Below are 115,343 nucleotides of genomic sequence, written 5' to 3'. Positions count from 1 at the left end.
CGTAGCGGGTAATAAGACTAGGGAATAACTCAATATATTTACTCTTGCGCACGGCAGCAGCAGCTACGGCTGTAAGAATCTGAATTCCATTGTGGAGCTGTAAAATGTTCACTTCATAGGTTGCGATATAACGAATCGTGTCTTCACGGATCAATTCCGGCTTAAGTCGTGCAATCTCACCAATATATTCAGCCAGCAGCCGCTCGAAGCTGTGCAGCAGCAAGGGCTTGAGCTGCAAATCCATATCACTGCGCAGGACAAAGGATTGTAATAGCGCAACCTGTTGCAGTCGAATCCGGTCATTGTAGACGAGTGAGCCGATCTCGCGAAGCATCTCATAGGCTAGTGCTTCATCCTGCTTGCGAGCTTCGGCGACCAGAGCCCAGTTGCGGTTGATGCCCTGACGGATGAGTTCCTCATCCTGTTGCAACATGCGCTTCAACTCGCGCTGCTGCTCTACCTTGAATGAACGTTTTTGCATGAAGATAAGTAAGGCCAGAAGCAGCAGGGAAACGCTGGCTGCCGCCATGGTCTGATCTATGGTCTCACCAAAATAGGTGGCCGCTGTACCGAACAATAGGGTAATGAACAAGTCGCGTGCAATCCGGCGTTTCACACGGGAAGTCGCCTTTGTCTGAACGGAGTTCAGGGTACCCCGGCCACAGGCCGTGCACTCCTCTTCCCACAGGCAGGTATACTGTCCACAACGAGAGCAGACTTGCAATTTTTCATAGGCATATGTCGTTCGATGAAATGGTCTTATGGATACAACTAGTTTAGTACTCATGCTCAATCACGCTCACCATTCAGAATAGTGTAGAGGGTACGATCCGTGTCTTCGCGGGAGACCGGCTTCCGCCGATGAAGCTGGAGTGAAATTACCTTTATGATGACAAAAAGAAACAATATGGCGAGGCATCCGTATGTAACCATAATCCGTTCCCTTCTATGGCTTGGTGAACAAGCGCTGTTATATTGCAGTTTGCTGGCAATAACTATATCATATTTCCATAGTTGGTACTTTTGTGCCATTTACAGGCATGAAATCGTCGATTTTTGTCAGTCATTACAAAACTGTAACTCAAGATAGGGGTGCTTTTCAGAATTTATTAGCAGACTGTTAAGATTTCCTTAAGGCTTGACGCCTATAATAAACTATTCCCATTTTAATCTCAAACGTGAAGGAGTACACCTAATGCTGCGGACACGCAAAATACGCTGGCTCAGCGGAACGATGGTTCTGCTCGCTATTCTAACGCTACTGCTACCTCAGGCGTTGCTGCCACACGCTGCAGCGGCTCAGGCACAGACAAGCGGAATCGATGCGGTACTTGTAGCCGATGTAAGTAACTCAATGAATACAAGTGACCGTGACAAGATCAGTAATGAAGCCATGAAAATGTTTATTGATATGCTGCCCGTCCAAGGGGACAAGGTAGGGATTGTCGCTTATACCGATCAGGTGGAGCGGGAAAAGGCAATGCTTACGATTCAGTCCGATGCGGACAAGAGCAGCCTGAAGGACTTTATTGATCAGCTCGGCCGGGGGCCATACACCGATGTCTCAGTTGGTGTCGCCGAAGCCGTCAACATACTCAATCATGGTGCAGACCCGTCTCACTCGCCAATGATCGTGCTGCTGGCGGATGGCAACAATGACTTTAACAAAACCAAAGGCCGTACACAGGCACAATCCGACGCTGATCTGGCGAAATCCGTGAAGGAAGCACAGGATCAGGGCATCCCGGTGTATACGATTGGACTGAACGCGGATGGCAAGCTGAACAAGGATGCACTCGCAGACCTCGCGAAGCAGACTGGAGGCAAGTCATTCATTACCGATACGCCGGATGATCTGCCACAGATTCTGAGTGAGATCTTCGCTGACCATGCCAAACTCAATGTGGTGAAGCTACCCTCTGTAACGGGAAACGGCAGTTATCAGGAAGTTACCGTGAACGTGCCAAACGACAGTGTGCTGGAAGCAAACATCTCGATCATGTCCTCGAAGCCGGTGGAAGTGCAACTGACAGACCCTTCTGGACAAGCCGTGGACCTGAACTCGGATGCAGCCAAGCTCTCAACGTCGAAGAGTTATTCACTCGTGAAGCTGTTGAAACCCCAAGAAGGAGACTGGAAACTTCGGGTAAAAGGGGCTCCGAAAGATAGCATCGATATCAACCTGTTGTTCAACTATGATCTTCAGCTCGTTGTGGACCCAATTAAGACCAAGTCCTATAACAAAGGGGACAAGGTTGATCTTGCTGCCAAACTGGAGAATGGTGGTCAACCGCTTCAGGATAATGATCTGTATGCAGATATGAAGGCCACGCTGGTCGTGAAAGATGTGGATACAGGCAAGAGTGAAGAAAAACCCCTGGACAATACAGGTTCCGGTTTTGCCGGAACGTTTGAAGTACCGGACAATCATAACTATGAATTGGTCATCCGTGCGGAAGAAGACAGCTTCTACCGTGAAAGTGCGCCAATAACGATTAACGCAGGCGGAGCAACCGGAAGCGGTGCTCAACCGACCACGCCAGGGGGTGAACAGGACAAACCGTTTCCTTGGTTACCTGTCATTCTGGGTGTTATAGCCCTGATTGTGGTTGGTGTTGGCGCCTGGTTCCTGATGGGTTGGCTGAAACGCAAAAACAGGGGCTTTGTCGGTCAGATGATCGTTGAGATTCGTGATGAAAACACGGGCGACAAGTCCTATCCACAATATAAAAAGCTGGTATCCTTCCGAGGCCGATTCCATCTGCATCAGTTATTGCAGCTGGACCCTGAACTGAAGGAAACTGAAAAATATGTATTTACGCCCAGCAATGGGGATCGAATTATCATCCGTAACACCGCAGGCGGTACGCTGGAGAAATCCGGTCGTGCAGTTGATGCAAGCTCAGGCGTTGAACTGAAGAACGGTGACCGACTGAGCATCCCGCTGCAACAGGCGGACAAGACCATTTTAATTGAGTATCTGGTGTGAAGGATTATTTGATTTAAATTGATTGTTGGTTTAAAAGGAATGCCAATAAAATTTGGGACCAACTGTTTACACGAGAACGCAGAGGACAGAAATAACGTGAAGAAGCGGAAGCGTTCGCCTTTATCCCCGGATTTTCACTTTGTAAAAGTGAATCGAAAAAATCTGGGGATAACAGCGATCGGAAGGTTATTCTGTCATCGGAGTGGCATGTGTAATGAAGTTGTAGTTCCAACTTTGTTAATCAAAGGAGGACATGGAATGAAACCGATTGTTAGAGAACATATTCAGCAACTGGATGTATCACTTGGCGGAGGGATTGTCAGTGAGAAAATCCGGGTCGATACGATTGATAACCCCATTCTGATTATCGGTTTGGGAGGAACGGGAATTGACGCACTGCTGCGTCTTAAATATCAGATCAACCGTCGTTTCAAGCTGCCACAGGACCCGGTATCCAAGAAAAAAATGGACAAGCCGGACAATGTGGAGTTTCTGGCTTTTGAAACAAACGAACAGGATCGCGCCAAAAAGTATAAAGGGATCGGACTCGATCCGATCAATGAATTCGTATTGCTGTCCAATGCCGAGATTGGCGGACTGCTTCAAAACCGCAGCGTACTGGAGCCGTACATTACAGACTGGCTGTCTCCGGAACTGAGCATCACGGACGGCATGAATGGCGCCGCAGGTGTGCGTCAGGCTGGACGTCTGCTCCTGTTCACGAAGATTAATCAGGTCGTGCAGGCCATCGACAAAAAAATCAAAACCTTATCCGTAGGCACCAACAAAAAACTGATGGTGTTCCTGCTGACAGGTCTGTCCGGCGGTACAGGCAGCGGCTGTTTCCTCGACATTTCCTATATCGTGCGCGGTATTATCGAACGGGATCACGGCTCTGCCGGAATTGACCGCGTGAATACGCTTGGCTATCTGTTCACGCCAGACGTGAACCTGTCCAACAAAAGCTTGAGCGAACACACGCGTGAATACATTCGCAAGAATGGATATGCTGCGCTCAAAGAGCTAGATTACTGGATGAACGTGGATAGCCGCGGTGAGCGGTTTACGCAGAAGTACGGCAATATTTTAACCGTTAACTCACCACTGCCGCCATTTAACCTGTGTCATCTGATCTCTGCAACGAATACCGAAGGCAAACTGCTGGAGAACGCCTACGATTACTGCATGAACGTCACGGCCGAGAACATTACCAACTTCATGGCAAGTGAGGAGAAGCAGTCGGGTGAGGAGTTCGCCATCCATGACTATATCAGTAACATTCGCACCAACATTGCACAGATGAACAAGGTGTACCCGGCCAACTATGACTACAACATCATTGGTGCCTCTTCGGCTGTACTGCCGATCGAAGAGATGACCACGTATCTGGCGTATCGCATGTTCGACAAAATGAATACCATGTTCTCCAAAGCACCGAACCAGGAGGACACCGAGAAGTTTGCCCGCAAGCTGGGCATTGATCTCGAAAGTGTGGTCAAGTCCTTTGAAGCGCGCGTACCAGAGCCGCTGCCTGGTTATCAGAACAGCGAACGTTTATCCTATGGCAATGTAGTGAAATCACAGGTTGTGAATATGGATACCGAACTGGAACAGAACTTCCTGGCGCGTGCCCGTGAAGAATACATCAAGGCGAAGAAACAGCTGCCGGGTGAGATTGCGGGCCAGTTCACCGAACAGATCCGGCGTATGTTTTTGCATCCCGAACAAGGTCCGTTCTATGTCTCCCGTCTCATTTATACGGAAAAAGGCTTCTGTGTACTGAAGATGATTCAGTCTTACATCGAAACCCTGCGTGAGAATGCCTTCCGCATTCCGCGTGATATTGAAGCGGCTCAGGAGCAGTCCGAAGAGAAGCTGGGCGATGCGAAGAGTGCTTTTGTCTCCAAGGAGAAGAAAAAGAATGCTTATATTGAAGCAAAAATTCATGAGTACTGGCTGCACGCTGACGTGGAACGCAACGATCAGATGATCGAGTTCTATGAAGATCTGTATGAGTTGCTGAACCAGGAAAACAGCCGCATTTATAACGTATTTACCGAAACACTGAACGCCCTTAGCTCGATATTCGCGAAGAACGGCGATCTGCTGACACGCGGCGAGGAACAATCTGATCACAAAGGCAACAAAACATATTACTGGAACGTCGTAAGTGTACCGGATATCGTCAGTGTGGTGGACGGGCTGTTGGATAAGCGTGATACAGATGATCTGATCCGCGACTTCTCCCGTGAATTGCTGGAAAACTCCAGCCAGTGGGTGAAAGAGAACGAGATTGATATCGTCAGCTCCATCTCCGACTTCCTGAGTGAGAAATTCGGTGATCTGATTACCCGTTCCATGGAAGATTTCCTGGTGATCAAATACGGTCAGGATGAGTCAGTCGAGAAATTCGTGGAACGTTTCATTGCCGGCAAGCTGGATGATGAGGCCGTTCCGGTGTTCAATCTGAGCAACAGTACAGGCAGTCTGCATTTCCCTTCATGGGGATTTGTATCGGTACCGGCACAGGCGCCGGGCATTCTGAAAGGGATTCGCAATTATCAGAACAATGCGGTGGGCAAGTCTCATTTTACCGTCAAGGAAAGTGAAGTGCGCAATCGGATCTTCTGGCTGAATACCCGCAACGGCGTACCACTCTTTGTGTATACACCGCTCAAGGTATATGAGGAAAGTTATGAACGTACCATTTTGGACAAAGAAGGCATTGGTCGTCACTTGGTGCAAACGGAGAAAAACAACTGGACCTATCTGCCGTCTCCGATTCCGGAGAAATCATGGGGAGATGTGTACGAGAACGCCCGCGTGAAGCAGTATAACGCCCGTGTGCGCAGTGAATTCGAGCAGGCGCTCGGATACAACATTGTGACAGCCAAATCCATTGATGAGAATACAAGCAACCGGTATGCGATTGTGACGACAGAAGCGTTTGACTTGTCTGCCAAACTGGGAGCCTACGACATGCGTCTGACGTCCACCACGCCGAACCTCGGCGAAGTGAAGCGGGCCGTAATTGAGCTGAAACGTCTGCAATCGGAAGGGTTGCCGCGTGTAGGCGTTAAGGATATTTTCGGAAGTATTAATGAAGATATGGCCAAAGAAAACCTGGTACGCTCCCCGCAGCTGATCGCGCGCGTACGTGAGGAACTGGCGAAGATGAATGCCATCTCGGCCAAAGTCGCCGAACTCGAAGGCATTCTTGCCCAGTACCAGGACGAGGAGCAATGGTATGACCGCTTCATCGAAGCGTTATATACTGACACCATCGTCAAAAAAGGTGCACTCTACGTCTACGACCGTGACCCGGAAGAAGACGCATGGGAGCCGTTCGCGAACCTGATGAAGAGCCGTAACTTTGCCGAGTATGAAGTGTTTGGCAACTTCCGCGGTCTGGCGGAGAAGGATCGCAGTACATTGCTGCGCAAAGCGTCCCGCCGCGATAACGATCTTACAGCTTCTGAGGATATCACCCCACTGCTGACAAAGCTGGATGATCTGGCTGCACTGTTCATGGAATCGCGTGATCGTCTCGAATACGAGCGGGTAGAACTGGCTAACGGTGAAGACATCTATCAGTTCTACAGAACGATGTCGTCCAAGCTGAACGACATTCGCAGAAGGCTGAAGTAAGGGTGGCGGCCGGGATGGAGTTCCATTCGAACAATACCCTGAAGCGTGATCTGGAGAAGTATGCAGCGCAGTATGCAATAGAGCAGGAGCGTCAAGGCAGCCTGGGTGATGGACGTAGCAGTATCCATTACCCGGCGCTGTTCCTGTTTGTGGGTGATCTGGTTGCACCTGCAGTGACTGCCGTGCAGGAGATTAATCGGCTGAAATGGGATAACGGAGACGGTGTGGTTTACATTCAGATCGGGACAGAAGATCAGGAAGCGGATTCGGGTGAAACGAGGAATAGTGGCTCGTCCGATGATGGGCAGGTGACTCGTCACCGCTTGCCTCTGTCCGCTGGTCAGACGGAGCGACCGTCCAAAACACGGCGTAAGGATGTGCATCGGAGTTTCCACGAATCGGATCAGGCGCTCTTTGACCTGAATCGTACGCTTCGGCGGGTCAGTAACCGGATTGCCGAATATGGACGGCTGTACTCGTCATTTGATCGGATTTACGTTACGGTGGTAACCAGAGCCGATGATCCATTGAATGTATTGTTGCCAGAGCTCACCAAGCTGACAGAGATCATTTTGTCCCAAGCCTTCAAGTCGGTGCAAACGGATCTGCATGTATTGGTCAGCGAGATGGAACAGGTGGATTCCTTCGGATATGCCAGCGCAGCAGGCCTTGCTTTCCTACGGGAGCTGGATTATATGCAGTCGCTGGACTACACGTTCAGCGGTAATCTGTTGGTGACGGAGGATGGGATCTCCATTCCCGTTACACATCACGCGTCCCCGTTGTTTGATCTGGTATATCTGTTGTCCGACAAAAATGAGCGTGGAACCGGCGTTCCCGGTGGCTGGATCGAAAATGCCGAGATCATCTGCCGGATCTGCCTGTTGAAGAACCGGAAGCAGGATACGGATCACTCGGGTACCATTTCAAGCACGGGAGCGAACACGTACAACAATACATCCTTCAAAAACAATATTCGTACCACCTCTGATCAGCATGGTTATGCAAGCGCGGGTTTTGCCGAGATCAGGCGGCCGAACAAGCCGATAGCACTGGCGGTGTTATATCACATGTATCGGTATCTGCTCGAACGCATGCGGCAGGAGCCGGATTGGAGCATCAAGGACAAGCTCGCTTTCTTCGGACTAGACGTGGCCTCGGTGGAACGCAAAGTCGAAGGCCTGCTGCCGGGTGAAGATCTGGTTAGTGGCATGAGTGGCATCATGACACATAACGTTGGTTTCTCCGATCTCAAGCCGCTCTCGCTGCGTGAAGCGGAGAAAGCGTTATTCGGACAAGGCGCTGAAGCGTACTTCCGCGATAACGTCGTTCGTCTTGTGGAGGAACGTGTGTGTGAGCGTAGCTCTAGTGGTTCCCTGCGTCGTCAGGCTGAACAATCCCGCGCGGAGCATCCAGAGGTCGGTTACTTCCAGTGGGCGGCCTGGAGTGACAGTGAACCTGGCAGTGTACGTGAAGCGCTGCTCGCACTGATTCGGGATAAATCAATGCAGCTTGAATCGGCACGTGCTCTGCTGGAGCAACGTCAGCAAGAGCGAGTGGAAGATCAGTCGTTCAAACGAGCGTTGTTCCGTGATAAACAGAATGTACGCAATCTGATTGACTGCATGCTGGAGCGAGTGTATGTACCCAAGGTAGACTTGCTGCGATTGGAAAACGAATTACATTTGCTGCGCATCTATGATACGGAGATGGAAGAGCTTCACCGGTATAGTCGCCACGTGACAGCAGCCCTTGAAGCGTTGGAACGTACACTGCGAGAAACGGCTGTTCAAAGTATCGCCGCTGCAGATGAATACATCGGCCAGAACGTGATGGAATACTACGGCAAAGTGACGGAAGAGCTAATCATCGACCTGGAAGCTAAGCGTGGAAGGGATGTATGGTTTGAGGACCGTTACATGGGAGATATGAACCGTCTCGCCACAGAAGGCGATGACCGTCTGCTGCAACGTCTGATGGAGGTATGTCACTCGTTGCTGCTTACGGCGGAGCCGTTGCGGTTACCATTTGAAGAAGAGCTGTTGCAGCGCGCCAATGTAACGATTGCCTACGGAGACAAAGACGTACTGACCCGGGATGATTTGTTCCGCAGGTTGTACCACACATTGGAGGATCAGGCGGTCGTTCGGGTACGGGTATTCGATTATACGCAGGAACATCGATATGAAGAGAAGTATTTCTTTGGTGACCATCATAGTGCATTTATGGACTACGCGGCGCATGCCGAAGAGACGTCACGCATCTACAAGCTGGGTGTGGTGTACGAAGAACGCAGCAGTGGTGTAGAGAAGCTGAATCTGATGGGAGGTTTCCATCTGGAGGATCTCATGGTGTATCGGAACGGCAAGGTATATTATGACTCGTACACGGAGAATGGCTATGAACTTCACCCCGCAGGTCTGGTGGAAAAGTTATCACCCATCCGTTAAGACGTCCGGCAGTGTCATGACACCCTGCTACAATCTTGTATTAACTCAGCCTGCTTACGGCTGGTATGGAAAGGATGCATGTGGACATGCAGCGAAAAATCAATCTTCTCCTGGTCCTGTTCAGCCTGATTGGCGGAGCAGTGGGCTTTGCGGCAGGGGAAATCATGCTGCGTCAATGGCTTGGGGAAATGCCGCGTCTGTTGCTGATGGGCTTGTACTTTGGCGTACTGGCGCTTAGCGTTGGATTGTTCTGTTTGATCGCAGAGATGATCTCACCCAAGCTGAATGGCGCTTCATGGAAGCTCCGATATCTGGGACTGTCGTGGAAATTGCTTGTTCCGGCAACACTCGCTCTGTTGTTTGTTGTTGGACTCGCCCTGCAATTGCTGTATCAGATCAATCCGGGTGGTGTGAAGCAAGTGAAGGACATCGTACTGATGATTGATAACTCGGGAAGCATGAGCGAGACAGATCCGGATAACGGACGCTTTGAAGCCGCCAAGACACTGATCAGCCAAATGGAGAGTGACAAACAGGTAGCTGTCATTACGTTTGATGACCAGCCACAGTTGTTACAGCCGTTTATCGCGCTGGATAGTGAAGCGGCCAAGAATGAGGTTTATGGCAAAATCGATGGCATTGTCACGACTTCAGGCGGCACCAATTTTGATGCCGTGTTGCGGGAAGGCATGGAACAGATTCAGGGCAAACAGGACCCTAAACGTGGTACGGTCGTCATCTTGTTATCCGATGGCTTCAGTGAAGCGGATACGGCCGATATTTTGTCCCAGTATACCAATGAACAAATTTCTATTAATACAGTCGGCCTAAGCCTGGTGGACCCATCGGGTACGGATCTGCTGCGTAATATTGCCCAGCAAACGGGTGGCATGTACTATGATGTACCGGATTCCGGTGGTCTGAATCTGGCATTCCAGCAGATCTACGATACGATTGATGAACGGACACTGGTGACGGAGCGTACAGGCATGATGGAACATAGCGTTTATCTGGCGATTTTCCGTGTGGCAGCCTTGTTGCTGATTGGAGTAGCACTGGGTGTATCACTCGGACTCGTATTCGATAACCGTCACCTTGCGTTAAGCTTTGGTATTGGTGGTGCGGTGTCTGGTCTCTTGGCAGGACTTCTGCTGGAATGGGGCCTCGACGGTTCGAACGTGGGGGATACCTTCGTACGACTTGGTGCGATGCTCATCTTATCTGGCGTATTGACCCTGTTCTCCTGGATTGTTCCGATCAAGGAGAACACGCCGCGGAAGAGCAGGGGACGCCGTGAAGCTGGAGGCGGAACTTCTTCAGCCGAAGGGTTTGGCCAGAGACCAAGAGATGCACGCAGCAAAGGATTCTAACGTCGGGAGGTCAATGGAAATGCGGTTTACGGATGCCGACCCTTCGACACCCTTGATTCGAAAACTGACACTTGCGGTGGACGAAGGGCGTTGTACACTTCGCTGGCTCTGGCCGGAACGGGTTGAAGCTGTGTATGTGGAACGGCTGGAACTGGATATGATGAGCGATGATCGTATCGGTGAAGAGCCTGCACAGGGCAAGCTGAAGCTGTACACGAGAGAGGAATATAAGGCGAGCAATGGATACACGGATCGGATCACGGGTTTTGGTGCCATCAAGTACACGGTTTATGTGTGTCAGATGCAGGAAGATGGGCCTGTGCTGATCCGTCAACGAGACGAGGACAACATGGTGATTGCATGCGCAGGGAAGGCGGATATCCGCTTTTCCATTCGCTACAAGAGTGGTTTTTTTCAGAAACGAAAAAGTGTATTGATCACCGTCACAGCGGAAGTACCTGTTCCAAAGGAAGCCCTCTGTTATGTTCGCAAACAGGGCGGGGTTCCGTTGAATAAGGAAGATGGTACGGTGTATCCTTTTGTGAGTGATTTTGCTCCCGGAAGAAATGAGATGCCGCCCGTTGAAGTTGCCAAGGATGATTATGTGCGATTATTCTTCACGGACGGACCGAAATATGGAGCCGCCTATCGGCTTATATCAGACTAGATCGTTGGACTAGCGAGTGGAAGGTTACTCAGTCATCGTAGTGCAAGTGTAAATCACCTTAGTCTAACTGATCAGGGGAGGGGAGTGGCTATGAGCTTTTTTAGTCGGTTTTTGAAGAGACAACAGCCGGAGGAACGCCCGCTGTTTTACGATATTGTCTGTCCTTATTGTTTCAGCAAGTTTTCACCGGAAGAGGTGGTGTTCCGCGCCGCCCATCACCGTGATGATGATGAAGACTACGCTCTCGGGGAAGATGCAAAGTTGAATCGGTATCGCGAAAGGTTCGGACTTGATACGGTATTTGATATGGAGGCGGTATTGGCTCCGCATGATGTACCGGAGGAACATCGAATTTATTCCGATAACATCGTGATGGGGCTGAACGATCGGTACGGTGTCGTTACACGTCGCCGGCTGTGTCCGCAGTGTCATAACGAGCTACCAGTTACAGCGGGTAAAGCACCGAGCAATATCATCTCCATTATCGGTGCATCTCAAGTGGGGAAATCTGTCTACATGACTTCATTGATTCATACGTTGCAGCATTATACGGCCGATCATTTTGACGCGGCTTGCATGCCACTGAATGCGGAGATCAGCCGACGGTTCCGTGCGGATTATGAAGAACCATTGTTTGAACGGGGTGATCTGCTGGATTCCACACAGAAGGAGAAGCTGCAGGAGCCATTTATCTTCCAATTTGTATTCAAGGACGAAGATAAAGCACCGCTGACGCTGGTGTTTTTTGACGTTGCGGGTGAAGGTATGGTGGAGCAGGATTATCTCGGACTTCACGGGCAGCACATCAAGAACTCGGCAGGTATCCTGTTCATGGTGGACCCGCTTCAGATTCGTTCGATTCGGGACAAAATCCGCATTAACCTCGGCAATGAGCCGGGAGAGTGGACACCGCGATATGATGAGCCGCGCGACGTGGTGCTGACAATGTTCGGAGATTTTATCGCGTATCAGGACAAAGCCAAAACGAATATTCCAACAGCCGTTGTGCTCACGAAAAGCGATATGCTGCATTCCCTCAAGGATGAAGAGGGGGATTATATCAAATCGAATAGTAATGTCTTCCGCAACATGGTGCACCGCGATTATTTCGACTTAACTGAGTTCGAGAATATCGACGGGGAGATCCGGCGTTTTATCGAGAAGGTGGACCGTCCGTTCAAGGGCACGATGGATGTGTACTTCAAAGATACAGCCTATTTCGCAGTATCTGCGCTGGGCAGCAATCCGGTAGATATGAAATTGCAGGGTGTGGTTAGCCCGATTCGCGTGGATGAACCCTTCCTATGGCTGTTGTACAAGCTGAAGTACATTGAGGGGAGAGTGGGATGATGCGTTCTTCCGTAACCCCGCCCATTGAACAACAGTTGTATACCCGAGAGCGGCGCGGGGTGTTTCGCACAACAGAGGGATTCGATACGGTTGCGGCATCGCCGGGACTGGACCCTTCTTTTATCAAAAAAGTGCTTCACCCCTACTGTGTCTATGACGCTCCAGCGGAGCTAACAGGCCGTAGCGAGAAGGACGAGACGAAGTTTCCGGCTTCCATTCACCTGCTTCATCTGGAGAGTGGAGAGACGATTCTTGGGCAAAATGTGTACCAATCCGCTGATTTCACCGGGCTGCGCAGCGCCTTTTTCGCTCATAACTATGTCTTGTCTCCTGAACGCTCGGAAGAGCAAATGAAGAAAGGCGGCTGGCTGGATGCCGTGTTCGCCACGTCCTATGACATCGAACAAGGTACAGTTCTGCCAGCACTTGCTGAATTGCCTATATCACCTAGGAGCGGACAAGGTGGGGCGACCGATGCTGGCGTAGGATCACCAACCCAAGTGCTGAGCGCTTTGAAGATGAATGAAGTGCTGTTCAAGCGCCTGCTCTACGCGGTGATGCAGTCTGTAGCGACACGCAGAAAAGTATACATTGCATTGGACCTTCCCGCTGAAGAAGTGACCGCAGGGGCCAAAAGTTTGCTGCGTTTGCTGTATACAGCGTTACCATATGCATTCCGCCGGCAGCTGGGATTCATGACGTTTGCCAAGGAACCACAGGCCAAGAAGGGCATCCATGTCCAGTTTGTAGAGCGGGGGACGTTACGTCCGAAAGACCGGAATACGGAGAAGGATTTCACCTTTGATCTGGTATCCGGCAGAGTGACACATGCGGATGCATCTGTGGCGAAGTTGCCTTATGCGGAATTTGCCTGGGCCTTATTGCAGGAACCGGGTGCTGCGGATGCGTTCTATACGTTTGCAGATGAAATGTTGTCCGGCATGGAGCCTGGACGGGAGCTTTCCATTGAAGCCTATGGCGAACTCTCGGTATTCTATGGTCTTGAACAAGGCATGGAAGATCTGTACTTGGATAACAAAAGTCATGTCCTGAGCGGCTTGTTGACCTATCTGAAGCCGGAAGGTGGAACACGGCAGCGTTCGCGTCTGAATGAGCTGTTCCTGACCTTGCTCAGCCGGGAACTGGATAGCGTGAAGCGTGAGAACGTACCTGAAGAATCAGTCGCTGCTCGCATTGGAGAATACTTCCGCGTTGCCGCGCCCGTGGTGCAATCCTGGATCGTGGACTATTTCATCTACGGTGTCAATAATGCCCGCGCCCAGAAGCGGATGCGTGCTGTGCAGGAATTGTATGCTGTGCTGGATCGGGATAACCAGCTGAACCGGGCATTCTTTGATAAAGTGCTGGCCAATGAGTCGCTCTCCAAGCTATTGTTTGAACCTTATCTGGACAATCAGCTGAAACGCACCGAATCGGCAGCGAACGTCGTGGAAGTAATCCGAAGATGGGTTACGTCCCATCCATCTGCGATCTACTACAGCTTCTTGCTTGAGCGGACAGCCAATGAGCTGCGTGAACGGTTATGTTCTGCGCCGAGTCCGGTACAGTCTGCGAATGAAGCCCTCCAACGGGTTAGCATACTGGATCGGGTACCAGCTGAAATTATGTATGATACAGGTATTACGGCACACATTGGTCAGTCTGAATCTTCAGCCCGTCCTAAATGGAATGGGGGATCTTCGTCTGCCAGTCAAGACCCGGCATATCAGGAGGAGTTTACTCGTCTTGCCGACAAGCTTGCTTATGTCATTAACCTGTTTATGATTCAGGATCTGGATCTGGAACGGGTTAACCGTGAACAGCTGCTAAGTATTGATATTTTGCAGCATGGCAATGAGGTTCGAGATTGGGCGGCACGTCAGGGCTCTGATGTATCGACTCGAACGAACATAATGTTGGCTGCGAGAGCTTGGCTTAGTGGCGAGGGGAATGAAGAAGAGGCATTGGAGGCGCTCTCCCTGGCAGAACGCAATGAACTTCAACGCTGGACTCGCCGCTGGCTTGCGGTAGAACTACAGACTAAACCGGGGATTGCGGCCTATGAAGCCTTGCCGATGGCTTTCTACCGGGGAGGAAGCGGCAGTAACCGGTTGGATTATTCTGGCCTCATTGAATTCATTCGCACCAATGCAAGTCGAGCTGAAGGTCTGTATCCATTCTTCGAATGGTCAGGAGATCAACGAATGTTTGTCCGGGGTTCCAATGCGCATAAAGGATATGCGGATGCCCTCGTGGCCTATTTCAAGGCCCATGACCGAGAAGCTTTCAAGTCGAAGTCGGCGTTCAAACCATATTACGCGAGAGCGAATAAAACGATGAAACCCGCCTATGATCGTGCGAAGACGGAGTTGTCCTCTCCACTAGTACGGATGCTAACGGGTAAAAGGAAGAATCTGTTTGGGTTACTCCTTTTGATCCTGGTTCTGGGTATTGCTGGTGGTACATATGCATGGATGAAAGATTCAGTAGAGCCGCCAGCGGCATCTCCTCCATCTACCCAGGAGCCTGTCATACCGACTGAACCCGAGGTACAGATCGCGGAGCAGATTGCTTATGTGATTCCTGCGAGTGAACAGGAGGGTGCCCAATCACCTGCAAAGCTGGTGATCCGTTTCAGGAACGATACGGGAAGCACCGAGTATGAGCAAGGCAAACTTCAATTGACAATGAAAGATGGCCGTACTCAGGAGCTGGATACCACAGGCAAGCGGGAGAGGTTTAATCGCAATGAAGAGCCGGATACCCAAGATCCTTCCGATAGCAGTTCAGGAAGTACTTCTGAAGGAAGCACAGATGGAGCAGCAGTGGGAGACACGGAGAACACAGAGCAAACGGAGGATGGCGATCAGTTGGCAGACCCATCAACATCGGGTGATTCCACTTCAGAGCCTGCTACCGATACAACAACGGATACAGGCTCGACTTCGCCTGACACATCCGTATCCAATGGAGAGGATGCAACCACTTCTGCCCAGATGTCTATTGAAGAAGCAGATCGTCTCTATCCGTATGGATTGCAGGTCGAACTTCCAGCTGATCTTGATGTTGAGAGTATTGCCAGCGTGCAGAGTACTCAGGGCGGGATGACTGTAATCCAATTGATGCCGCAGCCGAAGCTGTAAGTTATTTTATTCGAGCATGTTGCATAGATTCATTAAGTGTCTTTTGATCCAATACTGAAGAATGCTGAATTCATACCTTATTAAACAGCGTATGTAAGATGACCTTGGACTGTAGATTTCAAGGTCATCTTTTTTTGATCCATATCCCGGATGAAGCAATTGTATAAAAAAATATACATTCACAATTTGGACACATGATTAGCGATTCAATAATTCGAATGATGAGCAGAAGTGATGAAATGCGCGTACTGAATGAGAAAAGCTCTCATATGTAGCCGTAAAGAAGCACTCCAATGTGCTTAAAAAAGGCCCGAATAAGGCTTGGAACAAGCAGAAGATTTGCATTTTTATGTTGACAAATGATAATGATTATCAGTATCTTTAGTTTAGAAGATATTTGCGTCGGAAATACACAGAATTACAATTTCGTTTTCGTTGTCATAGCCGGATTACATAACCGGGATAAATGAGAGAGGGATGATCGCATGTTTCGTCTGGAGACGACCAAGCTGGATATCGCTTATGAGGAAAGACTAATTGTAGAGGACCTGAATATTCAGATCCCCCAAGGAAAAATTACAGCACTTGTTGGAGCCAATGGATCAGGGAAGTCAACCATCCTGAAAACGATGGCACGCATTATGTCACCAAAAGCAGGTAATGTATTACTCGACGGGAAGTCCATCCATAAACAGTCCACGCGTGAAGTTGCCAAGCAGCTTGCGATTTTGCCACAGAATCCAACAGCACCAGAAGGACTTACCGTTACTGAACTGGTATCGTATGGTCGCTTTCCTTATCAAAAAGGATTTGGCTCCATGCGTGCGGAAGACAAACGCATGATTGAATGGGCTATTGAAGTGACAGGCATGACAGAATTCCATGATCGTCCGATTGATCAACTGTCCGGTGGACAGCGTCAACGTGCCTGGATTGCTATGGCACTTGCACAAGAGACAGATATCCTGTTCCTGGACGAGCCTACAACGTTTCTGGATATGGCTCACCAGCTTGAAGTATTGCAACTTCTGGAGCAGCTGAATGCCACAGCTAACCGTACCATTGTTATGGTTGTACATGACTTGAATCATGCTTCCCGTTATGCACATCACATGATTGGTATCAAAAAAGGTAAAGCCATTGCTCAAGGTTCACCTGTGGAAGTCATGAACTCGGATGTGCTTCGTGAAGTATTCAACATTGAAGCAGATATCGTGATTGATCCGCGTTCCGGCGTACCGCTTTGCTTGCCATACGCTCTTGCCGGTGAACGCCAGCAATCAAAAACGCCAGATACGAAGCTCATGAACAGTGCAATGGTTCATGCTGGAGGACGGACAGAACAGCGCGTTCAAGCGATAGGAAGTTAATGAGTTCGGCCATATGTTGGCCCTGCATAATAGAACGAATGAAGCCGCTGTGCGCTATCGCATGCGGCTCTTTCGCATTCGTGGGAGTAAAGAAACATAGGTAGACCCGGAATTTGGTAATCACATCGGATCAGGTTTATAATAATAAGACAGGCTGTAAGTTCATTGGTTATATTAATGTGCTCGAAGCAGCCCAAACCAACACTTGTAATGGGAGGAATCAGTCATGTCCGTATATTCATATCAAGCGGTAACCACCGCGAACCAGGAAGTCTCACTGGATCTGTATCAAGGTAAGGTATTGGTCATTGCCAATACAGCCAGCAAGTGTGGACTAACCCCGCAATATGGTGAATTGCAAAAACTCTATGATCGTTATCGCGATCAGGGTCTCGTTGTACTGGGTTTCCCTTGTAACCAGTTTGGAGGGCAGGAGCCAGGTACAAGTGAGGAAGCCGAATCATTTTGCCAGATTAATTATGGTGTGAATTTCCCGGTGTTTGCCAAGGTAGATGTGAATGGTGCGGATACACATCCCCTGTTCCAATACCTGAAGGAGCAACAACCTGGCGCAGGTGAAACCAGCGACATCCAATGGAACTTTACCAAGTTCCTTGTTAACCGTGAAGGTGAAGTGGTAGGTCGTGTTGAACCGAAAGAATCTCCGGAGACCATGATAGCAGATATCGAGAAATTGCTCGGTTAAACCATGAACGTTTGATAAGCCTGTCCTTGCATGTGCAAGGACAGGCTTCTTTGATTTTTTTTATACGCATGGCGGTATTCTCTTCACATATAGGAGCTGGCTACGAATCAAGGCAAGGGTTGACTTAGCATGTAATAACCTTGATCGAGGCCAGCTTAAGCAGGGTACGGTCATAGCTTCCGGCCCAGGAGTAGCCATGTCGACGTTCTTCACTGATGTCCAGAATGTTTAAGTATTTCAACCCATCCCGGTCCGCGTAGAAAGGGACATCTTCATCTACGTATGGCGGCTTGTTCAATCTCGGAAGCCATTGGCATAGCATAAACCGACTCAAATCCGGGGACAATGAAATCAATACAATGAAGGGAAGAAAGGCATAAATACAAGGAATAACCTCCTTCGACAAACTTTTTTTGCTCTAGCTATTGCAATGTGAAAAATATCACATTATAATGAGTGTATAAAGTGAAATAAATCACATAAGCAGTATCGATCAAGAAGTGAAATATTTCACAACCATAATAACGTTATATTCAAACTCATTTATATATTTCGAGGAGGAACTTTTAATGAAAATCGCAGTTATCGGATGTACACATGCAGGGACCGCAGCCATCGTAAATACCGCCAAATTATACCCGGATGCTACCATCACCGTGTATGAGCGCAATGACAATATCTCCTTCCTATCTTGCGGCATTGCGCTCTACGTAGGTGGGGTTGTGAAAGACCCTGACGGCTTGTTCTATTCTTCGCCTAATCAATTGGCAGAGCTTGGTGTCGAGACCAAGATGCTTCACGAAGTGACAGCGGTCGATGCCAAGGGTCATACCCTGCGGGCTAAAAACCTGCAAACTGGGGAAGAATTTGAAGATACGTTTGACAAACTGATCGTGACAACAGGTTCATGGCCTGTCGTTCCGAAGCTTGAAGGCATCGAGATGGATAACATTTTACTCTGCAAAAACTACAATCATTCCAATACGATAATTGAAAAAGCCAAAGATGCCAAACGCGTTACCGTTGTAGGTGCAGGATATATCGGCGTAGAGCTGGTGGAAGCTTTCCAAATGAATGGCAAGGAAGTTACCCTGATCGACAGTGTGGACCGGATTTTGAATAAATATTTGGATCCTGAGTTCACGGATGCGATTGAAGATACGCTGACTGGACGCGGTATCAAGCTGGCTCTCGGTCAAACGGTACAGAAATTCACCGGGGAGAACGGCAAAGTAACTAAGGTAATCACGTCCAAAGGGGAGTTCGAAACCGATCTGGTTATTCTGTGCATTGGTTTCCGTCCAAATACAGAGCTGCTCAAAGGCCAAGTGGATATGCTGCCAAACGGCGCAATCATCGTGGATAAATATATGCAAACCAGTCAAAAAGACATCTTCGCTGCGGGTGACAGCTGCGCCATTCATTACAACCCGACAGGTAAAGCATCTTACATTCCACTCGCGACTAACGCTGTGCGGATGGGTACACTCGTAGCCCGTAACCTGGTTCGTCCAACGACACCATATATGGGTACACAAGGAACATCGGGTATCAAAATTTATGAGCAAAACATCGCGGGTACGGGGATGACGGAAACATCTGCTGCTGACGAAGGTCTGATTGTGGAGTCGGTAGTACTGGAAGACAGCTATCGTCCGGAGTTCATGCCAACGGCGGAGAAACTGTTGCTCAAAGTGGTCTATGAGCAGGCTACTCGCCGGATCGTTGGAGCACAGGTGATGTCTCAGGTTGATCTGACTCAATCGATTAATACGATCTCGGTCTGCATCCAAAACAACATGACCGTAGATGAACTGGCCTTCATCGACTTCTTCTTCCAGCCACATTACAACAAACCATGGAACTTCCTGAACACGGCTGGTCTGCAAGCACTGCCACCGGTAGAAGTAAAAGCACCAGCAATGGTGTAAGGAAGCAGAATCGATGCTAAGCAGTGAGCATGATAGACAGACGACCTACGAAGATAAGTCAGGGTTGTCCGAAAATGCGACGTGTACAATAGCTTTCAAGCTTACGGCACAATGCAGACGATTATAAAGGAAAAAGAAGACTGGCGAGTATATCGTCAGTCTTTTTTGTGTTTCTTTTAGCTTCAAAAGGACTTATTATACTCTTGAGATCTTGCTGACTTAACTATTCCAAGACACTCTTAAAGTATCTTTTTAAATAACATTGTGATAATTTGCACAAAGTTTTACACAGTACCAAGATACAATTGATATATGGCATCAACGTTTCAATAAAGAAATTAAGGCGGTTTTATTCCACGAAGAACAATGAAGGAGAGGATGGATGATATGGCAGCAAAAACACCTCTTGAGGTTGCACAATATACGGCGCAAACAGGCATGAAGAAGGCTCAATATCCGGTGTCTTCTGTACTGGTGCTTAGCTTCCTGGCAGGGGCTTTTATTGCGCTGGGTTTTCTACTGGATATCCGGGTGATTGCATCCGCGCCAGCAGAGTGGGGAAGTCTGGTTAATCTGATTGGTGCAGCAGTGTTCCCGGTGGGACTAATTATGGTGCTCATCGGTGGTGGCGAGTTGCTGACGGGTAATATGATGGCAGTTCCACTCGCGACGATTGCTCGAAAGTTATCCGTAGGTAGCATGTTGAAAAATCTAACCTTAGTGACGATCGGTAACTTTCTTGGAGCTTTGTTTGTCGCGTACGCGTTTGGACATGTACTTGGTCTGACTGGAGAGGGTGTATATCTGGCTAAAGTGGTGGATATGGCTGGTCACAAGTTGCATGATGGATTCTTGCAAGCTTTTATCTCCGGCATTGGCTGTAACTGGCTGGTCGCGCTGGCCGTGTGGCTATCTTATGCATCGGATACGATGAGTGGCAAGGTACTGGGCATCTGGTTTCCAACGATGGCGTTCGTAGCCATTGGATTCCAGCACGTTGTGGCCAATATGTTCCTCATTCCGGCGGCAATTTTTGAAGGACATTATTCGTGGGGCCAATATGTGATGAATTTCATTCCAGTATGGCTTGGCAATCTGACGGGAGGAGCTCTGTTTGTAGCTGCGGCCTATTGGGTGGTGTACCTGCGACAAGCTGAGCCAAAAGTGAAACCAGAGGTAGTAACGTCGATCGAACCTGTGGAGGCGGAGGGTAGAGTGATGTTGAGCAAGCAGGCGTAGCGGAGTATGGCACTACAATGCATGACACGAAACACATATATCATATACACATAGAAGTGAAGACGATTCTAACTTTGCTCGGTTCATGGCAAATATGCTGTGATGGAGCAGGTCGGAATCTTTTTTTTGTGTCCTTTATTGGAGTTTTAAAGCAAAATAAATTCGCCATGACAAGGTTCGGGGGAACGAAACCTGTTCATGGCGAATTTCGGGAGTGGTCCATGATATGGCATGAGGAGGAAGTGGGGAAACACTAGCCTAATGCCTTATTTTTAATTTACCCCTGTATTCTGAAATTGAATCAAATGGCAAAACATTTTCTTGAAAATATTTTGAAGGTGCTATAGCGGCGAATATGAAGCAAAAACATACTGTTCTCTTTACGTGATAACCTCGAAGAAGATATGATATAGGGATAGCTTTTTAAAGAGGGGGAGCCATACGATGATCGATCAGGAGAATGGGGTATTTGCAGCGGTATGCCCGCTCGATTGTCCGGACACTTGTGGTCTGTTACTACATAAAGAGAACGGCAAAATTGTGAAGGTGGCGGGCAATCCGGATCATCCGATAACGAAGGGTGCCATCTGTAATAAAGTCAGAAATATGACGGAGCGGGTGTATCACCCCGAGCGTCTGCAATATCCAATGAGACGTGTTGGAGCCAAGGGTGAAGGCAAGTTCGAACGAATCACTTGGGATGAAGCAATTAGCGAGATTACGACCAACTTCACTGCATTGTCCGAGACCTACGGACCTGAGAGCATCCTGCCTTACAGTTTCTACGGCAACATGGGCATTCTCGGCGTAGACGGCATGGATCGGCGTTTCTTCAATGCGCTAGGTGCGAGTATGCTGGAGCAGACCATCTGTAATGCGGCCGGAAATACCGGCTGGAAACATACGATGGGCGCCAACCATGGAACGGTGCCGGAAGATACGGAGCATGCAGATCTTATTCTGGTATGGGGCGGAAATATCGTGAGTACGAATATGCACCAGGTCGTTTTGGCGGAGAAAGCCCGCAAGAAGGGCGCCCAGATCGTCGTAATCGATGTGCATCGCAATCGTACCGCCCAATGGGGCGACTGGTTTATCCCGCTGTACCCGGGCACGGACAGTGCACTGGCGCTGGGCCTGATGCATGTGTTGTTCGAACGGGGACTGACGGATGAAGCATTTATGCAAAAGTATACAGTGGGACATGAGGCACTGCGTGCTCATGTTCGCAGCTACACACCTGAACGCGTTGCGCGCATTACGGGCGTGCCGGAGGAGACCATTGTGAAGCTGGCCGAGCTATATGGCAACGCACAGGCAGCCCATATTCACATCGGCAATGGACTCCAGCACCATGATAATGGGGGGATGAACGTGCGCAGCGTTGCATGTCTGCCTGCCATCACGGGGCAATGGCTGAAGCAAGGCGGCGGTGCCGTGCGTACGAACAGCTACGCGAGCACGAATAGCGACGCGCTGGAGCGTCCGGAGCTGCGGCAGAATACGGAGCCGCGAGTGGTAAACATGAACCGGATTGGTGAAGCGCTGCTGGAAGCCGAGCAGCCGATCCGGGCCCTGATGGTTTACTGCAGCAACCCATTGGTGGTGGCACCGGATACTGAACGAGTGGAGCGAGGTTTTGCACGGGAAGATCTGTTCACGGTTGTGCATGATCTGTTCATGACGGATACGGCTAAATATGCAGATATCGTATTGCCGGCCACGTCTTCATTTGAAGCGACGGACCTGTATGCTTCCTATTGGCATCAATACGTTCATCTGCAAGAGCCGGTAATTGCACCGATTGGAGAGAGCAAAAGCAATGTGGAGTTGTTTTCCCTGCTTGGGCAGGCCATGGGGTACGATCCTGCAATCTTCGGAGAAACGCCGGAACAGATGATTAAGGACGCACTCCAGGATACAGGCAATCCTTACATGAATGGGGTTACGTTAGAAGGACTGAAGGAACACCATTTCGTGAAGCTGGATATGACACCACATGCTGCATTTCTGGATCAGCTGCCCACACCTTCAGGCAAGATTGAATTGTATTCAGAGACAATGGAACAGAGAGGGCTTCCGCCGCTCCCTACCTATAGCGCTCTGGTTGAAGGATATGATGGGGAGAATCCGGCTGGACCTGCCGATACTTACCCATTGATGTTCCTGTCACCGCCAAATCATAATTTCCTGAACTCGACCTTTGGCAACTCAGCCAAACATCAGCGTTTGGAAAAGATGCCTTTATTGCAAATGCATCCCGAAGACGCTGCCCGCAGAAACGTGCAGGATGGGGATGCAGTGGTCGTATGGAATGATCGTGGACGCATTGAGCTTACCGCCAAGGTGAGTGAAGCCATGTTGCCAGGAACCGTCATCAGCCAAGGCTTATGGTGGGATGGGGAAGGCAAGAAGCAGCGAGCCAATTCACTCACGTCCAATCGGTTGTCGGATATGGGCAACGGGGCTACATTCTTCTCGGCCACTGTCGAAGTGAAGCGTCAATGAGTGTGCTTGCAGCATGACTTTTTTGAGGTAAGATGAACAAAGGACAGAACTTGAGCAGGATCTAATAGAGCAATATATGCGACATTTCATAAAACCTTCGCTCTGGCTGGTTACGGTTATACCGTCAGGGCAAAGGTCTATTTTTTATGGCTGTTTGCTTGTGCAGAGGTATTAAGGAGAATGAACTAGAGATGATGAGATGGCTGGATACCTATCCAAAAGAAGTGAGAGTATTTTTACTGGCAAGCTTGGTTAACGCAACAGGAAGTGCCTTGATGTGGCCGCTGACCACCATGTATGTGTTTGATGAGCTAGGACGGACGATGGCCAACGCAGGTTTTGTAATCCTCATTCAGTCCCTGGGTGGTATCTTTGGACAACTGCTTGGAGGGTCTTTATATCACCGGGTGGGAGTGAAGAAGCTGATCATTGGCTCACTGGCGCTTAATGCGTTAGGTTTGTTTGCGCTACCCTGGATTAGCGCGTATTGGGTCATATTTATATGTGCCATGGGCTGGATTGGTCTGTTCAGTTCATTGTCGCTGCCAGCGATTCAAGCCTTTATTGGCTTCCGGTTTGCGGAGCGACGCGGGGAATTATTCAATATTATCTATGTAGCGAACAATATCGGGGTGGCGATTGGTACGGCGCTGAGTGGTTTTCTGGCTGACTTTTCCTATCACCTCAGCTTTGTACTGAACGGAGTAACCTCAGCCGGATTTGCGTTGTTCTTCTGGTATTATCTGTCGCGGGTTGAACCGGATCAGGGGGGAGTACATCTGACGAAACGCAAAACCGTTCCCGATGGGCCGGGCGTATGGGCATTGCTGGGCAATACCCGACTATATCTGTTTATGAGCTTGGGCGTGCTGTTCCTGTTATTCGGCAATTCCATCTGGAACACAGGTGTGTCGCCGTACATCATCTCTGAGGGTATGGAAAAAAGAATGTACGGTCTGCTCTGGACCCTGAACGGGGTGCTGATCTTTGTAGGCCAACCTTTCACCAGTTGGGTGAAACGGACCATGGCCCGTACCTCCACTGCCCAGATGACCGCGAGTGCGGTATTCTATGGCATGGCTTATATCGTCATGATTACCATGTACAGCTATCCGGGCATGGTGCTCGCAATGGTACTCGCCACGTTTGGAGAGATGCTGATCTCCCCTGCAACACCTGCCTTCATATCGGAGCATGCGGGCAGGGCAGCGCCTTTTTACATCGGGATATCAGGTGGGATCGGTGCGGTTGGACGGGTTATCGGGCCCTATGCGATGGGGGTCATGTATGACAAACAGGGACTTATTCCTGTAGCATGGCTGGCAACGGGCACAGCGGCTGTTGCGGTACTTGGTTTTGTGCTGCATGCGGTGTTGAATCGTAATCGTGAAGTGAAGGAGTATGGGATGGACGCCTGACAGATCTAATCGGGTTGGACAGGATGTGGAAGGAAGAACGAGTTGAAGTGGACGGTAAATCCACTGTAATGAGTCTGCACACCCGTAAATTATAGTTGACAAAAAAATGTTTTTATGCTATAATTTACATATAAATTTATTCCGTATATAATAAGATTCTCCTGGCCAGGGAGAATCTTATTTTTGTTTGTACGGGAGGAATAAGTATGAAGCAAAATGAATCCAGTATCACATCATTGATTTCGACCTTTGGCCGAGCCTATCATTGCCAACATGATACACCTCTTATTTTCAATGATTTTATCGCTAGTGCCCTTATCACTCCTCAAGAGTTTTCAGATATCAGTAATAACATGGTTAAAGGCATTCATTTTTTCAACCCGGATATGGCTCACCAGCTCAAGGACAACCCGGAAAAGGTTCTAAAATGGATAACCCAGATACAGTTATCTCCAATAACACTGGCTCGAGCCGCTTATTGTGAGCTTGTACTTTTGCATGAAGTGACGTTGGGATTGAAGCAGGTAGTCATTCTTGGCGCCGGAATGGATACGTTTGCTTGGAGGCATCCGGAATTGGAGGACACACTGGATATCATCGAAGTGGATTATCCGGCTACACAGCAATTCAAGAAGGAGCGGCTGAATCAGGTGAAGCTGACTATTCCGGACAATCTTCACTTCGTACCCATGGATTTTACGCGTGAGCTTTCAAATGACAGCTTGGCTCTTAAAGGTTTGGAGAAACGGAAGACGTTGGCCAGTCTCTTGGGGGTTTCTTATTATTTGCCCAAAAAGGATCTATTTAACGTGATTCGTCATGTGTTTGCGAACCTGCCATCTGGAAGCTCTATAGTTCTGGATTATGCAGATGAGCACCTTTTTGAGGAAAAAGGGAGATTCAATCGAGTTGAAAATATGGTTAAATTGGCTGCAATGGGCGGTGAGCCCATGCAATCCGGCTACACATATGTGGAGATGGAGGCCATGCTTGAAGAAGCAGGACTGCTTATTTATGAGCATCTCACTCCGGAGGCGATTCAGGAACAGTTTTTCCAAGATCGAATTGATCATCTAAGTGCATTTGAAACAATACATTTCATTCACGCAGTAAAAAAATAAATCGATCCGGCAAGTATGGTCACCAATATAGCCCGTATTTGCATAGTAGATGCTAACCTTCACCCTATAGCGGGGTGAGGGTTGTTTTGTTTTTGCAGGGACCAGCTCCGATAGCCGGCTAGTGAATGATTTTCTCGATGAGATGAGACAGGATTGTTCAGAAATCAGACTTGTTGTCGTTCAATTCCATGTCATTCCATGCGCTCCCCTCTATTTGTGCATAATGCTCATATAATAGAATGGATCTGGTTAAAGGCAGGAGGATGCATACGATGTACAAGGTTTTGTTAGTCGATGATGAATTTATGATCTCGGACGGGATCGCCAGTGTTGTGAACTGGTCGCGATTAGGAACAGAGCTGATCGGCATTGCCCAAGATGGATTGGAAGCGCTTGCTAAGATCGAGCGGCAACGCCCGGATATCATCATCTCGGACATTCGCATGCCGGGAATGGATGGGTTACAGCTGGTTGAAGCTGTGGCAGAGAAGTATCAGCATATTTCGTTTATCATGCTCACAGGGTTTACGGAGTTTGAATATGCGAAGACGGCTATGCAGTATGGGGTGAAGCATTATTTACTCAAACCCTGCAGTGAAGAACATCTCGTCGAGGCTATCCGTGAATTGGTCAGTGAGAAGCGGGAGTTAACTGATCAGGAGCGTTTTGTACAGTCGATCCAATATAATCTGGAGCGTGTACTGCCGCATGCCAAGGAATATTTTTTGAAGGAGCTGGTGACCAATAGAACCTACGGGGTCAAGGAATGGAAGTATTTCGAGGAATTATTCGATGTACAATTTCAGGATCAGCGTGTGCGGTTGCTGCTGGTAGAGATTGAGGGGGATCATGAGTACTTGCACTTGTTCGCGGTCAAGAACATTGCCGAGGATATTTTTCACAATCCGATCTTAAGTACCACGGTTGGAGGTCATGTGTTATTGATGATGGAGGACAAGTTGTCTGAAACACAGTTGTTCCATAATATCGATGAGATTCGCGCCACATTTACCCGATATTACCATGATGATCTTACGATTGCTCTAAGCGAACCAGGAGATCTTCCGCAGGCACGGCAATTGTACATGCAGACGCTGGTTTACCTCAATTACCGTTTTTACCTTGGTGAGGGAAGTCTTATTATGGAGCGGGATGTCTACTCCCCCGGAGAGCGCACTCTTCCCGAATTCGAATATGATCCAGAGCGGATGGCTACTGCGATGAAGGCTGGACACTGGCAGGAAGTCGGAACAGAACTGAACCGGATGTTCCAGTTGCTCGCCGACTTAAGGTACGATATTTCTCAAACGAAGTCCTATCTTATTCAAATATTTATGGAAATGATTCGACTCAGCGGCTCTGCCGAGATGAAAAGGTATATGGATCAGTTGCCAGGCATGATTGAATCCAGCACCCTGCATTCTTTTCAACAGTTTCTGCTTGCCGTTGCCAGGGAAATCACGCTGCGCCGCTACGAACAACACCGCTCCAGACAGTCGCAGATGGTGGGCAGTGTGAAGCAGATCGTGGAGAAGCGTTACAAGGACGAAACTCTGACACTCCAGTCCATCGCCGGGGAAATATACATGAATCCAGACTACATCGGCAAAATGTTCAAAAAAGAAACCGGTGAGAAATTTACGAACTATGTGTTAAGCTACCGCATCCGTAGAGCATTGGAACTTTTGGAGCAGGAGGGGAACTGCACGGTATCCTCGCTTGCCGAGCAGACGGGGTTTGGTGCCAATTGGCCTTATTTTAGCAAAATGTTCAAGAAATACACGGGCTTCTCCCCTTCCGAGTATAAAAAAGTACCCTAGACAGCGCTGCCGTCGCTTCTACATAGCTTCCTGTATATCCGATCCACATCCGATTCACATCTGATTTATGATCTCACCCTGTGTGCCATTCAACGGCAGCAGGGTCTTTTTTTGTCGGACGGAACTCGGTTTTGAACATGCATTTAACGGAAATGAGCATGGGAAGAAAAGGCGCTCGATTCTATCATTAGAAGTGTCATGTGAATGAACATCGAGTGGAGGTTGAGTGGATGGAGCTGAATCGAAGCCGGGGGATCGAACCTGGGCGTTTGAAGCCAGCTGGCAAATGGAGTTCGGTGAAAAAGGAGCTTGTCCGCAACAGATACGTGTATCTGATGCTCGTTCCTGTGGTAGCCTACTATCTGATTTTCAGCTATGGGCCAATGTACGGGCTACTGATGGCATTTCAGGAATCCTACAACCCGATCAAAGGAATCTTGGCAGGCGAATGGGTCGGATTTGACAACTTCACCATGTTTTTTGAAAGTTATTATTTCTGGCGACTGATTAAGAACACACTGATTTTGAGTTTTTACAGTATTGTGTTTGGTTTCCCGGCTCCGATTCTACTAGCACTGCTACTGAATGAAGTCAGGAAGAAGTGGTTCAGAGGTGCAGTACAGACCATCAGTTATATGCCGCATTTTATTTCGGTTGTCGTCGTGGTTGGAATGTTGAAAACGTTCTCATCTCTGGACGGTGGGTTATTTAACGTCATTCGTGACTTTTTCGATCTGCAGCCGATCATGTTCCTGGCGGAGAAAGATATGTTCCGTCCGATGTACATTCTGTCCAACATATGGCAGGGGGCAGGCTGGGCTTCAATAATCTTTTTGGCAGCACTCAGTGGCATTGATCCCCAATTGTATGAGGCTTCCAAAATTGACGGTGCAGGCCGCTGGAGACAGCTGCTGCATATTACACTGCCGGGCATCATGCCAACGATTGTGATCATGTTAATTCTGCGCATGGGGGCGGTCATGAACGCTGATTTTCAGAAAATATTGCTGATGCAAACGGCACCGACCTATGAGACATCGGATGTCATATCCACCTTTGTTTATCGATCCGGTATTTTGGAGGGGAACTATACGTACTCAACCGCCATCGGACTATTTAACGGCGTCATTAATTTCGCGCTGCTCATTATCGCAAACGCGATCAGCAGAAAGCTTAACTCAACCAGTCTATGGTAATTGGAAGGTGAAGCGATGAAACAGTCTATAGGGGAACGACTTTTTGATGTATTCAATACACTGCTGCTCTTGGTCATCATGATTTTATGCTTTTACCCGATGCTGTACGTGTTCAATTCTTCCATCAGCGATCCGGATCAGATGCTGCGTTCCCGGTCACTTATGCTTATTCCTGAAGGTTTCCAGCTGGGAGCATACAAGTCGGTATTTCAGGATACGCGCATCTATACGGGTTACATGAACACCTTGTTCTATGTTGTGGTGGGTACAGCCATCAATCTGCTCATGACTTCGCTGGCTGCATATGGTCTGTCACGTGGTGATCTGATGGGCAGAAAAACGCTGATGAAATTAATTACGTTCACGATGTTTTTTGGCGGTGGTATGATCCCGACATTTCTGCTAATTCAGAATCTGGGCATGGTGGATACCCGTTTCGCGCTTATTATTCCGGGTGCCATCAGTACGTTCTATTTCCTCATTATGAAAACAAACTTCGAAGGCATTCCGATCAGTCTGATCGAATCGGCGAAGCTTGATGGTGCCAATGACTTTCTGATTTTGTTCCGAATCGTACTGCCTTTGTCAAAACCAATCCTGGCGGTCATGATGCTGTATTATGCAGTTGACCATTGGAATGATTATGTCGGACCGATGCTCTATCTACGCAGTCAGGAGTTATATCCGATCCAGATTATTATGCGGGATATTCTGATCAGCAGCAGTACAGAGGCCATGGGCGCTGGAGCTGATACGGGCTTCGCCATTGGGGAGAACATCAAATATGCAACTATTATTATCTCCACGCTGCCGATTATGCTGGTATATCCGTTCATCCAACGTTATTTTGTTCAGGGCGCTCTAATCGGTGCTGTGAAGCAATAAAAAAATGTATCCTATGGAGGCGAATTACGTGAAAAAAAGAATGGGGTCTATCTTGTTGTCATCACTACTTACCATGTCTTTGCTGGCAGGCTGTACGGGGGATAATGAACCAGGTAACGCAGAGCCAGCAGAAGGAACAGAACCTGCGGTTCAGGCCTTGACGGAGATACCGCTACCGATTACAAATGAGCCATTTACCATTGACTACTGGCGCGCCAATGACGCCAAACTGACGGCTTCCTTGAACAACTTTGGCGATATGGCCGCTTACAAGGAGAAGGAGAAGTTGACGGGCATCCAGGTGAAGTTCACACATCCTCCGCTTGGACAACAGCGTGACCAATTCAATCTGTTGATCTCCACAAAGGAGCTGCCGGACGTCATTTATTATAACTGGGCAGATGCGGTTGGCGGACCGGAAAAAATGATCAAGGACGGACGAATCATCCGGTTAAATGAATTGATCGACAGTTATGCACCGAATTTGAAGCGGATCATAGAATCCGATCCGGATGTGAAGAAACAGATTGCACTCGACGATGGAACGATCTATATGTTCCCACTGCTGAAGCTGGATGCATTGAAGCTGAATGCCACTTCCGGTTTGATTATGCGCCAGGATTGGCTTGATAAACTGAATCTCAAGGTACCTACCAATATCGATGAGTGGTATACGGTACTCAAGGCATTCAAGGAACAGGACCCTAACGGCAATGGCAAGCCAGATGAGCTGCCATTCACCGGAAACTGGGGACCGGGCAACCTGACCAAGCTCCATGATTTTGCGGCGGCCTTTGGTGTCATCGGTGGCTTCCAGTTGAATGGAGACAAGGTGGAGTTCGGACCGATTCAGCCGGGTTATCGTGATTTCCTAGAGACCATGGCCAAGTGGTACAAGGAAGGGCTGATTGATCCCGAGATCATGACGAATGACGGCAAAGCGTTCGACTATAAAGTCACCAGCAATCTGGCAGGCGCATATCAGGGCGGTGTGTTCAGTGGTATGGGAAAATACTTCAATCTGATGAGAGATACCGATCCGAACTTTAACGTAACCGGTGTACCGTGGCCCGTATCTCCGGATGGAACTTCGTATGCTACCTTCAATCTGGAGAATAAGGTCCTAAGTTATGGTGAGGCTATTACGGCTTCTGCAGACGAAGACAAACTGAAATATATTGTGCAGTGGATGGACTACAACTATAGCGAAGAGGGTAGCGATCTGTTCAACTTTGGTATCGAAAATGACAGTTATGTTCGGGACGGAGAAGGTGTGAAATTCACAGATACCATTATTAATAATGCAAATGGTCTGACGTATGATCAGGCACTGGCATCCTATGCCTTATCCATTATGGATGGTCCAATCAATCAGGATAGCCGTTACCTGGATGCCTTATTATTTGACGATGGACAGCGTGCAGCGAATGCGGAATGGATGAAAGCAAGCTCGGCCTTAACACTTCCCCCAATTCGCTTGTCTACAGAAGAGGTAACCACTAGTACGTCCATCATGAGCCAGGTGAATACGTATTTGAATGAGACGATGACTGCCATCATTAGCGGACAGAAGCCGATCACCGAATTTGACACGATGGCCGAAACCATCAAGAGCATGGACATTGAACGGGCCATTGAGGTTCATCAGGCGGCCTATGACCGATATCAGTCCAAATAAACCGAGAGAAATCGAGCGCTAAAACTTTGGGAAAACCTTCCTGTATGTGATATACCTAGTAGTATCACGTGGTTCAAAGGAGCGCTTTGGTCATGACAGCCTACCGCAAACTCAGCATCAAAATGAAAATGTTTCTGATGATCATGGTCATGATGGCGTTTATCATCATCCTGGCGTTTGGTTCCTTGTATTATACGTACTCAGTGTATGACAAACAGCTGTTTGATAAGTCGTCCCGTCTACTGAACCTTTCCTCGTCTACAGTGGATGTTGAACTTCAGAAGTTGGAAGCGTTATCATTAAACATGATCTCTGATACACAGATTCAGAGGGCCTTGAAGTCTTTGCTGGATGATGATAGCGCATATTCAAGCTTTATTGAACGGAAGAAGATCACAGATCGGCTATGGGAGCATATTAGTGGGGCTGCACGATATGTGCAGTCCGTTCATCTGATTGATTCCAAGGGGAGAGTAAATAAATATGGTGAAACACTAACCGTATCCCCTGAGAAATATGATCAGATGATTGAGGCGGCGGAGCAGGCTAATGGTGCAGTACGCTGGCTGTACCCGGATGATGATGACCCGATGCTGGTTATGGTGCGTCAGGTGCGAGCCTACGAACCGATGACCCTGGAACCGGTAGGCATACTGTTTCTGCGTATTCATATCGAGCGACTGGTTGAGGAGTACGCGGGCATGGATAGCCGGGACAGTGACATTATTATAAAAGCGGGCAGTGAGGTGATCTATCCTTATCGCCAGCTTCCGGATGCGGTGTCCGCGGGACTGAATCCACTTTCAGGCAGTGGGGGATATGAGATCAAAAATCTGGATGGGAGGGAGGTATTTCTATCCCAGAAAAAATCCGCCTACACTGGTTGGGTTTATTACAATATGGCCTCTTATGATGAGATTTTTGAGCGTATCATATGGTTGAAAAATAGTTTGATTGTCGTATATCTTATCGCCATTCTGGTTGTGCTCGCGCTTGGTATGGTGTTCGCACGCAGTCTGACCAGGCCGATCAGGCAGCTCATCAGTCAGATGAAGGAGGTTCAGTATGGGGATCTGGAGAATATGGATGCCAATCTGTCCATTCCAACACACCAGCACATGGATGAACTGGGGTTATTACAGCGTACGTATCGAATGATGATTACACATATTAATACATTGATCAAAGAAAATTATGCAAGCCAGCTGGTCATTAAAGAAACGGAGTTTAAGGCGCTTCAGGCGCAGATCAATCCACACTTTTTGTATAATGCGCTGGATTCAATCCATTGGCTTGCCAAAAAGAACAGGCAGGAGCAAATCTCCAGTATGGTGCTGTCACTCGGGTATTTGCTGCGTTCCTCCATCAGTTTCAAACAAAATATCATCACCCTTGCCGAAGAGCTGGAGATCGTCAGCCATTACATCACCATTCAGACCTACCGTTTCCGGCAGCGGCTGGATTTCCGCTTGGATGTGCCTGCTCCTTATCTGGAATGTGCCATTCCCAAGTTAACCCTACAGCCATTACTGGAGAATGCCATTCAATACGGATTGGAACCACAGGTTGGATCATGTCTGATTCGAGTGTATGCCGAGATATCAGGTGGCAAACTGGCCCTGATCGTGGAGGATCACGGTCCCGGCATGGCACCCGAATATGTGGAACAAGTGTTGCGCGGTGAAGTGAAGACCAGAGGAACAGGTATTGGTTTGCTGAATATCCGGGAGCGGGTACGTCTGGCTTTTGGCGAAGAATATGATGTTCTGCTGGAGAGCAGGCCGGGGCTTGGAACGAGAGTAACGGTGCTGCTGCCACCCCCATCACCAGGTAAGGAGGATAAGCCATGAGAAGATTATTGCGAACCATAGGCATGATCTGTCTTCTGCTGACTCTTCCTGGCTGCGTGAGCCAACTGGATCAAAGGCCAGGCATGATTGTTGACGAAGAGCCGATAACGCTACGAATCGCTTGGTGGGGTGGGGAGTTTCGTAACAATGCAACGATCGCCGTTATCGATCTGTATGAGAAGTTGAATCCGCATGTAAACATTGAATACGAATATAGCAGTTTCAACGAATACTGGAGAAAACTTGCCCCACATGCAGCTGGCAATGCGTTGCCCGACATTATCCAGATGGACATCTCCTATCTGTCTCAGTACAGTTCGTTGCAACTGTTGGAGGATATGACGCCGTACATGCAGAGCGGACTGATTGACACGACAGATATTGAGAAGCAACAGCTGGAGAGTGGAAGCCTGAATGGCAAAACCTATGGTCTCAGTTTGGGGGTTAACGCCATGCTCAGCATCTATGATCCGGAAGTGTTGAAGGCCAATGATATTGAATTGCCAACGGATACGTGGACATGGGCGGATTTTGACCGTATGGGCGAGCAATTGCTGGGGAAAGGCATCTATCTGGGAACCTATTTCACGCCGGAACAGTTTTTCGCGTATTACTTGAGACAGCATGGTTCCAAGCTATACGCCGAGGATGACAGAAGGTTGGGTTATGAGGATGATGGATTGTTTATTGATTACTTTGGCAGGATGCAGCAGCTCGCGGAGAAGAAACTTATTTTTGCACCGGATATCTGGACATCCGACATTGGCAAACCCGATAACGACCCGTTTTATCTGGGAGAGGCTTTGTTTAGCTGGGGGTATTCCAACCAATTTATCAGTACCGCTCAGCGTTATGGCAAACCCTTAACCATATCCCCGATGCCTGGGCCAAACAGCCAGGAGGGGTTGTTCCTGAAGCCGGGCATGTTTTTCTCCATGGCGAGCAATTCCAGACATAAGGAGGAAGCTGCCAAGTTCATCAGTTTTTTTGTGAATGATTTGGATGCCAATCTGTTGCTCAAAGGGGAGCGGGGGGTGCCCGTCTCGTCCAGTGTCAAAGAGCGGATGAAGCTGGTGGTTGAACCGGAGCTTGCGCAGGTGTTTGATTATATTGATTGGGTTGCCGATCACAGCAGCCAGATGGACCCGCCTGATCCTGTAGGTGCACCCGAGGTCACTGCGGTGCTGCGTGAGTTGTATGATCTGCTGTTGTTTGGCAAAATTACGCCTGAGCAGGCGGCGAAGCATTTCCGTGAGCGGGCAAACGCAATTTTGAATGGGAAGTTATAAGAATGGACTAGATCGTATATGTATTTCATGGGCTTGGGGCTGTTGTTGTTCACAAGCTCAACCTTCATTCTACTCGGGTGAAGGTTTTTGCTATGGTATGGTGGATATTTCCTCTAGTATAATGAAAATGGGTAGTCGTCCTATCTGTAGATTAGATAGATTCTATCCATATATTAATGGATGAGGAGTGTCAGGACATGTCCATATATCAGATAGGTCACAAGGTGTCTTTTGCAGATATACAAACGAAGTTGCCTCAGGAAAGTTGGATGTACACTCAGAATGAAGCGCACAACGGTGAATTTGAAGCCGAGGAAGTATGGTTACATTCTGGTGACCTTCATATCAGTGAACTGTTGTTGGATGAAGGACCTTTCTTGATCTTGGTTGAAGGCAATCTGACAGTGGATCGTTATATTGGAAATACAAGTTCCGACGCGGCCAGTTCAAATCTGGTTGTACTTGGGAATCTCATAACGCCCTATATGATTGTGGGTGGGCAGGAAATATATATTACCGGTAATCTCTATGTGGAGGATATGTTCTGGGGGGATTATAACCATGGAGAATTGACAGTGAGAGGGAATGTAGAAGGTGGATTGCTGGTAAGTACCGAGCAATATACGATTCAAGTTCAAGGACAGCGTAATGTGAAGCGTCAGCTTGAAGAATGGGAGGATCTCGGACCATGGCGGGGCTTTGACATGTTGGCGTTATTGGTTCCTGAATGTGTGATTGATGAAGATACAGAGCCGTTTCCTTGGCGAGAAGAAATGTTAAGGAGGCTGCAGCAAGGACAACCTGTAATCAACCGAAAGTACATTCATGCTGATGAATCAGAGCTAGATGTGCCGGATTGGTTCGAAGATCATCGGATTACCGCTGAGAACATAGAGCGTCTTACTCAACCATCTTTGTTGCCTGTAAGAGAGGAGGATGAGTTACTGAACAGCTATGAATTTTGGTTGGACGAGCAATTTTGCCGAGCATCCGTCTATGGAGATGAGCATACGGAGGGGTATTTCCGCAGTCTGTATTTTCAGGATGACCATAACTGTGCATTGTTGCTTAAGATGCAGCCATCAGATCAAGGTTCCAACTCTTCTGATAAACAGATCGTACAACCGGGTAAACCTGTCTGGACGATCTCAGGAGCATATCGTTATCTAAACAATGAGAATTCGGAATGGGACGTATTTTCGGAGAACTCACCTGCTGATATTCAGCAGTTAAGCGAGCAAGGATGGAGCACCTTGTTGCAATCTGTATCGAATTATCAGTATGCTCGTTCCTTAATATCGCACCAACTGATCCGTGATTTATTAGCACTGCCTGTTGTGGAGCCATATGACGATTATTATGATGATGATCGGCACGGACTGTGGATTGGAGAGTTATATTATGCATTTCGACAAGCAGGTCAGATGTCTAATGGTGTTCCCCGGCCAGCCATGCTACGTATTGGAAGAGAGTATGTGGATGCACAAGGGGAGACGCAGGTGGAGAAATACTATTATACCCTGCACCAACATGCGGACGGCTCGGAAAGTGTGTTGATTGAATACTCGGCTCAGAATGACGAGGATGAGGAAGAAGAACCGTTATTGCTTGAACTTCATTATATAGGCGGCTCTCAATTACTACATGCCGTTCAATTGCTCGAACGTGGACGCCAAGTGCTCATTCAAGCAAATGAAGATCTACTGAATGGAGAGCCACCGTACGCTGCTGAATCATTTGCGAAGCGATTCTGGAAATCAAAAGGATATCTGAAATGAACAAAACAACCTTCACCTCGTTTGCAGAGGGAAGGTTGTTTTGTTTCCGTATTTGTTTTTTTCGATGGTTGCCATGTTAGGGCATGCTACTTAACCAAACTGGGCTTGATGCAGTCGGCTGTACGAGCCTTTACGTGCGAGCAGTTCTTCATGACTTCCTTGTTCGGCTACGCTACCGTTCTCCACCACGACGATGCGATCGGCGTGTCTGATGGTCGCCAATCGATGGGCAATCACCAATGTTGTACGTCCCTGAGCCAGCTCGGATAAGGCCAGTTGAATGGCAGCTTCCGTCTCGGTGTCGAGTGCGGAGGTGGCTTCATCCAGAATGAGGATAGGCGGGTTCTTCAGGATCATTCTGGCGATGGATAGACGTTGCTTCTGTCCGCCAGAGAGTTTCACGCCACGTTCACCGATCATGGTGTCCAGTCCATCTGGCTGGGATTGTACCAGTTCTTCCAGTTGGGCCCTGCGAATGGCTTGCCAGATTTCGTCATCGGAAGCATTCAGCTTGCCATATGCAATATTTTCACGAATCGTTCCGTCAAACAGGAAAATATCCTGCTGCACTATCCCGATATGGGAGCGCAGTGATTCCAGCGTCATGTCCTTCACGGGAATGCCATCAATGGAGATATGTCCCGCATCCACATCGTAGAAACGTGGGATCAGACTACATAACGTCGTTTTGCCCCCTCCTGAAGGTCCAACCAGAGCGACTGTCTGGCCTGCCTGAACATTAAGGTTGACCTCAGACAGCGTAGGTTTATGCTCTCCATAAGAAAAGGTGACGTTATGGAAGGCAATATCGCCTTTCACATCCGAAATCGGTTGTGCCTGTGGTGTATCTTCTACATCCGGTACGGCCTCAAGCAGCTCCAGATAACGTCTGAAACCGGCGATGCCTTTGGGATACGTCTCAATGACGGAGTTAATCTTCTCGATCGGTCCGAGGAATACATTGGACAGCATTACAAAAGCGATGAACTCCCCGTAAGTCATACTTCCTTGAATGACAAACCAGGTTCCACATACCAGTACAAACAGGGATACAAATTTCATCAGAATGAAGCTAAGTGAAGAGTTCCAGGCCATAATGCGGTAGGTGATCAGTTTGGTGAGTCTGAAACGTTCGTTGTTCTCAACGAAACGGCCTACTTCATGCTTTTCATTGGCAAAAGCCTGTACCACACGGATGCCGCTCACATTGTTCTCTACCCGTGCATTATAATCGGCGATATCTGCAAACATGCGCTTGAACGCCTTGGACATTTTGCGACTGAAATACAGTGACAGATAGATCATCAGCGGCACAATGATAAACGTCATCACAGCGAGCTGCCAGTTGATTCCCAGCATAATACCGAAAGCCCCCGCGAGTGTCATGAAGGCAATGAATAAGTCCTCGGGTCCGTGATGCGCGATCTCACCAATATCCATCAGATCGTTGGTCATGCGGGAGACCAGATGTCCGGTCTTATTGTTGTCAAAGAAGCGGAAGGACTGCTTCTGTACACGTGTGAACAGTTCTCTACGCATATCGGATTCGATGTTAATACCGAGCTTATGGCCCCAATAGGTGACTGCATAATGGAAAAAGGAACTGAGCAGGTAGATGCCGAGCAACCCGACACATGCCGCTAAGATCATGGACCAATTGCCAGCCGGAAGCAGTTGATCGACCACCCGGTTAACGGCGAGTGGAAAGGCCAGCTCCAGCAGCGCGGCGGCGATGGCACAGGAGAAATCCAAGATAAAGAGCCTTTTGTAAGGACGATAATAAGACATGAAACGGCGAAGCATATGTAAATCCTCCTCATTCTCAATATGACATAAATGCCCGAGCAGGCTAAATCAACCTGTCCGGACACCTGTATTCATGCTTATGTTATTTGCGGTTTTGCTCGGCACGTTCTACGATCATATCGGCGAATTCTTCAGCCTGACCTTGAATTGCAATCGGGTCGAAGTACCAGTAACGGTCTTCCAGCAATTCGTACACCTGATTGTTTTTCACAGCCGGCAGGGATTGCCAGATGGAGTCGCCTTGGTAATTCTTATTGTTCTCTCCAACGGTCAAGAAGATATGATCCCCTGCATAATCACCAACAACTTCACGAGAGATCTCTTTCCATTGGGTATCACCCATCAGTTCTTTTTTGGTGATCTCGAGTGGGGCAAGTTGCAAAGCGCGGTATACTGCTTGTCCCCCTCGACCAAAATTGTCTCCATATCCATAATAACTCTTGTCGGATACTTCAAGGATGGAGAAGGTTTCCTCCGGTTTAATGACGGTTTTCACCTTAGCGCGAGCGGCTTCAATCCGTTCATCGTACGTTTTCAGCCAAGCTTCGGCCTCTTCGGATTTATTCATCAGCTCTCCAAACCCCCGGATTTCTTCGTGTACATTGGTGAAGGTACCATAAGGGATAACTACGGTAGGTGCGATTTTTTGATAACTCTCAATTTCGCTGGCCTGGTCAGAGTATGTAATGATCAGATCCGGGTTCAAGGCAATGACTTTCTCCATGGATACCGCTGCCCGATCACCGATACTCTCTATGCCCGCCACCTGATCCGCATAGAACGGGTTTTCCAAATAATATTGAACAGCACCAACGGGCTTCACACCCAGTGCTAGCAGATCACTTACGTACATATCGGTAACGATTCGTTTCGGTTCAGCCGGAATTTCAACATCCCCGCTTAATGACTTGTAGATTCGTGTAGCATCTGAATTATCTGCACCGGACGACGTTTCTGTGTTCGTCTCGGAAGAGGCGGTTGCCGTTTCGGTTCCCGCTGCCGATGTCTGTTCAGTGGCAGTCGAGCCTGTTCCGCTGCTACAAGCAGCCAGAATCATAATGATGGCGAGCATAAGCATCAAGCCGGAAAAGCGTTTTTTTGCAGCAAACATATTCTTGTTCCCCCTATGTATAATCAATAATGATTATTATTCTCATTAATAACATAGAGGAAGATGTTAGTTTTGTACATGGACAACTATGATCACTATCGCATGGACAATTATGATGTCAGGTGATGCATGATATGCTGCAATTGCTTCGTAACGGACAAAGGATCAAATCCGTAGAACGTGTCGGCATCGATCTCGTATACACGTCCTTCCCGAACGGCGGGTAGGGTGCCCCAGGATTCCTGATTCAGTAGATTATCCAGACTTTCTCGCTCGGAGGGTTCCTCAGGGAAGGCGACAAACATGTGATCTGCTGCATATAAGTGAATCTCGGACAACGGAACATGAATGTACCCCGTGAGTAATTGTCCGTCCTGCTCCATTCGTGACGGTGGAGTGAAGCCCAGCGATTGATACAGCACATGAGAAGCTCTGCCCCAGCCATGACCATAGATATAAGCGCCGTCCTCTCCAATCATAAACATGCAAACGGCGGACCCGCGTGTCCCTTCCATCCATTGATTCAACGTATGATTGGCTTCCTGCTCAAGTTGATGATAACGATCTAATAACGTCTGTGCATTGGACTCAAGCCCGGTAATTCGTCCCAGATGAAGAAGCTGCTCCTGCCAATCGAGTTCCTCAAATGGCATCAGAATGGTCGGTGCAATCAGACGTAGTTCTTCAGAAGCGGGATGTGGTGCATACCCGAGAATGATATCAGGCTGAGCATTCGCAATCAGCTCCGGATATTTAATCAGCTCATATTCGGAATGTTGCTCAAATTGTTGATGACCATCATGACCATGTTCACCACGTTTTTCTTCCATCCAACTGGCTACGGCACCCATGTGGGGAGTATGGCCCAGTGCCAGAAGTGAGGCTGTATAGTTGTAAGTCAACGATACGATCTTCTTCGGCATTTTCCGGTAATGAGTCGGTGCCGAGCCAACCATCTGTTTGAATTTGCGGCTCAGATAGAAAGTGTCCCTGTAGCCTGTCAACTGTGCAATTTCCTGTAGCGTAGGGTTGGAGAACAGCAGATGTTCCTGAGCCATCCTGATTCTGAGACGAGTCACGTATTCAACAAACGTAAGGCCTGTATGCTTCTTGAATTCCCGTGAGAAATGCTCGGGACTCACATTCGCCTCGCGTGCCAATTGTTCGCGGGTCAGCGGTTGTGTATACATCTGATGGATATGTCTAAGCACGCTCTCAAGCCAGGAGTGATCTTCATGAGCAGAATGAGCTACATGATCTTGCAACATATCCAATATTTCATAGAAAAGCATATGTGGCCTGAAAGGACTGGAATCCTGTCCTTTCGAACAGGCTTGAACCAGTTCAACGGCCTTGTCAGTGAGATTGCGGCTCACTATGGGTGCTGGTAATTCAAAAGGCCAGAACCGCTGTTCATTTTCAGTGAAATCAAAAGCAATAGCAATGCCCTGTACTGGCGACAGGGAGCCGCGCTTGTTCTCGTGCTGAAGCAGGCTTCCAGCTTGTCGAACGACTGCAGAGCCTGCATTTAATGTCAGTTTACCCTCAGCACTGATCAGCCTGGCTTGGCCAGCAGTAATGACGTATAGCACATGAAGCGTGCTCCACATCTCATCTATGCGGGAGAATGCCTCGCGGTCGTGAAGCTGCACCAGATGGCACAGCTTGAAGATGGCAACAGGTACGGACTGAATCTTCTGCAAGGAAATGGGACGGGACAGCGATTTTTTATGGTAAATGGGTTTGGAAATATTCATTAGATAACTGTCTCCTTACATAATTCAGCAGGGGCATTATTCGCCTCATGCCCTCTGTATACTGGCGTAATTCTCGGATCTCGACTATTATGCAGTATATACTATAAACGGAGTGACGTGGATGGACAGATTGGACAATTCAACTTTTTCTGTGAAAAATAGATAAAGTGGTTGAAATCGCTATCAACACCGACTATAATGAAAATGTCGAAACGTTTCAATCTGGCGTTTACTGCCAGTTTCATTGTGTTAGGCACAAACGGTTCGTAGCGCGTCAGATTGAAAGACGTGTCGTGACCATCACTAGTGGCAAGGACTGGAACGTTACACATTCAACCATGGTGCTATAAGGATGGAGACAAGGATTTTTTTTGAGAACACCTCGAAACGTTTCGATTGATATCCATAGCTATGATATGTACAATATCAATAAACCATAATACAGGATTTAGTGGTTGTTCTAACCATGTATCGTATAAAATGTAGATAACCTTAGAATTTGTTCTAGTTTAGAAGGAGCGAACGTGGAATGGCAACGATCAAGGATGTGGCAAAGCTGGCAGGTGTAGCACTCTCGACGGCTTCCTATGCACTGAGCGGGGATAGCAAGGTTAGTGCCAAGACCAAGGCTAAAGTGCTTGAGGCAGCACGAGAACTGAATTACCGCAAGAACGGCTTTGCCATGGACCTGAAGCGGAGCCGGACGAACACGATCGCTCTGATCCTGACCGATCTGTCGGGCCCGTATTACTCGGAGTTGATCCGTAGCGTACAGGATGTAGCCCTCGCGAACGGGTATGACCTGATTGCGTGCAGCTCCATGGGTGGACGGGATTCAACGGCAGTGAGATTTTTGCGTGAAAAAAGAGTAGACGGAGCCATCATCCTGGCGCATAACATCCATGATGATATTCTGGTGGAATCTGCCGGACAGCGCTTTCCGATCATTGTGATGGATCGTCAACTGTCGAGTGACCATCTGGTCAACGTGCTGGTGGATGGAGAGCAGGGCGGTTATCTTGCTACGCACCATCTGATCCAGGCTGGACATCAGAAGATTGCTTATATCAGTGGCCCATCCAACTCGTATGACAACGCGCTCCGTTACCAAGGGTATCTGCGAGCAATGCGGGAGGCGGGACTTGAAGAAAAGTCCAAATGGCGTCTGAACGGCAACTTTGTGCGTGAGGGTGGATACAGTGCAACCAAAATGATGATGATGCAGGGTGATCTTCCCTCAGCGGTATTTTATGGTAACGATGAAATGGCCATTGGCGGCCTGAAAGCACTGGAAGAGCGTGGTATATCGGTACCGGATGATATTTCCGTAATTGGTTTTGACGATATTCAGTTGTCCGAATATGTGCATCCACCGCTGACAACGATACGCCAGCCGAAGCATGAAGCCGGGTCGCTCGCCGGACATCTGTTATTCCAGATGCTCAATGGCGAAGCGGTTGACCCTTCATATACGTTAACGATTAATATGATCGAGCGTAGCTCTGTACGTTCGGTTTAGGCCGAGTCTGACAACCAAGGAAATGCCAGCATGCTGAAGTGAAAGTTCAATGATGGGGTTATCGTCCGGACGGGCTGTAAAAGGCCGGTTTGAAGAGGCCCCTATTCTTTTTCAGATTTATCGAAACGTTTCGATTTTATACTAATTCAAGGAGTGAACCTTATGACAACGATGATTAATGAACCGATCCGGTTGAATGCCGGGGAGTTATCCTTTACCTTTTTGAACAGTGGCGACCTATACCAGGCTACATCCGGTACAACAATGTTGAACCAGTTGCTCAGCAACCAGATTGATGGATCTCTGAATAACCTGTACTTGCGTGTACACGACGGAGAGAAGATCAGCTCATTCCCGTTGCTCGGTGTACGTTCGAACAGCAAGGTGATTACAAGCAAGGCACAGTCCAGCAACCAGTTGATCTGGGAGGGCACAGTCCAGCCGGAAGGCAATGAACAGGGCATCGGCTATCAGGTCGTATTTACGGCTACACCACAAGGTGTCTGGTTCTGGGATGTAAAGCTCACAGGACAACAACAGAACGTAGACGTGGTATATGGACAGGATGTAGGTCTTGCTGATCCAGGTGCAGTACGCAGCAATGAAGCTTATCTGTCACAATACATTGACCATACGGTGTTCCAAGATGAAGCAAAAGGCTATGTGGTGTGTTCCCGTCAAAACCAGCCTCAGGGCGGTGCATTTCCTTATATGCAACAAGGTTCCCTGACGAAAGCAATTGGTTACTCCACAGATGGATTCCAATTTTTCGGTCTGTCATACAAGGAAACGAATCAACCAGAGAGCTTGAATCGCCCAACGCTGGCGAATGAGACATATCAGTATGAATTTGCCTATACCGCATTGCAATCGGAACTAATGAATCTGAACGGTGAGGCTCAGGTGGTCTTCTATGGACTGGCGAAGCCTAATCATGCCGAAGGAATCTCTGCACTGGAATTCGGAGATGAAGTAACAGCAGCGTGGAATGAAGTACAGGCTCTGACTGTGGAAAATGGCGACACGTTGGAACAGGTGAAACTGTCCTCCTTCCTGGGTGAACCTCTGGTTACACTTGATCTGACGAAAGATGAGATTCATGATCTGTTCCCTGATCGTCATCAGGAAGAGCACAGCGGTGAGGAACTGTTATCCTTCTTCACAGGCAGCTATGAACATATCGTCCTGAAAGCAAAAGAATTGCTTGTAGAGCGTCCGCACGGTCACATTCTGATGAGTGGTGGCAATGTGCAACTTGGGGCACAGGTTATTACAACGACATCGTATATGTACGGTATTTTCAACTCACAGCTTGTAATTGGGAACACCAATTTTAATAAAATGATCAGTAATGCCCGCAATGCCTTGAACGTGCCGAAGACGGCAGGACAACGCATCTATGTGGAAATGGACGGACAATATCGTCTGCTGACAATGCCATCCCTGTTCGAGATTGGCTTCAACTATGCACGCTGGATCTACAAAACGGAATCCGATACGATCATCGTGACCAATTACACAGGGGCACATACGACAGAAGTAAGCATGAACGTACGCTCCACAAGTGGCACGGCTTACCGTTACCTGGTAACGAACCAGATTACGATGAATGTGAATGAATACGAGTATCCGCTGCATATGACGCAAGATGGCGATACTTTGATCTTCAAAGCGGACCCACAAGCAATTAGCGCAGGAACGTATCCGGATCTTCAATACCGCATGTCGGTAGACGGCGCAGCTGTAAATGTAGGGGACGAAACGCTGTTGGCAAGTGGTATCCGCAGTGGTTCCGCATCGCTGGTTACACTTAGTCTGGAAGCGAGTACTGAATGGACGCTGAAGGTACAAGGGGTATTGGAAGGCCAAGCGGATAGCGGCGCGGCAGCAGGTTCAAGTCTGACGTTTGAAGAGGAAGTGCAGGCATATCGCGAGTTCTTCGCAGGTGTGATGAACGGGTTCCGTTTGTCCCGTGGAGAAGGTCAGAGTGCAGAGGATCTGTTCAAAGTAAATGCGCTGGCTTGGTGGTACACCCACAACATGCTGGTTCACTACTCCGTGCCTCACGGTTTGGAGCAGTATGGCGGCGCGGCTTGGGGTACACGGGATGTGTGCCAAGGTCCGGTAGAATACTTTATGGCAACGCAAAAATATGAGCAAGTTCGCGATATCATCAAAATGGTCTATACTCACCAATACGAAGATGATGGCAACTGGCCGCAATGGTTCATGTTTGATAAATACTTTGCGATTCAACAGGAAGAAAGTCATGGCGACATTATTGTATGGCCGTTGAAAGTATTGGCGGACTACCTGACAGCAACTCGCGATTATGCGATTCTGGATGAGAAAGTACCTTATACCGTCAAGCATAGCTTCGGGTTCACGGAAGAAACGGCAACGGTACTGGATCACGCGAAAAAAGAGATCGAATATATCCGTTCGCACTTCCTGCACGATACATTCCTGTCTTCCTACGGAGATGGCGACTGGGATGATACGCTCCAACCAGCCAATGCACAGCTGAAGCAATACATGGTGAGCAGTTGGACGGTGGCATTGACGTATCAGTCCGTGAATGTGCTCTCGCAAGCGCTGAAATTCAAGGATGCAGACTTTGCACAGGAGCTTGACGTGCTGGCTCAAGGCATTCGTGAGGACTTTAACCGTTACATGCTGGGCACAGATGTGATTCCAGGCTTTGTGTACATGGAAGAAGCCGACCAAGCGAAGCTGATGCTTCATCCAACGGACACAGAGACAGGCATTCAATATCGCCTGTTGCCAATGACGCGCAGCATGATCGGTGAATTGCTGAATGCGGAGCAAGCAGAATCACATTACGCATTGATCCGTGAACAGTTCCTGTGCCCGGATGGCGTGCGTCTGATGAATCGTCCGGCTCAATATGCTGGCGGTGTAAGCACACACTTCAAACGTGCAGAGCAAGCATCCAACTTCGGACGTGAGATTGGTTTGCAATATGTACACGCTCATATCCGTTACGTGGAAGCGATGGCGAAGCTCGGCAAGACAGATCAGGTGTGGAATGGTCTTGCGATGATCAACCCGGTTGGTATTGGCGAGGTTGTGCCTAACGCGGAGATCCGTCAGGCGAACTCATACTTCAGTAGTTCGGACGGCAAGTTTAATACGCGTTACGAGGCGCAGGAACATTTTGACCAGCTTCGTAAAGGGACTGTACAAGTGAAAGGCGGATGGAGAATCTACTCCAGCGGCCCTGGAATCTACATGAACCAGCTGATCTCCAATGCGCTTGGCATTCGTCAAGAGGGCGGCGATCTGGTCATTGACCCGGTATTGCCGGCTGAGCTGAGCGGCATGCAATTCGAATTCGAGTATGCAGGTGAGCCAGTGACGTTCATCTATCACTTGAACGAAGGTGCTGTGAGCCGTGTAGCGGTGAATGGTAAGGATATTCGCACCGAGCGTACAGCGAACCGTTACCGTCAGGGCGGGGTCTGCATCTCGCTTGATGAGTTCAGACAGGCACGCAGTGCGACTGAGCGCACAATTGTTGATATTTATATGTAATTTCGTAGCATAATGTACACCAAGGTTATCCTCCTTTCTTAAAGGCGGGATGGCCTTTTTGGCATATGTTCATGATGGAGCGGTCACCGCAGCGGAACCGCCAGCAACGTGTGCAACAGCTCATTATGCCGCACATGCTTTGTGACGTAGCCTTGTTGTTCCAGCCAGCCGCATAGCTCACCCAGCAGAGGGAAGTGACGGTCGCGCAAGGCGCGTAGCTGTTCTTCGTGTCCGGATAACTCAGCTTCACGGACATACGCCTCGCGGTGAGCTACATCAACAAACATCAGATCGGTTAGACCGATACGTCCGCGCGAGGTTAGAACTCGCTGCATCTCCTGTAATGCGAGTAGTTGCTGATCTGGACTCAGATGATGGAAGGCGAAGCTGGACACAACAAAGTCAAAGGATTGATCCGCAAAAGGCAAGGCTAGAAAATTACCAAGCTTCACATGCATCTCGGGATATTTGGTGCGACATCTGCGCAGCATCTCCCGGGACTGGTCGATTGCAGTCATGTCTGCGCCGTGTTGTAGCAGTCTCCCAGCCAGGTTACCCGTGCCTGTACCAATATCAAGTCCCTTCTCGCCTGGGGCGGGCGAGATCCATTGCGTTGTTTGTTCCAGCCCCTCATCATAGTTGTGATACAGATAAAAGGAAGACTGCACCGTATCATTGCAATCACTCGACGTGTGCTGATCTTCACTATGATATGGATGTGATACTTCACTCTTACCGTTTATGAGCGAGACGTCGTCCAAACGATGTCTGTCCTCTGGGTTGGTTTGCTCTTGTCCAGTATTGACTTTGCTTTCTACCTGCACTCGCTGGTCATGGATGGCTGCCTGGGTGTCATAATTCCACCGATCATGCCAGTTCTGGCGTGCTTCACGCAGACGACGGGCACTGTCCGCTAGGTCGTGAAGATGGCTAACATCCAGCGGTCCGTCCTGGCGATTCAGGTCAATCATGCGCTGGGTTGTGTCCATCATACGTTTCAGTTCAATCCATTGGGCATACATGACGGCCTGTTGCAACTCCAGATATTCTTCCAACCGCTGTTGGTTTCCCTGATCAATCTCTCCGAGCGCATGTGTAATATCTTGCAGGGACATGCCAATCTCACGCAGCGCAGCAATAGTCTGAAGCCGCCAGATATCATTTTCAGTGTATGTACGATACCCGTTACCAGACTGTTTGGCGGGTAGAATTAATCCTTTTTCCTCATAAAAACGAATAGCTCTCGCCGATATACCGAGCCTGCCTGCTGCCTCTTTGATGTTCATCATGCATCCCTCCTTATTAAACCAGTATAAACTATGACGTTACGGCAAGGTTAAGTGTATATTTCATTTCATTTTGCGAAAAGGTTCAAACCCGGGTGGAATTTTAGTCAACGTTGAGGCTATGCTACAATATATAGAACAAAGTAATTTAAACACTGAAACGAACGATATAATCTAAGTTTCTTAACATTCTTAATCTTCTAAACTTCCCAGACGTTGTAACGTACAGCGTTGTCGACTATAGCACGAAAGGTTGAATCATTATGCTTACCAGCCATACATTTACGATTCGTCCATCCGAGATTAAAGATGCAGCACAGCTCATGGAGTTGGACACCTTGGTATGGGACAAATACACCTCTCCTGCACCGATGCAATGGCGCTCCAGACAGCAATACCTGCAGCATTGCCCGCCAGGCAGCCAATTGATTGCGGTGCAGGGAGAGCGGGTATGTGGTTATGTGGGCTTTCAGCCAGCCACAGGTATGCCCGTCAACCGTCACGTCTACGAGATTCATATTGCAGTTCATCCCCATGATCGGCGTTGTGGCATTGCTACAGCTTTGATGGATGCCATCAAGCAGCATGCGGCCCAACAAGGCGTTCGCAAGCTCAGGCTGCGCGTACTCTCCAGCAATCCGGGAGCGATTACGTTTTATACCCAGTGTGGATTTGTGACAGAAGGCAGGTTGGTGTCCGAGTTTTATATCGGGGGCAAGTATGTGGATGATATTCTTATGGGTTATTTTATCCAGACCAAATAGAAAACGTAACTGAGGAGGAACAACGATGGATATGGGACTTCAAGGTAAAAAAGCACTGGTGCTGGCTTCCAGCCGTGGGCTGGGCAAAGCGGTAGCCGCTCAATTGGCGGCAGAAGGTGCTGACGTCATGCTTGCCAGCCGGAGCGAAGAAAAGCTCGCAGCAGTGAAGCAGGAGCTTCTGGCGCTTGGTGGAGGCGGACGTGTGGAATATTGTGCAACCGATGTGACACGTAAGGAAGATATTGAGGCCCTGATTCAGAAGACAGCAGAGCTGTTCGGGCAGATTGATATTCTGGTGAACAATTCGGGTGGTCCGCCATCGGGGTCATTCGAGTCACTGACCGATGAGGATTGGGAACGAGCATTTGAATTAAATGTACTCAGTTATGTAAGACTGATTCGTGGTGCACTTCCTTATATGAAAGAACACGGAGGACACATTGTGAATATCGCTTCAACTTCAGTGAAGCAACCCATCCCGGGTCTGGTTCTGTCCAACACGTTCCGAACCGGCGTTTTCGGATTGGCGAAGACCTTGTCTCAGGAACTGGCTCCATACGGTATTTTGATCAACACGGTGGCACCAGGACGCATTGCAACAGATCGTATTCGTGAACTGGATGCAGCACGGGCTGAGCAGAACGGAATCAGTGAGGACGAGGTCTCTGAACAGTTCCACAAGGAAATTCCACTCGGCCGTTATGGTCAGCCGGAGGAATTCTCCAAAGCGGTGGTATTCCTGTTATCCGGGGCCAATACGTACATTACAGGCACTTCATTGATCGTGGATGGTGGTATGGTACGAGCCCTCTAGAATTTTTAAAAAAATAGCCGAATAAAATAAATACCCCCTGTAACCACATTTCGTGGGTATAGAGGGTATTTCATGTTGATCCAAGTTGCCAATATGTAGGGAGAGATCACTCCCGAATTATTATGTAGGCGAATTAACGCAAAAGTTCCCATTCATGCTGAAGCATGCCGTATACGGCATGGTTCACGTAACCTTTAGGCAGCTTCTCTGCCTGACGAATGACACCTTCCAGAACGAATCCGAGTCTTTCAGGGATGGCGCGACTACGTTTGTTATTCGTTGCGGAGCGAATCTCGACGCGATTCAAATCCAGGGTCACCAGTGCATAATCGACCAGAACGCGACAAGCGCTTGTCATCAAGCCCTGACCCTCAAAACCTTTTCCAAGCCAGTATCCGATGCTCACCGAGCGGTTGGTCCAGTTAATCTCGTGGAATCCGATCACCCCGGCTAGATCCCCTTTTGACCATACTCCGGCGGTGAATCCACCATTTTCGGCACCTTGTTTTAATGCGTTAGTAATGAAATTCGAGGTATGTTCCACTTCTGTCACATGATCCACCCACGGCAACCAATGTCTCAGTTGATCCCGCGAACGATCCGTCAATTCGAACAGCGGTTTGGTATGTTCCATGGCCAGCGGCCGGAGTTCGGTATATTCATCCAATGAATAGGTAAACATGAATGCAACCTTCTTTCTTTATATAGTATGGGTTTATTTTGTAGTAGATTAACGGGAAGTCTTGGGCAACTTTTGCTCCAGTGCAAACAGGTCTTCTTCCATCGAGGCCATGCGTTGATTAACCGTTGTGCGTGCGTCACGGAGTGCCTGATTATATATGTAGGGAGCAAGCTGTGTCATGAACAGGTCGAGTACACCCCAAGCGGCCAGATCACCCAGTTCTTCGCCACGTTCCTCTTCGAAATACGACTGGATGGTACGAATGGCTTCATCCTGCTGTTCTTTGGTCAGTTTAAGCGAATTTGATGTGATGGGAAACCCTCCCTTTAATTTTGTTTTACTATCATGCTACATGATTCGAGCGAACCCGTCAAAATGGTTTTGGGCCTATTTATGCACAGCTGTACCTGACTTTGGTGCCGTTCTTTATTGAACTCCTCCCCCGTTAAAGGTATATTTAAATGAAACGCGTACGAAACTTTCCAAGGAAAATAGATTTTTTCAGGAAATGACTTCGTTAACAAGGAATTATAGCCGGAATTGCTGCAATTCCCGAAAGCACCAATCCATTCATGAAAGGTTTGATACCTGTGGACAATCGTACAACCCCACCTAACTTTATCAAAAATATTATTACCGAAGATCTCCGGTCTGGGAAAGTCCAGGAAGTTATTACCCGTTTTCCTCCGGAACCGAACGGTTATCTGCATATTGGTCATGCCAAGGCGATCTGGATTAACTTTACGCTGGGCGGCGAATTTGGCGGCAAAACGAATCTGCGCTTTGATGACACGAACCCGGTCAAGGAAGATGTGGAGTACGTTCAATCGATTCAGGAAGATGTGAAATGGCTCGGATACGAGTGGAACGAGAAACGTTTTGCCTCGGATTATTTTGATGAGATGTACAACCGTGCTGTCTTGTTGATTAAAAAAGGAAAAGCCTACATCGACGACCAAAGCGCCGACGAAATTCGTGCAATGCGTGGAACGCTGACGGAGCCGGGCAAGAACAGTCCGTACCGTGATCGTTCCGTGGAAGAGAATCTCGACCTGTTCACACGTATGCGTGCAGGCGAATTCCAGAATGGGGAGAAAGTGCTGCGTGCCAAGATCGATATGTCTGCACCGAATATCAATCTGCGCGATCCGGTGATATACCGGATTTCACATGCACACCATCATAATACGGGCGACAAATGGTGTATCTATCCGATGTACGCCTTCGCTCACCCGCTCGAAGATGCGATTGAAGGTGTAACACACTCCCTCTGTTCCCTGGAGTTCGAGGATCAACGCCCATTCTACGATTGGGTTATTGCGGAATGTGAAATGGAGAGCACGCCGCGTCAATACGAATTTGGCCGCCTGAACCTGTCCCAGATGGTGACAAGCAAGCGGAAGTTGAAACTGTTAGTGGACGAAGGCCATGTGGATGGTTGGGATGATCCGCGTATGCCGACAATTTCGGGTCTGCGCCGCCGGGGATATACACCGGAAGCCATTCGTGATTTTGTATTTGAGACAGGCATTTCGAAGAGCCAAGGGGTTATCGATCTGCAAACGCTGGAGCACTTTGTACGTGAGGACTTGAAACTGAAAGCTCCGCGCACGATGGCTGTCCTGCATCCGCTCAAAGTAGTAATTACCAACTACCCGGAAGGGCAAGTGGAATGGCTTGAAGCAGAGAACAATGTGGAGAACCCGGAGATGGGTAATCGCCAAATTCCGTTCTCTCGTGAGATTTATATTGAACAAGACGATTTCATGGAAAATCCACCGAACAAATACTTCCGTTTGTTTCCTGGCAACGAAGTTCGTCTGAAACATGCGTACTTCATCAAATGTAACGATGTGATCAAGGATGCAGAAGGTAATGTGACTGAGATTCATTGTACCTATGATGTAGAAACGAAAAGTGGCAGTGGCTTCACAGGCCGTAAAGTTAAAGGAACGATCCACTGGGTAGAAGCGACTCAAGCGGTACCTGCTGAATTCCGTTTGTATGAGCCATTGATTCTGGATGAAGCACCCGAAGCAGAGGTGGAAGTAGCTGTGGCTGGTGCTGAAACCGAGGTTGTGGAAGAGCAACCGGAGAAAACGTTCCTGGATCAATTGAACCCGAACTCCCTTGAGATTGTTCACGGGTATGTGGAACAAGAGATGAAAGAAGCGAACGCTCAGGATAAATTCCAATTCTTCCGTCACGGTTACTTCAGTGTAGATCCGAAACATTCCGAGCCAGGTCGTCCGGTATTTAACCGGGTTGTATCTCTGAAAAGCTCGTTCCAACTGCCGAAGGCATAAGGTGGTTGGATGAAATTTATGGCCTGTTCATCAGAGTGCTGGTAAGCAGCCGAGTTATAAGTTAAAGGGAGGGCATCCTTCGTCATGATCATGGCGAAGGATGCCCTTTGTTTTTCTGGATTTAGCCAGGTCCAGTTTTAGACGTAGTAATACAATTTTCGCATGAATATGAACATGAACATGAGCGGAGGCCTTAGATGTGCGTATGAGGCAAAAATCTAACGAACCGAGGACACGCTATATAAGTGTATTTCGGCATTCCAGCAACGTAACGAATCGTAGACACCTTATTTCCTCGCTTGGCCTGTCTTTTTGGGGTTTTTAACTTCTTTTATGCAAAATAAGGTGGCTGAGATTCCTTAGCTTTAGCATATCGTGAAATTGCTGCAAATAAGGCGTCTAAGGTTCGTTAGGAGCAACAAACCTTAGACGCCTTCTCTTTACTGCACCTATCCGTAATCTTTTGTTTGAATGTTTGAACGTTAATTTACACGATAACGGAGAGGACAGAAGAAAGCTGGAGAAGCGGAGCGTTCGCCTAAAAGCTTTCTGAAAGAAAGCTACATCGGAAGCATACGCTTATCCCTGGATTTTACCCTTTGAAAAGGGAATCAAAAAATCCAGGGATAACAGCGATCGAAAGATTCTTTTGTCATCGTAGTGCTTAAGTGGGAATCTTTCAATTCTTTCTAACAAAAGATTATCTGTCCTCATCCATATTACCCATCTCCGTCAACACAACCGGCTGATAGCCGTTACGGCGGTTCGACAACCACATGATGCTGAACCCAACAGCACCGATGAGCGAGAAGAATACGCCGATACTATACATGACTTCCGCACCGAAGCTCTGGAACAACCAGCCGCCGAACAGACCAGCAATCACGCCGGAGAGACCGCCCCAAGCCATCGTGTAGACCGCTTGACCGGAGGAACGATAGGGTCTTGGGATGAACAGCATGGTCAGCTGTGTGCCTACATAGAAGTACCCACCGAACGTAATGGAGTGCATCAACTGAATGAATACAATCTCCAGCGGATTGTTAGCCAGTGCCATGAGCTGCCAGCGAAGTGCAAACAGCACACTAATCAGGATAAGAGATGCCAGGAGTAGGCTCATTTTGCGTTTGAGCAAGCGGTCGAGCAGCAGGAATACACCGACTTCGAGAATGGATGAGGTGAAGATGGCCCAGCCGACCATTTGTTTGTCGCCACCCATTTCTACGATATATAGTGACATAAATGTACTGTTCATTGCATTAGGCACCGATACGAGTACACCCAGACCGATAAATGCCATGAAATACGGATTGAACATGACTTTACCAAACCGCCGAAAAGTAACCACGGGTGTGTCCGAAGCAATAGGCTGTCTGGGAAGAAATACGGATAATACAAAGGCCGTGGCAATCATGCACGCAAATATAATGGATACACTGCCGATGCCAAAACGGTCGATAACCGGTCCGGCCGCGACGGCAGTCAGTGCCCAGCCGAGCGAACCCCAGAGCCGGAATGATCCAAACTTCTGGGTTGTGCCATCGATATATCCGAGAATCAGGCTATTGGTTTGAGCAAATAATGGACTTTGGAAAAAATAAAAGAAAATCATGGCTACATAGATCCACGTATAACTGGGCGCATAGAACACACCCTGGGCGAGCACAAATGTACCTCCCATCATAATCATCAGAATGATACGAATATTGCGGGATTTATCGCTCCAGAAGCCCCAGAACGGGTTGGCGAACAAGGATACAAAGGGTCCTATCGCCATCAGACTGCCAATCTCCAATTTGGTCATGCCAATCTCTTGCAGATAGAGCTGCAGGAATCCGGCAAAGATCGAGATGGCTCCATATATGAAAAAGTTATATAGTTTCAGAGATCCCAATGAGGGATTACCTTTTGAAGGTACAGGTCTGTCCAATTAAGCCATTCCTTTCAAATGCATATTGTTCAATGTATCATTTGTTGAAAGGGGATTCAATGCATAGCGAACGTTTTGAAATGGATGCAACCAAACACACATCGTGATCTGAGGGAGGATAACAACATGAACACGAGGGAATGGACAGGCATTATACTGGCAGGGGGATTATCCAGCCGCATGGGGACCAACAAGGCCATGCTGGAACTGAATGGTTCCGTCGTACTGCAACATATCACAGAAGCCATGAGACCCACAGTATCCCGTATCATCGTGGCTGGTGGAGCCAACGTGACAACTTACGGCGAAATGGGCTACGACTGCGTCCAGGATCACTATCCTGGGAAGGGGCCACTCGCGGGCCTTCACGCGGCACTGGTAGCTTCGGATACAGACTGGAATCTAGTCTGCGCCTGCGATATGCCGCTCCTGCAAACGTCCTTTTTAGATGGCATAAAAAAATTGACTGAGTCGAATGACTCTTATTCTGCTATCGTGCCGTGCGTGGATGGACATGTCCACCCTCTTGCAGGGGCTTATCACAAACGAGTGCTCCCTGATCTGGAGCAGCGTCTGAACCAGGATTATCTTCGAGTCCTGCGATGGCTTGAAGAGATCGGTTGCCGCTATGTCGAAGTAGAAGAGCTTGAGAGAGTGGGCGTTCATCAAGTAGCAAGGCAAATGAATAATATGAACACGCCGGAAGAGTATGAGCGTATACGCAATCAAGCTTCGGGGCTCGATTCCGATCTGTAGGATACAGGATCGCCAGATGCATCGGCATGATGATTGCGGTATTGAAGCGGGCTTTGGCCTGTCCAACGTTTGAATTGTCTGCTGAAATGAGACAGGTGGGTATAGCCGAGCTTCCATGCAATTTCACCGAGCGACAGCTCTGGCTGCTCGATCAGTACCTTGGCCTCCTGCAACTTCAAGCTGGACAGGTAAGCCCTGGGTGATCGGCCATACACCTTGCGGAAGACCTGTAGACCATATCCCGGACTGATACCAAACGAAGATATAATCTGCTCTACTTTGACCGTGGATACACTACTTTCTTTGGTTCGAAGCTGGGCATGGAAGGCCTGCTTGATTGCCTCCGCTATAGCTCCCGCATAATGCATGGCTGTTGGAGCTGGTGCATGTGAAGCAGCAACGGAAGTGGAGGACTCCGGTTCATGGTCAGCAGCCTGGGACAACAGGGCGAACAGTTCAAACATGCGGGCCTGCATGATCATTTTGTCCGTGGACGTGTAGGCCTCGGATACGTTAATCATGCCCATCCAGCTCTCCAGCACAACGCGCATCTTCCGATTAACTGCTGTACCTGCTGCGTAGATTTGGCTATGCTGTGACATCAGTTTCAGGGTGAAGACCGGATCATCCACATTAAAGTGAGCGCTAAAATAAGTCATGCCTTCCGTGGATACACATTGATTCGTATGTTTGAACCCGGGAGGAATGAGAAGAATGGAACCTTCCTCCACGGTATAGGTATAACCATGAATCACACTTTCTTGCGTACCTTCAATGATCAGCATAATCTCAAAGCCCGGATGTGATTCCTCCGGCATCGCCCACCCATATGGAACTTGTTGGCTGTGCGCGCCATAGAATTTGATGTTACAGTCGATAATAGGTAGCCAGTGGGCCAGCGTATGGTGAGGCATTTCTCGGAGCTGTGATCGGATATCCATAACATTCACCTCGGAAAAGGGTAAAAACAACTCGCCTTATACAATCGGCACCCTTAGTATACTTCATTATAATCAGTTTAACGCGAGCATGGATAATCCATGGATCATATCAGCGTTTGAAGAGGTTACTGAACAATCCAAGTTCTTCAACCGATAATAATGTAAACGCTACCATTGCGGCTTGGAATATGTCAACTCTTGCACACGTCAGATCATTATATTTTCCACTTAAAAAGGAGATTAAATCATGGACAAATTATTATATGGTGTAGCCTACTATGATGAGTATATGCCTTACGAAAGATTGGACAAGGACATTCAGATGATGAAGGATGCCGGGATCAACGTGGTCCGCATTGCAGAATCAACCTGGAGCACCCATGAACCGCAGAATGGCCTATTTGACTTCTCTTCCGTAGACCGTGTGCTGGATGCCATGCATGAAGCGGGGATGAAGGTCATCGTGGGCACACCTACGTATGCTGTTCCAACGTGGATGGTCAAGGAACATCCGGACGTGCTGGCTACCACCTCACAGGGACCTGGCAAATATGGTGCAAGACAGATCATGGATATTACACATCCAACCTATCTATTTTATGCCGAGCGAATCATCCGCAAGCTGATCTCTCGGGTAAGCACACATCCAGCAGTCATCGGTTATCAGACGGATAACGAGACGAAGCACTACAATACGGCCGGAGATAATGTACAACTGCAATTCGTCAAATACATGCGTAACAAGTTCAGCTCCCTGGACGAGTTGAACAAGGAATTTGGTCTCGACTATTGGAGTAATCGGATCAATAGCTGGGAGGACTTCCCGTCCGTGGTAGGAACGATTAATGGCAGTCTGGGCGCTGAATTTGCCAAATTCCAACGACAGCTGGTAACCAACTTTTTGGCTTGGCAAGTGGGGATCGTGAATGAATACAAACAGGAAGGACAGTTTGTTACCCAGAACTTTGACTTCGATTGGCGTGGATATTCCTACGGCATTCAAGGGGATGTGGATCATTTTGCCGCATCGAAACCTTTTGACATCACCAGTGTGGACATCTATCACCCTTCCCAGGATGATCTGACAGGTATTGAGATTTCATTCGGCGGGGATGTGGCGCGTTCGACCAAACAATCGAATTATCTGGTGCTGGAGACCGAAGCGCAGGCATTCTGGCATTGGGTTCCCTATCCCGGCCAACTGCGGTTGCAGGCATTCAGTCATCTGGCATCCGGAGCGAACATGGTCGCCTACTGGCACTGGCATTCGTTGCATAATTCGTTCGAGACGTATTGGAAGGGATTGCTCAGTCATGACTTTGAACCGAATCCGGTGTACAACGAAGCGAAGACCATTGGCAGGGATTTTGCCCGTCTTAGTCCAAAGCTCGTGAATTTGAAGAAAAAGAATCGGGTGGCTGTGCTGTTCAGCAATGAGGCGCTGACATCGATCAAGTGGTTTGGTTTTAACTTCACCAGTGACAAGAATTACAATGACGTAGTGCGCTGGATGTACGATGAATTATATAAAATGAATATTGGCTGTGACCTCATCGACCCGTCTGTTGAGAATTATGCGGAGTATGATGTGCTCGTTGTCCCTGCTCTGTATGCTGCTTCAGATGCGTTGCTGGAAAAATTAAATCAATTCGTAGAGGATGGCGGACATATCGTCTACTCGTTCAAAAGCGGCTTTGCAAATGAACATATCAAGGTACGCTCTACTCGCCAGCCCGGCCTGATCAGTGAGGCATGCGGAATCAGCTATAACCTTTTTGTAGAGCCAAAACATGTTTCGCTGCGGGATGATCCATTTGGGGTTGGTGAAGAGCAGAATCAGATCCACACCTGGATGGAATTAATTACACCGACAACAGCTGAAGTACTCGCTTGGTATGATCATCCACATTGGGGTGAATATGCGGCAATTACCCAGAATGCCTATGGAAAAGGCAAAGCAACCTATGTCGGATGTTATACCAGTTCTGCGGTGATCCTTAAGGTGTTGGAGCGTGTTATGAAAGAAGCAGGAGTTTGGGGAGCGGATCAGGAACTGGCTTTTCCTATCATTGTGAAGACAGGTGTGAACGATCAGGGGAACACGATTCGCTACTATTTCAATTATGCGGATGAGACAACATCCTTCGTGAATGCCTATGGGGAAGGGACTGAACTTCTGGCAGGAATTCCGATTGCTGCGGGAGAGAAAATCGAACTGGAACCATGGGGCATACGGATTATCGAACAATAATAGGAAATAATAAATATAGGTATATAAGTTGAATTTAACATGTACACGTTAACGGAGAGGGCAGAAATAACCTGAGGAAGCGGAGCTAAAAGCTTTCTGAAAGAAAGCTGCATTGGAAGCATACACCCCGCCTTTATCACCGGATTTTCCCCTTAGATAAGGGAATCAAAAAAATCCGGTGATAACAGCGATCAGAGGGTTGTTCTGACCACGTAGTGATCTCGTGTAACCATTCATTCTAGTGTATAACGTGATATTTTAACATATCCAAACGAATATCAAGACCAAAGCGCCCTCGGCTTCCACGCTGGGGCGTTTGTCTATTTTAGCTCAGGAGTGGATGCGCTGTGTTTACCGAATGTTATCGGAAGCTGACAGATCCTTTCAAACGCAGCATCCGCAATAAATTGATTCTTACCATGACGCTGCTGGCTGTTCTGCCCGTCATTGCCATGACCGCTATGGCAGCCGAGAATACCCGCTCTTCCATGGAAGAGGAGATTATGGAGACCAACCGCGCCAATATGAACTGGGCCTCCATCTATCTGGGAGAACAGTTCGCTCGCATGAACAATATCATCTATTCCATTCAGATTAGTGACGAATTGCATCAGTATCTGGCATTGAACCAGGAAGCGCCGGCAGCCAGCCGATTTGACGAACAGAAGGCCATGTTCAATATGTTGAACAGTGTATACTATTCTGCCGGCAATTATGTATTTGGGGTTGAGCTGTATCTGAAGGAATTGGACACCCTGTTCACCTTCAACTCCATGGATTCTCGCATCAAGGCGGTATCGGAAATACCGGAAGGATATCATGAGCTTTTTGCACAACATAAAGATTTTACGATTATCAATGATCCTGACGATCCGCAAAAGTTCCACATGACCCGCAGCATGAACCGCTTTGAGGATCAGGCACAGATCGGTGCCATCAGTCTGGAGGTCAAGTGGGCTGAGTTCAATCAGACCCTGGAGCTGCTGGATAGCAGGGGGGATTATGCAGTATACATCGCCGACAGTGCGGGCAGCCCGGTCTATCAGCCGAATCAAGACATCCAGCCGTCCGCTGAAGCATTGGAGAGATTGGCAGGCACCAAAGAAAATTCCGGTTTCATCCGTACAGCCAAGGAATACGTATTCTATCATTCCATCGAACCGTCAGGACTGCGTGTGATCAAGATTGTACCTGCCCATGTGATTAACGAGAGTGCCTTGGAAACGATGAAATATGGACTGGTTGTAGGTGGCCTAGCAACCGTCATTTCTGTGGGAATAGCTGCGCTCGTGGCCTGGCGCACCTCGAAGCCCATTGTCCGACTGGCCAATTCCATGAAGGGTATTCAGTTGATTAAGGACAGAGAAGTGGTACGAAGCGGCCGGGTGGATGAGATTGGTCTGCTGGAGAAAAATCTGCATGGCATGTCAAACCGTATCCGGGAACACATTCGGGACAACTACCTGATGAATCTGGAGAAACAGACGGCGGAGCTCAAAGCACTGCAATCCCAGATCCATCCGCATTTCCTGCAAAATACGTTGCAGATGATTGGTGGTATGGTCTATTCGCAAAAACCGGCAGACAGTTATAAAGTCATTCGAGCCTTGAGCGAGATGTTTCGTTATATTGTGCGAGCGCCGGATGGACTTGTCCCTTTACAGTCTGAACTCGATCAGTTGGAACATTATATGCTCATTCAGAAGCAACGTTTTGGCGGCAAGCTTGAATATACACTGGAGATTACCGGAGAACTTCGGGCGTGTTATATTCCCAAGTTGTCTTTACAACCCATTGTGGAGAATGCATTTTTGCATGGTCTGGAGAAGAAACCGGGAGAGTGGAGGCTGGGCATTGAGGTCGTCTGTGAACCTGAAGAGGTAACCATTCGAATTCGTGATAACGGTGTGGGTATGGATGCTGAGAAACTAGCGGAGATGCAGTCCAAGCTGGAGCGACTTACGTGGGAGGCCGATCGGGTATGGAGTTCAGGTACAAGTATTGGACTGGTCAATGCGGCCTCACGAATGGTAATGCATTTTGGACCTGAATATGGAATGGACATGGAAAGTGATTACGGACAGGGGACATGCGTTACGGTACGTATTCCCTGCAATAGAGGAGGCGAAGCCTTGTGAACAAGGAACTGTACAGAGTGCTGCTGGTGGATGATGAACCGTGGAACCGGGATATATTGCGCAACCTGGGGGATTGGAATGAACTCGGCATGACCGTTGCTGGTGAGGCAGAGGATGGCGAGCAGGCCATACAACTGGTCAAGCAGCATCAGCCTCACATTATCATTACGGACATGCGCATGCCCGGCTCAGACGGTGTGGAACTGCTACAGACGCTGAGCGGACAGTATCCACAGATCAAAGTGATTGTGGTAAGCGGGTATGATGACTTCAATTATGCCAAACATGCGATCCGACATCGGGCTGCTGATTATCTGCTCAAACCGGTGAATCCGGATGAACTGAATGCGGTGCTGGCCAAATGTGGAAGAGACTTGGAAAAGGTTGAATCCGCGCCTGAATCATGGGAGGCATACCCATCTTCGTTCGCAGGTGAGTTCTCCCTGTTTCAACAGCAGGCCCGTCTTAGGTTTAATGACCTGAACAGTCAGAGTCTGCGTGAATGGTTCCAGCAATTGCAGCAGAAGCTGGAACGATGCGAGATCCAAAGTCCCCGGCAACTTGGACGGGTCGCCAATGAACTACAGGCATTGCTGGATGAGTTGTGTGTCTCCAATGGCTTGTACGAGCGACCCGAAGCAACAGCGCTACCTCCTTCAACAGCGCTGGCTTCCATTGAATCCACAATCAACTGGATATCCGCGCCGTACTACCAGGCTTTGGAGCAGCTCATTGCGCAGCGTAAATTCAAGAACAAGCTAAACCTGAATGAGGTGAAACAATACATTGAGCAGCACTGTATGGAGATGATTACGCTGGAGCAGCTCGCCCAGATCTTTTTTGTCAGCAAGGAATATCTCAGCAAGGTATTCAAGAAAGAGTACGAGGTGAACGTGACCGACTATGTTGTCCAGTTACGTATGACACGAGCGAAGGAATGGGTGATGGATGAACAGATTCCGTTCAAACATATTGCCGAGATGGCGGGTTATGAGGATGTGTCCTACTTCTATCGGGTATTCAAGAAACATTTCGGAGTTTCCCCGGGAGAGATGCGGAAGGGACAAACTCGTATGTGAAGCAATTCAGGCAGTAGCTCGGATTGATTCGTTCGAGGGAGCACTTGTGGTTGGATTAAGGTTTAAAATAATCCAATAAACGAGTCTAATTTTGTCCAATGAAGCGCTTTCATTTTCTGATATATAATGAGCCTATGAAAGACAAACCAGTCACACACCGGGAGGTCATAAGAGATGAAAGTATGGAAAAGCGTAGCAAGTGCGGTACTGGTCAGTGTTCTGCTCGCAGGTTGCGGTTCCAATGCAGGAACGGACAATGGGCAGGAAGAATCGGCATCAGGCAGCACGGTGTCCCTCAAAGTATTTGTTGCACAACCTCGGCTGAAAGAACATTACGATAAATATATAGAACAGTTCAAAGCCAAAGAGAAAGCAGAGAAAAACATTGAAGTGAACGTGCAACTGGAGATGCCGCCAGCGGACAATGCACCTCAGATTCTGAAGACAAGACTCGCCTCCAATGATGCACCGGATGTGTTCGCACTGCATGCAGTCAATGAGATTCCACCGTTTAGCAAAGCGGGTTATCTGGAAGACCTGTCGGGCCAACCTTTTGTCGATAAATTACTGGATTCGGTGAAACCTTCCGTAACGGATGCGGAGGGCAAGGTCGTAGCAGTTCCGTTGGAAACGTTATCATGGGGCTATCTGTACAATAAAGATATCTTCGAAGAGCAAGGGCTGGAAGTACCAACGACGTTAACAGAAATGAAAGCGGTCGTGGAGAAACTGAAAGCAGCCAACATCACACCGTTTGAACTGTCCTACAAAGAATCCTGGATTCCGCAATTATTCCTGCCGCTCACTGTGGGGGCTTTAACACAGTCGGAGCACAAAGACTTCATCGACAAGATGAATCAGGATCAGGGCTCCTTCTCGGATATGAAAGCGTTGTTCGACGTTTTTGATCTGGTCAATGCGAATGGAACGGACAAAGCGCTGGAAGTGGGCGGAGATGATGGTTCAGCAGCCTTCGCTTCAGGAAACGCCGCGATGTGGATTCAGGGACCATGGTTTGCCGAAACCATTCTGAAGTCCAACCCGGACTTGAACTTTGGTGTAGCACCAATGCCGATCAATGATAATCCGGATGATACCAAAATCAATCTGAGTACTTCCACTTCACTGGCAGTATCGTCATCCAGCAAGAACAAAGAAGTGGCACTCGACTTCGTGAACTACATTCTCGATGACAAGGATTCAAGTGCATTCTACGAAGCACTCAAGTTCAATCCGGTCGCCAAGATCCATGACTTCAAGAGCTTCCCATGGGTAGACGATGCCCTGAAATATGTGAATGAAGGCAAAGCCTATCAGGACCCTTCCATCCCTCAAGCGGTTAAAGATGAATCAGGCAAAGCGTTGCAAGGTTACTACTCCGGGCAATTAAATCAACAGCAGGTTATCGATGCGCTCGACAAAGCGTGGAAATCCTACAATAAAGTCAACAAGTAAGGAGCTGCGAGGCCCAAGCAGATGAAACGGCTGGCAGAACGTTCTTCGTTCCCCCGTTTACAATCGATTATCCGCTTCGAGTGAAAAGGGGGAGAACCTATGGCTACGAATGTGTTCAAGAAGTATCTGTCACTGCTCGCGTTCACTGCGCCTGCCTTTGTCATCTATGCGATTTTCCTGCTGTATCCCACGTTTAGTGGCATGTTCTACAGTCTGACGGATTGGAACGGGCTCAATCGGGATTACAGCTTTATCGGTCTGGGCAACTTTGTGGAATTGTTCAAAGAAGATCCGGACTTTCTGAACTCCCTGTGGTTCACGATGAAATATGTAATATTTATGCTCATTCTGCAAAATGGAATTGCCTTGCTGCTCGCCGTGTTGATTGAATCACGGACGCGCAGCAAAGGGCTATTCCGAACCCTGTTCTTCATGCCTAACATGATCAGTACGATCATCAGTGCCTTCATGTGGACATTCATCTTCTCTCAGGTGCTGCCACAACTCGCACAGAAACTGGCCATTTCGTTCCTGGACCAGCAATGGCTGGGAGATCCGAAGTTTTCATTTTACTCCATTCTGATCGTATCGCTCTGGAACGGTGTGGGGTATATGATGATCATCTATTTGGCCGCTCTCCAGGGTGTGCCGAAAAGTCTCAAGGAAGCGGCTGTTATTGATGGGGCCAACGCATTCCAGGTGCTGCGCAATGTGGTGTTGCCGATGATTACTCATGCCGTGACCATCTGTTTCTTCCTGACGCTGAACGGAGCCTTCAAGGTGTTCGAAGTGGTCTATGGACTGACGGGTGGTGGACCGGGCCGGGCCACACAGGTTATCACAATGAACATTTATGAAGAAGCATTCTCCAACAATTTCAGGTACGGCTATGCGAGTGCCAAATCGGTTGTGCTGTTCATCATCGTACTCATCTTTACACTCATCCAGATCACCGTCATGAAGAAGAAAGAGGTGGAAGCATGAGGATGCAACGACTGAACAGCTATCTGATTCGCCTGCTGCTGATCTTGGGTTCTCTTGTGGCCATGCTGCCGATCTACATGGCAGTAGTGAACTCTTTTAAAACACAAGGTGAGATGTTCCAATCCTTTATCGCGCTGCCGACGACGCTTCACTGGGAGAATTATTCGGACGCATTTAACAAAATCAATCTGCTGGGCAGTTCGATGAACTCGGCCATTGTATCCTTTCTGGGGATCGGAGGAATCGTCTTCTGTGCCTCACTTGCGGGATACAAACTCTCACGTACCTCTGGCCGCTTGAGTAACCTGATCTTCTTCCTGTTTGTTGCATCCATGCTGGTGCCTTTCCACTCCATCATGATTCCGTTGACTCGGGTAGCCAAAGGCATGGGCGTTCAAGGAAGCACGTACGGATTGGCCCTGATCTATATCGGACTTGGTGTGAACATGGCGATCTTCCTCTATCACGGGTTTGTGAAGTCCATTCCGCGTGAATTGGAGGAATCGGCTCAGATTGACGGGTGCAATGAGTTTCAGACTTTTTTCCAGATTATCTTCCCGCTCTTGCTTCCAATCACAGTCACCATCGCGATTCTGGACTTTCTGTGGATCTGGAATGACTTCTTGTTGCCACTGCTCATGTTGACCGATGTGAATCGGTATACACTGATTCTGTCCACAAACATGTTATTTGGGGAATATAACAAGGAATGGCCGTTGATTCTGTCATCCTTGGTACTGACTGCGATCCCGGTTATTCTGATCTATGCTTTCTTCCAGAAGTTCATCATGGAGGGCATTGCAGAGGGTGCGGTCAAAGGGTAAGCGAATAGCAGGATGATACGATGAAATCCCGGAGCACTTTTGGTATCGACCCGCTTTTGGTATTCGATCAAACTTACAAAACTAACGCAAAAAGCCTTGATCTGAAGGACATTGTCCTTTCTGATCAAGGCTTTTTTTGGTTGTGAAATCAGGACCCAGCATTTGAAGTCATGAGCCAGAATCCATGAGCCTGTGTATAGCTTCTGCAAGGCATTGTAACCCGCGCTCCATCTCATCAGGGGAAGCATAGGCGTAAGATAACCGAATATGACTCGCATCCAGCCGGTCATATAGGTAGCCCGGATGGATAAGCACATCCTGTTCCAGGCAGGCATGGAACAATTGGCGGATAGAGAGCGGGGACACAGTGAATTGCAGCCAGATGTAAAAGCCGCCAGCGGGTATGTTCCATTTCGCCATGCCGTCAAAATGACGTTGCAATAGATCCAGCATGAAGTCTCTGCGTCTGCGTAGCTCAGGGCGAAGGCGTTCCATATGTTCTGCATGATGCCCTTCGGCAAACCACAAGGCAGCGGCTTCCTGCGCGAGTGAACTGGTACCGTAGTCGGTCTGCATCTTGATATCTGCGAGCCGGCGTATGACCGGTTCTGGCCCTAACAGCCATCCGAGGCGTAAGCCGGGACTGACTGCCTTCGACAAGGTGCCCATATGCAGCACCCGTCCTTCCTGGTCACGTGCCTTCAGTGATGGCGGAGGTGGGGTGTCCAGCCACAGATCGCTGTAGGCCGAATCCTCCAGAATGGAGATGCCTAATGTTCGAGCGGTGGCCATCAGTTCATCCCGACGGGGATCACTTATCACAGAGCCCGTGGGATTGTGGAAGCTCGGTATCGTATAGAGCAGCGAGATGTGGTCTTGATCTTTTACATGCTGCGAGGCATCTTCCAGGCGTGCAATGTGCAGTCCTTCATCGTCCATCGGGATCCCGCTCATTTTCAACCCTGCCGATTGAAAGGCGTGAATCGAATACAGGTATGATGGTTTCTCCAGCAGAACTGCTGATCCGCGAGGGAGCAGTCCGACTGATATCAAGTGCAGTGCCTGAAGAGAGCCGGATACAATGAGTATGGAATCTGGAGAGGCTTGAATGCCAACTGTCTGCAAATGACTGGATAAAGCCTCACGAAGCTCCAGACTTCCCTGAGGTTCCAGGTAGTTCAGTGTGCGAGAACGTTGGGACAGGGCATGCAGAATATCGTTAAAAGCATCCTGAGGCATCAGCTCCGGGGCAAGCTCCCCTGTACCAAGACGTATGATGCCAGGTCGGAATTCTGCCTGATTAATCTGCTGGATCTCTGGCAGGTTGGGATAGTACCACCCCTCCTCAATGGCTTCATTCCAGTTGGGCATCGCTCCGTGAGCCATGCCATGCCAACCGGAGCCGGAAATATAAGTGCCCCCACCATGTCTGCCTTCAAGCAGACCCGCGGCGGCCAGATTATCAAGGGCAGTGACCAATGTACTGCGGTTTACTCCCATGGACTCAGCCCATATTCGCTGTGAGGGCAGACGATATCCTGCGGACCATTCACCTGTTGTGATTTTCTGGCGGATATAGGCTTCAATCTGGCGATATAAGGGCAAGTCGAGAGAAGGATTCGGCTTCCAGCTCATGTGTAGTCGAGAATCAGAACGTTCCATGACAGGCAGAATCACCTCTGTTTAAATTTACACTTGGTACTTCGATGGCGGAACAACCTTCCGATCGCTGTTATCCCCAGATTTTAAAATTGCTCTTATAAAGGTGAAAATCTGGGGATAAAGGCGAACGCTTCGCTTCTTCAGGTTATTTCTGCCCTCTCCGTTAACGTGTAAATTTTTATTTTTAACTATAACATTTGGTTGGGTCTGATGCCATCCAAGTGGTTGGTTACGTCAGCCCTCAACTGCCCTACGATGGAATACAGAGATAAGGGGGAAGAACGATGGAGGTTGTTATTCACGCAGTGATTCTGGCGTTTGGCCTGATCTTGCCATTGGGTGTACAGAATGTATTTATTTTTAATCAGGGCATGAGTCAGAGACGTTATATACATGCGCTGCCTGCTATAATAACGGCAGGGGTCAGTGATACGTTGTTGATCGGGGCAGCTGTTGGAGGGGTGTCGCTTATTTTGCTGCAATGGCCAGTGCTGGCGAATGTGTTGTATGCCGCAGGAAGTTTGTTTTTGCTGTATATGGCATGGAGTATTTGGAGGTCGTCCGAATCCGTGGAAGGTTCGCAGACGGTTATGTTAGCAGGGCGACAGATTGCGTTCGCCGCATCGGTATCTCTACTCAATCCCCATGCTCTGCTGGACACGGTTGCCGTGATTGGCACCAGTTCACTTCAGTATGAAGGGGTGGAGCGCATCTATTTTGCCCTGACAGCCGCAGTTGTATCGTGGGTATGGTTCTTGGGACTTGCAGGTGCAGGCAGGTTGGTTGGGAGAACGGATCGAACTGGACGCATCAGTCTGGTGTTCAATCGGTTGTCCGCTGTGGTCATGGTCGGGCTGGCGGTTATGATGCTGTGGAAGCTCATCTATGCATAGAAGGACCGTGATATTGCTCATTTTGTTTGGAATAAAAAACTCCCCGTGACGTTAATCACACGGGGAGTTTTATGTAGGTGCTGAATTTGGTTATCAATAGATGCCTGCTGATCTGGTTATTGAGATGAAACATGTAGTGCTCGATACCGCTTCGGTGTTGCGACTTTTATATAGGGTTAATCCATTTAAGTAAAGGTCATCGTATTGAATTTATTCTGCCTTCAGCAGCATGGATTCAATAAATACTTTCAGATCACGGCTTACACTGTTCAACTGATCAATGACCTCGCTGAACTCGGTTACCATCACAGCCTGGTGGTTGCTAGACTGTGAGATGGAGGTGATCTCCTGCTCCATCTGCTGAATGGAATGCTGAACATCTTTCAAGGAACGTTCGATATTCACCGTAGCTTCTTTGGTACCCGTAGAAAGTTTGCGCACTTCGGATGCAACGACGCTGAATCCGGCACCGGCTTCGCCTGCTCGGGCTGCTTCGATAGCCGCGTTCAGGCCGAGTAGATTGGTCTGTTCTGAGATTTCACGGATGAATGCGGCGACTTTGTTAACCTCGCCTGAGTTCTGCACTGCCATACGCGTATTGTCCAAAATCTGTGTAGATGAGGCTGTCAATTGTTCGGATTGAGCGGCTACCGTCTGTACCATATCCGTCAATCTGCCGCTGATGCCTGTAATCAGATCGGTGAAGTACTCTAGCTTTTCTTCATTTTGAAGTGAAAAGCCTATAGCAAGCGTGCCCGCAATCTTTCCTTCCTCATCATAGAGCGGGGTAGCGGCTGAATTGATGGCAGTGCCATAAAATTTGGCATCAATTCGGTTCGCTGAAGTTTCCCCATGTATAAGTGCCCGGCGGAGTGTAGGGTCATCGAGGGAAACGGGGTCTCCAGCCTTGATCCCCAGATCGAGCTCGTTGCTGGGAACATAATACCAGAACTTCTCCGTATCGGTTACTGCAATCATGATATCGTGTTCTTTGAGCATAATTTTAAAATACGGACTCGCTGCTACGAGTGCTTCAACAATGTTCAATAAGGTTCAGCTCCTATAGTGTATGTGTGCATATCATCTAGATGTATTGTATACATCGTCAGAATGAGGTTAATCTTGAAGGCCTGATAAGGGCAATAAGATATATTAATTAAATTTTTAACAAATGAAACAGGAGAATTAATTATTTTCAGAAATTTATGAAAACATGACAAAAAAGCAGGCGAGAACAATCAAGTTCTCGTCTGCTTTGTTATCCACCAATCTGGGACATGCGCCGTACAGTCGGCGTATGAGATTGCATTTTTTGTTCCAAAGCCAGAGCCATCTCATGATTCTTAGGTTTCGTACCCAGCGCTTTGAGGAAAAGCGCCGCCATGGCATCGGGATCATCCACAAAGCGGCGAACATTATACTCATCCGACCAGTAGAGGCAGGCTTTGATATGTCCGTCAGCGGTCAGCCGCAGTCGGTTGCAGTTATCACAGAAGTGATCGCTGACAGGATGAATCAATCCGAATGTGCCTTCGGAACCCACAATTTTCATATTGCGTGATGGGCCATTGCCCGCAGGGCCTGTTGTATTTTCTACCGCCCAGCCTGCCTCAACGCATACATCTGTGACGGCTTCCAGCGGTAAATAGGATTTGCGCCATGAATCCGAAGCCTGTCCAATCGGCATATATTCAATAAAACGCACATGAAGAGGTTGATCCATCGTCATCGCAATGAAATCCTTGATCTCATCATCGTTGATACCCTTCATCAGCACGACATTTAGCTTGATCGGAGCAAGGCCAGCGGCTGTTGCTGCTTCAATGCCTTTCAGTACCTTGTTCACATCCCCACCCCGGGTAATCATGGAGAAACGATCAGCGCGCAGGGAATCCAGACTGATGTTAATCCGGTTCAATCCAGCGTCCTTCAATGCTTGAGCTTGCTTATCCAGTAGAAGAGCGTTGGTCGTCAGTGCAATATCGTCAATACCGTCAATCGCCGAGATCATGCCGACGAGCTTGTGCAGATCCTTGCGCACCAGCGGTTCGCCCCCAGTGAGCCGAACTTTACGCATACCCATCGGAGCAAGCACCTTCAGCACCTGTGCAATCTCTTCGTAACTCATAATCTCATCATGTGGAGCAAACTCCATGCCCTCCGCAGGCATACAATACACACATCGCAAATTACAGCGGTCCGTAACAGAAATACGGATGTAGTCATGTATTCGGCCAAATGAATCCTGAAGCAATTCCATGCAGACCACCCTTTCATCGGTTCAGATTGGAAATCTTCTATTATAAATGATACGACAATTTCAAAAGGAACAGTTGCATCAAATTTTAGCTATTTCTCCAATCCGCGTCAACGATAACGTCAGATGACAGCATTTTTGGCGGGGTGATTCAGATGGAATTGCCCCACAAGTTGTTGCAGGAAGACTGTAATGGCTTCCACATTATGCGAAGAATGCTGGACCTGTAACATATCACGGATCAGCTCCATCATCTCTGCTTCTACCTCAGCGGAAGTCGCCCGATTTTGATGGCTGATTGCAGCAATATTCTCCATCAGCATGACCACCTGATCCACGACTTGTGTGCGCTCAGGTTCTTCAGCGGTAGCATTTTTTAGAAGTTGCGAAGCAGCCTGAACCAGTGTCGTTCCTTCAGCAAGTACCTGATCACCCTCTGTGATTAATTGGGATGCAGCTCCTGCTGCTGTTGAGATCCGGTCCAGAATTTGATGAATATTTTCAGTAGAAGAACGGGATAAATCAGCCAGCTTACGAATTTCCCCTGCCACGACCGAGAAACCTTGGCCATGTTCGCCCACGCGTGCAGCTTCAATGGTAGCATTCAGAGCCAGCAGATTGGTCTGAGCTGAAATTTCATCAATGACAGCTAGTGCGCGGTAAATCTCTTTCATCGTATCCATAAAGGACAGGATGGTACGGTTGGTATCGGATACCGCTCCTGAGATTTGAGTCATTTTATCGCCGATTCGTTCCACTTCCTGCTGGGCCACGCCGATCTGTTCGGTTGCAGAGGTCTCCAGTTGTTGCAGCGTTATGCGCATGTGATCGGCAGCGATCCTGGCCTGATCGAGATCTTCCAGTTGGGTGCGAATGGCCTGAATCATCGAACCCAACTTATAGTTTACACGCTCGGTCGTACCCTGGGTTGTCTCTGTTGAAGTTCGCATCTGATACTGATTATCCATTACGTCTACTGTGGCAAGTTGTACCTTCAGCATAATGCCTTCCAGAGAGTCAATCATGTTGTTGATCCACTTCGCCAGTTCACCCGATTCGTCTTGGGCAAAAGCAGATGTGTCCAGGCGCTGGGTCAGATCCCCCCTGCCTTCCGCATTAATTCGAATAAAACGGCTGATGCGGCGCAAGTCTTCATGAACCCTCCGATATTGGCTACGATGCAGCTGTAATGCAGTGAAGAATCCGAATAACACATTAAATGCTGCTATTGCTGCGGCGCTCCATCCACTTCCGGTGAAGGCATAGACAAGAGCAGCTCCTGCAACGCCTGACAAAAGCGTGAAGAGACTATGCTGTTTGAACTGGCGCCAGCCGATGTTTCGTATCCGATACACTTCCTCCAGATCCCCTTCACACATCATTCCCCAGCGATCAGGACAGTGTGGCAGCTGGAAGGTGATGCCTTTGCCGATCACAGAAATATGTCGGTAATCCGAGTAACCGGGAAAAGCTACGAATAGATTGGAACCATTCTGAATGGTGTTTGCTACTCCGGGGTGAAGTTCTCCTGTTGATGGATCGGTGAACATGAGTTCCAGCTCGGTATGCTCTTTAACAGAAACGATACCCCATTCGGTGGTGACGCCATCTTTGAGATTTTCCCCATGTGTAAAAGTACGATCCTCGAAGCGGCTTCGGGACAAGGCGGTGCCGGGCTTCAGATGGGGCCGTAATGTTGACTCGGCCATAAAGAGGTAATTGTCACCTGAATCGGGATAGATATGACCGGACTCTCGTTGGATCAGGTCACCCAGTACATCCCCGGGTACACGGCTGCATAATGAACCGACATAGCGACCTTCCTGCAGAATTGGGGAGATAAACAGCAAGGTGACATCATCGTGAAAAGCGGACGAGCGTGGACCAATATCCAGCGTGAGTGGATCGGAGTAAGGACCATACAAGCATTTTTTTTCCTGCTGATCTGCTCTGGAGTACTTCAATCCTGGTCCTATCAAAGCTTCGTGATCCGCATAGATCTGTCCAATATGTTTCTTATATGTAGAGAATACCACCTGATTTTGTTCGTTCAGCATAAATAGCTCCGTACTATCAACGGCTCGAATATAACTGGATTGAAACCATGTATCTAATTTGATTCGTTGCTGTGAACCTTCTAATACATCTTGGAAATCAATCGACTGTATCTGCTGAAGCAATCGATCCAGGTGATTCCACTGTTCATCTGCCCAGTCCATCATAAGCTGCCGCCGCGTTTCGGCAATCCCCTCAAAAATCTGTTCTACATCTTCCTTCATATGTGCGTTCAACCGATACGATCGCCACAGCGGCAATCCTTTTCTCCATCTCAGCCAATCAAACATCATGACCACCCCGATTTCTGGATTTGAAAGCTTCGTTCTACTGATCTTTGGATAGACCTATCTATGTGGTTTTCAAAGTGATATATGACAAAAGGAAGCCAGTCCACGAAGCGATTGATCCGGAATAGTGATAACGCCTTCATCATTCAGGAGCTATGACTTACGTGGAAGTGGAAGTCCTTGTACGTCTATTCAATCTTTATACAAGAAAATGAACAAGAATACGAGGGGATATGTCATATTTTCCGAATATTTATTCAATAAATACAAATGATCGTGCGCTTGTTGTTAGGTGAAATAGATGTCAGCTATCTACGAAGAAAACTCACATGGATGTATCTGAGAATTCATCTCATTTTACATTGTGTAACATGAACAGGCCCATACTCAAAACAGACTGTATAATGTAATCCCCGCCCAAAGCGATATAGTATTATCTAACAAGCAAAACCTGTTACGTTCGTGTATATAAACCTCCCATTCAGACTTGGTATGCAATGAAAATAACTTCCACAAAGGAGAATGCCCATGTCCTCCGCACCCTCAGCTACAGCCCCCGAAGCCTGCCATATTGATGTAGATCATGTGTCCGTTGTCTTTGGCACAGGCACACAACAAGTCACTGCCTTGTCGGATGTTACCTTTCAGATCCAGTCCAATGAGTTTGTCTCTCTGCTGGGCCCTTCCGGCTGTGGCAAGTCGACCTTGCTCCGGTTAGTGGGTGATCTACTTCAGCCCACCTTAGGCACCGTTCGCATTGCCGGCCAGGAGCCTGAGCGGGCTCGGCTACAGCGACAGTTCGGTATCGTCTTTCAGACACCAGCCTTATTCGATTGGCGTACGGTTCGTCACAATGTGGAATTGCCATTGGAGCTGCTCGGTACTCGCCGGAAGGAGTGCCGCCGCATTAGCAGTGAACTGCTTGAAATGGTAGGGCTAACCCGCTTCGCCGACCATTATCCATGGCAGCTCAGTGGAGGCATGCAGCAACGTGTATCCATTGCCCGTGCCCTTGCGCTTGATCCGCCACTGCTGCTCATGGACGAACCCTTCTCCGCCTTGGACGAATTCACCAAAGAAAAGCTTCAATTGGAGCTGCTTGAGATCAAACGCTCAACAGGCAAGACTTTCCTCTTTGTCACACACAGTATCCCTGAAGCCGTATTTCTGTCCGACCGAATCATCGTACTCTCGGCGCATCCAGGGCAAGTACATTCCATTCATTCTGTGAATCTGCCCTTTGAACGCCATAGCGAACTGAGAGAAACGGATGCTTTCTACCACATGATCACAACCATTCGCAATTGCTTCTACGAGGAGCGTGATGAATCTCATGTCCCTGCGGTTCTTTAAACCGGGATATCGATCCTGGGTCGTCATCTGGATTATGGCCGTATTGGTACTGTGGGAGGGAATCGCCTGGATGCTCCAACTATTCCTGTCACCCCAGCAGGCGGCGTCTCGCCTTCCTTATCTGCATGATGTGCTTGTAGCCTTGTTTCGTTACTCGGGTACGCTGGCAGAGCAGGGGGCGGTTACGTTTGGCAATGCGGCCATTGGTTTTGCAGGGGGAACGCTGCTTGGCCTGGGTCTGGCTCTGCTCATGAGCGCAGCTGTCTGGCTGGAGCGCACGTTATCGCCATATGTAGTCTCCTCACAGATGGTTCCAGTGATTGGTCTCGCCCCAATTGTGTACGGCATCATCCACAACGCGGAGTGGGCCCGAATGGTTATGGCGGCGTATGTAACTTTCTTCCCGATCATCATCCATACATTAAAAGGATTAAAAAGTGCAGCGCCAGAGCACCTGGAGCTTATGCGTTCCTGTGGAGCTTCACTGACTGCACGATATATCAAATGTCTGCTGCCCTCAGCACTGCCGGGATTATTTTCAGGTATGAAAATAGCTGCTCCGCTGGCGGTGACCTCTTCCATCGTTGTGGAATTGATGGGCGCTCCCGACGGACTCGGCGTCCTGATGGTTAGTTCGTTATATTACGGCCATGCCCAAGTAGGTATGTTCTGGGCCACCATCATGCTTAGCATTGGCATTGGCCTGATCTCGTATCTGGTCATCAGTCTGGCCGAACGTTGGCTGACCCCCTGGCAACCTGAATTCAGGACCAAAGGAGGCGATGCCACATGAGTGAAGGTAGGGTTTTGCAACGGAAACGTGATGAAGGTGTGGCAATTGCTGTTGTAACTGGCGCGGCTGCGCCCCTCACGGGTTCACAGATGACATCTGCTCCAGGATCGGAAATCCATGGACAACAGGGACAAGCCGAAAGGGCCAGGTTGGGCACTGCCGTTCGCAGGCGATCGATTGCACTGAGCATGCTTCCTTGGGGTGCAGGTGTATTATTTCTCTCCTTTTGGCAGCTCAGGTTGTTTCATTGGATATTTTCGCTGGAAAGCTACCAATTGCCTGTGCCTTCCGCGATTGCGGCATCGATACAGGAAAATGCCAATATGCTCTTTCGATATGCGATGTACAGCGGAACCGAAATGCTGGGGGGATTTCTGCTCGGTTCCCTGTTGGGCGCTCTGGCGGCAGCAGGTGCATCGTTCTTTCCCACAAGCGGCAGGGCGGCGGTTACGGTATTGTCGGCACTGAACGCCGTTCCGATTGTGGCCCTTGCCCCGATTATGAACAATTGGTTTGGTGACGGAATCTGGTCGCGTATTGCAGTCGTCACGGTGATTACGATGGCCGCCATGGCCGTCAGCCTGTTCAAAGGGCTGACCTCCATTCAGCCGCAGTACAGTGATCTGCTGAATGGTCTCGCCGCAAGCAGGATGCAGTTTTTTTGGAAGCTCAGACTACCTCATGCGCTGCCTTCCCTCTTCGCCGGTCTGAAGATTAACATGTCGACCAGTATTATCGGGGCCATTGTGGGTGAATTTTTCATTGCTTCCCAGGGGCTGGGGTACTTGCTCTCGGATCAGATTCGACTGGCAAACATGCCACTGGCCTGGTCCTGCATTGTTATCGCCGCCGCGCTTGGCATTGTGCTGTATGAAGCTGTTGTTCTGGCAGAAAAGCGACTCATTCCGTGGAATCGTGCACGCACAGATTCATAACGTACATCAGGAGAGCAACCATAGATTGATAGAGCTGGTGAAGTAGAGCCTCACACTACCTGATTGAAAAATCGTATATAAACAGGGGGTTGTTCTATCCATGTACAAAACGTTGAAGTTGGGTTTGCTGGTATTGGTCCTGTTGGTGGTCACGGTGCTGAGCGCATGTTCTACGAAGTCCGAGCCAGCTACGGAGCCTGTTGCTGCGAGTTCAGGAGGGGCGGGAGAAGCAGATCAACCCTTAACCAAAGTGAAGATTCAACTGAAATGGGTGCCTCAGGCACAGTTTGCCGGAATCTATGCAGCGAAGGAAAAAGGTTTTTTTGCAGATGAAGGCATTGATGCCGAGATTATTCCGGGTGGCCCGGATATCGTGATTGAGCAGCAGGTGGTCAATGGCGCAGCTAATGTAGGCATTACCGGAGTAGACAGTCTGCTGGTCAGCCGGGATAACGGTCTGCCGCTTGTCTCGCTCGCCCAGATCTCACAGAAGAGTAGCTATCGCTTGATTGCCAAGAAGTCGCTAGGTATCACCGATCCGGCTCAGATGAAAGGCAAGAAGGTCAGTACCTGGTTCGGCAGTCAGCAATTTCAGGTGCTCGCGTTCATGGAGAAGAATGGCCTGGATCCGAAGAAAGACATTGAATTGGTGAAGCAGGGGTTCACAATGGATCAGTTTTTCAATGACCAGGTAGATGTGGCGACAGCAACGATCTATAACGAGTACCACGTTGTACTGGAAAGTGGAATGAAAGAGTCCGATCTGGATGTGTTCAACATTGAAGATGCCGGTGTTGGCATGTTGGAGGATACGCTGATTGCCAAAAAAGATTGGGTAGACAGCAATCGTGAACTTGCGGTCAAAGTGACCCGTGCCATTCTGAAAGGCTGGAATTACGCCATCGACAATCAGGATGAGACGGTGGATATCGTGATGAGCAATGTGACGGAGGGCAGCACCACTCGTGAACATCAGGTCACGATGCTGGAAGAGATTGCAAAGCTGATTCGTCCGGAAGGATTTACGGAGCAGCAAGTTGGCAGTTTTGTAGACGAATCATTTACCCGAACTGCAGATATTGCACTGAACTATGGCCTGATCAAAAAAGCCGCGAACCTGGATGAAGCGCTGGAGAAGAGCATCTATGAGGAAGCGGTGATTAATATGACGAAGTAATTAGGCTGGGAACAAGCATTTACACGAAAACGAAGAGTGCAGAACCAATCTGAAGAAGCGAAGCGTGCGCCTTTATCCCCGGATTTTTTCCTTAAGGAAAAATAAATCTAGAAAATCTGGGGATAACAGCGATCGGAAGATGGTACTGCAATCGGAGTGGCGAGTGTAAAGTCTGTAGGTCCAGCTTAAAGAGAGGAGGATGACGAATGAGTTCTGTAGATCAGCAGCCGCAGCCGCTTGGTGGTACGAAGGAAGAATTGCTGGAGAAGGATCGCAAATACGTATGGCATCACATCTCGCCTCATAACGATCATCCGATGATTGCGGTAAGTGGGGAGGGCAGCTGGATCACCGATCAGGATGGTACACGTTATCTGGATGCGATGTCTGGACTATGGTGTGTGAATGTGGGGCATGGCCGTGAGGAAATTGCGCGAAGTGCCTACGAACAGATGAAAGCCCTCGCTTATGTACCGATGACGCAGAGTCATGAACCGGCGATTTTGCTGGCGGAGAAGCTGAATGAATGGCTGGAGGGGGAGTATCGAATCTTTTTCTCCAACTCGGGTTCAGATGCGAATGAGGTGGCTTTCAAAATAGCCCGTCAGTATCACCATCAGAATGGTGAGCCTACTCGGCACAAATTCATCTCCCGTCACCGTGCCTATCACGGTAACTCTATGGGGGCACTGGGCGCCACCGGGCAAGCCGCCCGCAAGATCAAATACGAGCCGCTCGGTGTAGGTTTCTCTCATGTTCCTCCACCCTATTGTTACCGCTGTCCGTTTGGACGAAACAAAGATGGATGTGGACTCGAATGTGCAACCATCTATGAAGAGGTGATTCGTTGGGAAGGTCCTGAGACGGTTGCCGCAGTGATTATGGAGCCGGTGATCACTGGAGGCGGCATGATTGTTCCACCGCCGGATTATATGCGCACCGTGCAAGAGATCTGTCAGCGATATGGCGTGCTGCTCATTGTCGATGAGGTCATCTGTGGTTTTGGCCGCTCGGGGCAGAAGTTTGGTCATCAGAACTATGGCGTACAGCCAGATATTGTGACGATGGCCAAAGGGATGACCAGTGCGTATTCACCGCTATCCGCAACGGCGGTGCGCGCCGATCTGTATGACACGTTCCGGGAACCCGGACCGGATGCGCATTTTCGCCATGTGAATACATTTGGTGGAAATCCAGTGTCCTGTCGGGTAGCGCTGGCGAATCTGGAAATCCTGGAACGAGAGAATCTGGTCAGCCGTGCGGAGGAACTGGGATACCTGCTTCGTGAGAAGCTTGAACCATTGCTGGAGCTGTCCATTGTGGGAGATATCCGTTCATTCGGATTCGCCTGTGGGGTGGAGTTGATTGAAGCAGATGGTTCTCCTGCGGAAGCGGATAAAGTGATGAAGGTACTCGCGAGTTGTAAGCGGGATGGCATTCTGATCGGCAAGAACGGAGATACCGTGCCAGGGTTTGCGAATATTTTGACGATCTCCCCGCCGTTTGTCACCACCGAGGAAGAACTGGATCTGATCGCAGGAAGTTTGTTCGTTGCATTGCGAAGTCTGGATGCGAGTTAGTAACCCGGATATGGATGAGAACGCACTGTACGACAAGTACGACAGAAGTGTTGGTAAGCAAAATTAAGCCAAATAAAGTGTTTCAACACAAGACGTGATAATTATGCTTGCTTAGGAGGCGAGGGAGGATGCAGACCACAACAGGTACACTCATTAATCAGCTTCGGCTGAATGAGCGAATTGAGCAATTGTCACAGATTGGCCGAATCGCAGAGACGGGCGTCTGTCGACTTGCCCTGACCCCGGAGGATATGGACGGCATCATACAGGTACGGCTGTGGATGGAGCAGGCCGGTCTGACGACACGACTTGATGCCTTTGGCAATCTGATTGGTCGTCTCGAAGGTGTGGATCAGGCACTGCCAATCCTCATGATTGGTTCCCACATCGACTCACAGCCATATGGCGGTCGATATGATGGAGCGATTGGTGTGCTCGGTGCACTCGAAGCAGTGCAATGCCTGATCGAAAATGGTATTCAGCCCCGTATGCCGATTGAGGTGATTGCTTTTTGCGATGAAGAGGGTTCCCGTTTTAACAAAGGCCTGTTCGGCTCACGTGGTATAACTGGTCAGTTGGAAGAAGGCGAACTGGAGCGGCAGGATAAAAACGGAGTGACCCGCCGGGAGGCGCTGGAAGCCTTCGGCTGTTCTCCTTCGGATTTCGAAGAAGCGATCTATCCACCAGGTTCCATCGGCAGTTATCTGGAGCTGCACATTGAGCAGGGGCCAGTGTTGGAATCGCTGAATGCTCCGATAGGTCTGGTGACGGGCATCTCGGGCCCGCTGTGGCTTACGGTGACGATGAAAGGTATGGCGGGTCATGCTGGCTCCGTTCCAATGGGCATGCGGCATGATGCTTTGGCAGGCAGCGCCAGAGTTATTTCCGCTTTTGACGATATGGTGAGAGAAGACCCGGAAGCACCAACTGTAGGTACGGTAGGAAGTCTGAGGGTGTTTCCGGATTCGCGTAATATCATCCCAGAGGAAGTCAGCTTCACGGTTGATCTACGAGACATGGAGATGGAACGCAGGAACCGGGTGGAAGCCCGATTGATGAACATTTTGGATGACGTGAGTTCCCGATATGGTCTAACGTATTCGCTTACCGAGGATACGAACAGTGAGCCAAGGTATTGTGCAGAGTCAATCCAATCGGTGATTCGTTCATCTGCGGAAGAGATCGGGATTACTTTGCCAGAACTGATGAGTGGTCCGTTCCATGATGCGTTGGCCCTTTCGCGTGTGTGTGATTATGGCATGATCTTTGTCCGCAGCAAGGACGGCATCAGTCATCATCCCAGCGAATATTCCTCTCCGGAGGATATTGGACTCGGCACGGAAGTGTTGTATCGAACCATTCGAAGGATGTGCGGTGGAGTGAACCAACCAACCATTTTACCTGAGGAGGCGTTGTGACGATATGGGCAAAATCAGCATCGGATTAATCCAGGCTTCACATGAGATTGAAGGCTCGGCTCCCGTTGAAGTTCACAAAGAGGCTGCGGTTCAGAAGCACATTAGGTTGGTCCGTGAAGCTGCTGCAAGAGGGGCCAAGATCATCGGATTGCAGGAAGTATTTTATGGGCCGTACTTTTGTACAGAGCAAAATCCCAAATGGTATGCATCCGCTGAACCCGTGCCGGAAGGGCCTACGACCAAGATTTTTCAGGAGCTGGCGAAGGAGCTCGCGGTGGTGATTATTTTGCCGGTGTACGAGGTGGAGGGCATTGCTTCGTATTACAATACGGCAGCCGTCATTGATGCAGATGGTACGTATCTGGGCAAATACCGCAAACATCATATCCCGCATGTGGAAGCAGGTGAGGGTACAAATGGGTTCTGGGAAAAGTATTATTTCAAACCAGGCAACCTCGGGTTTCCGGTATTTGATACAGCTTACGCCAGAGTTGGCGTGTACATCTGTTATGACCGTCATTTTCCGGAAGGGGCACGACTACTGGGGCTGGCGGGGGCAGAGATTGTGTTCAATCCGTCCGCTACGGTCGCGGGTACATCGGAATATCTATGGAAACTGGAACAGCCTGCTCACGCAGTAGCCAACGGCTATTATGTTGCAGCCATTAACCGGGTTGGCGTGGAAGCGCCTTGGAATATGGGTGAATTTTATGGGCAGTCGTACTTGGTCGATCCACGAGGAAGAATGGTTGCCATCGGCAGCAGGGATCAGGATGAGGTCGTCATTGGCGAGATGGATACGGAGATGATTCGTGAGGTGCGGAATGTATGGCAATTCTACCGTGATCGCAGACCAGAAACGTATGAACATCTGGTTAGTCTGTAGGAAGCGGCAATAGGTGATCGGTAAGTGATTCTGTCAGCGGGGTGGCACGTGTAATGCACGCAAGATTGTTTGAGATAGCATAGATCATTCTCCAGGAGGTGCATGACATTGATGAACAGCTCAGGAACAACGTTATCCGATTATGGGTGGGAGAGTCGTTTTGCCGAGATGAAACCCGCCATGACAGGTAAGGAAGCGATGGAGGAATCGAACCGCTGTCTGTACTGTTACGATGCACCTTGTATCAAGGCCTGTCCAACCGACATTAATATCCCTTCTTTTATTAGCAAAATATCAACAGGGCACCTGAAAGGATCGGCCCGCACCATCATGGATGCGAATCCGGTTGGAGCCAGCTGCGCACGCGTGTGCCCCACAGAAGAGTTGTGTGAAGGCGCATGTGTGCTGAACGAATCGTCGAAGCCGATTCGTATTGGTGACTTGCAGCGTTACGCCACCGACTGGTCAAGGGCGAAGAATGAGCCGTTATTCCAGGCAGCACCTGCCAATGGGAGAAATGTTGCTGTTGTAGGAGCCGGGCCTGCGGGATTATCGGCGGCGCGTGAACTGGGGCGTGCAGGGTATGAGGTGACGATCTATGAAGCCAAACCCAAAGGCGGTGGGCTAAATACCTACGGTATCGTATCCTTCCGTCTGCCCGAATCGGTAGCACTATGGGAAGTGGAGCAGGTAGAAGCGCTTGGTGTACAGATCCGTTATGGGGTGCGCATTGGAGTAGATATTCCTGCTTCGCAGTTGTTGGAGCAGCATGAAGCGGTCATTCTGGCCTGTGGCATGGGTTCAGTACCTATGCTTGGTATTGAAGGGGAAACACTGGAAGGTGTCTATGATGCGATTGAACTGGTGGAATCTACGAAGCAGGGTGTTCCGCCCGCGCTGAATGGTCTGAAGGTCGCCGTGATTGGCGCGGGCAATACGGCGGTAGATGCAGCGACCTGTTCGGTACGTCTTGGTGCCGAGCGGGTGCAGATGTTATATCGGCGCGGGGAAAGCCAAATGACGGCGTATGCGTTTGAATATACGTTTGCCAAGCAGGAGGGTGTGGAGTTCCGCTGGTTTACGATGCCGCAGCGTATTATTGGAGACGAGAACGGTCGGGTTCAGGCTGTAGAATGTGTGAAGATGGAACTGATTACTCCGCCTGGGGGTGGGCGTGCATTGCCTGTACCTGTGGAAGGGTCGGAGTTCATGATTGAATGTGATACGGTCATCCGGGCGATTGGACAGCATCGTTTATTACCATTAATCGAAGCGTTTGGGCTGCGTCACCACTGGGGTGTCGTCGAGATTGAGCCACATACTTACCGTACCTCGCACCCTCAGATCTATGCGGCAGGAGATGTTATTTTTGGTCAGGGCCAGGGTGAGGCGATGGTTGTCTCGGCTGCACAGCAAGGTAAGCTGGCTGCTGCCGCACTCATGAAGGCATTGCCTGGGCAGGTGGAAGAGACGGCTTGAGCAGCGAGGGAGACAAGGGGAAATGGAGAGTACAAGGAAAGCGTGGAATGTGTGCGCCGAATTCTATTGTCCCTGACACGCTAACGAACCCTACACACCTTATCGTGGCAATTATGGAGGATTGAAAAATCTAACGAATCTCACACGTCTTATGTTGACGAACACGTGTTGAAATGAAGCCGAAATGAGCTACTACAGTAATATAAGCTTTCTACGATTCGTTAGATTTTGAAAGTGCCGCATATGAGTCAAATAAGAGTTGTAAGGTTCGTTAGAATTTAGGCGCGTGCTATCTAAAACTAATTACTACGCAGAGATCCTGAGCACAACCAAATATTCCAGTGTAACTATATAAGTTGAACTAATCATTTACACGATAACGGAGAGGACAGAAAAAACCTGAAAAAGCAAAGCGTTCGCGTTTATCTGGGGATAACAGCGATTGGAAGGTTATTCTGTCATCGTAGTGTCAGTATAAATAATCTTTAGTTCAACTTATATAGTAAGTTAAAACAACACCAAGGAGGGATCGTTATGGCTGACTTATCCATTAATCTGGCAGGTATTCGATCACCCAATCCATTCTGGCTGGCTTCTGCACCACCGACCAATACGGGGTATCAGGTTCAGCGTGCGTTTGAAGCGGGCTGGGGCGGCGCGGTGTGGAAGACACTGGGTGAGCCGATTATCAATACATCTTCGCGTTTCGCGGCGGTTCATTTTGGCGGACAACGGGTGGCGGGGTTTAACAATATTGAATTGATATCTGATCGTCCGCTGGAAGTGAATCTGCGGGAGATTGCTGAGACCAAGAAGCGCTTCCCGGATCGCGCGGTTGTCGCTTCACTGATGGTGGAACCTACACGGGAGAAGTGGCATGAGATTGTCAAAAAGGTGGAAGCCGTCGGTGTCGATGGCCTGGAACTGAACTTTGGCTGCCCGCATGGTATGGCTGAACGTGGTATGGGAGCCGCCTCTGGTCAGCAACCTGATCTGGTCGAACTACAGACGATGTGGGTGAAGGAAGTGGCGACCACACCGGTAATTGTGAAGCTCACGCCGAATATCACGGATATTACGGCGACAGCCCGAGCGGCTGTCCGCGGCGGCGCAGATGCGATCTCGCTAATCAATACGATTAACTCCCTGGCAGGTGTGGATCTGGATTCGTGGAATACCGTGCCTCATGTGGGCGGCAAAGGAGCGCACGGCGGGTATTGTGGCCCAGCCGTGAAACCCATTGCACTGAACATGGTTGCCGAGTGCGCACGTAATCCGGAGGTGGGTGTGCCGATCTCGGGTATTGGTGGCATATCTGACTGGCGGGATACGGCAGAGTTTTTGCTCATGGGTGCTACAGGGGTTCAGGTATGTACCGCAGCGATGCATCATGGATTCCGCATTGTGGAGGACATGATTGATGGGCTGAACGACTATCTGGATGAGAAGGGTCTGAGCAGCGTAGCTGAACTGGTAGGTCAGACGGTTCCGCGTTACTCGGATTGGGGCCATCTCGATCTGAACTATAAAGTGGTCGCCCGCATCAATCGCGATGTCTGCATCAATTGCAACAAATGCCATATTGCTTGTGAGGACACTTCGCACCAGTGTATTGATATGTTGACCGACCCGTCCGGTTCATATCTGGAAGTGGTGGAGGAGGATTGTGTTGGCTGCAATCTGTGTTCGATCGTTTGCCCGGTGGATGGGGCAATTGAGATGGTGGAGCTTGTGCCTGAGCAGGAACCTGTAACCTGGAATGAACGTCAGTCTGCGATTGCCATGCTGCAATCGGTCAGAGATCAATCAACCAAGGAGGCGATATCATGAATACCCGTAAATTGATTCGTAACGGTGTTTTGGTCACAGCGTCAGATACCTTTGAAGCAGATATTTTGATCGAAAAGGGTAAAATCACACAGATTGGCATCGGACTGGTGCCTGACGAACGAACGGAAATTGTGGATGCAGCGGGCTGTTACGTCATTCCGGGCGGGATCGACCCGCATACACATCTGGATATGCCATTCGGTGGAACGGTAACAGCGGATGATTTTGCGACGGGAACGACAGCTGCAGCCTTTGGTGGTACAACGACGATCATCGATTTCTGCCTGACACAAAAAGGCCGTCCATTAATCGAATCCCTCCAGGAGTGGCATGCCAAAGCCGAGGGTAAAGCCACCATTGACTACGGTTTCCATCTCATGATCGGCGAGATGAATGATCAGGTGCTGGAAGAGTTGCCGCAGATCATTGAAGAAGAGGGTGTGTCATCGTTCAAGGTGTTCATGGCGTACAAGAACCAGTTCCAGGCCGATGACGGTATTCTCTTCCAGACGTTGCAAAAGGCAAAAGAGTACGGCGCACTCGTCATGGTTCATGCCGAGAACGGGGATGTCATCGACCTGCTGGTTCGACAGGCGCTCGCGGAAGGGCGCACGGAACCAATTCATCATGCGCTGACTCGTCCATCCATGCTGGAGGGAGAAGCGACAGGCCGTGCGGCTCGTTTGGCAGCACTTGCGGATTCACAGTTGTATGTGGTGCATGTAACCTGTGCAGAAGCGGTGGAGCAGATCGCGCGCATGCGTGAAATGGGCTATCGGATCTGGGGGGAGACCTGTCCTCAGTATTTGACGTTGGATCAGTCGATCATGGATCAGCCGGACTTTGAGGGTGCAAAGTATGTCTGGTCACCACCGCTGCGGGAAGCAGCTCATCAGGACGTCTTGTGGAACGCATTGAGAAGTGGTCAGTTGCAGACGATTGGCTCGGATCATTGCTCGTTTAACTTCAAAGGTCAGAAGGACCTGGGCAAGGATGATTTCAGCAAAATTCCGAACGGGGGGCCTGTGATCGAAGATCGCCTCAGCATTCTTTATTCGGAAGGTGTAGTCAAAGGGCGGATTACGCTCAATCAATGGGTCGATCTATGCTCGACAAGAGCGAGCAAGTTATTTGGATTATTTCCGCAGAAAGGTACGCTGGCTGTAGGGACAGATGCGGATATCGTTATTTTTGACCCCTCTGTAAACAGGGTGATCTCGGCAGACACGCATCATATGAATGTCGATTACAGTGCTTTTGAAGGCATGCAGGTACAGGGTTGTCCGGTGACGGTGTTGTGCCGCGGGGAATACGTTATTCGAGATCGGCAATTTGCTGGATTGGCAGGGGCGGGGCAATATGTAAAGCGCAATAAATATGATGCAGGTGCACCCATACCGATGAAACAGCCTGTGACGGCAGTGAATGGAGGGAGAAGCTGATGTCGGATCATGATGTGTTTGAAGCCGAGAGGATCGCCATCGAGCGAATGGTTGCACAGGGGTATCGGATCTATGCGGTACGGGAACATCTGGAGGGTGCTCACATCATATGGGGGCACCCGGATCTTCCCGAAGAGAAACAAGAGCAATACGTGGGCACGGCGTCTGGACGGAAGTGGTTCAGTCACATCCTGATTCGCCAGCTTCAGGAGCAGCGGGGAGCATAGACCATAGACCATAGGACCGTACTAAGCCTTCATGCGATCGGGCCGTGAACGTACTCATACGCATAGAGTGCAAGTTCGATCGCTACCCGCTTCTCCGGGAGGATGTAGTCTTCTCCCAAAAGGGCTTCGATTTTGTCCAAACGGTGATACAGCGTCTGTCTGACGATATATAGCGCGGTGGCCGTCTCTTGCTTGGAGCAGCACAGGACCAAATATTGTTTGAGCGTGCGCAGCAACTGACCTCCTTTCTCTACATCGTAACGGATGAGCGGCCCCAGATATTCTTCAATGAAATCATCCAGACTGCCACTCTGCTTCATACTGGCGATGATGCGGTAACAATGAAGATTACTGTAAAAGGGCTGTTGCATCACACCGATGTCCTTCTGAATTCGCAGTGTCTCCTTTGCGGATTCCAGACTATCTTTGAGACGGGAGAGGTCTGTGCAGTTATGACCAATACCGATCAGGCCTGAGAAGAGGCAGTGGGTTTGTTCCTGCTCGTGCTGCTGCAGCTGTTCGATGCAGCGCCAGAGACTGCTTTTGAGCTGAGATCCAGGTAGTGGGTCGAGAATGATAAGTATGATCTGGTGATTCAGAACGGTGCTGTAGAGGGTGAAATTCTCCCGAGCGAACACGGATCGGGCGACAATGTTACGTTGGATCAATAATTTCTGAAGTCTGAGGCTGTCTGTGTATGCAGGGTTGCTATCGAATAAGATAATGGTGGCCTTGCTCGTTGCGAGAAGGGGATTAACGCTGGATACATATTCATGAATTTCCTTCGTGGAGTGATGTCCGTTAAGCCAGTCAATGACCCACATATCTTCTTTGTAGCGGCGTTTCTCTTCCATGTATTTGGTGCGCATCCAATCCTGAGCAATCGCAGCCGCACACCGTTCCACTGCCTGAATAACGAATTCATCCGAAGGTTGGATGGGTATGCTTGAATCGTAATCGGGCAGTTTTTGATGCATGAGTACAAGATCGGCAAAGGTGTAGTCCAACGCCCGAACAGGCATGCTGAATGCAGGCAATGTATTATCCGTGTATGCTTTTAACGCTGTACGATCCTCACCCTCCGAATGTCTTTGCTGTGAAAACCATTCCTGCCGACGAGTCTCCAGCTGCTCTGGAGAGCAATAGGGAACGCTACTTGCTTCCCCTTCAAATGGGTATAACGCCACGGCACATCCAGTTGTTCGTGATAGTAATCGAAGTAAGGGTTGTACGCCATCTCCATTCAGAAGAAGTTGGTTAAACGAGGTGGTGAGATGATCGAGTTCGGCGATCATCCGCTGATGACTGCGAATCAGGGTGAAATGCAGGTCTTGCGTAATATCAATATAACGGACTTGTTCGTGGAACCAGATCAATGGGAAATCCGCTGCGACTGCAATTTCTTTCATGGCACCGAGTTGCGATCTTGTGTGATCCCCCAGTTCCATGCAGAGCCCGGCAGCCCCGCGTGCAATTAACTGACGCAGAAAAGACAGGCCTCGCTCCTCACCTTCCTGCCAACCAATGCCTGTTGTCAGCACCAATTCCCCGCCATTGAGCAAATCCCCAACCTCTGGAACCTCCATGATATGAACCCAGCGAACGTACCGCTCCAGCGCACGATCACTGGCCAGGACTTCTGCCTTGCGAAACACGGGACGTTTTAACATGTCTCTGACTTGAATATGTAGCGTTGTCTCCCCCACACAACCACCGTCCTTCCCCAATCACATGTGACCTATCTGGAGTCTGGAATCCGCGTCAACTTGCATAATTAATCCATATTATAAGTCGATTTACAGCAGATGGGCAGAAATCTAACGTTCATTTGTTTCAAATGACAATCGAGTCCATTATTTTTGTGATTTCGATTAAAATGAATTATTCCTATGTCAGTTTATATCTTCTGTACATTTACATAAAAAAGCCCCTTCGCATCACATCGGAAATCACTCATTCCGATATGCGCTAAGGGGCTAGAGGTTAGAACGTATAGTCTGTATCTAAGTTGTACTCGAACCGTTATATGAGCACGACTCTCTACTTCTTAATCTTCGATTCTTTTCTTTTTGAATTTCATCAGGAACTCATACACAATCGGTACGATAACCAGCGTGAGCAACGTGGAGCTGATCAGACCGCCGATTACGGTAATTCCGAGTCCTTTGGAGATGATCCCTGCACTTTCTTCGAGGCCCGTTACGAGTGGTAACAGGGCACCGATCGTTGCGAGAGCGGTCATCAGAATTGGACGCAGACGAGTTGCACCGGCTTCCAGCAAGGCTTCACGGGTAGGCATACCCTCTTTTTCCTTATGAATAACACGGTCGATCAACACGATGGCGTTGGTGACCACGATTCCGATGAGCATCAGTCCACCCATCATGGCGGAGACGTCAAGCGTACCCCCAGCGATGAACAGACCTACCATAATACCAATCACCGTAAATGGCAGGGAGAACAGGATGGCGAATGGTGCCAATCCGCCGCCGAATGTAACAACGAGAACGAAGTATACAATGGCGATAGCCGCCAGCATAGCGAGACCAAGTTGAGTAAAGGTATCATTAATCTGTTCGGTTGTACCGCCGAATTTCACTTCAACGCCATCAGGCAGATCCAATTTGTCGATCTCAGCCTGTAAGTTACTTGAAGCTTTCTGTACATCCGAAGCCAGGATGTTGGCTGTCACTTGTACAACAACCTTACCATCAATTTGCATGATGGAGTTCGGGGATGTACCTTCTTCCACTTTGGCAACATCTTTGATCGGAACTTGGATGCCGAGCGGGGAAGTGACAATCTCATCCTCAATCTCATTAATGCTGCTGAATGTTTTATCGTCTGTCTCTACATATACTTTATACGTCTTGTTATCAATATCAACTTCCGTGAGCACAGGACGTTCCCGTGCCGGGCTCAGAGTCATAGCCAGTTGGCCTGCAGTCAAGCCGAGGGAGCTTAATTTCTCCTGATCTGCCACGAGCGTATACTGCCCGTAGGTGTCTGCGAGTGTCGTGTCTGCTTTTTCAAAATTATCCTTATCCGCTTCAACCAGTTTCAGAATTTCATCCGATACAGGTTTGAGTTGCTCTACATTATCACCATAGATGGATAGGCTCAAGCCACTGCCACCCAGACCGCCGGACATGTCGAGCTCATTCCAGGTTCCTACGGTAACTTCCTTCTTCAGACCTTCGACAAGCTGTTCTTTCACTTGAGTAAAGTTCTTCGTATCTTCGTTATATTCAATATAGAATAGCGCTGAGTTTCCGCCACCGCCACCCATACTGCTCAGTGGATTCGTGCCACCAATGGAATATTGCATTTTCTCCAGACCTGGTTGTTTCAACAACCACTTCTCGGCAACGAGTGCTTCTTTTTCTACATCCTCACGCAAAGATCCGGTTTGTGGACTGTACGTAATGGTCACATATTTATCTTGTTGTTCCGGCAAGAAGCTTGCACCGATGAACGGATAAAGGAACAAACTTCCGACCAACAGGATCACTGCAATACTGACCGTGATGAGTTTGTGAGACAGTGTCCAGTTCAGCAGGCGTTTGTAACCTTCCGCCATTTTGCCTGGTTTTTCTTCGTGATTCTGTTTGTTCTTCAACCCTTTACGGAACAGGGTATGCGCGAGCATCGGCACAATGGTAATGGCAACGAGCAGAGATGCCAGCAAGGCGAATACCATGGTCAATGCAAATGGCATGAATAGCTCACCGACCATACCGCTTACCAATGCCAGTGGCAGGAATACAGCAATGGTTACGATGGTGGAGGAAAGAATAGGAATGAACATCTCGCGCGTTGCTTCGCGGACCAGTTCACGGCCTTTCAGTCTCTCTCCCTTGAGTGTTAATCGGCGGTAGATGTTCTCGATGACAACGATGGAGTCATCGACAACCCGTCCGATGGCAACCGTCATGGCACCCAGCGTCATCATGTTCAAGGTGATGTCCATCATATTGAGCGCAGTCAATGCCATGAGCAAGGAGAGCGGGATCGAGATAATGGAGATAATGGTTGAACGGATATTCCGCAGGAATAGCAGGATGATCAGGATGGCAAACAAAGCGCCAAAAACGGCTTTGCCTAACATCGTGTTCACCGAGTCCTGAATCGGCTTACCTTGGTCGAGCAGTACAGTCAAATCAGCATTTTTGAACTGCGATTGCAATTCTTCCGCTTTGTCTTTGACTGCGTTAACGACATCAACCGTGTTGGCATCATTGGATTTTACAATGGAAATACCGATCGATTCCTTGCCGTCTGTCCGGGAAATGGATTCCGCTTGACCGATGACTTCGATCTTGGCAATTTCACTTAGTTTTACAGTTGGAATGCCAGGCGCATTGGCAGCAGCTGAAGGACTACCTACACTTGCGTTACCGCCAGCAGCTTGACCTGCGGACGGGTCTGTTCCTTGTGCCGAGCCAGGAGCGGTACCTTGACCTGCTCCGCCAGCTGCCGAGGATTCACCAGTCGGTGCTCCCGAACCTTGTGGAACTGCACCTGAACCATTGCCTGTGGCAGCACCGGCACCGCCGGGTACAACGGGAATGGCAAGGTTTTTCAGATCATCGATGTCGACGATGTTTCCATCTACGACAACGGCTTTCTGGGATTTATCCAGTTCGAACAGTCCAAGGGGCACACGGATGGAGGAACCTTGAACGATGCCGTTTACCGTATCTTCCGTTAGGCCCAGCTCGGCCATTTTGGCTTGGTCGAACTTCAGTTGAACTTCTTTTACATATTGACCGGACACCTGAACCTGAGCTACACCGTCAATATCTTCGAGTGCAGGCTGAATATCCGATTCAACCAGTCGTGTCAATTGTTCCAGGTCACCACCGTCCTTGTCGGACAGGCTCAGAGATACAACCGGGAAAGAGTTAATGCTGAATTTGGAAATGGTCGGCTTCTGCACGCTGTCAGGCAATTGGACTTCATTCAGTGCTTCACGAACGGTTGCCGTTGCGTTGGTCAGATCTGTACCATAATCGAATTCGAGTGTGATGGATGCGGCATTCTCCATGGAAGTGGAGGTAACGGTCTTCACGCCATCAACATTGCGCAGCTTCTGTTCCAGCGGCTTCGTGACATCTTCAACAATACCCTCCGGTGCAGCCCCCGGATCAATGGCAGTGACATTCAGAAACGGTACGTTGATGTTCGGAATGGTCTCTTGTTTCATCGTCAATCCGCTGTACAGACCTGCGAAAGAGATGATAATCGTCAGAATCCAAATCGCAAACTTGTTGTTCAGTGAAAAATTAATAATACCTTTCATACGATGGTTTCTTCTCCTCTCTGTTTCTCCTGTTTATGTGTGTGACGAGTCAGCTTGGATGAACCGGTTATACATGGCATCCAAAATATGCTGAAGCTCGGAATGCAAGGCTTGAATGGCAGTTACGTTCTCCAGATTGTGCATCATGCCCAAAATAATGGCACGGCGCGGCGTGAATTCCATCATCTCCTGCCTGAGAATGGCAATGGTTTCAAGTGCATCATTCTTCGGTTGCCCTGGTGGCAAATCGGAGGCGGCGATATCCTGCATTTGTTTGATGATATGAATTGGGTGTCGCATCACCGTGGAATCTGGTTGGGCCTCGGTAATCCAGGCAGGCCATTCCTCCAGAGGAATCAAAGGTTCAGGTCGCTGGTTAAGAAATCCATGTGCGGCATAGTCCATCATTTGCAGCAAGTTTGCTGCCATTTTGGTAACGGTAAGAGATGGCATCTCTGTAAACCAGATTTTCACGTAGGAGAGGAACAGTCCGTGTGTCAACAAAATAAGATCAATCGTATAAGGTTCAATCTCCGGTCCATACTGCTCTTCCAACTTATCTTTAAACCAATGTAAGGTGCGGATCTCCAAGTCTCTTTGCAACGGATTGCATTGTTCCTTGCGATGTTGCTCATCATCCATCATCATGCTGCGCATCTGTACCCGCAAAAATTCCTTGAATTCGGCTACATGAATGAGCAGTGTTTCGATCTGCTTGTGCAGGCGTTCTCGCGAGGAGAGGCTAGCTTCATGCTCAATCTGCGTCATCTCGTCCATTAGCGTGTACATGCAGTACTCCAGCGTACTGGCTTCTAATTCCTCTTTGGATTTGAACATGATATAAAGGCTGCCTTTGGACATCCCGCATAGTTCAGCAATCTCTTGCATGGAGGTTGCAGCACTGCCTTTGGACGAGAATAGCTTGAGTGCTGTAGTAACGATGAGTTTTTTCTTCTCATTCATTTCATGTATTGGGTTCATTAACGATCCATTCACCTCATCAGGGAACTTGTGAGTTCTTGAATTGACTTTAAGGTCAAACCAAGTATAAACGATCTGGATAAAGGAATTCAAATGGGAGTAAATTGGAAATTTAATATGGAGGAAAGAGGATGATCAAAGGGAAAAAGAACAACATGTAACAAGGTGTAGCCTGTATGTACGACGATTGGGTATTTCTATCTAGAACGTTTAAGTTAGGCTCCTCCAGTGAAGGCGTACAAAGCGAGTATAATTATGGCGACTAGAGCGATGAGATAGAAGATGGCCATGCCGATCAGAAGGGTATACCCTGTATAAGAGCCCATGCGTGCTAATAATTTTTTCATGATTACGACATCCTTTCTTACGTGGCAGAGTATAAAGAGGTTCCCTATTTATATCATATCCCAAAAAAGACGACTTCCTGATCGAAGTCGTCTTTTTTATATTACAGAATTTAATAGATATCATAATGGAAGCTTATCCCTCTTCAAAGGGGATCAAAGAAATCTGGGGATAACAGCGATCGGAAAGTGGTACTGCAATCGGAGATATAGAGTGTAATTCAGTTCGTTCCATTATGTGATCAGTTTCAAACCAACGGCTGCCACCAAAATCATCGCGATAAACAGAATACGCTTCGCTTCTTTCCGTTCACCGAACAGGAACATGCCTGTTAACGTACTGCCGACCGTCCCGATCCCCGTCCACACCGCATACGCTGTGCCCATGGGAATGGACGTCATGGCGTAGGATAACAGCGAGAAGCTGAACACAAACGATACTAACATCAGGACGATATAAGGCCATCCTTTGCGAGTAGAAGCACCATTAATACCGATCACGCCGAAAATTTCACATATCCCTGCACCTACAATTGCCATCCAAGCCATTATACTGCACCTCCTTTGGCTTCTTGCTGATCGGTAACCAGCTTCAGTCCAATTACGCCGCAGAGCAACAATCCAATGAGCAATACTTTGGCCAAGCGGAACGGTTCGCCGAACAGGACCATTTCCGTAAGGACGGTACCTGCCGTACCAATCCCCGTAAAGACGGCGTACACCGTACCGACAGGCAGTCTTTTGGAAGCAGCAATGATCAGTCCAAAGCTGATCACGATGGCAATCCCCGTCAAAGTCCACTCCCAGGCATTCGAGGCATGTTTCAGCCCGCTTACCCAGACAATCTCAATAATGCCACCAATAAATACATATAACCAGTTGCGGTTCATGATGTTGAATCTCCTTCCGGCACAACACTTCGTGCCTCTTCGTTCAGATGATGAATGCCATGCCAGAAGACAGGCCAAGCTGCTTCCAACCGTCTCTTGTACCGACGGGAACTTCCATAAATGATCTCCACGGTAATCCCGTCGAGAAACGTCATGAATGCAATAGCGGCCTGTTCCGCAGGAATGGGCGGAATATCTCCAAGACGCATTGCCCGTTGCAGCAAACGAGTCAACACACGTTCCATACCATCGATAAACGGATACACCAGATCCATCACTTCGCTATACAGGGAAAGTGGTGGGTAGAAACAATTGCGCAGCATCAAGCGAGCAGAGGCGTGTGCATTGTATTCTTGTTCGAACCAGATCAGCAAGCCCTTCAGCCTCTGCTCCAATGGCAGATCCTCATGATCACGGAAATATTCGAGCGTGTGCCGTGTTACTTCGTGAAAAGCAAACGCCAGGGTGTGCAAAAACAAATCATCCTTGCAGCTGAAATGTGCATATATGGACGGTTTTTTAATCCCGACTTCATCAGCTATAGCTCGCAGTGAAGCCCCCTCATAGCCATCTCTGGCAAAATGGAACAGGGCTGCATCGCGAATGGATTGTGCAGTCATCAGATCACCTTCCTAACGGTCGTTAGGTAATTATATTTTCACACTTCACATCACCTGTCAAGATGAAAATATCCGCCTGTACACGAGAGTACAGGCGGATATCAGGTATGAATGTGGTTTCTAATCAAAAGGTCGTAAGACCCAGAATCAGCTGCAGTTTATATAGGATACCTTTCAAGAACGTGGTCTTCTCCTGAAATTCATCCAGGTTCAACGTGAACTCGGCATCATCATTATTCCAAATACGCTCAAAATAATTCGCGATATCGCGAGTGAACTTATTGTCTGGAGGTGCAGCAACCCATAGATCATTCTCCAGATTGTAGTCATTCATGTTTCGGGGGGTGAAGTTGGTTGAACCGCCAAGCACGATATGATCTCCGGTTGCTTTGGCAATATAGATCATCTTGGTGTGGTATTGCTCTTTGGTGGTATTATACCAGCGGATCTGTATTTTACCGTTGGATTTATCATGCAATTCGGCAGCGACAGGACGGTTCGGAATACCGATCTTTTCCTGACCAAAGGCATTTTCATTTGGATCAAGTACAAGCCGGATCTCGGTTCCCCGTTCCGATGCTTCGAGCAGGGCTTCCAATACTTTTGGAGAGGCCACATAGAACATGCCCATCCATAAGGTGTCACCTTTGCCAGTCTGATTGATCTCATGGAGAACAGCGTCATTCACCTTGCCTTCAGTTAAATAGCGTATTCGCAAATCTCCCGTGTTGGAATCTGTGGAAGGCGCTGTGTAGGCAGGAACCTGACCTCCGCCGGAGATATCCAGTACAGCTTGTTCTGACTGAAGAATATCTCCAATGACTGGACCTGTTACTTCAAAGGCAATGTTCGAGTGGTAGGCACTCGCATCATGGATATTGCCTGAAGAGACAATGGCTTTCTTTTCACTAACGACAACTTTACGATGGTTTGCCTTCACATTAAGCAGTTTGAGATAAGAACGCACAGTGACATCCGGACCATCCGTTGCCATCAAGTTCTTGATCCAGCCGTCTCCGGATTGGCCGAACCATTGGAAGAAGGTCCGCCAGACCGCAGAGTATACCGGAGTTGAATCACGCAGGGGGTCAACATCCGTGACGACCACGTTAATGCCTGCTTGTGTCATTTGTTCCAGCAACGGATTGGGTGCTGAGTTATAGTTGGTATTTACTTCATCTGTAATGAACCAGATGTCCATATCAGGATGCTGATTTTTTTTGGCGACCAGAGCTTCGGTAAATTCAGTACTCACGGGAGGAAAGTTCTGCCCCTTGTGTTGATAATTATTGAACAGGAACATATCCACCAGGACAAACTGCTCTGCTTCCTCCACAATCTGCATCATGCGCTGGAAGATCTGCTGTTCATGCTGCATCTGACCATCGGAAGAAGGATACGTGAGATCATGCAGAAAATCGACTTGATCCACACGATACTCCGGACTTTCGTAGGAAATACCCGGTGGTAGTGGTTTATATGTCTGATAGAGCATGACGGCGATGAGCCATAGGGCCAATAGGGCAAGCCCTGTTCGTATGTATGGAAATTTGCCGCGTGAAGACTTGCGGTCTGATGTATGGCGGCGCAATGAGACCAACGGTGGACTCCCCCTTCTGTACTTTACTGAGTTCTATTACCACACGGATGATAACGTTGACGCAGGATAACCCGGCAGAATAACGAATGTAGCCGTAAAATGCAAATAGCAAAATTGTCAGGAGGCAATCGACAGGTGTCTGAGCGTTGTGTATAATGAGTGTATTATTTTTGTAGAACGTTAGAGTTTTCATATGCCTGACAAGGACGGGGAACCAATGATATAACCTGTGATATCTGGACATTTAGGAAAGAAAGTGGGTAATAAGGTGTATTCCATCAAACAAGTCGCAGCCATGCTCGGTATCAGGGCAGTAACAATCCGGGCTTGGGAGAATCGGTATAGTGCGGTCACCCCTGAGCGGACAGAATCGGGTTATCGAATGTATACCGAAGAGAATGTTGCGGATCTGCGCTGGTTGAAAGAACAGGTAGAAGTACATCAGACCAATATCTCGGAAGCGGTACGGATGTTAAAACTAAACAAATTGAACGCACCCGAGGAGGCTGTACATATTCCGATCATGGCTCCGGTGCCTACGATGGAAGAAGCCTACGCACGCATGGCAGATCAGATCTATGACTCGCTCTACAACTTTCAGGGTGAACGTGCTAATGGTCTGATTGATTTTGGTTTCACCATGTACGGGTACGACTCGATGTTCTATCACGTGCTGGTGCCTATCCTGGTTCGAGTTGGAGATGCATGGGAGCAAGGCAGGGCTTCGGTGGCTCAGGAACACTTCATGACTCAGCTGATTTCACAGCGGTTTTATCAGTTTTTCCATCTGTTCCCGATCTATCCGCATCTGCCCAAAGTTCTGGCGTTGTGTCCGGAAGGGGAGCACCATCAGGTTGGATTGCTGCTGTTCTCTCTTTTTATGCGGAAAAATGGAGCTGAAGTACTGTATCTCGGTGCGAACACGCCAGAAGAAGGCATTTTCCCGATTATCCGGGAGCAAAAGATCAAGTTGGTCTGCCTCTCGATCACAAGTCCGGGGCTTCTTGAACGGTGTGATCAGCTTATCGACAGAATTAAAAACGAGTTCCCGCATATTCGCTTTGTATTGGGTGGGAAGGGCTATGAACGTGCAGAACATGCTCGTTACCCGCAATGGATCATGCCAGAGGATTCAGCAGATTGGCAGTCATGGATAGAGCGTGAATATCTAGCGGATCGGCCATCTGGTGTGAGTTTCGGACAGGCTAATAATTAACATAATCTCGTAAAATATGAATAGGTTATTGTATACAGGACATCCTTTGACGAAAGTGATCAAGGGATGTTTTTTGCGTTTATAAATGGAGTATCCTCGTAATTTGACCCGTTGGTCATATTTTAGTTTACAAGGTCGTATAATATTTGTATTATATTTGTATAATGTTTTTGCTGTTACCCGCTTGAAGTGTTCTTGGGCGGTTTAATAATAGGTTAGGGGCTAGAGAACTATAGGAATTCCCTACATAGAGAGGTGAGTGGCATGATACCGAATCAACAACGCAAACGTGCAGCTGTTATTGGCGCGGGTCCGGGTGGACTTGCAGCAGCGATGTTATTGTCCGGTCAGGGGTACGAAGTAGATGTATATGAGAAACAGCCAGTCATCGGGGGGCGTTCTGCCAGATTGGAACTGGGTGAATATCGATTCGACCGGGGCGCTACATTTTTGATGATGCCTCAGCTGATTGAAGAGATGTTCGACGTGGTGGGGCGCAAGTTATCCGATTATGTGCATATGAAAGAGTTAACCCCACTGTACGCACTGAACTTTGGTGACAAGGTGTTCACACCTTCTCGTAATCGGGAAGATACAGCTGCACAGATTAAGGAATTATTCCCGGGCAATGAGGACAATTACCTTCGGTTCATGCAAGAAGAAGAAGTGAAATTTGGCAAAGTCATGCCTTTGCTCCGTCGTCCATTTGGCAAGCTGACGGACTATTTACGAAAAGATGCGGTAACCGCTCTACCTAAGCTTGATGTCCACAACACGGTCTATGGGATCTTGTCCCGCTATTTTACCGATGAGCGTTTACGCTGGGCATTTACATTCCAATCCAAATACCTTGGCATGTCTGCCTGGGATTGTCCGGGTACCTTTACCATACTATCGTTCATCGAGCATCACTACGGATTGTTCCACCCCATTGGCGGTGTGAATCGAATCTTCCAGGCCATGGCTGATGTTGTGGAAGAATACGGAGGGCGAATACATACTTCCACCCCGGTGAAACAGGTCATCGTTCGCAATGGTCGTGCAGAAGGTGTGTTGCTGGAGAACGGTGAACGCATCGAAGCGGATCATGTGGTAGTGAACGCTGACTTCGCACATGCGGTGAACCATCTGTTCGAACCGGGCGTACTTAAGAAATATACCCCTGAGAAAATGAAGCGCAAAAAGTACTCCTGCTCTACAGCGATGCTGTACCTGGGTGTTGATGGTGAAGTGGATATGCCGCATCACTCGATCTATTTTCCCGAGGACTACCGGTTGAACGTTGATGAGATTACGAAGCACAAAATGTTATCAGCCGACCCATCTCTATATATTCATAACCCTTCCAGACTCGATTCGACGCTGGCACCGGAAGGAAAATCTGCTTTATATGTTCTGATGCCTACGCCTAACCTTACCGCAGATATCGATTGGGAAGCAGAACGTGAGAATGTACAGGAGGCCATGATGAAACGCATGGAAGGCATTCCTGAGCTGGCCGACATTCGCAGCCGGATTGAAGAATGTATGCTTTTCACTCCACTCGATTGGGAGAATGAACTGGATGTGTATCGCGGAGCAACATTTAATATGGCACATAATTTGGGTCAGATGATGTACCTGCGCCCCCACAACCAGTTTGAAGAGTTAAAAAGTGTATGGCTGGTAGGCGGCGGGACACATCCGGGCAGCGGATTGCCAACGATCTTTGAGTCGGCTCGAATCAGCGTGAGGCTGATCCAGGAAGAGGATGCCAGAACAAGTTCCAAGCCATCCTCTTACGTGAAGACGGCAGAAGCCGGAGGGCACTCATGAAACGGGCCGCCATTGTAGGGGCAGGAATTGGTGGACTTACTTCGGCATTGTTGTTGAATCGCCAAGGGTGGGATGTCACCGTGTATGAACGGGGTTCCCGCGTTGGCGGACGTATTGGATATGAGCAGGATGGGGAGTATCGGATCGATCAGGGACCAACCATTGTGCTTTTGCCGGAGATGTTACTTGGCATATTGGAGGAGGCGGGCGTAGATCGTTCGAAGATTGAGCTGCTTCGCTGTGATCCGCTATACAGAGTGCATTACCACAGTGGTCGTGTCATGACCAAGATGACCTCACGTGAAGAACAGACGGCGGAGATTGAACGCTTGTTCCCGGGAGAGAGCCGGGGATTCACAAGATTCATGAAAGATATGGATACGTTGTTTCCGGCAGGCCGGGCAGCGTTTCTGGAAAGGGCTTTTCCGCGCAAAAGGGATTTCTTCACACCCTCTCTCATGTCACTCATGGGCAGATTGCGTGCACACAAAAGTGTCCGGAAAGCGGTAGGCGATTATTTTCAGCATGAGGAATTGCTCGACGCGTACTCGCTACAAAGTCTATACATCGGTGGATCCCCGTTCGGGACGCCAGGCATCTATTCCCTGCTTCCCTATGCAGAGCATGAATATGGGATCTGGATGGTCAAAGGCGGATATGCAGCATTGCCGGCCATTCTGGAACAGGAACTGATAGCTCGAGGTGGACGTGTCGTGCTGAATTCGGAAGTTACCGGGCTCACCATTAAAAATGGTGTATGTGAAGGTATAGAAACGGCAGCAGGAGCAGAAAATGTGGATGCAGTTATCTACAATGGTGATTTCCCCCATTTATCAGGTTTGCTTGGTCAAGCACCAGAGGTAGTGCGCAAAAGAAAGCCGTATCGTCCCTCTTCCGGATGTGTATTGCTCTATGTGGGCGTGGACAAAACCTGGGAAGATACGACGACACACCAGTTTTTCTTGCCACCGAGTCTTGAAGGCAGTTTACAGGAAGTGTTCAATCAGCGGCGTATTCCGGCAAAGTCGTCATTTTACGTATTTAATCCGGTCGCATTGGATGAGACAGCAGCGCCTCAAGGACAGAGTGTATTATATTTCCTCATTCCGGTACCCGATGCCGAAGGTGTCGATTGGGATCAGGAGAGCGAAGCTTTGGCAGAACGGGTACTGGAAGAAGCAGAGCAACGAGGATTCCCGGGACTTCGTGCAGCGATCAAGTGGAAAAAGGTACGTACACCCGCTGACGCTGAGCGAGACGGGCTCTATGGGGGCGGAAGCTTTGGAATTGCGCCAGTATTGTTCCAGTCCGGTGTATATCGACCGCAACCCAAACCATTCCCGAATATAAAGGGATTATATGCCGCAGGAGCATCTGTACATCCTGGAGGCGGAGTGCCAATTGTGATGCAGAGTGCACGTATGGCTGTCAATCAACTTATGAAGGAGATGGGAACATGAATGAAGCAATTTTAAACAGGTGTGAAGAGTTGATGCAAAAGGGTTCTTCATCTTTTTATCAGGCTTTTAGAGGTCTGCCAAGTCCGCGCCGTGAAGCGGTATATGTCATTTATGCCTTCTGCCGCATGATTGATGACAGTGTAGACGAGCCGGAACATTCACCCTATACGATTCACGAAATTCATGATTTGTTTGATCGGCTAGACGATGCGGAAGGACACTTTATCTGGCCAGCACTGAGATGGTTGTTCAGCAGTTTCCCTCATCTGGATAAGGGACCATTCTTCCGACAGATGGAAGGGCAGCTCACAGATCTTAAAGTAACGCATTATACAACGATGCAGGAACTGGAGCATTATTGTTATCTGGTAGCCGGAACCGTAGGTGAGATGTTGTTGCCTGTACTGCGGGATGATAACGGCGCAGAAGTAGCCGTGAATGGGATTGCCTTGGGTAAAGGGATGCAGATCGTTAATATTATTCGGGATGTTGGTGAAGATCGTGCCAGAGTGCGCCGATATGTTCCGCTGGAGATCATGGAGAAGCATGGTTACACCGAGCAGGACTTTGAAGACGGAATCGTGGACGAACGTTTTATTGCCATTGTTCATGAATTAAAAGCGGCAGCATTGAACTGGTTCCGTATTGGCATGGATCGTCTGGATACGTACCCAACGGAAAGTGCGTTTTCCATCGAGCTGGCAGCAGCCTTCTACTCCACCATTCTACACGCGGTTGAGCGCAACGACTATGACGTATATACCAAACGGGCATACGTTAGTGATGAGTTGAAACTGGAGATGCTGGGTGCGATTGTAAAACGTTACCCAATGCTGGCCTATCAAGCCTCCCGAACGGCGGTATCCTGATGATCCAGTGGCTTTACTGGGCGTGGTATGTCATTGGAGCAACCTTAATGCTGACGATCGGCGTGCCGGATGTATTGTCCTTCTCCAATGGTCTATTCTTAATCTTCTATGCGTTGTATGTGCTGGATCTGATCTATCAGCGGCGTAATCGGACAGGTCTGTCCGACCAGTCAGTCATCTGGCTGAAACCCGGACTCTGGATATCCTCTGTAATTATCTGGCTTGGAGGTATGGGCGTAGAGTGGGTAGGAGTGCATACGCATTGGCCCTTTGGTGAGTATGCTTACTCAGACTTCTTCGGGATTCATCTGTTCAGTGTGCCAGTTACACTGGGTTTCGCCTGGATCGCAGTGGTGGGTAACTCGGCGCTGTTAAGTGGCGGGGGTTCAACTTGGACTGGCAGATTGCTTCGAGCAGTGAAGACCGGGTTCTGGGCGATTGTGCTCGATCTGGTACTCGACCCAGTTGCGCATGCGAGAGGATTTTGGGAGTGGCAGGCTCCGGGTGGATTCTACGGTGTCCCGTGGACCAATTACATAAGCTGGTTTATCATGGGTGCATTCCTGTCCCTCTTCCTTCCGGCCATGCCTAATGACCGTAGCTCATTGCTACGTGCAAAATGGCTGTATCAGCTGTTTATTCTTCTGTTCGGCCTACTTGCTCTAAAGGAAGGGATTACAGGCAGCTTTATCATCGCCATTGCTGGTGTGCTTCTTGCCGAAGGGAGCTGGCTCTATGATTCGCGCCGTAAAATCAAAACCGTTTAATCGGATTTTTGCCTTATACAATCACTATTATCTGCTGCGTCGGCGCTTCCGCTCATTCACGCTATCGGGGTCACTGGACCCGCAGGTTGATATCAGGGACAACTCCCCGATTGATCCTAATCGTCCGGTGATCTACTTCATGAACCACAGCTCCTGGTGGGATGGTCTGCTGCTCTATCATGCGGCCAGGAAGACATCGCGGGGAGACCATTATGTGATGATGGAGGAGCAACAGCTCCAGCAATATGCTTTTTTTCGTAAACTAGGTGCGTATTCAATCAATAAAGAGAGTGCGTCCGGTATTCGGACCTCTCTACAGTACACCAGTGAACTGCTGGATTCGGGCAAAAGAGTCTGGATATTTCCGCAAGGAGAAATATTGCATCAGGAGGCGAGACCGATTCGGTTCCGTCCAGGCATCGGACTATTGCTTCGTCGCTCTACGAATGCCATTGCCGTACCGGTAACCTTGTGCCATGGAATGGTTCAGCATGATCTACCGGAAATCTCGATGCTGGCAGGCCCGCCTGTAATGGAAGACTGGAAGGCATGGAAGAGTGAAGAGATTGCCTCCAGACTTGGCCATGTGCTGGAACGGCAGTTAGACGATCACAGATCAGAGCTTGTTCAGCTGGGGCAGGGAAGTTTGCCAGATGCGCTTCCGCTGATTCGTCATGTACGTTCGACAAGTGAAAAATACGATGCCACGCGAAAGCGGGTGAACCGTTAGGATGAATACATCTGAAATCTTCTGGATGGTGCTTACATGTATATTGGGAATACAACTGTTGTTCGCTCTATGGAACGTCTCCTGTCTGCCCAAAGTACGTTCATTCCGAGCAGATAAGATACAACCACCGGACCTGCTGGTCTCGGTGCTGATTCCGGCCAGAAATGAAAGACTACATATCGAAGGATGTCTTGAAAGTGTGCTCGCGAGTGATACAACGGGATTCCGGATGGAAGTATTGGTGCTGGATGATCGCTCTGAAGATGAGACAGCGGCCATGGTCCAGGCAATCGCGGAGCGTGATGCACGTGTGCGACTGCTGCAAGGCGTTGATCTTCCCGAGGGCTGGATGGGGAAATCCCATGCGTGTCACAGGCTGGTTCAGGAGGCCGAAGGAGAATGGTATATGTTCGTGGATGCGGATGTTCGTCTCGAGCCAAGTGCCATTCGGCAGACTCTGGCAGCAGGGTGTGAGCAAGGGGGCGGGTTGGTAACCGGTTTTCCTTATCAGGTAACAAAGACGTGGATGGAGAAGCTTGTCGTACCGATGATGGTCTTTACCATTATCAGTCATCTGCCCATTTTTATGATACGTAGATCATCCAGTCCGATGTTTGTGGCCGCTACGGGGGCTTTTTTGCTGATTCATCGCTCCAGTTACGAAGTATCCGGTGGTCATGCTGCCATTCAGGCCCATCTGGTAGATGACATGAGTCTAGCCAAGGCGGTCAAGCGTGCAGGTCATCCGGTGATGCTGACTGACGTGCATGACGTAACGAATACCCGCATGTATCAGAACGGTGCAGAAGTATGGAATGGATACAAGAAAAACATGTACGAAGGTATGGGTCGCAAAGACGTACTGCTGCTGGGCACGATGTTGATGTATACACTGATGTATATTGTGCCTCCGCTGGGCTTGATTATTGGACTCCTTATGGGTAGTTCGATGTCCATTCTGTATGGATTAATAGGAACTTTATTAGGTATGGCTGTGAAAAGAGTAGCGGATCATGCTGGCGGACAACCCTGGTGGCTTGCCCTTCTGCAATCGGTCAGCATGGCCTGTGTCATTGCCATCGGACTTGCTTCCTGGCAGGCAGGCCGCTCCGGCAAGGGGTATGTATGGAAAGGTAGGCGGTACAGTTGAGAGGTAACGTCATTATTGTAGGTGCGGGATTCGGAGGTCTGTCGTGTGCGATACGCCTGGCCTCACAAGGTGTGCAGGTGACCATTCTGGAACGGCAGGAACATGTAGGTGGCAAGCTGCAGCAGATTGTGCGGGACGGGTATCATTTTGACCGGGGACCGAGCACGATCACGATGCCATCGACCTTTCGATCCGTCTTCGACCATGCAGGTGTAGCGATGGAAGATTACGTACAGTTATATGAATTAGAACCGCGTACGCGTAATGTATTTGCAGATGGCACGGTAGTAGATTTGTCAGGCAATCGCGGGTGGATGAAAGAGCAGATCACAGCGTACAGTCCGGAGGATGCGGCTCGTTATGATGCGTTTATGGATGAGTCTGCTGCACTGTATGCGGAAGCCAATCGTCATTTTCTCGGTAAGCTCTTGCTGTCTCCTTCTGACAAATACAATCTTCAGATGCTGCGCAGTCTGCTCCGCGTGCGGCCAACGGTGAAGCTGGATAAGCTGCTGCGGTCGTATTTCCAGCATCCGCATACGCTGGCTATGTTCGGGCGGTACGCAACCTATGTGGGATCATCGCCGTATCAATCACCTTCGATCTTTGCCATGATGGGTCATGTGGAAGCAGAAGTGGGCATCTACGGAGTTAAAGGTGGAACCTATCAACTAATCGAAGGCATGACTCGGTTGGCACAGGAAAAAGGCGTGCAGATCATTACCGGCATAGAGGTCCGGCAGATTGTTATCCAGAATGGCAAAGTGGCAGGCGTGGATACGGATCAAGGCTTCCGTGAAGCCGATCAGGTGGTTGCCAATGGAGATGTGCTTAGCGTGAATCGACTGCTGCTCGCACCGGAACACCGGAAAGAGATGAGCGATACCCGCATACGGAAGTATGAGCCATCCATCTCGGGATTTGTGACGCTGGCAGGTGTGCAAAAGCAATATGATGCACTGCTGCACCATACCGTCTTTTTCCCGGAACGGTATGAACCGGAGTTCAACCATATTTTCCGTGACCGTAAAATGCCCGAAGATCCCACGATCTACATCTGTTATTCCGGTTATTCCGAAGCGGGCATGGCCCCAGCGGGAGCCAGTAATCTGTTCATTCTGGTTAATGCCCCCTACTTGTCAGATTCATGGAATTGGGAGCAGCAGACGGAACGTTACGGGGAGTTTGTATTGGAACAGTTAGCGGTGCGAGGGATTACCGGGCTGAACCAATCCGATGTGCTGATCCGATACACACCGCGAGATATCGAACGGGATACTTTGGCGCATCAAGGATCGATCTACGGCATCTCGTCCAACTCCGTAAAGCAGACCTTCATGCGACCAGGCAACAGAAGCAAAGATGTCCAAGGACTTTGGTACGTCGGCGGTACCACCCACCCTGGAGGGGGAACTCCGATTGTTACATTGTCCGGACAGCTTGTTGGTGAGCAACTGGCATCGGAAATTTTGAGCTAAGTAGGCACAAGATAGTGGTGCTCCGAGATTTAAGACATTTGAGGTCGGGGCATCCTTTCAATAGGTGGATTGGAACGTTATACTGGATAGAGTTAATTTGTAATGCTCATAGGATTGATGTTTTTGTCTTTTGCAAAAGACGTATATACATAGAAGCAAGGAACGGGCAGGTTATCCTGTCGATCCGCACGATTCTCACATAGGAGGTCTCATCATGAATGAACAAGAGCGAGCCGGCGAACGGCTGCTTCCCGAAGTGGCTACGGGAGAACGGAAGCTGGAACACGTGCGCCTCTGTCTTGAGGAGAATGTGGCAGGAGAAGGGGTAACCAGCGGTATGGAGCGGTATGCGTTTCGTCATCACCCACTGCCGGAGCTGGATTTTGAAGAGGTGCATCTGGAGACTTCGTTTATTGGCAAAAAAGTACGCACACCCTTGCTCATCAGTTCGATGACGGGTGGAAGCAAAACAACGGGCGCCATCAATGAGCGCCTCGCCCGTGTAGCGAACGCCAGAGGCTGGGCGCTCGGCGTAGGTTCAATACGGGCTGCCGTGGAACAGCCAGAACTGGCAAGTACCTTCGATGTGCGGCGCTGGGCATTGGACATCCCGGTCATTGCCAACCTGGGTGCAGTGCAGCTGAACTATGGGTTCACCACAGCTGATTTCCAACGTGCGGTAGATATTGCGGGTGCGGACATGCTCGTGCTTCACCTGAACACGTTGCAGGAAGTTTTTCAGCCCGAAGGCAATACCAACTTCAGTGGATTATTTCAACGGATTGAAAACTTGTGTCGTGAGTTAGATGTGCCTGTTGGCGTAAAAGAAGTAGGCTTTGGCATCGATGGCTTGACGGCTCAACGCCTATATGAAGCGGGTGTCGCATTTATCGATGTAGCTGGTGCTGGTGGTACAAGCTGGGTGCAGGTAGAGAAGTATCGTAACAACAACCCGGTACGCCGGGCGGCAGCTGAAGCTTTTGCGGACTGGGGCATTCCCACATCGGAGTGTATTCAGGAAGTGCGAGCGCTGAATCCCGCGGGTGCTTTAATTGGCAGTGGCGGACTGTACACAGGCGTGGACGCAGCCAAAGCCCTCGCGCTCGGTGCGGACTTGGCTGGTTTTGGCCGATCTCTACTCGAATCCGCGGTCGCTTCGGATGATGCGCTGAATGAGCGGCTGGAACAGGTCGAATTCGAGTTGCGTACCGTGATGTTCGGCATTGGCGCAGGTCGGATTGAAGATTTGAAACAGACGGAGCGACTGGTGGAACGGCGGTAGATAAAACCAGAGATTACGTCTTGTTGAACAGCCTTGACTTGTGAGCGGCGTATTCGCTGAGTCTGATGTAGCAAGGTGCGCTAACGAACCTGTAAGATCTTATTTGGCGATTTAGGCGTTAGTTAGGAATCTAACGAATCCTACACACGTTAATGGGATAGAAAACAGCGATTTACAGCAGATGACGCCAATGAAAGAGTGGTTCGCTTAGTGGATATCAAAAGAGACGATAGCCGAATATGCAATCTTCCTAAAGGGGGATTGCATATTTTTTTAGATAATACCCTTTTACATACATTCCTCTTTCACGGTGACATTATCATTGGTTACCGTAACGTAGGAGTTACCAGATAAGTATTCCGTATAACCGCAAACCATTTTGTTATAGGTTTTACCGCGGCTGTCCGTAAACTCTAGGGAGACGGTCCCCTCTCCGGAAAGTTTCAGCTGTGGAGCGAATTTCACTTTTGCTCCGCTGGGAATATCCTCTTTGAACAGGTAGGTGGAGCCACTCTCGTTGGTATTATACGAGTCGCCTTGGGCCAGGCTAGTCTGAATATTGGTGAGATTATAATCGGACTGATTGTGGATTGTGATTCTCAAGTGGCGAAAGGGATCGACTGCATTCAGAAAACTCATAAAAGCGATGATGATGATTCCGAGTAAGATGGCGGACAAGATAATGATTTTCTTTTTGGAGAATCGGCGACGTGTGTTCAATATAATGCACTCCTTTCCTATGAGGTATAAACGACGGGAGGAGATCAAAAGTTATAGATAAAATGGATACATATGAAAATTGGAGTTCAAATCGTCAGAATTACTTCATGCGCCAAGCGGGAGAACAGGATACAATAAGATACTAGCAGTGCAAAAAGGACTGCACAGGGATCCTACATAATGAAGATCACTCAAAATAAGGAGGGGAATAAATGGAAATTTCTCCAATGAATCAGGAAGATTATGCGAGTTTTTGCATTCGATCGATTAAGGATTTTGCACAGGAAAAAGTAGAAGCAGGCACTTGGGCGGAGGAAGAGGCGCAGCAACTGGCCGAGGAATCTTATGAACGTTATCTGCCAGAAGGTTTGAACACACCCGGAGCATATCTCTACAATCTAGTGCATCCTGTGGACGGAAATGTGGGGTATATCTGGTTTAACATCACGGATAATCGTCGTGGCAAAGATGCATTTTTGTTAGACATTGTGGTTGAAGAAGCACACCGCGGTAAAGGGTATGGAACAGAGACGATGGAGGCGCTTGAACAGACGGCCTTGAGTCTTGGCGTGGATCGCATCGGTTTGCATGTGTTTGGACATAATGTGCGGGCGAGCAGCCTGTATCGCAAGATGGGATATGAGGTAACGGATCTGACGATGTACAAGGAAATCAAAGGGTAAACCAATAGTGGATGGGACTCTGGTCGAATTGGCGAAGTTCCTTGATGCCTTGAGGTTTGTCATATATAATGTATAGGATTATCCATACCGAACAAGTAATCAATGAGGAGTTGTCATATACATGGCTTTGAAAGCTGGAATCGTGGGTCTGCCGAACGTTGGTAAATCTACATTGTTTAACGCAATTACACAAGCAGGTGCCGAATCGGCAAACTATCCGTTCTGTACAATTGACCCTAACGTGGGGATCGTTGAAGTACCCGATGAGCGTTTGGACAAATTGACAGAACTCGTTGTACCTAAGAAAACAGTACCAACAGCGTTTGAGTTTGTAGATATCGCTGGTCTTGTTCGCGGTGCGAGCAAAGGCGAAGGTCTGGGTAACAAGTTCCTTGCCCACATTCGTGAAGTAGATGCAATTGTACACGTGGTACGTTGCTTTGTAGATGAGAACATCACACACGTCGATGGCAAAATTGACCCGGTAAGTGACATCCAGACCATCAATCTGGAGCTGATCCTGGCCGATATCGAGAGTGTTGAGAAGAAAATCGATCGCTCCAAGAAAAACATGAAGGGCGGCAACAAGTCTGCCTCTCAAGAAGTAGAAGTGCTGGAGAGAGTGAAGGCTGTTCTGTACGATGACAAGCCGGCACGCAGCATGGAACTTACAGATGACGAGCTTCTGATCATCCGCGATCTGCACTTGCTTACCCTGAAGCCTGTTCTGTACGCAGCCAATGTAGCTGAGGGCGAAATCGGCGACGTGGCGAACAATGCTTACGTGCAAAAAGTAAGAGAATTCGCAGCTGCTGAAAATGCAGAAGTTGTGCCCATCAGTGCGAAGGTTGAAGAAGAGATCTCCGAGCTGGAAGGCGAAGATAAACAAATGTTCCTGGAAGAACTCGGTATCGAGGATTCCGGTCTGAACCTGTTGATCAAAGCAGCTTACAAATTGCTCGGTCTGTACACATACTTCACAGCAGGTGTGCAGGAAGTTCGTGCGTGGACGATCCGTAAAGGCACCAAAGCGCCAGGCGCAGCGGGTGTGATCCACACGGATTTCGAGCGCGGATTCATCCGTGCAGAAGTTGTTTCCTACGACGATCTGGTTGCAGCGGGTTCCATGAACGGTGCCAAAGAGCGCGGACAACTTCGTCTTGAAGGTAAAGAGTACGTTGTAAATGACGGCGACGTTATGCACTTCCGTTTCAACGTATAATTCCTAAACCGTTCACTATGGTTTAAAAAATGGTTATAGCAGCCCTGTTATCTTCTTTGGAAGATAACAGGGCTTTTTATGTTTTTGATCGCTATATGTTGTGTACAAGTACTGGATTGATCGCACGTAGTGGATATAATAAAAGGAAAAGGCACAATCCGAGATATGTAAAATAGAAATATTTTTGTATTGCGCGTCGATCAGTTACTATTCAGAACCATAAGAATATGCTATAATTAAGAGTCGTATACCACGTTAAAATTCGCGCTGTAACCGATGAGCTGAAGCGAGTTTCATACAGGGTACACGATTTCTTGATATCACTTTAAAAGTAAAGGATTTGATGACGTTGTAGCGAGGTTATACGTCGATCATACATGAATGTGAATACATGCTGCGGTCAGGGGATTCAGTGAGAATCCTGTGCGTTGTGGAATATAGATTATAGATGTAATGAATGTTGAATTGAAATATTTATTGAAAACGATATTTGCATGGACAAAATAATGCGTGAGGTGACTATACATGTTGGATAAATTACAGGCGTTAGCCGACCGTTATGACAAGTTGAGCGAGCTTTTGTGTGACCCGGATGTAGCAAGCGACAACAAAAAATTGCGTGAATATTCCAAGGAACAATCCGATCTGCAACCGACTTATGAAGCGTACAATGAGTACAAACAGGTAAGTGAGGATCTTGAAGCAGCCAAGGAAATGCAGGGCGAAAAACTGGATGATGAGATGCGCGAAATGGTCAAAATGGAAATTGACGAACTGAGCACTCGCCAGAAAGAATTGGATGAATTGATTCGTGTACTCATGTTGCCGAAAGATCCGAATGACGACAAAAACGTTATTGTTGAGATTCGCGGAGCAGCTGGTGGAGATGAAGCAGCGTTGTTTGCAGCAGATCTGTACCGTATGTACACTCGTTATGCAGATGCACAGGGCTGGCGTGTAGAGCTGATGGACGTTAACACGAATGATCTCGGTGGATTCAAAGAGGTTGTTTTCCTGATCAACGGACGCGGCGCATACAGCAAAATGAAATACGAAAGCGGCGCACACCGTGTACAACGTATTCCAACAACCGAGTCTGGCGGACGTATTCATACGTCAACTTCAACGGTTGCGGTTATGCCTGAAGCCGAAGATTTTGATATCGAAATTCACGATAAAGACATCCGTGTTGATACTTTCTGTTCCAGTGGTGCCGGTGGACAATCGGTTAATACCACAAAATCGGCAGTGCGGGTAACGCACGTTCCAACGGGAATCGTTGCGACATGTCAGGATGGAAAATCACAGAACTCCAACAAAGAAAAAGCGTTGCAGGTTCTGCGTACACGTATCTTCGATATGAAACGGATGGAAGAGGAAGCGAAGATTTCCGTTGAGCGGAAAAGTAAAGTGGGAACAGGCGACCGTAGTGAGCGTATTCGTACGTACAACTTCCCGCAGAGCCGTGTGACGGATCACCGTATCGGTCTGACGATGCACAAGCTGGATCAGATCATGAACGGGGAGATTGAAGATATCTTGTCTGCACTGACGATTGCTCAGCAGACTGAGTTGATGGATAGAGGAGAATAATCTGTGACCCGCGCGCAGTTTGTCATGACGCCGGAACAGAGCTGTCGGGAAGCCTTCGTGGAGGCTTCCTCTTTTTTGGAGAAGTGCGGCGTGTACGAGCCGCAAAACAATGCTCGGCTGCTGCTGGAACATGTACTCGGCGTTTATGGCGCCGCGTACTACATGATGCAGCCGGAGCTTTTTCCCAGCGAGCATCGCAGCCGCTGGGAGGACGCCGTCACGCGCAAGGCTGCGGGTGAGCCGGCGCAATACATTATCGGTAGCCAGGAATTCTATGGGCTGCCGTTCGAGGTCACGCCGGCCGTGCTGATTCCGCGGCCGGAGACCGAGCTGTTGGTCGAGGCTGTGCTGCGCGAAGCCGACCGCGTGTTTCCTGACGGCGCTCCGTTCGCCGTCGATATTGGTACGGGCAGTGGCGCCATCGCAGTGACGATGGCTTCACTACGCCCGCGTTGGCAGGTCGGCGCCGGGGATCTCTCGGCAGCTGCCCTGCAAGTGGCCGCGCGGAACGCGGCTGCGAACGGGGTACAGATCGACTTCCGTGAAGGCGATCTGCTGGCCCCGTTCGCGGGGGCACGGGTGGACATCCTGGTGTCCAACCCACCATACATCCCGGCGGCGGATATCGCCGGGTTGCAGCAAGAGGTGCGCGATCATGAGCCGCGCATGGCACTGGACGGCGGTCCGGACGGGCTTGCACCGTACCGTATCATGCTGGAGCAACTGTCGCTGCTGCCTGCGCCGCCGCAGATTATTGGTTTTGAGCTGGGCCAGGGGCAGGCTCGCGACATCGCGGCTCTGCTTGAATCGGCGGGACATTGGCCGGAAATGTTCATTGTACCGGACCTTGCCGGAATCGAGCGGCATGTCCTGGGTATTCGTACTTCGGAACAGGTGACGAAAATGTAAGGTTCCGCGGGTTTTCTTTTTACCGTGAAATCCTCTACAATGAGATATACCGAAGATTTCTGAATGCTTGGGGGAACATAATTACATGCTGCACAAATTTAAAAAGATAGACTATTCTATCGTGTTTATACTTGTTATTCTGATGGTTATCAGTATTCTGTCGATTTACAGTACAACGTTTGGTCGTCCGAAGCTGGAGGGACTCCCGAAAAGTGCAGTGATCTTTTATATTTTGGGATTCATCGTCTTTTTTGGAATGTCGATGATCAACTATAAATTCATAATCAAAAATTATTTATATATCTATGGCGTCGGTATGTTACTGCTCATTTTCGTAATGTTCTTTGGTAAAGAGTATTACGGTGCAAAAGGTTGGCTGTCCATCTTCGGGGTCAGTTTGCAACCGGCTGAGTTGTTCAAGCTATGTCTGATTGTGTTTTTGTCGGCCTTTTTGGCCCGAAAGAAGAATCGTCCGCTCTATTTCGGACGTGATGTTATTCCAATCTCACTCTGCGTCCTGCCGCCATTACTACTCGTATTGCTTCAAAATGACTTGGGAAATGCGTTAAGTTATGTTGTCATTCTTGTGGGCCTGTTATGGATCGGCAACATTAAATTCACGCATGCCCTCATTGGTTTTATTATTGCTGTGGCTACTTTTATTGGTGGAACACAGGCATATATTCATTATCATGATGAGATTGTTAAATTTCTGAATGACATTGGACGTTCGCACTGGGCGGATCGTTTTGACCCCTGGCTTGTACCAGAGCTGACTTCAAGAGATGTACTCTGGCAGACGTACAATGCAAAGCTAGCCATAGGTTCTGGCGGTATTACGGGCAAAGGGTATATGGAGGGCACGACGATTCAGTCGAATCGGGTGCCGCTGGCCTACGCTGACTCCATCTTTGTTCAGATTGGTGAGGAGTTCGGTTTCATCGGTGCCTCGGTATTGCTTCTTCTGTACTTTATCCTGATACACAGGCTGGTGCTGATTGCACTGGAGTGTAAGGATCGTGCGGGACCATATCTAATTGTAGGTATTATAGCGATGCTGCTCTACCAGATCTTTGTTAATATTGGCCCATTCATTGGTCTGATGCCACTGACAGGGATCACGCTGCCATTTATCAGTTCGGGCGGTACCTCCATTATGCTCAACATGATCAGTATGGGGATTGTGATGAGTATCAAGGTTCACACGGAAGAGAACGAGGATATTCTCGGCTCTTCGGAACAACCGAGTATTACCGATCTGGTGATGAAAGTACTGAGACGCAAGCCATCCCAGCAAGAGCAATAACGCTCTCGAATCAAACCGTGAACTAGCACGTCAGATTTATGTATATAAGCTAGATAACTATAGAACCCTGGAACAGATCAGCCCAAGTCACATTGGGGTGGATGTTTTGGGGTTTTTATTGTTTTTAGTGTGGGAGACAGGCCGTTGAATGGTTGAATAGTCATCCTGAAAAGATCCAGATTTCCATTTTATTATCCAATTATATACAATGGTAATATTGAGTTCAATTGGAAATCATAGATTACTAGATTTCAGGGGGATGGACGGAGTCATGTTGAGAATGTTGAAAAAGATGGATGGTGTGATTCTCTTTGTAATGCTGTTGCTTATGATTATTAGTGTATTTGCGATTTACAGCGGAACGCAGACAGATGCCAACTTGGCGAATCACCATGTCAAAACAATTTATTTCTATGTGGCCGGGTTCGTTGCGGTGCTTGTGATCGGGCTTGTGAATTACAAGTTATACGTGAAATATGCGTTTTATTTGTATGGGTTGGGGATTATACTGCTGATTCTGGCCAATGTCCTAGGAAGTTCGATCAATAACGCCAATGGCTGGCTGAAGCTGGGCGACAATTTTTCTTTTCAACCGGCAGAGCTGTTCAAGATGATTCTAATTCTGTTCCTCGCCCATTTGATTGTGAAGAGACAACGGGGTACGCTGAAATTTTGGAGAGATATTGTGCCGATTGGTTGCTGGGCGTTTATTCCGTTTGCCCTGGTTATGGCTCAGAATGATTTGGGAAATGCGCTGGGGTACGTGGTGATTCTGGCTGCGGTATTCTGGATCGGCAATATGAGGCTGAAGCACGCATTGATTGCGCTGGCGATTGTAGGCGTGGCGTTTTTTGGCTTTGTTAAAGCCTATACGTTCTACCATGATGAAGTTTTTACATTTCTTGAAAAGGTAAAACGGGAGCATTGGGCCGAGCGAATTGATCCCTGGCTTGTACCGGAAAAGGCTACATCCAAAGCCTCCTGGCATACAAAAAATGCTGGTTTAGCCATCGGTTCAGGGGGCATCATCGGCAAAGGATATTTGCAAGGAACATCCGTTCAGAGTGGACGAGTTCCCTATACGTATTCTGATTCCATTTTTGTCGTGATCGCAGAGGAGTTTGGCTTTGTCGGTGCATCCGTATTGATTCTGCTGTACTTTATTCTGATCCACCGTATGGTGCTGATTGCTCTGAGTTGCAGAGATCGCGCGGGACCGGTCATCATTGTAGGTATTATCGGAATGTTGTTGTATCAGGTGTTCGAGAATGTAGGGGCATTCCTCGGACTGATGCCGCTCACAGGGATTACGTTACCTTTCATCAGTTACGGTGGCACCTCTTTGCTCATTAATATGGCTTGTATTGGGGTGGTCATGAGCATTAAGTTGTATGGACAGGAAGAGGAGGATGAACTTCTCACCGGGGAGCAGCCACCCCGGGTGTCGGAACGTTTATGGAATATGCTCAAGAAAGAGAAAAGTGCTGTGTAACTGTTGAGTTGGTGTAGTGAAAAAGTAAAGCGGTATAGCGTTTAACGGAATTGTTCATTGTTCGGAGAAATGAAGAGGTTGATTTGCCCTGTAACCAGGTGCAGATCAGCCTTTTTAACATGTTGGTGAGCGGCGCTAACGAACCTGACACGTCTTATTCGGGGATTTGAAGTGCGTGGAGAAAGCTAAAGAATCTGAGACACGTTATATCAGCATAAACAGCCTTTTGCAGCGTGTTGATCAGATGATTTTGGGGAATAACGTGTCTCGTGTTTCTTAAAATTTCAAAAGAAGACCTTTGGGCCGAATAAGACGTCCTTGGTTCCTTAGAATATCGACTGGTCATTCGAGAGTCATTCGCCAGGGTTAGTCGGCAAAGACTCTAGTAGATTAATTGCAAATGCTAGGTTTACTTTCGTCTCTCCCGGGCATACTGATAGACATGAGAGAGTTGCAGGTCGCGTGATCAGAGAGCCGAGGGGGAGAACAGAATGAACAGACGAATTGTTAAGCAAGTTGGACTTATTATTGTATGTCTTATGATGATTATCATGATGTGGGAAGGTCAGAAAACGGATGCAGCTGTGGCGGCCACAGCCATTCCTGAACAATCGATTCGCTTACGTATTCTAGCAAACTCGGATGCACCGGGCGATCAATTGGTGAAACGCGAGATTCGGGATGCTGTCGTTGCTCAGATGGGCGAGTGGGTAGCTGAACTGGAGAATCCGCAAAGTCTGGATGAAGCGCGCAAGGTCATTCGTGAGCATTTGTCCGAGATTGAAAATAGAGTCGGAGAAGAGCTAACGAGTCGTGGCTTGCATTATGCCTATCAGGTGGAGCTGGGTTCTGTTCCCTTCCCGACCAAATTATATGGGGGCACCGTCTATCCTGCGGGAGATTATGAAGCGGTTCGGATCACGCTGGGCGAGGGCAAAGGGCAGAACTGGTGGTGTGTGTTGTTCCCGCCGCTGTGTTTCATTGATGCAGGGACCGGGGATGCACTGGCAAAACCTTCGACCGTATCGGCCGCAGCGGCTGAACCTGGAGATGCCGAGGCATCTGTACAGGGAGATACACCGGAGGCAAGATTCTTTCTATGGGATATGGCTGTGAAACTGTGGAGTTGGGTAACAAGTTTGTTCGCATAACAACGTATTTATACTATGATTAAGGGCGACTTCGATTTAGGGAGCTGCCCTTTTGATATGAATGGGTGGCGAAGTTACAGGGAGACTCATGCGTGGAGTGAAGCGTGAAGGGCATCCGAGGCGGGATAGGTATGTTATAATTACTTATATTGAATATGGATATTGAAACGAAGTAAACGAGATGTGCCTGGAGTGTAAGGTGGATTTCTTACATGCACAAGCAACCTATTATGATGTTTAGGAATGATGGATATATGAATAGAGAGAACGAACAAGTGCAATTCACCTCAGAAATGGGAAATGACATGGATTCTCACGACAAGGGAACTCCAGCAGAGATGGTTACTGCGAATTGGGATGTGCGCGTTTTGGTGAACGCTGATCATTATTATGAATTGGGTAATATTGAATTAGCGGATGTGAAAAAGGGGAGCGCCCATCAAAGGGCGCTCGACGACTTGCAGGCTGCGGCAGCCTGCCTTCGTCAAGGTCAGACGGTAGCCTTTCCGACCGAGACGGTCTACGGCCTGGGTGCGGATGCGCGTAGCACAGCAGCCGTGGAGGCTGTATTTGTCGCCAAAGGCCGACCTTCCGACAATCCACTGATTGTGCATATCGCGCACCGGGACCAGTTGGATGCGCTGGTCACGGAAGTGAACGAAACAGCGGAAGCGCTGATGGCGGCTTTTTGGCCGGGACCGCTAACGCTGGTGTTGCCGGTTAGGAAGGGGGCGGTGTCTCCACGGGTCACCGCTGGTCTGGACACGGTGGCTGTGCGCATGCCGGACCATCCGGTGGCCTTGCAGTTGATCGCGGCGGCGGCATGCCCTGTGGCTGCGCCAAGCGCCAACCGCTCCGGGCGGCCAAGCCCGACACTCGCGTCTCATGTGCGCGAGGATCTGGATGGCCGCATCGGCGGCATCGTGGACGGCGGCCCCACCGGGGTGGGCGTCGAGTCCACGGTGGTGCAGGTCGGTGACGACGGTACCGTCACCATCCTGCGCCCTGGCGGCATTACGGCGGAACAGTTGTCCGCCGTTGCCGCCCGTGTCGCCACGGACCCCGCGCTACTCGCGGAGGGATCCCCTGGCGTTGGCAGCCCGGCGCCGCGCTCGCCGGGCA

The 115,343-nt window shown here is 48.8% G+C and carries 85 protein-coding genes (1 of these 85 running past the window's edge); 62 read left to right on the top strand and 23 right to left on the bottom strand.

From position 1 onward, the window contains the following. Window positions 1-787: the 5' portion of a hypothetical protein gene (locus MHH93_RS23810; RefSeq protein WP_500056039.1), read on the bottom strand. It extends 146 nt beyond the left edge of the window; the window shows 787 of its 933 coding nt (coding positions 1-787); it begins with the start codon at window positions 785-787; its stop codon lies off the left edge, out of view. Between the two features lie 408 nt (window positions 788-1,195). Between MHH93_RS23810 and MHH93_RS23805 the strand changes: the two genes are divergently transcribed. The 9 genes from MHH93_RS23805 (at window position 1,196) to MHH93_RS23765 (ending at window position 17,693) form a co-directional block, all read left to right on the top strand. Then, window positions 1,196-2,989 carry a vWA domain-containing protein gene (locus MHH93_RS23805; RefSeq protein ID WP_500056038.1) on the top strand — a complete coding sequence of 598 codons (1,794 nt, stop codon included), beginning with the start codon at window positions 1,196-1,198 and terminating at the stop codon, window positions 2,987-2,989. Between the two features lie 258 nt (window positions 2,990-3,247). Further along, the gene (locus tag MHH93_RS23800) at window positions 3,248-6,637 is read left to right on the top strand and encodes a tubulin-like doman-containing protein (RefSeq protein ID WP_339238349.1); all 3,390 of its coding nucleotides are present in this window, start codon (window positions 3,248-3,250) and stop codon (window positions 6,635-6,637) included. 14 nt (window positions 6,638-6,651) lie between these two features. Further along, window positions 6,652-9,087, top strand: coding sequence for a transcription initiation factor TFIID (locus MHH93_RS23795; RefSeq protein ID WP_500056037.1), 2,436 nt, complete (start codon window positions 6,652-6,654; stop codon window positions 9,085-9,087). 86 nt (window positions 9,088-9,173) lie between these two features. Continuing rightward, a complete protein-coding gene (locus tag MHH93_RS23790; RefSeq protein ID WP_500056036.1) occupies window positions 9,174-10,457 on the top strand; it encodes a vWA domain-containing protein in 1,284 nt (427 codons plus the stop codon). 19 nt (window positions 10,458-10,476) lie between these two features. Then, the gene (locus MHH93_RS23785) at window positions 10,477-11,124 is read left to right on the top strand and encodes a beta-mannanase (RefSeq protein WP_500056035.1); all 648 of its coding nucleotides are present in this window, start codon (window positions 10,477-10,479) and stop codon (window positions 11,122-11,124) included. Between the two features lie 90 nt (window positions 11,125-11,214). Then, complete coding sequence (locus tag MHH93_RS23780) at window positions 11,215-12,474, top strand: TRAFAC clade GTPase domain-containing protein (RefSeq protein WP_339238341.1); 1,260 nt, start codon at window positions 11,215-11,217, stop codon at window positions 12,472-12,474. Continuing rightward, the gene (locus MHH93_RS23775) at window positions 12,471-15,617 is read left to right on the top strand and encodes a GAP1-N2 domain-containing protein (protein WP_500056034.1); all 3,147 of its coding nucleotides are present in this window, start codon (window positions 12,471-12,473) and stop codon (window positions 15,615-15,617) included. The genes MHH93_RS23780 and MHH93_RS23775 overlap by 4 nt, the downstream gene beginning before the upstream one ends. Before the next feature lie 485 nt (window positions 15,618-16,102). Continuing rightward, window positions 16,103-16,987, top strand: a complete 885-nt coding sequence (locus MHH93_RS23770) for an ABC transporter ATP-binding protein (protein WP_278297853.1) — start codon at window positions 16,103-16,105, stop codon at window positions 16,985-16,987. A 226-nt stretch (window positions 16,988-17,213) separates the two neighbouring features. Further along, the gene (locus MHH93_RS23765; protein WP_500056033.1) at window positions 17,214-17,693 is read left to right on the top strand and encodes a glutathione peroxidase; all 480 of its coding nucleotides are present in this window, start codon (window positions 17,214-17,216) and stop codon (window positions 17,691-17,693) included. A 124-nt stretch (window positions 17,694-17,817) separates the two neighbouring features. Here MHH93_RS23765 and MHH93_RS23760 read toward each other — a convergent pair whose 3' ends face one another. Next, window positions 17,818-18,015 carry a pectate lyase gene (locus MHH93_RS23760; protein ID WP_500056032.1) on the bottom strand — a complete coding sequence of 66 codons (198 nt, stop codon included), beginning with the start codon at window positions 18,013-18,015 and terminating at the stop codon, window positions 17,818-17,820. Window positions 18,016-18,262: 247 nt separating this feature from the next. Here MHH93_RS23760 and MHH93_RS23755 point away from each other — a divergent pair, with 247 nt between their 5' ends. From MHH93_RS23755 to MHH93_RS23700, 12 genes are all read left to right on the top strand, one after another. Continuing rightward, window positions 18,263-19,624 (top strand): FAD-dependent oxidoreductase, encoded by a 1,362-nt coding sequence (locus MHH93_RS23755; protein ID WP_500056031.1) that lies wholly within the window; start codon window positions 18,263-18,265, stop codon window positions 19,622-19,624. A gap of 387 nt (window positions 19,625-20,011) precedes the next feature. Beyond that, window positions 20,012-20,863 (top strand): formate/nitrite transporter family protein, encoded by an 852-nt coding sequence (locus MHH93_RS23750; protein ID WP_500056030.1) that lies wholly within the window; start codon window positions 20,012-20,014, stop codon window positions 20,861-20,863. A 444-nt stretch (window positions 20,864-21,307) separates the two neighbouring features. After that, window positions 21,308-23,371, top strand: coding sequence for a molybdopterin-containing oxidoreductase family protein (locus tag MHH93_RS23745; protein ID WP_500056029.1), 2,064 nt, complete (start codon window positions 21,308-21,310; stop codon window positions 23,369-23,371). Between the two features lie 194 nt (window positions 23,372-23,565). Further along, window positions 23,566-24,789, top strand: coding sequence for an MFS transporter (locus MHH93_RS23740; protein WP_440391420.1), 1,224 nt, complete (start codon window positions 23,566-23,568; stop codon window positions 24,787-24,789). Between the two features lie 206 nt (window positions 24,790-24,995). Beyond that, entirely contained in the window at window positions 24,996-25,910 is a 915-nt protein-coding gene (locus MHH93_RS23735) for a class I SAM-dependent methyltransferase (RefSeq protein WP_500056028.1), read from the top strand. A gap of 272 nt (window positions 25,911-26,182) precedes the next feature. After that, on the top strand, window positions 26,183-27,730 hold the full coding sequence (locus MHH93_RS23730) for a response regulator (RefSeq protein ID WP_500056027.1): 1,548 nt from the start codon (window positions 26,183-26,185) through the stop codon (window positions 27,728-27,730). A gap of 335 nt (window positions 27,731-28,065) precedes the next feature. Further along, entirely contained in the window at window positions 28,066-28,926 is an 861-nt protein-coding gene (locus tag MHH93_RS23725; protein ID WP_235193717.1) for an ABC transporter permease, read from the top strand. A 15-nt stretch (window positions 28,927-28,941) separates the two neighbouring features. Beyond that, entirely contained in the window at window positions 28,942-29,811 is an 870-nt protein-coding gene (locus tag MHH93_RS23720) for a carbohydrate ABC transporter permease (RefSeq protein ID WP_338588843.1), read from the top strand. A gap of 28 nt (window positions 29,812-29,839) precedes the next feature. Further along, window positions 29,840-31,489 carry a type 2 periplasmic-binding domain-containing protein gene (locus MHH93_RS23715; RefSeq protein WP_500056026.1) on the top strand — a complete coding sequence of 550 codons (1,650 nt, stop codon included), beginning with the start codon at window positions 29,840-29,842 and terminating at the stop codon, window positions 31,487-31,489. A gap of 92 nt (window positions 31,490-31,581) precedes the next feature. Beyond that, a complete protein-coding gene (locus MHH93_RS23710) occupies window positions 31,582-33,339 on the top strand; it encodes a sensor histidine kinase (protein WP_500056025.1) in 1,758 nt (585 codons plus the stop codon). Beyond that, window positions 33,336-34,628 (top strand): ABC transporter substrate-binding protein, encoded by a 1,293-nt coding sequence (locus MHH93_RS23705; RefSeq protein ID WP_500056024.1) that lies wholly within the window; start codon window positions 33,336-33,338, stop codon window positions 34,626-34,628. The genes MHH93_RS23710 and MHH93_RS23705 overlap by 4 nt, the downstream gene beginning before the upstream one ends. A 197-nt stretch (window positions 34,629-34,825) precedes the next feature. Beyond that, window positions 34,826-36,406, top strand: coding sequence for a hypothetical protein (locus MHH93_RS23700; RefSeq protein WP_500056023.1), 1,581 nt, complete (start codon window positions 34,826-34,828; stop codon window positions 36,404-36,406). A 90-nt stretch (window positions 36,407-36,496) separates the two neighbouring features. Here MHH93_RS23700 and MHH93_RS23695 read toward each other — a convergent pair whose 3' ends face one another. The 3 genes from MHH93_RS23695 to MHH93_RS23685 all read right to left on the bottom strand — a co-directional run bounded on the left by MHH93_RS23695 (window position 36,497) and on the right by MHH93_RS23685 (window position 41,080). Beyond that, on the bottom strand, window positions 36,497-38,209 hold the full coding sequence (locus tag MHH93_RS23695) for an ABC transporter ATP-binding protein (RefSeq protein WP_500056022.1): 1,713 nt from the start codon (window positions 38,207-38,209) through the stop codon (window positions 36,497-36,499). 85 nt (window positions 38,210-38,294) lie between these two features. Beyond that, the gene (locus MHH93_RS23690) at window positions 38,295-39,323 is read right to left on the bottom strand and encodes an iron-hydroxamate ABC transporter substrate-binding protein (protein WP_500056021.1); all 1,029 of its coding nucleotides are present in this window, start codon (window positions 39,321-39,323) and stop codon (window positions 38,295-38,297) included. Window positions 39,324-39,433: 110 nt separating this feature from the next. After that, window positions 39,434-41,080: an ABC transporter substrate-binding protein gene (locus MHH93_RS23685; RefSeq protein WP_500056020.1), complete on the bottom strand. Its 1,647-nt coding sequence runs from the start codon at window positions 41,078-41,080 to the stop codon at window positions 39,434-39,436. Between the two features lie 529 nt (window positions 41,081-41,609). Between MHH93_RS23685 and MHH93_RS23680 the strand changes: the two genes are divergently transcribed. Together MHH93_RS23680 and MHH93_RS23675 are read left to right on the top strand one after the other, a co-directional pair. Further along, window positions 41,610-42,599 carry a LacI family DNA-binding transcriptional regulator gene (locus MHH93_RS23680; protein ID WP_500056019.1) on the top strand — a complete coding sequence of 330 codons (990 nt, stop codon included), beginning with the start codon at window positions 41,610-41,612 and terminating at the stop codon, window positions 42,597-42,599. 162 nt (window positions 42,600-42,761) lie between these two features. Then, window positions 42,762-46,154 carry a GH36-type glycosyl hydrolase domain-containing protein gene (locus MHH93_RS23675; RefSeq protein WP_500056018.1) on the top strand — a complete coding sequence of 1,131 codons (3,393 nt, stop codon included), beginning with the start codon at window positions 42,762-42,764 and terminating at the stop codon, window positions 46,152-46,154. A gap of 83 nt (window positions 46,155-46,237) precedes the next feature. Here MHH93_RS23675 and MHH93_RS23670 read toward each other — a convergent pair whose 3' ends face one another. Next, the gene (locus tag MHH93_RS23670) at window positions 46,238-47,443 is read right to left on the bottom strand and encodes a MerR family transcriptional regulator (protein ID WP_500056017.1); all 1,206 of its coding nucleotides are present in this window, start codon (window positions 47,441-47,443) and stop codon (window positions 46,238-46,240) included. 260 nt (window positions 47,444-47,703) lie between these two features. Between MHH93_RS23670 and MHH93_RS23665 the strand changes: the two genes are divergently transcribed. After that, on the top strand, window positions 47,704-48,204 hold the full coding sequence (locus tag MHH93_RS23665; RefSeq protein WP_315937515.1) for a GNAT family N-acetyltransferase: 501 nt from the start codon (window positions 47,704-47,706) through the stop codon (window positions 48,202-48,204). A 25-nt stretch (window positions 48,205-48,229) separates the two neighbouring features. Beyond that, window positions 48,230-49,018: an SDR family oxidoreductase gene (locus tag MHH93_RS23660; protein ID WP_500056016.1), complete on the top strand. Its 789-nt coding sequence runs from the start codon at window positions 48,230-48,232 to the stop codon at window positions 49,016-49,018. Between the two features lie 133 nt (window positions 49,019-49,151). Here MHH93_RS23660 and MHH93_RS23655 read toward each other — a convergent pair whose 3' ends face one another. Continuing rightward, on the bottom strand, window positions 49,152-49,700 hold the full coding sequence (locus MHH93_RS23655) for a GNAT family N-acetyltransferase (protein WP_036612698.1): 549 nt from the start codon (window positions 49,698-49,700) through the stop codon (window positions 49,152-49,154). Window positions 49,701-49,748: 48 nt separating this feature from the next. Continuing rightward, the gene (locus MHH93_RS23650; protein WP_244988428.1) at window positions 49,749-49,991 is read right to left on the bottom strand and encodes a DUF2164 domain-containing protein; all 243 of its coding nucleotides are present in this window, start codon (window positions 49,989-49,991) and stop codon (window positions 49,749-49,751) included. Between the two features lie 281 nt (window positions 49,992-50,272). On the opposite strand from MHH93_RS23650, the gene MHH93_RS23645 reads away from it, so the two are divergent. Then, entirely contained in the window at window positions 50,273-52,006 is a 1,734-nt protein-coding gene (locus tag MHH93_RS23645) for a glutamine--tRNA ligase/YqeY domain fusion protein (protein WP_500056015.1), read from the top strand. Window positions 52,007-52,706: 700 nt separating this feature from the next. On the opposite strand, the gene MHH93_RS23640 is transcribed toward MHH93_RS23645, so the two are convergent. Continuing rightward, window positions 52,707-53,936 carry an MFS transporter gene (locus MHH93_RS23640; protein WP_500056014.1) on the bottom strand — a complete coding sequence of 410 codons (1,230 nt, stop codon included), beginning with the start codon at window positions 53,934-53,936 and terminating at the stop codon, window positions 52,707-52,709. A 126-nt stretch (window positions 53,937-54,062) separates the two neighbouring features. Here MHH93_RS23640 and mobA point away from each other — a divergent pair, with 126 nt between their 5' ends. Next, complete coding sequence (gene mobA / locus MHH93_RS23635; RefSeq protein ID WP_500056013.1) at window positions 54,063-54,692, top strand: molybdenum cofactor guanylyltransferase; 630 nt, start codon at window positions 54,063-54,065, stop codon at window positions 54,690-54,692. Here mobA and MHH93_RS23630 read toward each other — a convergent pair. After that, complete coding sequence (locus tag MHH93_RS23630) at window positions 54,662-55,633, bottom strand: helix-turn-helix domain-containing protein (protein ID WP_500056012.1); 972 nt, start codon at window positions 55,631-55,633, stop codon at window positions 54,662-54,664. The two genes, mobA and MHH93_RS23630, sit on opposite strands and share 31 nt — an antisense overlap. Window positions 55,634-55,880: 247 nt before the next feature. Between MHH93_RS23630 and MHH93_RS23625 the strand changes: the two genes are divergently transcribed. The 6 genes from MHH93_RS23625 (at window position 55,881) to MHH93_RS23600 (ending at window position 64,364) form a co-directional block, all read left to right on the top strand. After that, window positions 55,881-57,884, top strand: a complete 2,004-nt coding sequence (locus tag MHH93_RS23625) for a beta-galactosidase (protein ID WP_500056011.1) — start codon at window positions 55,881-55,883, stop codon at window positions 57,882-57,884. Window positions 57,885-58,231: 347 nt separating this feature from the next. Further along, window positions 58,232-60,022, top strand: coding sequence for a sensor histidine kinase (locus MHH93_RS23620; RefSeq protein WP_500056010.1), 1,791 nt, complete (start codon window positions 58,232-58,234; stop codon window positions 60,020-60,022). After that, on the top strand, window positions 60,019-61,101 hold the full coding sequence (locus MHH93_RS23615) for a response regulator (protein WP_500056009.1): 1,083 nt from the start codon (window positions 60,019-60,021) through the stop codon (window positions 61,099-61,101). The genes MHH93_RS23620 and MHH93_RS23615 overlap by 4 nt, the downstream gene beginning before the upstream one ends. A 174-nt stretch (window positions 61,102-61,275) precedes the next feature. Beyond that, window positions 61,276-62,556, top strand: coding sequence for an ABC transporter substrate-binding protein (locus tag MHH93_RS23610; RefSeq protein ID WP_500056008.1), 1,281 nt, complete (start codon window positions 61,276-61,278; stop codon window positions 62,554-62,556). A gap of 99 nt (window positions 62,557-62,655) precedes the next feature. Then, entirely contained in the window at window positions 62,656-63,540 is an 885-nt protein-coding gene (locus MHH93_RS23605; RefSeq protein ID WP_124116573.1) for a carbohydrate ABC transporter permease, read from the top strand. After that, on the top strand, window positions 63,537-64,364 hold the full coding sequence (locus MHH93_RS23600) for a carbohydrate ABC transporter permease (protein WP_062836914.1): 828 nt from the start codon (window positions 63,537-63,539) through the stop codon (window positions 64,362-64,364). The genes MHH93_RS23605 and MHH93_RS23600 overlap by 4 nt, the downstream gene beginning before the upstream one ends. 168 nt (window positions 64,365-64,532) lie before the next feature. On the opposite strand, the gene MHH93_RS23595 is transcribed toward MHH93_RS23600, so the two are convergent. Further along, window positions 64,533-66,026, bottom strand: coding sequence for an aminotransferase-like domain-containing protein (locus tag MHH93_RS23595; protein ID WP_500056007.1), 1,494 nt, complete (start codon window positions 66,024-66,026; stop codon window positions 64,533-64,535). A gap of 284 nt (window positions 66,027-66,310) precedes the next feature. Here MHH93_RS23595 and MHH93_RS23590 point away from each other — a divergent pair, with 284 nt between their 5' ends. After that, entirely contained in the window at window positions 66,311-66,919 is a 609-nt protein-coding gene (locus MHH93_RS23590) for a LysE/ArgO family amino acid transporter (protein WP_500056006.1), read from the top strand. A 210-nt stretch (window positions 66,920-67,129) separates the two neighbouring features. On the opposite strand, the gene MHH93_RS23585 is transcribed toward MHH93_RS23590, so the two are convergent. From MHH93_RS23585 to MHH93_RS23575, 3 genes are all read right to left on the bottom strand, one after another. Continuing rightward, on the bottom strand, window positions 67,130-67,966 hold the full coding sequence (locus tag MHH93_RS23585; protein ID WP_500056005.1) for a methyl-accepting chemotaxis protein: 837 nt from the start codon (window positions 67,964-67,966) through the stop codon (window positions 67,130-67,132). 211 nt (window positions 67,967-68,177) lie between these two features. Beyond that, window positions 68,178-69,179 carry a GTP 3',8-cyclase MoaA gene (gene moaA, locus MHH93_RS23580; RefSeq protein ID WP_500056004.1) on the bottom strand — a complete coding sequence of 334 codons (1,002 nt, stop codon included), beginning with the start codon at window positions 69,177-69,179 and terminating at the stop codon, window positions 68,178-68,180. Between the two features lie 119 nt (window positions 69,180-69,298). Beyond that, a complete protein-coding gene (locus MHH93_RS23575; protein WP_500056003.1) occupies window positions 69,299-71,524 on the bottom strand; it encodes a methyl-accepting chemotaxis protein in 2,226 nt (741 codons plus the stop codon). 525 nt (window positions 71,525-72,049) lie between these two features. Here MHH93_RS23575 and MHH93_RS23570 point away from each other — a divergent pair. The 11 genes from MHH93_RS23570 to MHH93_RS23520 all read left to right on the top strand — a co-directional run bounded on the left by MHH93_RS23570 (window position 72,050) and on the right by MHH93_RS23520 (window position 84,641). Beyond that, window positions 72,050-72,874 carry an ABC transporter ATP-binding protein gene (locus tag MHH93_RS23570; RefSeq protein ID WP_500056002.1) on the top strand — a complete coding sequence of 275 codons (825 nt, stop codon included), beginning with the start codon at window positions 72,050-72,052 and terminating at the stop codon, window positions 72,872-72,874. Beyond that, on the top strand, window positions 72,855-73,667 hold the full coding sequence (locus tag MHH93_RS23565; RefSeq protein WP_500056001.1) for an ABC transporter permease: 813 nt from the start codon (window positions 72,855-72,857) through the stop codon (window positions 73,665-73,667). Before MHH93_RS23570 ends, MHH93_RS23565 begins: the two co-directional genes overlap by 20 nt. Next, the gene (locus MHH93_RS23560; RefSeq protein WP_500056000.1) at window positions 73,664-74,602 is read left to right on the top strand and encodes an ABC transporter permease; all 939 of its coding nucleotides are present in this window, start codon (window positions 73,664-73,666) and stop codon (window positions 74,600-74,602) included. Before MHH93_RS23565 ends, MHH93_RS23560 begins: the two co-directional genes overlap by 4 nt. 100 nt (window positions 74,603-74,702) lie before the next feature. After that, window positions 74,703-75,779, top strand: a complete 1,077-nt coding sequence (locus MHH93_RS23555) for an ABC transporter substrate-binding protein (RefSeq protein ID WP_500055999.1) — start codon at window positions 74,703-74,705, stop codon at window positions 75,777-75,779. Window positions 75,780-75,985: 206 nt separating this feature from the next. Continuing rightward, the gene (locus MHH93_RS23550; RefSeq protein WP_500055998.1) at window positions 75,986-77,359 is read left to right on the top strand and encodes an aspartate aminotransferase family protein; all 1,374 of its coding nucleotides are present in this window, start codon (window positions 75,986-75,988) and stop codon (window positions 77,357-77,359) included. 128 nt (window positions 77,360-77,487) lie between these two features. After that, window positions 77,488-78,777: a M20 family metallo-hydrolase gene (locus MHH93_RS23545; RefSeq protein WP_500055997.1), complete on the top strand. Its 1,290-nt coding sequence runs from the start codon at window positions 77,488-77,490 to the stop codon at window positions 78,775-78,777. Window positions 78,778-78,781: 4 nt separating this feature from the next. Continuing rightward, on the top strand, window positions 78,782-79,663 hold the full coding sequence (locus tag MHH93_RS23540; protein ID WP_500055996.1) for a nitrilase-related carbon-nitrogen hydrolase: 882 nt from the start codon (window positions 78,782-78,784) through the stop codon (window positions 79,661-79,663). Between the two features lie 111 nt (window positions 79,664-79,774). Next, the gene (locus MHH93_RS23535) at window positions 79,775-81,142 is read left to right on the top strand and encodes an NAD(P)-dependent oxidoreductase (protein WP_500056051.1); all 1,368 of its coding nucleotides are present in this window, start codon (window positions 79,775-79,777) and stop codon (window positions 81,140-81,142) included. 534 nt (window positions 81,143-81,676) lie between these two features. Next, window positions 81,677-82,972 carry an NAD-dependent dihydropyrimidine dehydrogenase subunit PreA gene (preA, locus tag MHH93_RS23530; protein WP_500055995.1) on the top strand — a complete coding sequence of 432 codons (1,296 nt, stop codon included), beginning with the start codon at window positions 81,677-81,679 and terminating at the stop codon, window positions 82,970-82,972. After that, a complete protein-coding gene (hydA, locus tag MHH93_RS23525) occupies window positions 82,969-84,414 on the top strand; it encodes a dihydropyrimidinase (RefSeq protein WP_500055994.1) in 1,446 nt (481 codons plus the stop codon). The genes preA and hydA overlap by 4 nt, the downstream gene beginning before the upstream one ends. Next, the gene (locus tag MHH93_RS23520; RefSeq protein ID WP_500055993.1) at window positions 84,414-84,641 is read left to right on the top strand and encodes a hypothetical protein; all 228 of its coding nucleotides are present in this window, start codon (window positions 84,414-84,416) and stop codon (window positions 84,639-84,641) included. The genes hydA and MHH93_RS23520 overlap by 1 nt, the downstream gene beginning before the upstream one ends. Before the next feature lie 29 nt (window positions 84,642-84,670). On the opposite strand, the gene MHH93_RS23515 is transcribed toward MHH93_RS23520, so the two are convergent. From MHH93_RS23515 to MHH93_RS23480, 8 genes are all read right to left on the bottom strand, one after another. Then, window positions 84,671-86,347, bottom strand: a complete 1,677-nt coding sequence (locus tag MHH93_RS23515; protein WP_500055992.1) for a PucR family transcriptional regulator — start codon at window positions 86,345-86,347, stop codon at window positions 84,671-84,673. Window positions 86,348-86,688: 341 nt separating this feature from the next. After that, on the bottom strand, window positions 86,689-89,943 hold the full coding sequence (locus tag MHH93_RS23510; RefSeq protein ID WP_500055991.1) for an efflux RND transporter permease subunit: 3,255 nt from the start codon (window positions 89,941-89,943) through the stop codon (window positions 86,689-86,691). A 33-nt stretch (window positions 89,944-89,976) separates the two neighbouring features. Next, window positions 89,977-90,924, bottom strand: coding sequence for a TetR/AcrR family transcriptional regulator (locus MHH93_RS23505; RefSeq protein ID WP_500055990.1), 948 nt, complete (start codon window positions 90,922-90,924; stop codon window positions 89,977-89,979). Window positions 90,925-91,139: 215 nt separating this feature from the next. Further along, the gene (locus MHH93_RS23500; protein ID WP_500055989.1) at window positions 91,140-91,271 is read right to left on the bottom strand and encodes a hypothetical protein; all 132 of its coding nucleotides are present in this window, start codon (window positions 91,269-91,271) and stop codon (window positions 91,140-91,142) included. A gap of 231 nt (window positions 91,272-91,502) precedes the next feature. Beyond that, window positions 91,503-91,817, bottom strand: a complete 315-nt coding sequence (locus MHH93_RS23495) for a DMT family transporter (protein ID WP_062836933.1) — start codon at window positions 91,815-91,817, stop codon at window positions 91,503-91,505. Continuing rightward, window positions 91,817-92,158, bottom strand: coding sequence for a DMT family transporter (locus MHH93_RS23490; protein WP_017691902.1), 342 nt, complete (start codon window positions 92,156-92,158; stop codon window positions 91,817-91,819). The genes MHH93_RS23495 and MHH93_RS23490 overlap by 1 nt, the downstream gene beginning before the upstream one ends. Then, window positions 92,155-92,778, bottom strand: a complete 624-nt coding sequence (locus tag MHH93_RS23485; protein ID WP_500055988.1) for a TetR/AcrR family transcriptional regulator — start codon at window positions 92,776-92,778, stop codon at window positions 92,155-92,157. The genes MHH93_RS23490 and MHH93_RS23485 overlap by 4 nt, the downstream gene beginning before the upstream one ends. 124 nt (window positions 92,779-92,902) lie before the next feature. Then, window positions 92,903-94,378: a phospholipase D family protein gene (locus MHH93_RS23480; protein ID WP_500055987.1), complete on the bottom strand. Its 1,476-nt coding sequence runs from the start codon at window positions 94,376-94,378 to the stop codon at window positions 92,903-92,905. Window positions 94,379-94,646: 268 nt separating this feature from the next. Between MHH93_RS23480 and MHH93_RS23475 the strand changes: the two genes are divergently transcribed. The 9 genes from MHH93_RS23475 (at window position 94,647) to fni (ending at window position 105,145) form a co-directional block, all read left to right on the top strand. After that, entirely contained in the window at window positions 94,647-95,594 is a 948-nt protein-coding gene (locus MHH93_RS23475; RefSeq protein WP_500055986.1) for a MerR family transcriptional regulator, read from the top strand. Between the two features lie 264 nt (window positions 95,595-95,858). Continuing rightward, window positions 95,859-97,409 (top strand): phytoene desaturase family protein, encoded by a 1,551-nt coding sequence (locus tag MHH93_RS23470; RefSeq protein ID WP_500055985.1) that lies wholly within the window; start codon window positions 95,859-95,861, stop codon window positions 97,407-97,409. Then, window positions 97,406-98,869, top strand: coding sequence for a phytoene desaturase family protein (locus tag MHH93_RS23465; RefSeq protein ID WP_500055984.1), 1,464 nt, complete (start codon window positions 97,406-97,408; stop codon window positions 98,867-98,869). Before MHH93_RS23470 ends, MHH93_RS23465 begins: the two co-directional genes overlap by 4 nt. Further along, entirely contained in the window at window positions 98,866-99,738 is an 873-nt protein-coding gene (locus MHH93_RS23460; RefSeq protein ID WP_500055983.1) for a phytoene/squalene synthase family protein, read from the top strand. The genes MHH93_RS23465 and MHH93_RS23460 overlap by 4 nt, the downstream gene beginning before the upstream one ends. Further along, the gene (locus MHH93_RS23455) at window positions 99,738-100,505 is read left to right on the top strand and encodes a carotenoid biosynthesis protein (RefSeq protein WP_500055982.1); all 768 of its coding nucleotides are present in this window, start codon (window positions 99,738-99,740) and stop codon (window positions 100,503-100,505) included. Before MHH93_RS23460 ends, MHH93_RS23455 begins: the two co-directional genes overlap by 1 nt. Continuing rightward, complete coding sequence (locus MHH93_RS23450; RefSeq protein WP_500055981.1) at window positions 100,474-101,235, top strand: lysophospholipid acyltransferase family protein; 762 nt, start codon at window positions 100,474-100,476, stop codon at window positions 101,233-101,235. The genes MHH93_RS23455 and MHH93_RS23450 overlap by 32 nt, the downstream gene beginning before the upstream one ends. 1 nt (window position 101,236) lies before the next feature. Further along, a complete protein-coding gene (locus MHH93_RS23445) occupies window positions 101,237-102,385 on the top strand; it encodes a glycosyltransferase family 2 protein (protein ID WP_500055980.1) in 1,149 nt (382 codons plus the stop codon). Continuing rightward, window positions 102,382-103,863 (top strand): phytoene desaturase family protein, encoded by a 1,482-nt coding sequence (locus tag MHH93_RS23440; RefSeq protein WP_500055979.1) that lies wholly within the window; start codon window positions 102,382-102,384, stop codon window positions 103,861-103,863. Before MHH93_RS23445 ends, MHH93_RS23440 begins: the two co-directional genes overlap by 4 nt. A gap of 214 nt (window positions 103,864-104,077) precedes the next feature. Then, the gene (gene fni, locus MHH93_RS23435) at window positions 104,078-105,145 is read left to right on the top strand and encodes a type 2 isopentenyl-diphosphate Delta-isomerase (RefSeq protein ID WP_500055978.1); all 1,068 of its coding nucleotides are present in this window, start codon (window positions 104,078-104,080) and stop codon (window positions 105,143-105,145) included. Between the two features lie 288 nt (window positions 105,146-105,433). Here fni and MHH93_RS23430 read toward each other — a convergent pair whose 3' ends face one another. Then, on the bottom strand, window positions 105,434-105,865 hold the full coding sequence (locus MHH93_RS23430; protein ID WP_500055977.1) for a hypothetical protein: 432 nt from the start codon (window positions 105,863-105,865) through the stop codon (window positions 105,434-105,436). Between the two features lie 212 nt (window positions 105,866-106,077). Here MHH93_RS23430 and MHH93_RS23425 point away from each other — a divergent pair, with 212 nt between their 5' ends. From MHH93_RS23425 to MHH93_RS23390, 8 genes are all read left to right on the top strand, one after another. Continuing rightward, window positions 106,078-106,548, top strand: a complete 471-nt coding sequence (locus MHH93_RS23425) for a GNAT family N-acetyltransferase (RefSeq protein ID WP_500055976.1) — start codon at window positions 106,078-106,080, stop codon at window positions 106,546-106,548. A gap of 121 nt (window positions 106,549-106,669) precedes the next feature. Continuing rightward, complete coding sequence (ychF, locus tag MHH93_RS23420) at window positions 106,670-107,770, top strand: redox-regulated ATPase YchF (protein ID WP_500055975.1); 1,101 nt, start codon at window positions 106,670-106,672, stop codon at window positions 107,768-107,770. Window positions 107,771-108,295: 525 nt separating this feature from the next. Continuing rightward, a complete protein-coding gene (gene prfA, locus MHH93_RS23415; RefSeq protein ID WP_062836950.1) occupies window positions 108,296-109,363 on the top strand; it encodes a peptide chain release factor 1 in 1,068 nt (355 codons plus the stop codon). A 24-nt stretch (window positions 109,364-109,387) separates the two neighbouring features. Continuing rightward, window positions 109,388-110,272, top strand: a complete 885-nt coding sequence (prmC, locus tag MHH93_RS23410) for a peptide chain release factor N(5)-glutamine methyltransferase (RefSeq protein ID WP_500056050.1) — start codon at window positions 109,388-109,390, stop codon at window positions 110,270-110,272. A gap of 85 nt (window positions 110,273-110,357) precedes the next feature. Next, window positions 110,358-111,578 (top strand): FtsW/RodA/SpoVE family cell cycle protein, encoded by a 1,221-nt coding sequence (locus MHH93_RS23405; RefSeq protein WP_091012935.1) that lies wholly within the window; start codon window positions 110,358-110,360, stop codon window positions 111,576-111,578. 271 nt (window positions 111,579-111,849) lie between these two features. After that, window positions 111,850-113,070 (top strand): FtsW/RodA/SpoVE family cell cycle protein, encoded by a 1,221-nt coding sequence (locus MHH93_RS23400; RefSeq protein ID WP_500055974.1) that lies wholly within the window; start codon window positions 111,850-111,852, stop codon window positions 113,068-113,070. 491 nt (window positions 113,071-113,561) lie between these two features. Beyond that, on the top strand, window positions 113,562-114,221 hold the full coding sequence (gene spoIIR, locus MHH93_RS23395; RefSeq protein ID WP_500055973.1) for a stage II sporulation protein R: 660 nt from the start codon (window positions 113,562-113,564) through the stop codon (window positions 114,219-114,221). Window positions 114,222-114,514: 293 nt separating this feature from the next. Further along, window positions 114,515-115,343, top strand: an 829-nt coding sequence (locus MHH93_RS23390) for an L-threonylcarbamoyladenylate synthase (RefSeq protein WP_500056049.1), incomplete at its 3' end; no start/stop codon positions are given.

Origin of the sequence: Priestia sp. FSL H7-0729 (assembly GCF_038005685.1) — a bacterium.
Lineage (GTDB): Bacteria > Bacillota > Bacilli > Paenibacillales > Paenibacillaceae > Paenibacillus.
Note: the sequence above shows the minus strand (reverse complement) of the source record. Positions and strands in the feature narration are given on the sequence as shown.

Excerpts from the sequence above, each read along its gene's own strand:
- MHH93_RS23535 (WP_500056051.1), top strand. The coding sequence starts at position 79,775 with ATGAACAGCTCAGGAACAACGTTATCCGATTATGGGTGGGAGAGTCGT.
- MHH93_RS23720 (WP_338588843.1), top strand. The coding sequence starts at position 28,942 with ATGAAACAGTCTATAGGGGAACGACTTTTTGATGTATTCAATACACTG.
- MHH93_RS23600 (WP_062836914.1), top strand. The coding sequence starts at position 63,537 with ATGAGGATGCAACGACTGAACAGCTATCTGATTCGCCTGCTGCTGATC.
- MHH93_RS23645 (WP_500056015.1), top strand. The coding sequence starts at position 50,273 with ATGAAAGGTTTGATACCTGTGGACAATCGTACAACCCCACCTAACTTT.
- MHH93_RS23455 (WP_500055982.1), top strand. The coding sequence starts at position 99,738 with ATGATCCAGTGGCTTTACTGGGCGTGGTATGTCATTGGAGCAACCTTA.
- MHH93_RS23660 (WP_500056016.1), top strand. The coding sequence starts at position 48,230 with ATGGATATGGGACTTCAAGGTAAAAAAGCACTGGTGCTGGCTTCCAGC.
- ychF (WP_500055975.1), top strand. The coding sequence starts at position 106,670 with ATGGCTTTGAAAGCTGGAATCGTGGGTCTGCCGAACGTTGGTAAATCT.
- MHH93_RS23695 (WP_500056022.1), bottom strand. The coding sequence starts at position 38,209 with ATGCTTCGCCGTTTCATGTCTTATTATCGTCCTTACAAAAGGCTCTTT.
- MHH93_RS23690 (WP_500056021.1), bottom strand. The coding sequence starts at position 39,323 with ATGTTTGCTGCAAAAAAACGCTTTTCCGGCTTGATGCTTATGCTCGCC.
- MHH93_RS23700 (WP_500056023.1), top strand. The coding sequence starts at position 34,826 with ATGTCCATATATCAGATAGGTCACAAGGTGTCTTTTGCAGATATACAA.
- MHH93_RS23765 (WP_500056033.1), top strand. The coding sequence starts at position 17,214 with ATGTCCGTATATTCATATCAAGCGGTAACCACCGCGAACCAGGAAGTC.
- MHH93_RS23510 (WP_500055991.1), bottom strand. The coding sequence starts at position 89,943 with ATGAAAGGTATTATTAATTTTTCACTGAACAACAAGTTTGCGATTTGG.
- MHH93_RS23675 (WP_500056018.1), top strand. The coding sequence starts at position 42,762 with ATGACAACGATGATTAATGAACCGATCCGGTTGAATGCCGGGGAGTTA.
- MHH93_RS23770 (WP_278297853.1), top strand. The coding sequence starts at position 16,103 with ATGTTTCGTCTGGAGACGACCAAGCTGGATATCGCTTATGAGGAAAGA.
- MHH93_RS23565 (WP_500056001.1), top strand. The coding sequence starts at position 72,855 with ATGTCCCTGCGGTTCTTTAAACCGGGATATCGATCCTGGGTCGTCATC.
- MHH93_RS23775 (WP_500056034.1), top strand. The coding sequence starts at position 12,471 with ATGATGCGTTCTTCCGTAACCCCGCCCATTGAACAACAGTTGTATACC.
- MHH93_RS23425 (WP_500055976.1), top strand. The coding sequence starts at position 106,078 with ATGGAAATTTCTCCAATGAATCAGGAAGATTATGCGAGTTTTTGCATT.
- MHH93_RS23445 (WP_500055980.1), top strand. The coding sequence starts at position 101,237 with ATGAATACATCTGAAATCTTCTGGATGGTGCTTACATGTATATTGGGA.
- MHH93_RS23795 (WP_500056037.1), top strand. The coding sequence starts at position 6,652 with ATGGAGTTCCATTCGAACAATACCCTGAAGCGTGATCTGGAGAAGTAT.
- MHH93_RS23485 (WP_500055988.1), bottom strand. The coding sequence starts at position 92,778 with ATGACTGCACAATCCATTCGCGATGCAGCCCTGTTCCATTTTGCCAGA.
- preA (WP_500055995.1), top strand. The coding sequence starts at position 81,677 with ATGGCTGACTTATCCATTAATCTGGCAGGTATTCGATCACCCAATCCA.
- MHH93_RS23705 (WP_500056024.1), top strand. The coding sequence starts at position 33,336 with ATGAGAAGATTATTGCGAACCATAGGCATGATCTGTCTTCTGCTGACT.
- MHH93_RS23790 (WP_500056036.1), top strand. The coding sequence starts at position 9,174 with ATGCAGCGAAAAATCAATCTTCTCCTGGTCCTGTTCAGCCTGATTGGC.
- MHH93_RS23755 (WP_500056031.1), top strand. The coding sequence starts at position 18,263 with ATGAAAATCGCAGTTATCGGATGTACACATGCAGGGACCGCAGCCATC.
- MHH93_RS23465 (WP_500055984.1), top strand. The coding sequence starts at position 97,406 with ATGAAACGGGCCGCCATTGTAGGGGCAGGAATTGGTGGACTTACTTCG.
- MHH93_RS23495 (WP_062836933.1), bottom strand. The coding sequence starts at position 91,817 with ATGGCTTGGATGGCAATTGTAGGTGCAGGGATATGTGAAATTTTCGGC.
- MHH93_RS23450 (WP_500055981.1), top strand. The coding sequence starts at position 100,474 with ATGATTCGCGCCGTAAAATCAAAACCGTTTAATCGGATTTTTGCCTTA.
- MHH93_RS23590 (WP_500056006.1), top strand. The coding sequence starts at position 66,311 with ATGGAGGTTGTTATTCACGCAGTGATTCTGGCGTTTGGCCTGATCTTG.
- MHH93_RS23735 (WP_500056028.1), top strand. The coding sequence starts at position 24,996 with ATGAAGCAAAATGAATCCAGTATCACATCATTGATTTCGACCTTTGGC.
- MHH93_RS23520 (WP_500055993.1), top strand. The coding sequence starts at position 84,414 with ATGTCGGATCATGATGTGTTTGAAGCCGAGAGGATCGCCATCGAGCGA.
- MHH93_RS23760 (WP_500056032.1), bottom strand. The coding sequence starts at position 18,015 with ATGCTATGCCAATGGCTTCCGAGATTGAACAAGCCGCCATACGTAGAT.
- MHH93_RS23685 (WP_500056020.1), bottom strand. The coding sequence starts at position 41,080 with ATGAATATTTCCAAACCCATTTACCATAAAAAATCGCTGTCCCGTCCC.
- MHH93_RS23610 (WP_500056008.1), top strand. The coding sequence starts at position 61,276 with ATGAAAGTATGGAAAAGCGTAGCAAGTGCGGTACTGGTCAGTGTTCTG.
- MHH93_RS23805 (WP_500056038.1), top strand. The coding sequence starts at position 1,196 with ATGCTGCGGACACGCAAAATACGCTGGCTCAGCGGAACGATGGTTCTG.
- MHH93_RS23740 (WP_440391420.1), top strand. The coding sequence starts at position 23,566 with ATGAGATGGCTGGATACCTATCCAAAAGAAGTGAGAGTATTTTTACTG.
- MHH93_RS23405 (WP_091012935.1), top strand. The coding sequence starts at position 110,358 with ATGCTGCACAAATTTAAAAAGATAGACTATTCTATCGTGTTTATACTT.
- MHH93_RS23630 (WP_500056012.1), bottom strand. The coding sequence starts at position 55,633 with ATGGATATCCGATCACAGCTCCGAGAAATGCCTCACCATACGCTGGCC.
- MHH93_RS23680 (WP_500056019.1), top strand. The coding sequence starts at position 41,610 with ATGGCAACGATCAAGGATGTGGCAAAGCTGGCAGGTGTAGCACTCTCG.
- MHH93_RS23670 (WP_500056017.1), bottom strand. The coding sequence starts at position 47,443 with ATGATGAACATCAAAGAGGCAGCAGGCAGGCTCGGTATATCGGCGAGA.
- moaA (WP_500056004.1), bottom strand. The coding sequence starts at position 69,179 with ATGGAATTGCTTCAGGATTCATTTGGCCGAATACATGACTACATCCGT.
- MHH93_RS23555 (WP_500055999.1), top strand. The coding sequence starts at position 74,703 with ATGTACAAAACGTTGAAGTTGGGTTTGCTGGTATTGGTCCTGTTGGTG.
- MHH93_RS23745 (WP_500056029.1), top strand. The coding sequence starts at position 21,308 with ATGATCGATCAGGAGAATGGGGTATTTGCAGCGGTATGCCCGCTCGAT.
- mobA (WP_500056013.1), top strand. The coding sequence starts at position 54,063 with ATGAACACGAGGGAATGGACAGGCATTATACTGGCAGGGGGATTATCC.
- hydA (WP_500055994.1), top strand. The coding sequence starts at position 82,969 with ATGAATACCCGTAAATTGATTCGTAACGGTGTTTTGGTCACAGCGTCA.
- MHH93_RS23730 (WP_500056027.1), top strand. The coding sequence starts at position 26,183 with ATGTACAAGGTTTTGTTAGTCGATGATGAATTTATGATCTCGGACGGG.
- MHH93_RS23540 (WP_500055996.1), top strand. The coding sequence starts at position 78,782 with ATGGGCAAAATCAGCATCGGATTAATCCAGGCTTCACATGAGATTGAA.
- MHH93_RS23550 (WP_500055998.1), top strand. The coding sequence starts at position 75,986 with ATGAGTTCTGTAGATCAGCAGCCGCAGCCGCTTGGTGGTACGAAGGAA.
- MHH93_RS23560 (WP_500056000.1), top strand. The coding sequence starts at position 73,664 with ATGAGTGAAGGTAGGGTTTTGCAACGGAAACGTGATGAAGGTGTGGCA.
- MHH93_RS23490 (WP_017691902.1), bottom strand. The coding sequence starts at position 92,158 with ATGAACCGCAACTGGTTATATGTATTTATTGGTGGCATTATTGAGATT.
- MHH93_RS23570 (WP_500056002.1), top strand. The coding sequence starts at position 72,050 with ATGTCCTCCGCACCCTCAGCTACAGCCCCCGAAGCCTGCCATATTGAT.
- prfA (WP_062836950.1), top strand. The coding sequence starts at position 108,296 with ATGTTGGATAAATTACAGGCGTTAGCCGACCGTTATGACAAGTTGAGC.
- MHH93_RS23545 (WP_500055997.1), top strand. The coding sequence starts at position 77,488 with ATGCAGACCACAACAGGTACACTCATTAATCAGCTTCGGCTGAATGAG.
- MHH93_RS23460 (WP_500055983.1), top strand. The coding sequence starts at position 98,866 with ATGAATGAAGCAATTTTAAACAGGTGTGAAGAGTTGATGCAAAAGGGT.
- MHH93_RS23785 (WP_500056035.1), top strand. The coding sequence starts at position 10,477 with ATGCGGTTTACGGATGCCGACCCTTCGACACCCTTGATTCGAAAACTG.
- MHH93_RS23605 (WP_124116573.1), top strand. The coding sequence starts at position 62,656 with ATGGCTACGAATGTGTTCAAGAAGTATCTGTCACTGCTCGCGTTCACT.
- MHH93_RS23505 (WP_500055990.1), bottom strand. The coding sequence starts at position 90,924 with ATGAACCCAATACATGAAATGAATGAGAAGAAAAAACTCATCGTTACT.
- MHH93_RS23470 (WP_500055985.1), top strand. The coding sequence starts at position 95,859 with ATGATACCGAATCAACAACGCAAACGTGCAGCTGTTATTGGCGCGGGT.
- MHH93_RS23595 (WP_500056007.1), bottom strand. The coding sequence starts at position 66,026 with ATGGAACGTTCTGATTCTCGACTACACATGAGCTGGAAGCCGAATCCT.
- MHH93_RS23655 (WP_036612698.1), bottom strand. The coding sequence starts at position 49,700 with ATGTTTACCTATTCATTGGATGAATATACCGAACTCCGGCCGCTGGCC.
- prmC (WP_500056050.1), top strand. The coding sequence starts at position 109,388 with ATGACGCCGGAACAGAGCTGTCGGGAAGCCTTCGTGGAGGCTTCCTCT.
- MHH93_RS23750 (WP_500056030.1), top strand. The coding sequence starts at position 20,012 with ATGGCAGCAAAAACACCTCTTGAGGTTGCACAATATACGGCGCAAACA.
- MHH93_RS23400 (WP_500055974.1), top strand. The coding sequence starts at position 111,850 with ATGTTGAGAATGTTGAAAAAGATGGATGGTGTGATTCTCTTTGTAATG.
- MHH93_RS23710 (WP_500056025.1), top strand. The coding sequence starts at position 31,582 with ATGACAGCCTACCGCAAACTCAGCATCAAAATGAAAATGTTTCTGATG.
- MHH93_RS23625 (WP_500056011.1), top strand. The coding sequence starts at position 55,881 with ATGGACAAATTATTATATGGTGTAGCCTACTATGATGAGTATATGCCT.
- MHH93_RS23725 (WP_235193717.1), top strand. The coding sequence starts at position 28,066 with ATGCTCGTTCCTGTGGTAGCCTACTATCTGATTTTCAGCTATGGGCCA.
- MHH93_RS23800 (WP_339238349.1), top strand. The coding sequence starts at position 3,248 with ATGAAACCGATTGTTAGAGAACATATTCAGCAACTGGATGTATCACTT.
- MHH93_RS23500 (WP_500055989.1), bottom strand. The coding sequence starts at position 91,271 with ATGAAAAAATTATTAGCACGCATGGGCTCTTATACAGGGTATACCCTT.
- MHH93_RS23665 (WP_315937515.1), top strand. The coding sequence starts at position 47,704 with ATGCTTACCAGCCATACATTTACGATTCGTCCATCCGAGATTAAAGAT.
- fni (WP_500055978.1), top strand. The coding sequence starts at position 104,078 with ATGAATGAACAAGAGCGAGCCGGCGAACGGCTGCTTCCCGAAGTGGCT.
- MHH93_RS23780 (WP_339238341.1), top strand. The coding sequence starts at position 11,215 with ATGAGCTTTTTTAGTCGGTTTTTGAAGAGACAACAGCCGGAGGAACGC.
- spoIIR (WP_500055973.1), top strand. The coding sequence starts at position 113,562 with ATGAACAGACGAATTGTTAAGCAAGTTGGACTTATTATTGTATGTCTT.
- MHH93_RS23575 (WP_500056003.1), bottom strand. The coding sequence starts at position 71,524 with ATGATGTTTGATTGGCTGAGATGGAGAAAAGGATTGCCGCTGTGGCGA.